At 39.3% G+C, this 115,343-nt stretch carries 120 protein-coding genes and 4 riboswitches (2 of these 124 running past the window's edge); of the genes, 46 read left to right on the top strand and 74 right to left on the bottom strand.

Annotated features, from left to right (window positions below; all coding sequences use genetic code 11):
- Positions 1-372, bottom strand: partial view of a YwhD family protein gene (locus tag ASU02_RS01125; protein WP_057760091.1) — the 5' portion only. Its footprint begins 141 nt before the window's first position; only the first 372 of its 513 coding nucleotides appear in the window; it begins with the start codon at positions 370-372; the stop codon falls past the left edge of the window.
- 12 nt (positions 373-384) lie between these two features.
- On the bottom strand, positions 385-1,041 hold the full coding sequence (locus ASU02_RS01120; RefSeq protein WP_057760089.1) for a site-2 protease family protein: 657 nt from the start codon (positions 1,039-1,041) through the stop codon (positions 385-387).
- 335 nt (positions 1,042-1,376) lie between these two features.
- Here ASU02_RS01120 and ASU02_RS01115 point away from each other — a divergent pair, with 335 nt between their 5' ends.
- Positions 1,377-1,562 carry a 2-hydroxymuconate tautomerase gene (locus tag ASU02_RS01115; protein WP_053478503.1) on the top strand — a complete coding sequence of 62 codons (186 nt, stop codon included), beginning with the start codon at positions 1,377-1,379 and terminating at the stop codon, positions 1,560-1,562.
- Positions 1,563-1,571: 9 nt separating this feature from the next.
- On the opposite strand, the gene ASU02_RS01110 is transcribed toward ASU02_RS01115, so the two are convergent.
- From ASU02_RS01110 to ASU02_RS01100, 3 genes are all read right to left on the bottom strand, one after another.
- Positions 1,572-2,078 carry a YwgA family protein gene (locus ASU02_RS01110; RefSeq protein ID WP_057760087.1) on the bottom strand — a complete coding sequence of 169 codons (507 nt, stop codon included), beginning with the start codon at positions 2,076-2,078 and terminating at the stop codon, positions 1,572-1,574.
- 131 nt (positions 2,079-2,209) lie between these two features.
- Entirely contained in the window at positions 2,210-3,511 is a 1,302-nt protein-coding gene (locus ASU02_RS01105; RefSeq protein ID WP_057760085.1) for an HD domain-containing protein, read from the bottom strand.
- 446 nt (positions 3,512-3,957) lie between these two features.
- Positions 3,958-4,182, bottom strand: coding sequence for a DUF1450 domain-containing protein (locus tag ASU02_RS01100; protein ID WP_053478500.1), 225 nt, complete (start codon positions 4,180-4,182; stop codon positions 3,958-3,960).
- 321 nt (positions 4,183-4,503) lie between these two features.
- Here ASU02_RS01100 and ASU02_RS01095 point away from each other — a divergent pair, with 321 nt between their 5' ends.
- The gene (locus tag ASU02_RS01095; protein WP_057760083.1) at positions 4,504-5,253 is read left to right on the top strand and encodes an RsfA family transcriptional regulator; all 750 of its coding nucleotides are present in this window, start codon (positions 4,504-4,506) and stop codon (positions 5,251-5,253) included.
- 131 nt (positions 5,254-5,384) lie between these two features.
- On the opposite strand, the gene ASU02_RS01090 is transcribed toward ASU02_RS01095, so the two are convergent.
- Both ASU02_RS01090 and pta read right to left on the bottom strand, forming a co-directional pair.
- On the bottom strand, positions 5,385-6,218 hold the full coding sequence (locus ASU02_RS01090; protein ID WP_057760081.1) for a lipoate--protein ligase family protein: 834 nt from the start codon (positions 6,216-6,218) through the stop codon (positions 5,385-5,387).
- 230 nt (positions 6,219-6,448) lie between these two features.
- Complete coding sequence (pta, locus tag ASU02_RS01085) at positions 6,449-7,426, bottom strand: phosphate acetyltransferase (RefSeq protein ID WP_057760079.1); 978 nt, start codon at positions 7,424-7,426, stop codon at positions 6,449-6,451.
- Positions 7,427-7,757: 331 nt separating this feature from the next.
- On the opposite strand from pta, the gene hemQ reads away from it, so the two are divergent.
- Together hemQ and gerQ are read left to right on the top strand one after the other, a co-directional pair.
- Positions 7,758-8,504: a hydrogen peroxide-dependent heme synthase gene (hemQ, locus tag ASU02_RS01080; protein ID WP_057760077.1), complete on the top strand. Its 747-nt coding sequence runs from the start codon at positions 7,758-7,760 to the stop codon at positions 8,502-8,504.
- Positions 8,505-8,730: 226 nt separating this feature from the next.
- Complete coding sequence (gene gerQ / locus ASU02_RS01075; protein ID WP_057760075.1) at positions 8,731-9,216, top strand: spore coat protein GerQ; 486 nt, start codon at positions 8,731-8,733, stop codon at positions 9,214-9,216.
- Positions 9,217-9,261: 45 nt separating this feature from the next.
- Here the strand turns inward: gerQ and ASU02_RS01070 are convergent, their stop codons facing one another.
- The 16 genes from ASU02_RS01070 to ASU02_RS00985 all read right to left on the bottom strand — a co-directional run bounded on the left by ASU02_RS01070 (position 9,262) and on the right by ASU02_RS00985 (position 25,272).
- Positions 9,262-9,633, bottom strand: a complete 372-nt coding sequence (locus ASU02_RS01070; RefSeq protein WP_057760073.1) for a DUF423 domain-containing protein — start codon at positions 9,631-9,633, stop codon at positions 9,262-9,264.
- Between the two features lie 20 nt (positions 9,634-9,653).
- Positions 9,654-9,929 (bottom strand): YwdI family protein, encoded by a 276-nt coding sequence (locus tag ASU02_RS01065; RefSeq protein ID WP_232426110.1) that lies wholly within the window; start codon positions 9,927-9,929, stop codon positions 9,654-9,656.
- 702 nt (positions 9,930-10,631) lie between these two features.
- Complete coding sequence (locus tag ASU02_RS01055; RefSeq protein WP_057760069.1) at positions 10,632-11,651, bottom strand: MoeB/ThiF family adenylyltransferase; 1,020 nt, start codon at positions 11,649-11,651, stop codon at positions 10,632-10,634.
- Between the two features lie 42 nt (positions 11,652-11,693).
- Positions 11,694-11,927 (bottom strand): molybdopterin converting factor subunit 1, encoded by a 234-nt coding sequence (gene moaD / locus ASU02_RS01050; RefSeq protein ID WP_057760067.1) that lies wholly within the window; start codon positions 11,925-11,927, stop codon positions 11,694-11,696.
- Complete coding sequence (locus ASU02_RS01045) at positions 11,920-12,384, bottom strand: molybdenum cofactor biosynthesis protein MoaE (RefSeq protein WP_057760065.1); 465 nt, start codon at positions 12,382-12,384, stop codon at positions 11,920-11,922. Before ASU02_RS01045 ends, moaD begins: the two co-directional genes overlap by 8 nt.
- A gap of 212 nt (positions 12,385-12,596) precedes the next feature.
- On the bottom strand, positions 12,597-14,534 hold the full coding sequence (locus tag ASU02_RS01040) for a molybdopterin biosynthesis protein (RefSeq protein ID WP_057760063.1): 1,938 nt from the start codon (positions 14,532-14,534) through the stop codon (positions 12,597-12,599).
- 13 nt (positions 14,535-14,547) lie between these two features.
- Complete coding sequence (locus ASU02_RS01035; protein ID WP_057760061.1) at positions 14,548-15,777, bottom strand: molybdopterin molybdotransferase MoeA; 1,230 nt, start codon at positions 15,775-15,777, stop codon at positions 14,548-14,550.
- A complete protein-coding gene (mobA, locus tag ASU02_RS01030) occupies positions 15,774-16,394 on the bottom strand; it encodes a molybdenum cofactor guanylyltransferase (RefSeq protein ID WP_057760059.1) in 621 nt (206 codons plus the stop codon). Before mobA ends, ASU02_RS01035 begins: the two co-directional genes overlap by 4 nt.
- Before the next feature lie 21 nt (positions 16,395-16,415).
- Entirely contained in the window at positions 16,416-17,210 is a 795-nt protein-coding gene (locus ASU02_RS01025) for a formate dehydrogenase accessory protein FdhE (RefSeq protein WP_057760057.1), read from the bottom strand.
- A gap of 102 nt (positions 17,211-17,312) precedes the next feature.
- Positions 17,313-17,987, bottom strand: a complete 675-nt coding sequence (locus ASU02_RS01020; RefSeq protein ID WP_057760054.1) for a formate dehydrogenase subunit gamma — start codon at positions 17,985-17,987, stop codon at positions 17,313-17,315.
- Positions 17,980-18,798, bottom strand: coding sequence for a 4Fe-4S dicluster domain-containing protein (locus ASU02_RS01015; RefSeq protein WP_057760052.1), 819 nt, complete (start codon positions 18,796-18,798; stop codon positions 17,980-17,982). The genes ASU02_RS01020 and ASU02_RS01015 overlap by 8 nt, the downstream gene beginning before the upstream one ends.
- Positions 18,798-21,776 carry a formate dehydrogenase-N subunit alpha gene (gene fdnG / locus ASU02_RS01010; protein WP_157684469.1) on the bottom strand — a complete coding sequence of 993 codons (2,979 nt, stop codon included), beginning with the start codon at positions 21,774-21,776 and terminating at the stop codon, positions 18,798-18,800. The genes ASU02_RS01015 and fdnG overlap by 1 nt, the downstream gene beginning before the upstream one ends.
- 45 nt (positions 21,777-21,821) lie before the next feature.
- A complete protein-coding gene (gene fdhD / locus ASU02_RS01000; RefSeq protein WP_057760448.1) occupies positions 21,822-22,586 on the bottom strand; it encodes a formate dehydrogenase accessory sulfurtransferase FdhD in 765 nt (254 codons plus the stop codon).
- Between the two features lie 335 nt (positions 22,587-22,921).
- On the bottom strand, positions 22,922-23,647 hold the full coding sequence (locus ASU02_RS00995; RefSeq protein ID WP_057760046.1) for an ABC transporter permease: 726 nt from the start codon (positions 23,645-23,647) through the stop codon (positions 22,922-22,924).
- Positions 23,648-24,358, bottom strand: coding sequence for an ABC transporter permease (locus ASU02_RS00990; RefSeq protein WP_057760043.1), 711 nt, complete (start codon positions 24,356-24,358; stop codon positions 23,648-23,650).
- Positions 24,358-25,272, bottom strand: a complete 915-nt coding sequence (locus tag ASU02_RS00985; RefSeq protein WP_057760041.1) for an ABC transporter ATP-binding protein — start codon at positions 25,270-25,272, stop codon at positions 24,358-24,360. Before ASU02_RS00985 ends, ASU02_RS00990 begins: the two co-directional genes overlap by 1 nt.
- A gap of 243 nt (positions 25,273-25,515) precedes the next feature.
- Between ASU02_RS00985 and ASU02_RS00980 the strand changes: the two genes are divergently transcribed.
- The gene (locus ASU02_RS00980) at positions 25,516-25,761 is read left to right on the top strand and encodes a hypothetical protein (RefSeq protein WP_057760039.1); all 246 of its coding nucleotides are present in this window, start codon (positions 25,516-25,518) and stop codon (positions 25,759-25,761) included.
- A 9-nt stretch (positions 25,762-25,770) separates the two neighbouring features.
- Positions 25,771-26,028, top strand: coding sequence for a hypothetical protein (locus tag ASU02_RS00975; RefSeq protein ID WP_057760037.1), 258 nt, complete (start codon positions 25,771-25,773; stop codon positions 26,026-26,028).
- Here the strand turns inward: ASU02_RS00975 and ASU02_RS00970 are convergent.
- The 6 genes from ASU02_RS00970 to ASU02_RS00945 all read right to left on the bottom strand — a co-directional run bounded on the left by ASU02_RS00970 (position 26,025) and on the right by ASU02_RS00945 (position 29,520).
- The gene (locus ASU02_RS00970; protein ID WP_057760035.1) at positions 26,025-26,309 is read right to left on the bottom strand and encodes a hypothetical protein; all 285 of its coding nucleotides are present in this window, start codon (positions 26,307-26,309) and stop codon (positions 26,025-26,027) included. The two genes, ASU02_RS00975 and ASU02_RS00970, sit on opposite strands and share 4 nt — an antisense overlap.
- Positions 26,290-26,670, bottom strand: a complete 381-nt coding sequence (locus ASU02_RS00965) for a hypothetical protein (RefSeq protein WP_082631654.1) — start codon at positions 26,668-26,670, stop codon at positions 26,290-26,292. Before ASU02_RS00965 ends, ASU02_RS00970 begins: the two co-directional genes overlap by 20 nt.
- Before the next feature lie 5 nt (positions 26,671-26,675).
- Entirely contained in the window at positions 26,676-26,879 is a 204-nt protein-coding gene (locus ASU02_RS00960) for a hypothetical protein (RefSeq protein WP_057760031.1), read from the bottom strand.
- 22 nt (positions 26,880-26,901) lie between these two features.
- Entirely contained in the window at positions 26,902-27,330 is a 429-nt protein-coding gene (locus tag ASU02_RS00955; protein WP_057760029.1) for an Hsp20/alpha crystallin family protein, read from the bottom strand.
- Between the two features lie 169 nt (positions 27,331-27,499).
- On the bottom strand, positions 27,500-28,852 hold the full coding sequence (locus ASU02_RS00950; RefSeq protein ID WP_057760027.1) for a HAMP domain-containing sensor histidine kinase: 1,353 nt from the start codon (positions 28,850-28,852) through the stop codon (positions 27,500-27,502).
- Positions 28,849-29,520: a response regulator transcription factor gene (locus ASU02_RS00945; protein WP_057760025.1), complete on the bottom strand. Its 672-nt coding sequence runs from the start codon at positions 29,518-29,520 to the stop codon at positions 28,849-28,851. Before ASU02_RS00945 ends, ASU02_RS00950 begins: the two co-directional genes overlap by 4 nt.
- Positions 29,521-29,666: 146 nt before the next feature.
- On the opposite strand from ASU02_RS00945, the gene pdxK reads away from it, so the two are divergent.
- The 3 genes from pdxK (at position 29,667) to bshB2 (ending at position 31,847) form a co-directional block, all read left to right on the top strand.
- Positions 29,667-30,506, top strand: a complete 840-nt coding sequence (gene pdxK, locus ASU02_RS00940) for a pyridoxine/pyridoxal/pyridoxamine kinase (protein WP_057760023.1) — start codon at positions 29,667-29,669, stop codon at positions 30,504-30,506.
- A gap of 290 nt (positions 30,507-30,796) precedes the next feature.
- Positions 30,797-31,141 carry a YojF family protein gene (locus tag ASU02_RS00935; protein ID WP_057760021.1) on the top strand — a complete coding sequence of 115 codons (345 nt, stop codon included), beginning with the start codon at positions 30,797-30,799 and terminating at the stop codon, positions 31,139-31,141.
- A 40-nt stretch (positions 31,142-31,181) separates the two neighbouring features.
- Positions 31,182-31,847 carry a bacillithiol biosynthesis deacetylase BshB2 gene (bshB2, locus tag ASU02_RS00930; protein ID WP_057760018.1) on the top strand — a complete coding sequence of 222 codons (666 nt, stop codon included), beginning with the start codon at positions 31,182-31,184 and terminating at the stop codon, positions 31,845-31,847.
- Between the two features lie 159 nt (positions 31,848-32,006).
- On the opposite strand, the gene ASU02_RS00925 is transcribed toward bshB2, so the two are convergent.
- On the bottom strand, positions 32,007-32,471 hold the full coding sequence (locus ASU02_RS00925) for an SRPBCC family protein (protein WP_057760016.1): 465 nt from the start codon (positions 32,469-32,471) through the stop codon (positions 32,007-32,009).
- A gap of 86 nt (positions 32,472-32,557) precedes the next feature.
- Positions 32,558-33,280, bottom strand: coding sequence for a Crp/Fnr family transcriptional regulator (locus tag ASU02_RS00920; protein ID WP_057760014.1), 723 nt, complete (start codon positions 33,278-33,280; stop codon positions 32,558-32,560).
- Positions 33,281-33,596: 316 nt separating this feature from the next.
- On the opposite strand from ASU02_RS00920, the gene ASU02_RS00915 reads away from it, so the two are divergent.
- The 9 genes from ASU02_RS00915 to ASU02_RS00875 all read left to right on the top strand — a co-directional run bounded on the left by ASU02_RS00915 (position 33,597) and on the right by ASU02_RS00875 (position 41,326).
- Entirely contained in the window at positions 33,597-34,028 is a 432-nt protein-coding gene (locus tag ASU02_RS00915) for a hypothetical protein (RefSeq protein ID WP_057760012.1), read from the top strand.
- 62 nt (positions 34,029-34,090) lie between these two features.
- Positions 34,091-35,962: a Sec-dependent nitrous-oxide reductase gene (gene nosZ / locus ASU02_RS00910; RefSeq protein ID WP_057760010.1), complete on the top strand. Its 1,872-nt coding sequence runs from the start codon at positions 34,091-34,093 to the stop codon at positions 35,960-35,962.
- Between the two features lie 128 nt (positions 35,963-36,090).
- Positions 36,091-36,654 (top strand): hypothetical protein, encoded by a 564-nt coding sequence (locus ASU02_RS00905; RefSeq protein ID WP_057760009.1) that lies wholly within the window; start codon positions 36,091-36,093, stop codon positions 36,652-36,654.
- Complete coding sequence (gene nosD / locus ASU02_RS00900) at positions 36,651-37,970, top strand: nitrous oxide reductase family maturation protein NosD (protein ID WP_057760006.1); 1,320 nt, start codon at positions 36,651-36,653, stop codon at positions 37,968-37,970. The genes ASU02_RS00905 and nosD overlap by 4 nt, the downstream gene beginning before the upstream one ends.
- A gap of 2 nt (positions 37,971-37,972) precedes the next feature.
- The gene (locus ASU02_RS00895; protein ID WP_057760004.1) at positions 37,973-38,770 is read left to right on the top strand and encodes an ABC transporter permease; all 798 of its coding nucleotides are present in this window, start codon (positions 37,973-37,975) and stop codon (positions 38,768-38,770) included.
- Positions 38,767-39,438, top strand: a complete 672-nt coding sequence (locus ASU02_RS00890; protein ID WP_053478462.1) for an ABC transporter ATP-binding protein — start codon at positions 38,767-38,769, stop codon at positions 39,436-39,438. Before ASU02_RS00895 ends, ASU02_RS00890 begins: the two co-directional genes overlap by 4 nt.
- Complete coding sequence (locus ASU02_RS00885; protein WP_057760003.1) at positions 39,435-39,797, top strand: FixH family protein; 363 nt, start codon at positions 39,435-39,437, stop codon at positions 39,795-39,797. Before ASU02_RS00890 ends, ASU02_RS00885 begins: the two co-directional genes overlap by 4 nt.
- 5 nt (positions 39,798-39,802) lie before the next feature.
- Complete coding sequence (locus ASU02_RS00880) at positions 39,803-40,501, top strand: hypothetical protein (protein ID WP_057760001.1); 699 nt, start codon at positions 39,803-39,805, stop codon at positions 40,499-40,501.
- Positions 40,502-40,687: 186 nt separating this feature from the next.
- Complete coding sequence (locus ASU02_RS00875; RefSeq protein ID WP_057759999.1) at positions 40,688-41,326, top strand: MarC family protein; 639 nt, start codon at positions 40,688-40,690, stop codon at positions 41,324-41,326.
- A 60-nt stretch (positions 41,327-41,386) separates the two neighbouring features.
- Here the strand turns inward: ASU02_RS00875 and ASU02_RS00870 are convergent, their stop codons facing one another.
- From ASU02_RS00870 to ASU02_RS00855, 4 genes are all read right to left on the bottom strand, one after another.
- A complete protein-coding gene (locus ASU02_RS00870) occupies positions 41,387-42,463 on the bottom strand; it encodes a PQQ-dependent sugar dehydrogenase (protein ID WP_057759997.1) in 1,077 nt (358 codons plus the stop codon).
- A complete protein-coding gene (locus ASU02_RS00865; RefSeq protein ID WP_057759996.1) occupies positions 42,460-43,329 on the bottom strand; it encodes a Cof-type HAD-IIB family hydrolase in 870 nt (289 codons plus the stop codon). Before ASU02_RS00865 ends, ASU02_RS00870 begins: the two co-directional genes overlap by 4 nt.
- 289 nt (positions 43,330-43,618) lie before the next feature.
- Positions 43,619-44,281 (bottom strand): DNA alkylation repair protein, encoded by a 663-nt coding sequence (locus tag ASU02_RS00860; protein WP_198317391.1) that lies wholly within the window; start codon positions 44,279-44,281, stop codon positions 43,619-43,621.
- 116 nt (positions 44,282-44,397) lie between these two features.
- Positions 44,398-44,595, bottom strand: a complete 198-nt coding sequence (locus tag ASU02_RS00855; protein WP_232426108.1) for a hypothetical protein — start codon at positions 44,593-44,595, stop codon at positions 44,398-44,400.
- Between the two features lie 125 nt (positions 44,596-44,720).
- Here ASU02_RS00855 and ASU02_RS00850 point away from each other — a divergent pair, with 125 nt between their 5' ends.
- From ASU02_RS00850 to ASU02_RS00840, 3 genes are read left to right on the top strand one after another with little or no spacing between them, the layout of a single operon-like run.
- Positions 44,721-45,494: a MerR family transcriptional regulator gene (locus tag ASU02_RS00850; RefSeq protein WP_057759992.1), complete on the top strand. Its 774-nt coding sequence runs from the start codon at positions 44,721-44,723 to the stop codon at positions 45,492-45,494.
- Positions 45,475-47,238: an ABC transporter ATP-binding protein gene (locus tag ASU02_RS00845; protein WP_057759990.1), complete on the top strand. Its 1,764-nt coding sequence runs from the start codon at positions 45,475-45,477 to the stop codon at positions 47,236-47,238. Before ASU02_RS00850 ends, ASU02_RS00845 begins: the two co-directional genes overlap by 20 nt.
- Positions 47,239-47,296: 58 nt before the next feature.
- On the top strand, positions 47,297-48,031 hold the full coding sequence (locus ASU02_RS00840) for a CPBP family intramembrane glutamic endopeptidase (protein WP_057759988.1): 735 nt from the start codon (positions 47,297-47,299) through the stop codon (positions 48,029-48,031).
- Between the two features lie 57 nt (positions 48,032-48,088).
- Here the strand turns inward: ASU02_RS00840 and ASU02_RS00835 are convergent, their stop codons facing one another.
- Genes ASU02_RS00835 through ASU02_RS00825 form a run of 3 tightly spaced genes read right to left on the bottom strand, consistent with a single transcriptional unit; the run spans position 48,089 to position 50,715 of the window.
- Entirely contained in the window at positions 48,089-49,084 is a 996-nt protein-coding gene (locus tag ASU02_RS00835) for an ABC transporter ATP-binding protein (RefSeq protein WP_057759986.1), read from the bottom strand.
- A 17-nt stretch (positions 49,085-49,101) separates the two neighbouring features.
- Positions 49,102-49,908 carry an ABC transporter permease gene (locus ASU02_RS00830; RefSeq protein ID WP_057759984.1) on the bottom strand — a complete coding sequence of 269 codons (807 nt, stop codon included), beginning with the start codon at positions 49,906-49,908 and terminating at the stop codon, positions 49,102-49,104.
- A gap of 3 nt (positions 49,909-49,911) precedes the next feature.
- Positions 49,912-50,715, bottom strand: a complete 804-nt coding sequence (locus tag ASU02_RS00825; RefSeq protein WP_057759982.1) for an ABC transporter permease — start codon at positions 50,713-50,715, stop codon at positions 49,912-49,914.
- Positions 50,716-50,902: 187 nt separating this feature from the next.
- Here ASU02_RS00825 and ASU02_RS00820 point away from each other — a divergent pair, with 187 nt between their 5' ends.
- On the top strand, positions 50,903-52,258 hold the full coding sequence (locus ASU02_RS00820) for a YjiH family protein (RefSeq protein ID WP_057760444.1): 1,356 nt from the start codon (positions 50,903-50,905) through the stop codon (positions 52,256-52,258).
- A 245-nt stretch (positions 52,259-52,503) separates the two neighbouring features.
- Here the strand turns inward: ASU02_RS00820 and ASU02_RS00815 are convergent, their stop codons facing one another.
- From ASU02_RS00815 to ybaK, 3 genes are all read right to left on the bottom strand, one after another.
- Complete coding sequence (locus tag ASU02_RS00815) at positions 52,504-52,962, bottom strand: hypothetical protein (protein WP_057759980.1); 459 nt, start codon at positions 52,960-52,962, stop codon at positions 52,504-52,506.
- Positions 52,963-53,071: 109 nt separating this feature from the next.
- The gene (locus tag ASU02_RS00810) at positions 53,072-54,184 is read right to left on the bottom strand and encodes a PRK06851 family protein (RefSeq protein ID WP_057760442.1); all 1,113 of its coding nucleotides are present in this window, start codon (positions 54,182-54,184) and stop codon (positions 53,072-53,074) included.
- Positions 54,185-54,459: 275 nt separating this feature from the next.
- The gene (gene ybaK, locus ASU02_RS00805) at positions 54,460-54,942 is read right to left on the bottom strand and encodes a Cys-tRNA(Pro) deacylase (RefSeq protein ID WP_057759977.1); all 483 of its coding nucleotides are present in this window, start codon (positions 54,940-54,942) and stop codon (positions 54,460-54,462) included.
- A 220-nt stretch (positions 54,943-55,162) separates the two neighbouring features.
- Here ybaK and ASU02_RS00800 point away from each other — a divergent pair, with 220 nt between their 5' ends.
- Positions 55,163-56,581, top strand: a complete 1,419-nt coding sequence (locus ASU02_RS00800) for a PAS domain S-box protein (protein WP_057759975.1) — start codon at positions 55,163-55,165, stop codon at positions 56,579-56,581.
- Between the two features lie 112 nt (positions 56,582-56,693).
- Here ASU02_RS00800 and ASU02_RS00795 read toward each other — a convergent pair whose 3' ends face one another.
- Positions 56,694-58,346 (bottom strand): M20/M25/M40 family metallo-hydrolase, encoded by a 1,653-nt coding sequence (locus ASU02_RS00795; protein WP_057759972.1) that lies wholly within the window; start codon positions 58,344-58,346, stop codon positions 56,694-56,696.
- Between the two features lie 181 nt (positions 58,347-58,527).
- Positions 58,528-58,708, top strand: a riboswitch (Lysine riboswitch).
- Between the two features lie 110 nt (positions 58,709-58,818).
- Between ASU02_RS00795 and ASU02_RS00790 the strand changes: the two genes are divergently transcribed.
- Genes ASU02_RS00790 through ASU02_RS00780 form a run of 3 tightly spaced genes read left to right on the top strand, consistent with a single transcriptional unit; the run spans position 58,819 to position 61,065 of the window.
- Complete coding sequence (locus tag ASU02_RS00790) at positions 58,819-59,613, top strand: ABC transporter substrate-binding protein (protein ID WP_057759969.1); 795 nt, start codon at positions 58,819-58,821, stop codon at positions 59,611-59,613.
- Positions 59,614-59,662: 49 nt separating this feature from the next.
- Positions 59,663-60,346 carry an amino acid ABC transporter permease gene (locus tag ASU02_RS00785; RefSeq protein ID WP_057759966.1) on the top strand — a complete coding sequence of 228 codons (684 nt, stop codon included), beginning with the start codon at positions 59,663-59,665 and terminating at the stop codon, positions 60,344-60,346.
- Complete coding sequence (locus ASU02_RS00780; RefSeq protein ID WP_057759963.1) at positions 60,343-61,065, top strand: amino acid ABC transporter ATP-binding protein; 723 nt, start codon at positions 60,343-60,345, stop codon at positions 61,063-61,065. The genes ASU02_RS00785 and ASU02_RS00780 overlap by 4 nt, the downstream gene beginning before the upstream one ends.
- 65 nt (positions 61,066-61,130) lie before the next feature.
- Here the strand turns inward: ASU02_RS00780 and ASU02_RS00775 are convergent, their stop codons facing one another.
- Positions 61,131-61,616 carry a PaaI family thioesterase gene (locus ASU02_RS00775; RefSeq protein WP_057759960.1) on the bottom strand — a complete coding sequence of 162 codons (486 nt, stop codon included), beginning with the start codon at positions 61,614-61,616 and terminating at the stop codon, positions 61,131-61,133.
- A gap of 34 nt (positions 61,617-61,650) precedes the next feature.
- A complete protein-coding gene (locus ASU02_RS00770; RefSeq protein ID WP_057759958.1) occupies positions 61,651-62,949 on the bottom strand; it encodes a Na+/H+ antiporter NhaC family protein in 1,299 nt (432 codons plus the stop codon).
- A 98-nt stretch (positions 62,950-63,047) separates the two neighbouring features.
- Positions 63,048-63,160, bottom strand: a riboswitch (SAM riboswitch).
- A gap of 233 nt (positions 63,161-63,393) precedes the next feature.
- On the opposite strand from ASU02_RS00770, the gene ASU02_RS00765 reads away from it, so the two are divergent.
- Positions 63,394-64,134, top strand: coding sequence for a DUF4230 domain-containing protein (locus tag ASU02_RS00765; protein WP_057759955.1), 741 nt, complete (start codon positions 63,394-63,396; stop codon positions 64,132-64,134).
- Between the two features lie 144 nt (positions 64,135-64,278).
- Here ASU02_RS00765 and ASU02_RS00760 read toward each other — a convergent pair whose 3' ends face one another.
- The gene (locus ASU02_RS00760; RefSeq protein WP_057759952.1) at positions 64,279-65,931 is read right to left on the bottom strand and encodes an FAD-binding dehydrogenase; all 1,653 of its coding nucleotides are present in this window, start codon (positions 65,929-65,931) and stop codon (positions 64,279-64,281) included.
- Between the two features lie 191 nt (positions 65,932-66,122).
- On the opposite strand from ASU02_RS00760, the gene ASU02_RS00755 reads away from it, so the two are divergent.
- The 4 genes from ASU02_RS00755 to ASU02_RS00740 all read left to right on the top strand — a co-directional run bounded on the left by ASU02_RS00755 (position 66,123) and on the right by ASU02_RS00740 (position 70,167).
- Positions 66,123-67,289, top strand: coding sequence for an MFS transporter (locus ASU02_RS00755; protein WP_057759949.1), 1,167 nt, complete (start codon positions 66,123-66,125; stop codon positions 67,287-67,289).
- 325 nt (positions 67,290-67,614) lie between these two features.
- Positions 67,615-68,337: an ABC transporter ATP-binding protein gene (locus ASU02_RS00750; protein WP_057759945.1), complete on the top strand. Its 723-nt coding sequence runs from the start codon at positions 67,615-67,617 to the stop codon at positions 68,335-68,337.
- Positions 68,334-69,440 (top strand): ABC transporter permease, encoded by a 1,107-nt coding sequence (locus tag ASU02_RS00745; RefSeq protein ID WP_057759943.1) that lies wholly within the window; start codon positions 68,334-68,336, stop codon positions 69,438-69,440. Before ASU02_RS00750 ends, ASU02_RS00745 begins: the two co-directional genes overlap by 4 nt.
- A gap of 79 nt (positions 69,441-69,519) precedes the next feature.
- Positions 69,520-70,167 (top strand): TetR/AcrR family transcriptional regulator, encoded by a 648-nt coding sequence (locus ASU02_RS00740; protein WP_057759940.1) that lies wholly within the window; start codon positions 69,520-69,522, stop codon positions 70,165-70,167.
- 39 nt (positions 70,168-70,206) lie between these two features.
- Here ASU02_RS00740 and ASU02_RS00735 read toward each other — a convergent pair whose 3' ends face one another.
- The 3 genes from ASU02_RS00735 to ASU02_RS00725 form a co-directional block, all read right to left on the bottom strand.
- A complete protein-coding gene (locus ASU02_RS00735; protein WP_057760440.1) occupies positions 70,207-71,016 on the bottom strand; it encodes an aminoglycoside N(3)-acetyltransferase in 810 nt (269 codons plus the stop codon).
- 258 nt (positions 71,017-71,274) lie between these two features.
- Positions 71,275-71,463 (bottom strand): hypothetical protein, encoded by a 189-nt coding sequence (locus ASU02_RS00730; protein WP_057759937.1) that lies wholly within the window; start codon positions 71,461-71,463, stop codon positions 71,275-71,277.
- A gap of 104 nt (positions 71,464-71,567) precedes the next feature.
- Positions 71,568-72,620, bottom strand: a complete 1,053-nt coding sequence (locus ASU02_RS00725; protein ID WP_057759934.1) for an NAD(P)/FAD-dependent oxidoreductase — start codon at positions 72,618-72,620, stop codon at positions 71,568-71,570.
- Positions 72,621-72,817: 197 nt separating this feature from the next.
- On the opposite strand from ASU02_RS00725, the gene ASU02_RS00720 reads away from it, so the two are divergent.
- The 4 genes from ASU02_RS00720 to ASU02_RS00705 all read left to right on the top strand — a co-directional run bounded on the left by ASU02_RS00720 (position 72,818) and on the right by ASU02_RS00705 (position 76,629).
- Entirely contained in the window at positions 72,818-73,663 is an 846-nt protein-coding gene (locus tag ASU02_RS00720) for an ABC transporter ATP-binding protein (protein ID WP_057759931.1), read from the top strand.
- Entirely contained in the window at positions 73,614-74,543 is a 930-nt protein-coding gene (locus ASU02_RS00715) for an iron-hydroxamate ABC transporter substrate-binding protein (RefSeq protein ID WP_057759928.1), read from the top strand. The genes ASU02_RS00720 and ASU02_RS00715 overlap by 50 nt, the downstream gene beginning before the upstream one ends.
- Positions 74,544-74,614: 71 nt before the next feature.
- Positions 74,615-75,625, top strand: a complete 1,011-nt coding sequence (locus ASU02_RS00710) for a FecCD family ABC transporter permease (protein ID WP_057760438.1) — start codon at positions 74,615-74,617, stop codon at positions 75,623-75,625.
- Positions 75,622-76,629 (top strand): FecCD family ABC transporter permease, encoded by a 1,008-nt coding sequence (locus ASU02_RS00705; RefSeq protein WP_057759927.1) that lies wholly within the window; start codon positions 75,622-75,624, stop codon positions 76,627-76,629. The genes ASU02_RS00710 and ASU02_RS00705 overlap by 4 nt, the downstream gene beginning before the upstream one ends.
- A 69-nt stretch (positions 76,630-76,698) precedes the next feature.
- Here ASU02_RS00705 and ASU02_RS00700 read toward each other — a convergent pair whose 3' ends face one another.
- The 7 genes from ASU02_RS00700 to ASU02_RS00670 form a co-directional block, all read right to left on the bottom strand.
- Positions 76,699-77,070: a hypothetical protein gene (locus ASU02_RS00700; RefSeq protein WP_057759924.1), complete on the bottom strand. Its 372-nt coding sequence runs from the start codon at positions 77,068-77,070 to the stop codon at positions 76,699-76,701.
- An 88-nt stretch (positions 77,071-77,158) separates the two neighbouring features.
- A riboswitch (cyclic di-GMP riboswitch) is annotated at positions 77,159-77,260 on the bottom strand.
- 134 nt (positions 77,261-77,394) lie between these two features.
- A complete protein-coding gene (locus ASU02_RS00695) occupies positions 77,395-78,666 on the bottom strand; it encodes an MFS transporter (RefSeq protein ID WP_057759921.1) in 1,272 nt (423 codons plus the stop codon).
- A gap of 434 nt (positions 78,667-79,100) precedes the next feature.
- Positions 79,101-80,798: a methyl-accepting chemotaxis protein gene (locus ASU02_RS00690; protein WP_332307602.1), complete on the bottom strand. Its 1,698-nt coding sequence runs from the start codon at positions 80,796-80,798 to the stop codon at positions 79,101-79,103.
- Between the two features lie 189 nt (positions 80,799-80,987).
- A complete protein-coding gene (locus tag ASU02_RS00685) occupies positions 80,988-81,728 on the bottom strand; it encodes an amino acid ABC transporter ATP-binding protein (RefSeq protein WP_057759915.1) in 741 nt (246 codons plus the stop codon).
- 20 nt (positions 81,729-81,748) lie between these two features.
- A complete protein-coding gene (locus tag ASU02_RS00680; protein ID WP_057759912.1) occupies positions 81,749-82,513 on the bottom strand; it encodes an amino acid ABC transporter permease in 765 nt (254 codons plus the stop codon).
- Between the two features lie 65 nt (positions 82,514-82,578).
- On the bottom strand, positions 82,579-83,433 hold the full coding sequence (locus ASU02_RS00675) for a transporter substrate-binding domain-containing protein (protein ID WP_057759910.1): 855 nt from the start codon (positions 83,431-83,433) through the stop codon (positions 82,579-82,581).
- Positions 83,434-83,580: 147 nt separating this feature from the next.
- Positions 83,581-83,763: riboswitch (Lysine riboswitch) on the bottom strand.
- Between the two features lie 102 nt (positions 83,764-83,865).
- On the bottom strand, positions 83,866-84,882 hold the full coding sequence (locus ASU02_RS00670; protein ID WP_057759908.1) for a DUF2804 domain-containing protein: 1,017 nt from the start codon (positions 84,880-84,882) through the stop codon (positions 83,866-83,868).
- Between the two features lie 116 nt (positions 84,883-84,998).
- Here ASU02_RS00670 and ASU02_RS00665 point away from each other — a divergent pair, with 116 nt between their 5' ends.
- The 3 genes from ASU02_RS00665 (at position 84,999) to ASU02_RS00655 (ending at position 87,145) form a co-directional block, all read left to right on the top strand.
- Positions 84,999-85,844 carry a hypothetical protein gene (locus tag ASU02_RS00665; protein WP_057759905.1) on the top strand — a complete coding sequence of 282 codons (846 nt, stop codon included), beginning with the start codon at positions 84,999-85,001 and terminating at the stop codon, positions 85,842-85,844.
- A gap of 78 nt (positions 85,845-85,922) precedes the next feature.
- On the top strand, positions 85,923-86,690 hold the full coding sequence (locus tag ASU02_RS00660) for a hypothetical protein (RefSeq protein ID WP_057759902.1): 768 nt from the start codon (positions 85,923-85,925) through the stop codon (positions 86,688-86,690).
- Positions 86,691-86,695: 5 nt separating this feature from the next.
- A complete protein-coding gene (locus tag ASU02_RS00655; protein WP_057759899.1) occupies positions 86,696-87,145 on the top strand; it encodes a hypothetical protein in 450 nt (149 codons plus the stop codon).
- Positions 87,146-87,263: 118 nt separating this feature from the next.
- Here ASU02_RS00655 and ASU02_RS00650 read toward each other — a convergent pair whose 3' ends face one another.
- From ASU02_RS00650 to ASU02_RS00640, 3 genes are all read right to left on the bottom strand, one after another.
- On the bottom strand, positions 87,264-88,904 hold the full coding sequence (locus ASU02_RS00650) for a peptide ABC transporter substrate-binding protein (protein ID WP_057759897.1): 1,641 nt from the start codon (positions 88,902-88,904) through the stop codon (positions 87,264-87,266).
- A gap of 175 nt (positions 88,905-89,079) precedes the next feature.
- Complete coding sequence (locus ASU02_RS00645) at positions 89,080-89,751, bottom strand: YdeI/OmpD-associated family protein (RefSeq protein ID WP_057759895.1); 672 nt, start codon at positions 89,749-89,751, stop codon at positions 89,080-89,082.
- Positions 89,752-89,781: 30 nt separating this feature from the next.
- The gene (locus tag ASU02_RS00640) at positions 89,782-91,296 is read right to left on the bottom strand and encodes a methyl-accepting chemotaxis protein (protein ID WP_232426106.1); all 1,515 of its coding nucleotides are present in this window, start codon (positions 91,294-91,296) and stop codon (positions 89,782-89,784) included.
- Between the two features lie 178 nt (positions 91,297-91,474).
- Here ASU02_RS00640 and ASU02_RS00635 point away from each other — a divergent pair, with 178 nt between their 5' ends.
- Positions 91,475-92,512, top strand: a complete 1,038-nt coding sequence (locus ASU02_RS00635; RefSeq protein ID WP_057759892.1) for a ketopantoate reductase family protein — start codon at positions 91,475-91,477, stop codon at positions 92,510-92,512.
- Positions 92,513-92,594: 82 nt separating this feature from the next.
- On the opposite strand, the gene fba is transcribed toward ASU02_RS00635, so the two are convergent.
- The 7 genes from fba to ASU02_RS00600 form a co-directional block, all read right to left on the bottom strand.
- Positions 92,595-93,458, bottom strand: coding sequence for a class II fructose-1,6-bisphosphate aldolase (fba, locus tag ASU02_RS00630; protein ID WP_057759889.1), 864 nt, complete (start codon positions 93,456-93,458; stop codon positions 92,595-92,597).
- Between the two features lie 54 nt (positions 93,459-93,512).
- Positions 93,513-94,022, bottom strand: coding sequence for a type 1 glutamine amidotransferase domain-containing protein (locus ASU02_RS00625; protein WP_057759886.1), 510 nt, complete (start codon positions 94,020-94,022; stop codon positions 93,513-93,515).
- 153 nt (positions 94,023-94,175) lie between these two features.
- Positions 94,176-95,069 carry a 3-hydroxy-5-phosphonooxypentane-2,4-dione thiolase gene (lsrF, locus tag ASU02_RS00620; protein ID WP_057759884.1) on the bottom strand — a complete coding sequence of 298 codons (894 nt, stop codon included), beginning with the start codon at positions 95,067-95,069 and terminating at the stop codon, positions 94,176-94,178.
- Positions 95,070-95,134: 65 nt separating this feature from the next.
- Positions 95,135-96,202 carry an autoinducer 2 ABC transporter substrate-binding protein LsrB gene (lsrB, locus tag ASU02_RS00615; protein WP_057759881.1) on the bottom strand — a complete coding sequence of 356 codons (1,068 nt, stop codon included), beginning with the start codon at positions 96,200-96,202 and terminating at the stop codon, positions 95,135-95,137.
- Positions 96,195-97,202 (bottom strand): ABC transporter permease, encoded by a 1,008-nt coding sequence (locus ASU02_RS00610; RefSeq protein WP_057759878.1) that lies wholly within the window; start codon positions 97,200-97,202, stop codon positions 96,195-96,197. Before ASU02_RS00610 ends, lsrB begins: the two co-directional genes overlap by 8 nt.
- A gap of 7 nt (positions 97,203-97,209) precedes the next feature.
- A complete protein-coding gene (locus tag ASU02_RS00605) occupies positions 97,210-98,211 on the bottom strand; it encodes an ABC transporter permease (RefSeq protein WP_057759875.1) in 1,002 nt (333 codons plus the stop codon).
- On the bottom strand, positions 98,204-99,709 hold the full coding sequence (locus tag ASU02_RS00600) for a sugar ABC transporter ATP-binding protein (RefSeq protein ID WP_057759872.1): 1,506 nt from the start codon (positions 99,707-99,709) through the stop codon (positions 98,204-98,206). Before ASU02_RS00600 ends, ASU02_RS00605 begins: the two co-directional genes overlap by 8 nt.
- Before the next feature lie 252 nt (positions 99,710-99,961).
- On the opposite strand from ASU02_RS00600, the gene ASU02_RS00595 reads away from it, so the two are divergent.
- The 3 genes from ASU02_RS00595 (at position 99,962) to ASU02_RS00585 (ending at position 102,973) form a co-directional block, all read left to right on the top strand.
- Positions 99,962-100,879, top strand: a complete 918-nt coding sequence (locus ASU02_RS00595; protein WP_057759869.1) for a sugar-binding transcriptional regulator — start codon at positions 99,962-99,964, stop codon at positions 100,877-100,879.
- A gap of 152 nt (positions 100,880-101,031) precedes the next feature.
- Positions 101,032-102,600 (top strand): autoinducer-2 kinase, encoded by a 1,569-nt coding sequence (lsrK, locus tag ASU02_RS00590; RefSeq protein WP_057759866.1) that lies wholly within the window; start codon positions 101,032-101,034, stop codon positions 102,598-102,600.
- Between the two features lie 19 nt (positions 102,601-102,619).
- Complete coding sequence (locus ASU02_RS00585; RefSeq protein WP_057759863.1) at positions 102,620-102,973, top strand: cupin domain-containing protein; 354 nt, start codon at positions 102,620-102,622, stop codon at positions 102,971-102,973.
- A 135-nt stretch (positions 102,974-103,108) separates the two neighbouring features.
- On the opposite strand, the gene ASU02_RS00580 is transcribed toward ASU02_RS00585, so the two are convergent.
- The 5 genes from ASU02_RS00580 to ASU02_RS00560 all read right to left on the bottom strand — a co-directional run bounded on the left by ASU02_RS00580 (position 103,109) and on the right by ASU02_RS00560 (position 108,671).
- Entirely contained in the window at positions 103,109-103,843 is a 735-nt protein-coding gene (locus ASU02_RS00580; RefSeq protein WP_057759861.1) for a sulfite exporter TauE/SafE family protein, read from the bottom strand.
- 443 nt (positions 103,844-104,286) lie between these two features.
- Positions 104,287-104,658, bottom strand: coding sequence for a hypothetical protein (locus tag ASU02_RS00575; RefSeq protein ID WP_057759858.1), 372 nt, complete (start codon positions 104,656-104,658; stop codon positions 104,287-104,289).
- Between the two features lie 25 nt (positions 104,659-104,683).
- Positions 104,684-105,199 carry an acyl-CoA thioesterase gene (locus ASU02_RS00570; protein ID WP_057759856.1) on the bottom strand — a complete coding sequence of 172 codons (516 nt, stop codon included), beginning with the start codon at positions 105,197-105,199 and terminating at the stop codon, positions 104,684-104,686.
- Between the two features lie 220 nt (positions 105,200-105,419).
- On the bottom strand, positions 105,420-106,316 hold the full coding sequence (locus ASU02_RS00565) for a LysR family transcriptional regulator (RefSeq protein WP_057759855.1): 897 nt from the start codon (positions 106,314-106,316) through the stop codon (positions 105,420-105,422).
- Between the two features lie 153 nt (positions 106,317-106,469).
- Positions 106,470-108,671: a carbohydrate-binding domain-containing protein gene (locus ASU02_RS00560; RefSeq protein ID WP_057759852.1), complete on the bottom strand. Its 2,202-nt coding sequence runs from the start codon at positions 108,669-108,671 to the stop codon at positions 106,470-106,472.
- 397 nt (positions 108,672-109,068) lie between these two features.
- On the opposite strand from ASU02_RS00560, the gene ASU02_RS00555 reads away from it, so the two are divergent.
- The 4 genes from ASU02_RS00555 (at position 109,069) to ASU02_RS00540 (ending at position 112,823) form a co-directional block, all read left to right on the top strand.
- Entirely contained in the window at positions 109,069-109,755 is a 687-nt protein-coding gene (locus ASU02_RS00555; RefSeq protein ID WP_057759850.1) for a response regulator transcription factor, read from the top strand.
- Positions 109,748-111,046, top strand: a complete 1,299-nt coding sequence (locus ASU02_RS00550) for a sensor histidine kinase (protein WP_057759846.1) — start codon at positions 109,748-109,750, stop codon at positions 111,044-111,046. The genes ASU02_RS00555 and ASU02_RS00550 overlap by 8 nt, the downstream gene beginning before the upstream one ends.
- A gap of 330 nt (positions 111,047-111,376) precedes the next feature.
- Positions 111,377-112,075, top strand: a complete 699-nt coding sequence (locus ASU02_RS00545; RefSeq protein ID WP_057759844.1) for a polyphosphate polymerase domain-containing protein — start codon at positions 111,377-111,379, stop codon at positions 112,073-112,075.
- 64 nt (positions 112,076-112,139) lie between these two features.
- Positions 112,140-112,823 (top strand): DUF4956 domain-containing protein, encoded by a 684-nt coding sequence (locus ASU02_RS00540; protein WP_057759842.1) that lies wholly within the window; start codon positions 112,140-112,142, stop codon positions 112,821-112,823.
- A 32-nt stretch (positions 112,824-112,855) separates the two neighbouring features.
- Here ASU02_RS00540 and ASU02_RS00535 read toward each other — a convergent pair whose 3' ends face one another.
- From ASU02_RS00535 to ASU02_RS00520, 4 genes are all read right to left on the bottom strand, one after another.
- The gene (locus ASU02_RS00535) at positions 112,856-113,371 is read right to left on the bottom strand and encodes a methylated-DNA--[protein]-cysteine S-methyltransferase (protein WP_057760434.1); all 516 of its coding nucleotides are present in this window, start codon (positions 113,369-113,371) and stop codon (positions 112,856-112,858) included.
- A gap of 37 nt (positions 113,372-113,408) precedes the next feature.
- Positions 113,409-114,317, bottom strand: coding sequence for a DNA-3-methyladenine glycosylase family protein (locus ASU02_RS00530; RefSeq protein WP_057759840.1), 909 nt, complete (start codon positions 114,315-114,317; stop codon positions 113,409-113,411).
- A gap of 12 nt (positions 114,318-114,329) precedes the next feature.
- Entirely contained in the window at positions 114,330-114,857 is a 528-nt protein-coding gene (locus ASU02_RS00525; protein ID WP_082631665.1) for a bifunctional transcriptional activator/DNA repair enzyme AdaA, read from the bottom strand.
- A 309-nt stretch (positions 114,858-115,166) separates the two neighbouring features.
- On the bottom strand, positions 115,167-115,343 hold the final stretch of the coding sequence (locus ASU02_RS00520) for a cytosine deaminase (protein WP_057759835.1). It continues 1,092 nt past the right edge of the window; 177 of the gene's 1,269 nt are visible here — the last part of the coding sequence; its start codon lies beyond the right edge, outside the window; its stop codon occupies positions 115,167-115,169.

Here is a 115,343-nt window from a genome sequence, read left to right as displayed (position 1 = left end):
ATCCATCCGATTTACATGTTCTGGCAAAGACTTATAGCCTCTGCGAATTTCTCTGTCTACTGTCATCTCGCAAGCTGTTACACCCGCATAGTATGGGCCTTCTTCCTTGCGGTCAATTGTCACCCAAACAAGCCAATAAGGCTTTCCATTCGGTACCTCTTCTTTGCTTTTTAGGAACTTTATCCCCTTTTCCACAGGGCTGCGGGCATGCATCGCCCCTACTTCTATCGACGCCTCTCCAGCATCCACATCAATAATGACAGGTGAAACATTGTCTAGGCTTAATGAGCCTGAACCAAATCCTCCATGCCCCTCTGTCGGGTCATTTTTTATAATATTAAACCCAATATCTTTCTTCTTTTTCTCTTCCAAAGGTATTCCTCCTTACAAAATTAATCGGTAAAAGAAATCGCCTAATCCATCGGCTAGGATTGGCAGGATCGTGCTAAAAATCGGCTGAATCGTATATTGATCAAGCGGTGTGATAACAAGGATCAAAAAAATGACAGAGCCGTATGCTTCAAATTGAGTAAGCTTCGGACGTATATGCGCCGGTGCCAGGTCCTCAACTATTCGATACCCGTCCAGTGGCGGAAACGGCAGTAAATTAAAAACAAATAAAACTAAGTTAAGATGGATAAAAATATTTAAAAACTCGGGTACAAATGCTGGCAAACTCGCGGCAGTACCCATTCTCAGCAGCGTATACCATATGATAAACCCTAAAATGGCCATTAGCAGATTACTTATCGGCCCGGCAATCGAAACCATGATTCCTGCAAGTCTTGGATTCTTAAAGAAAAATCGATTTACAGGTACGGGTCTTGCCCATCCGAAGCCCGCAATAAAAATTAATATTGTCCCGATTGGGTCTAGATGCTGAATTGGATTTAACGTCAATCTTCCCTGCTTTTGTGCGGTTGAATCGCCAAATTTATATGCCACAAACGCATGGGCAAACTCATGGACCGTGAAGGCGATCATTAACGTAATCGCAACATATGGAATTTCTCTAAGTGAAAAGGCTAGAAATTGTTCCAAACACCAAACCCCTCTTTCAAACTGAAGATCCAATCTAGGGAATAATATTCCCCTTATATATTAGTTAAAAGTATACACGACTTTGCGCTGAAAGTGAAAGATAGACAAACTCGCCAATACTTGCACATTTTTTCGAAATATGAAAAACTACAAATGATATAAAAAAGGCTATTTTTACAAATATTGTTGCTAATAAAACATGATGGGCTGGAGTTGACTTCCGCTCCAGTCAACTAAACCTTTTTGTCGAAATTATCCATACAAAAAAACAACAATCTTTTGAAAGAGCCTAAATAATTCCTACAATATAAAAAAATGAAAAGGAGTTGATATTCATGCCATATGTAACAGTAAAAATGCTAGAAGGACGCACGGAAGAACAAAAGAAAGCTCTTGTAGAAAAAGTAACAGCAGCAGTGAACGAGACAACTGGAGCACCAAAGGAAAATATCGTAGTCTTTATTGAAGAAATGACAAAGAATCATTATGCTGTTGGCGGAGAACGCTTAAGTGATAAATAAAGCCGAGCATTAATGCCCGGCTTTTTCTCTTAAATTGGCAATATATTGATAAGCAGCTTCTACTTCTTCATCTGTGTAGCGCTGCTTGCTTTTTAACGTAAAGATCTTTTCTTTCACTTCTTCCTCTGGAAGGGTATCAAAATATAACACCGTTGAAACTAGTTCAAGAAATCTGGCATTTTGATTGTTCATATCTGTTAAACATTCTTGAAGATTCGGCATTGACACATCACTCAGGCTTAAAAATTCCTTGCCATTTTCCGTTAATGTATAGCGGTACTGATAGTATCCGCCCTTCTTCTCCTTCACTTCATCTAAAAAACCCATATTGCAAAGCTCTTCCACTCTTAATGTTAATTCCTCTGAATAAGGGCCGTAAAAATGAAATTGAAATCGCTCCTGAAAAGGGAAAGCCAGCTTTTTTGCGATATACACCATTTTCTGCAGTTTTTTTCGTCCGATAATTTCCTCCGAAGCGGCAATCGCATGAATGATTTTGGCATGATCTTTTAACAAGCTCTTCATCTCCTACTCCGTTTAGTCCCATATCTTAATGCTGTGTTAAACTTTGCTGTTAATTTCAGCTGCAATCAACAAAGCAAGATAATCAAATACTCTGGTTTTAACACAGCTTAGTTTAATAATCTCTAGTCCATTTCCAACAGCTTTCGAATTTGCTTCTTAATCAGCGGCTCGGACGAATCATCCTGCAGGAGATCCGCTGGATAATACAATTTATGATCGGTTCTTCTCTTCCCTGAGATCGCATCAACAATCTCTGATTCTCTGGAAAGCTCTCGAATTTCCTTGTTTTTCATTAATAAATGTATCGGAAGCCTTTCTTCCTCTTCACCCGGGCGGTAGAAATCATACGGCAAATCTGATGACGAATCGACAACAAGATAATATTCGGGGTCAATCCCTGCTTTCTCAAATAGGACAGAAAGCTCTGCAAGCTTTTTATATTCCTTCGCAGGCTCAAATTCCGCGTACTTATATAAATTACGGTTCATAAAGCGGCAGCAAAGGTCGCGAAGGATTGAATCTTCTTCCTCCTGCCACATTTGAAAGTAATAAAGAATAATGGCTTCATCAAGCTTAATATAATCCTCTAATGTTATTTCCCCATTAAACATAGAATAAAAATGAATCGGCTGCGATCTAAATGAATACCCTTGTCCATGCAGGTATTTTGCCCGATGCAAAATTTTCGTCAAGATCACTTCTGCACTTCGGGTTACTGGATGAAAATAAACTTGCCAATACATTTGGTATCGGCTCATTATGTAATCCTCGACGGCATGCATTCCGCTTTGCTTAATGACCACTTGATCCTCTCTTGGCTGCATGACACGCAGGATACGTTCCATGTCAAAATGACCGTAGCTAACCCCTGTAAAATAAGCATCTCGTTGCAGATAATCCATTCGATCCGCATCAATCTGACTGGAGATAAGGCTGACTACAAGCTTATTTTTTGACGTTTTCGCAATAACCTCAGCTACTTTTATAGGAAAATCCTTTCCTACCCTTGATAACACTTGGTTAACTTCCGTTTCTCCGAGAATAATAGCTCTTGTAAAATATTCATGATCCAAATCAAAAACTTTCTCAAAAGAATGCGAAAAAGGACCATGTCCTAAATCGTGAAGGAGAGCAGCACATAAAGAAAGGAGGCGGTCATCTTCATTCCATTCCGGCCTTCCAATAAATACATCATCCGCAATCCGCCTGACAATCTCGTAAACACCAAGTGAATGATTAAAACGGCTATGTTCGGCTCCATGAAAGGTTAAGTAGGTTGTTCCAAGCTGCTTAATTCTTCTTAGCCGCTGGAACTCCTTCGTGCCAATCAAATCCCAGATTACCCGATCCCTCACATGAACATACCGATGAACAGGATCTTTAAACACCTTTTCTTCACGTAGCTTCTCCATCGAATAGGCCATCTTTTACCTCCGATTTTCCAACTTCTCTCTATTATATCTCGATTTCAAACGCAATTCACTACACATTTTCTGATATTTCCGCTATATTCGACAAAATAACCAAACGCGCAAGCTCCTAGATCACCCCCGACAAACACAAGACAAGCCTTACTAAAAAGGTGTCTTTTCCCCTTTATGGAAGGCCTGATCAAAATGTGGATGCCATCTTCAGGAACGAAAGCATTAGACACTCCTATACTGAAGATATATTTTGCCCTCTTAAAGGGATTACGAGTTTCTAAAAACTTCATCTAGACATGCTTGTGAGCTCGAGGTTGACTAAACGCGGCGCCCTTTACGTCAGGGCAGGGTGCAGGAGCTGAACGCAGGTAAGCTCCTCTCAAAGGCTAGACACAAAATTTGCTTGCAAACAAAAAATCACCTTAGGACACTCTTCAAAGGTGATTTTACTTTTTCAGCTTTTTATTAATTTTTTCCTTTAATTCTTCTTCCGTTAAACCGGCAAGCGGACGATTATTTACAAATGCGAATGTTTTCTTTCTGCCTGGCCCACAATAGGATTGACAGCCTATTTCTATCTTTGCCTCTGGATCTATTTCTTTTAAAAGAGGAATTAATGTTTTTAAGTTTACGCCTAGACAATCATCGCAAACACGAAATTCGTTTGCCATCTATATTACAACCCTTTCTGCGGTCTAGCATAGTTATCTATAAGTTTTGCCGATGCTAGTTATTCTTATTCACTTGGCTCATGGTGTATTTTACAGCTTAACCTTTTTCTTTGCAAGCCGTTTCACCCCACTAGCAATATGGAAATTTATATATTTTTTATACAGGTTCACGTATACAACAAGTTCTATTTTATCATACCTATCTATTGTTTTTATAAAAATCTACTATCCTTTTAATCCAATTTGTATAATTTCAGCCAAAGTTGTCCATCCTTAAACTAAGGTTTTAAAAAATTGCAAATTAAATTGGGAGTTGAGGAAATGAAAGTTCGTCAAGATGCATGGACAGATGAAAATGATTTATTACTAGCCGAAACTGTATTGAGACATGTTAGAGAGGGCAGCACACAATTAAACGCCTTTGAAGAAGTCGGAGACAAGCTCGATCGTACTTCAGCAGCCTGCGGATTTCGCTGGAATGCTGTCGTTAGACATCAATATGAGAAAGCACTCCAGCTTGCTAAGAAACAGCGAAAGCAAAGACAGCGAATTCTTGGAAAAGATCAAGGCGGAAAGAAAAAGCTGCTCTATTCACCTCCAGTACCAGAATTAAAAGAAATGGAAACTACTACTATTTCATTGCCCGAGTCTGTTTCAGCTAATGAGAATTATATTGAAGAGTATGCAGAAGAAATCATTGAAGCTAAACCTACGCCAGTCTATAACGAAGTGCAGCAAGTGCAGCATTATCCTGTCAGTTCAGAAATCAATCTCGATCGTGTTATGTCATACTTACAATCTTTAAAACACTCGAGTATTCAGCTGGATATTTTAAGAAATGAGAATGAAAGATTAAAGCGTGAAAATGCGCAGATTAAGAGCCGAAACGAAGAGCTTGAAGGAAAGATTGGCCAGTTAGAGCAAAATACCGTAACCATTCAAGAAGATTACGAGACCTTAATGAAAATTATGAACCGCGCTCGCAAACTTGTACTCTTTGATGAAGAGGAAAGGCCAGCAACTAAATTTAAAATGGACCGAAATGGGAATTTAGAAAAGGTTGCAGAGTAATGCACTGAAGCTAAACAATAGATAGAGGACATTCACTTGCCAGTGGACGTCTTAGACAGGAATAGGAGAAGGAAGGCAGCATGCCCCGATTAAGAAAAGCCGTAACCCTTTTGAGGTACGGCTTTTCGCTATTAGTTATCACCGAGCACCTTTTCATTTCTTTGGACGACGCGATCGTAATAAGCTTCATATAATTTACGTTCCTCTTCTGTCAGCCCGCCGCTGAATAAATGATTACACCTGTTTTTCAAACTAGTTAACAGCCGAAACATTACATCCTGCACGGTAAGAGGGGTATTCAATAACTCAGACAAGGATGCCATGACTGATGGTTTAATATCAGGATAATGAAATTTTGTTTCTGTATTCTTTTTCGCTGTTTGATAAAATTGCTCGATTAACTCAGCTCTGCTGCTTCCGCTCCCGTCTATACAAAGATAAATTTGTACAGCTGCCCCGCCGCGGAGCCGCCTTTGTGAAATGCCGGCAAATTTTTTACCACCAATGCTAAGATCATAGCTCCCTGGACAATAGGAACCAACAATCTCCTTTGCCTCAATGTCTACTGGAAAATCTGAAAACATTTCTTTAATAAGCATCCACATCGCATCATAGCCGCTGTTAATATCAATGCCTTTTTCTCCCTCTGGAAAAATAAGCGAAATATTTAACACGCCTTCATCAAGTACAACTGCCAACCCGCCTGAGTTTCTGACAATGACCTGATAGCCTTTCTTTTTTAGAAAATCAATCCCTTCCTCCAAAAAAGGCAGTCTTGTATCCTGTATACCTAATACAATTGTCTTTTCGTGCACCCAGGTTCGAGCCGTTGCGGGAGCTGTACCGCCTCCTACAGATGCACATAGCGTATCATCTATTCCAAATGAGTGCAGAGCAGGTAAATGTTTAGCCAAAACCGACTCATCAATAACTCTCCATTGCTCTTGCTGTAATAAATCTTTCATTTATTGAACTCCTCTTTATTAAAGGGGATCTACCCTTTTCCCCTAAAGTAATCTATCTTTACCAATTCATTTATTGGACAACTTCTCTAGTTTATTCGCCGTCTTCTCGCTTAAATTGGACAAAATTGCATTTTATTCGCCAAATACAGCTGTTTATTTGCCAAAGCCATTATATCAACAGATAAGACAGAAAAAAAGAGCTAGGCATAAGTCTAGCTCTCTGCAACAATCTATTGATTTAACGCCTGTGCTGCGGTAATTAAGGCAAGCTTGTATACATCCTCTTCATTACATCCGCGGGACAGGTCATTTACCGGTCGGTTTAAACCTTGTAAAATTGGGCCAACCGCTTCAAAATGACCAAGGCGCTGGGCAATTTTATAGCCGATATTACCAGCTTCCAGGCTTGGGAAAATAAATACATTCGCATCCCCTTGGAGCGGAGAGTCCGGTGCTTTCTTTTGTGCAACAGAAGGCACAAACGCCGCATCAAATTGAAACTCTCCATCCAAAATCAATTGCGGATCGCGTAATTTTGCCTCCTGAACAGCAGCCGTGACCTTCTCCGTTTCCGGTGACTTTGCAGAACCCTTTGTTGAAAAGCTCAGCATAGCTACTCGCGGTTCAATATCAAACATTTTTGCTGTCTTTGCGCTTTCAATTGCTATTTCAGCCAAGTCCTGGCTATCAGGTGAAATATTGATAGCACAGTCTGCGAAAATATACTTTTCATTCTCACGAACCATAATAAAGACACCTGATGTTTTTCCCACGCCTGCTTTCGTTTTGATAATTTGAAGGGCCGGCCGTACTGTATCTGCTGTTGAATGGGCAGCACCGCTCACTAGCCCATCCGCTTTATTTGTATACACGAGCATCGTCCCAAAATAGTTTTCATCCAGTAAGATCTTTCGAGCATCTTCTTCAGTCGCTTTCCCTTTCCGTCTTTCAATAAAAGAAGCAACAAGCTCATCTATTTTTTCATAGTGGCCCGGATCATAAATTTCTGCAGATTCTAATGAAATATTCATTTCCTTCGCCTTTGCTTCGATCGATTGAACGTTTCCAATTAAAATCGGTATAATCATTTTTTCAGCCGCTAATCTCCCCGCCGCTGCCAAAATACGTTCATCACTTCCTTCAGGAAAAACAATCTTTAAACCTTTCCCATTCACTTTGTCTTTTAAAACTGAAAATAAATCACTCATAAGGGCTCCTCCTAATTTTCAATCGTATGTAATCACTTAAGTTTCTCCATCTAATTCCGTACAGCTTCCCCTTCTAGAATACGTTACTCAAGTAAAAATTCAAGTTTGTTTTATCACATTTACAACGCCTTTTCTAATGTATATTCCAATTATTCCTTATTCACAAACATGAATGCCCCTACTATTTGCTTCTTGTAACAAAATATCCACAAATCTGTCATATTAATCAATATCCTTCTTTTTTACAAGTTTTATTCCCTTATCATTTGGAGAAACTATGATATAGTTATGGTGTGATAATTCGCACATATACATATTAGGAGTGATAGTAATGAGTGAAGCAGCAAAAACGCTTGAAGGCTGGTATAGTTTACATGACTTCCGTGCAATCGATTGGACATCATGGAAGATGTTGTCAAGTGATGAGCGCCAAGCAGCTATCCATGAGTTTTTATCCCTTTTAGATAAGTGGAGCACAACTCAAAGCGAGAAAAAAGGAAGCCACGCATTATATACAGTTGTTGGCCAAAAAGCTGACTTTATGATGATGGTTTTAAGACCAACACTTGAAGAAATAAATGAAATTGAAAATGAATTCAATAAAACGAAACTAGCAGAATATACAGTTCCTACGTTCTCTTATGTTTCCGTTGTTGAATTGAGCAATTACTTGCCTTCCGATCAGGATCCATACCAAAGTCCAGAAATATTGGCTCGTTTATATCCTATTCTGCCTAAATCCAAGCATGTTTGCTTCTATCCAATGGATAAGCGCCGTCAAGGAAATGATAACTGGTATATGCTCCCAATGGAGGATCGCCGGAATATGATGCGCAGCCACGGAATGATTGGCCGCCAATACGCTGGAAAAGTAAAACAAATTATTACTGGATCTGTAGGCTTCGATGATTATGAGTGGGGTGTTACATTATTCTCTGATGACGCCCTTCAATTTAAGAAGCTTGTATATGAAATGCGTTTCGATGAAGTTAGTGCAAGATATGGTGAGTTCGGTTCATTCTTCGTAGGAAATCTTCTTGAAGAAGACCGTATCGCACAGCTTTTACACATTAATTAATTTTTCATACAGCCTCCTTTGCCTATATGCGAAGGAGGCTTTCTTTTTGGCTGCAACATCCCTAATATCATTTTCTTACAAAGAAAAGGAGAATAAAAAAACAGGCCTATACATACAAATGAATTAGTGAGTATTTATCAGCAATATCAAGATTCATTAGTCTACTATATCCATATTCTCCTGAGCTTTATATGAAGCTTCATTTTGATTTTTAGGAGGGAAACGTGTGAGTCAAAACTTTAATCAGTATCAGTACACAGCAAACCCATACTACGGGTATCAGCAGCCATATACAGGAGGAACTTCTAATACTCCTGCATATAGAGTGCAGCCACCAATTGCCTACCCGCAAATGCAAACTGTTCCATTTCCAACAACAGGAGTCGGCAGTGCCCCATCACAAGCTCCACAAGTTCCAGGGATGCTTCCGATTGAGCAATCCTATATCGAAAACATTCTGCGTTTGAACAAAGGAAAACTTGTTACGGTTTATGCCACTTTTGAAAATAATCGAGAGTGGAATGCCAAAAAGTTCGAAGGCATCATCGAAGCTGCGGGGAGGGATCATGTAATCTTAAGTGACCCGCAATCAGGCATGCGGTACTTAATCCCAATGGTTTATGTAGACTATGTAACGTTTGAAGAAGAAATCGAGTATGATTATCCTTCATTCGGTGGAGCACCGAGCCTTTCTCAATACAGTCCTAGGTAATACAAAAAAGAGCTTTGACACAAAACGTCAAAGCTCTTTCATTTCTTATAAATGCTTTACTGCTGCGATGATTAACAATATCCATGCTGTTAAAAAGCAAACACCGCCAATTGGCGTGATAGCCCCCAGAACACCAATTTTCGTTAGTGTCAGGATGTACAAACTTCCGGAGAAAAAGATAATCCCGATTAACATGAACCAGCCTGACCAGGATAATAAAGCACTTGCTGGCAGTTTGCCTAGAAGGACACCTATTACTAATAATCCCGTTGCATGGAACATTTGATAGGTAACTCCTGTTTTCCAGATTTCTAAATACTTTGGCTCAACCGTCTTTTCAAGACCATGAGCACCGAAAGCGCCTAAGGCCACAGATAAAAAAGCATTAATAGCTCCAAGAATAATAAATAATTTCATTTTAGCTCCCTCTTTTCCACTTAAAAGTCGAACAATGAATCTCCATTTGCCTCATCTTCCAACTCTAGACGTTTAGGCTGCTGTATACTAGCTGGCTGCGCCTGATAAGCCGGTTGTTTAGGAATATATGTATGATTTGGAGCAGCCGGCTGAACCTGTTCATCTAATATGAGCTCACACAGTGATTTAATTGAATAGATTCTTTCTCTTATTCTTGCCTCATTGATGTTTCCTTTCGCTTCATGCAATTCCTCTTCGATTTTCCTTAGCAGTTGCTGGACGGAAATGTTCAACATTTTCACCTCTATTTATCATGCTTTTGTTTCTACTAATATAAAGTGATAGTGGTTATTCTCCGCTTCAGGATGCGCAGCGAACCGCTGGGTGTGCGGTGAGCATCCTCGCCCAATCGCTCCTGAGGAGTCTCCCCTGTCCCATTTATCCCGCTGGAGTCTCGGATCCTTTGCTCCAATCAACCACCGTTTGTTCAAAAGCAGGAAGCACGAGAAAGGAGTTTTACTTTAAATACCTATTTATCATTTACCAGCTTTCTTTTCAAAACGCAAGCAAGGCTCACCGGAGGCTCGAGGAACTTCTACTGATGGAAGCTTTGCTGTTTTAAATTGGAATGCTTTGCAGCCCTTTGGGAATCTTTGGTCCCAAGTAACATAGAAAAATTTACATTTGAAACAATCAATTCTGTTTTTCTCCATTTTCTCATTCCTCTTTTTAATCAACATTCATTATACATGAACTGGCTGAATTTTTCGATCCATCCCTCACAATTCGTAAGATGACAAAAATGCTGTCTGTTTCACGTGAAACACATCATTTCCTGGGGAATTTTGTCGTATCGCAAATAATTATTAGCATCTGTTTACAATCTATCATGTGGATGTTAGCTGATATTTCAACTATTAAATTGGCTTTTCCCGCTTGACCATAGACTTTCTTTATACAAAAAAATCTCCGACTAATTTATAGTCAGAGATTTACTGTTATCCAAGCAGACGCTGATAAATTGATTTTGCCTGTGTTAAATCATTCGTTCCATGTATAAGTGCACGACCATCATTGAAAATAACGAGACGCTGTTCGTCTATCTCAACAGAAAGTAAATATGGGTTTCCCTTCACCTTATATCCAAGTTCTTTTAATTGCAAGGATAAATCATTTAACTGAATATTCTGCTGTCTAGGCGGGCGAATCTGTACTGTATCTCTGCCGCAAAGAACAGTCGACTTTGTCATATTCTCGCTATCTAAATACGGATAGGTTCTATTTTCCCCACATGATAAACAGCCAGCATCCTTTGCTTTTGAAACCTTCATGCTTGTATATTGATTTCTCCATAAATCGAAGCTGACAAATGACGTACGGACAGCCTCCCAATCCTCTACAAGGATCTTCAACGCCTCAGCTGATTGGTGGGAAATAACCATTTGAACAGTGGGTGCGATGATCCCACCTGTATCACACGTCATCCCCTGAATAGGGATCTTTTTCAGAATACAATTTAAACAGGGCGTCTTCCCGGGAAGAATGGTTAAACTCATGCCAAAACTGCCGACACAGGCCCCATAAATCCATGGGATCTGATATTTTTGCGAGACATCATTAATCGCCATTCTCGTTTCAAAATTATCTGTTGCATCAATAATTAAGTCCACACCTTGAATGAGCTCCTCAAGCTTTTCCGGTGTTGCATCTGTAATAACAGCCTCAATCTCCACATCAGAATTAATCTTTCGAAGTCGTTTTGCAGCGGCTGCTGCTTTAGGCAGCTTTTCCTCCACATCTTGCTCTGTATACAGCTGTTGACGCTGCAGATTGCTAGCCTCTACATAGTCCCTATCAACGATAGTCAGCCTGCCTACTCCTGCTCTTGTTAATATTTCTGCATTGCCTGAGCCTAACGCACCAGCACCTATCATCAATATATGTTTTGAACGAATTTTCTCTTGTCCCGCTTTCCCAATCGGTGAAAACAAGGTTTGTCTAGAATACCTTTCATCCATGTGCGTTACTCCTTTCAGGGAAAAATGACTTTTTTTCCCTTATCAGCCGCCACTGACTGGAGGAATAAAGGCAATCTCGCTTCCTTCATGAATCATATCATCATCTGAAGCAAATTCCTCATTTATTGCTGTCATTACATTTTCAAGATTGACGGATGTGTATTTTTCCAAAACCATCTGTTTCAGATCCGCTACCGTTCTTCCACTTGCGTCTATCGTGATAAACTCTTCACCAACAGCATCCCGTAAATGAGCAAAAAACAAAACTTTATTCATGTAAGTCACTCTCCTCCGGTTTTCCTTTTGGATAGGCAACTGTCTCAAGCTGATTTCCAATCCATTCTTGCCCATCTTCCCAGTGCTCCTTTTTCCAAATGGGCACGATCTCCTTGATGCGTTCAATTGCATACCGATTCGCTTCATATGCATCAGCACGATGAGGGGTTGAAACGGCAATAACAACAGCAACATCTGTTATATCCAGCTTTCCAACCCGATGGGTAATTGCTACCTCAGCTCCATGCCAGCGCTCTTTAATCTCATTTCCAATTTGTTCGAGCTTTTTCACAGCCATCGGCTCGTATGCTTCGTATATTAAATACAATGTTTTCTTTCCGTGCGTCAATTCGCGTACAGTTCCAATAAAGGTAGTAATCGCACCCGCTTCACGCTGTACAACCTTATCAATCACTTCCTGTACGTTGATTGGTTCTTTTGAAATGGCATAATTCATTTAATCAACTCCTTTTTGTTAAAGGCTTTTTTTCGTAAATACAAACCTCAGTTGGTAAAGGTTGATTTCCGCTCCATGCACTCGCTTTCCGCGGGGGAGGCGGTGAGCCTCCTCGTCGCTTTCGCTCCTGCCCGGTCTCACCTGTCCTACTCTTCCCGCAGGAGTCTCGTGCCTTCCGCTACAATCAACAAATAAATAATCAACATCCAGTATTAACACAGACTTTTGCTGAAGTAGATTGGTTTAGGATTCCTTTCTAGAAGATACCCGCCAATTCCTTCTACTTTTTCGATAAACTCTTCCGATTGAATCGCTGCGATTAAGTCCGTTCCCTTTTGACTTTCGAAGAATTCCTTTGTCATAAGTAAATCATAGTGTTCATCCGCAACAGAGAGAAAGTCAAGTCCCATTGCATTTGCTGCAGGATAGATTCCTAACCCAACTGCATTCTGATTCCCTTTTACCTCTGCTGCCACACTTAAATGGGAGAACATTTCCCTATCATAGCCTATAATGTCCTCTGCACCAATTCCTTCTTTTCTTAAAAGCATATCAAATAGGATTCTTGTGCCCGCCCCTTTTTGACGGTTAACAAAATGCCCCTGTTTTTGAACAATATCTTTTATTGATTGTATATCAAGTGGATTGCCCTTCGGCACTAGCCAGCCTTGTTTTCTTTTTAAAAATGGATATAGAACAACCTCTTTATCTGCCAAAAACCTTTTAATATAGGATTGATTATATTCCATTGTTTCTGGGTCAAGAAGATGGATGCCGGCCACATGTGCCTCTCCCTTCTTAATTGCCATAATTCCTGCCAAGCTTCCGACATGGGAAGACATGATCCTTGAATCTCTTTTTCCCTTTTTCAATTGGGATGATAGGAGGTCAATCGTTAAATCATGACTTCCAATACATACGATGGATTGCTGAATTTCTTCTAACGGTTTATACAATTCAACTTCTGCGTACTCACCTTGTTCATATCCAAGGCTAGTAGGAGGAATAATAAGCATCCCGTCTGCACGGACTAACGACATCGTTACTCCAGCCGCTCTTGGGAGTGGAATGGCGATATATTCACCGTCTACAAATCCAATATTCATCCGAATAAAATCCTCTGCCCCCATCGTCCCAACGATGCGGCGTCCAACCTTCACCTTAAGCTTTTGCCTGACAGGCTCAGGTATTCGCAATACTTCATAAATAAGCGGTCTGACAAACCATTCAAGCGCTAGATAAGCAGAAACAGGATAGCCAGGAACCCCAATGATGATTGTATCTTCAATTTTCCCAATGATCACAGGCTTGCCTGGTCTGGTTGCCACTCCATGAGTAAAAACCTCTCCAAGCTCTTGAATCATATGGACTGTGTAATCTTTTGATCCAGCAGAAGAACCTGCGTTAATAACAACAATATCAGAATCTTTGACAGCTTCCAAAAGGGCTGCCTGCAATTCCTCCGGTTCGTCCTTCACAATCGGGTGTAAATATGGCTCTCCACCCCATTCATGAATATAATTAGCAAAAACTGTTCCATTAAATTCAATTAATTGCCCAGCAGAGATGGAGTCAGCTGGGGAAACTAGCTCGTTCCCTGTTGGAATAATTGTTACGATCGGCTTTTTCACTACCGGAACTGTCACCGTTCTTGAAGCAAGAAGGGCTCCGATATCTACAGGACGAATAAGATGGCCTTGGGGAAAGAGCATTTCCTCCTGTACAATATCCTCTCCAATTGGACGAATATGCTGCCATGGTACGGCAGGTTCAATAATCTCAATTGTATCCTCAGTAATCTCATTTACCTGCTCAATCATAATAACAGCATCAAAAGGAGAAGGAACCTCATTTCCAGTATCAACGTATACAAAATCATTATTTCGTTTTAACTGAATCGGCCGCTGCTCATGTGCTGAGAAGGTTTCCTCCGCAATAACAGCAATTCCGTCCATTGCAGACGCATGGTAATGGGGCATGGAACTGTTTGCAAAAACAGGCTCAGCTAATACCCTGCCTAATGAACTCGAGCTGTCCAGCCATTCGATTTCTTGATTGGATGATTCAAAATGGGCAAGCATTTGTTGAACAGCCTCATGCCGTGGCTTGTCCTGTAAGTATACCTTCCTCTTGAAATGGAATGTTGACATATAATCCCACCCCCTACCTAAAAATTCTTACCGGAACGCGTTCTCCCTTTTGAACACCTTCGAGCCTATCTGCGATTTCGATCATTCCATCACTTTGAACAAGGGTAGAGATGAGACCGGATTTTCCAATAATCGGTTCAGCGTACCAATCATCGTTCTCTTCAAATAATCGTACCCTCACATAATCTGTCCGTCCTGGTGAAGAGGGAATATTTTTCGTTATTTTCGCAAAGGTAAGCTGTCTTTCCTGCTTTCGTGCTCCGTGCAGCAATTCTAAAATAGCCTTTCCGAATAGATGAAAAATAATAACAGCTGATGCTGGGTGACCTGGGAGGCCAATAACAGGCTTGTTCTCTGCTAAAGATAGAATCGTCGGTTTTCCCGGCTTTATGGATACACCATGCACGAACACACCTGGGTTACCAAGTGATTGAATCACTTCTACTGAATAATCCTTCGTCCCGACTGAACTGCCGCCAGATACAATTAAACAGTCTGTCCGTGCTAATAATTCTTTTGCTCTTCGTTCAAACTCTTCGCGGTTATCTTTGACAATGCCTCCATATTGGAAGCTATAGCCCCACTCAGCCACAAGGGCACCGATTGTCATCCCGTTCATATCTCGTATTTCGCCTGGTGCTAGACTTTCCGTTTCGATTGGAACAATTTCATCACCTGAAGAGAGATAGCCGATAACCGGTTTTCTTATCACAGAAACCGCTGTAATTCCTTGAGAGGCAAGTGCACCTAACTCTTGTGAACGAAGCTTTGTTCCCTTTTCTAACAGAAGTGCTCCCTTGCCTATATCCTCACCGACAGAAATGACATTTTCGCCAGGAGCGACCTGCTTGAAGACATTGATTAATCCGGCCAAATCTTCACAATGCTCAATCATCACAACCGCATCACTGCCATCAGGGAGCATTCCTCCAGTCGGTACATACATCGCTTCCCCTGCTTGAATTGCTCTTGGAGGCACTTCGCCCATTTGAACTTCTCCTGCAAGTGTAAGAAAACCAGGCATACTTTCGGATGACCCAAATGTATCCTTTGCTTTAACAGCATATCCATCAACAGTTGACCGGCGAAAATCAGGAACATTTTCAGGGGCATAGATATCTTCAGCTAAAACGAAATGAAGCGCCTCAGTGAGCGGAATGGTTATATATTCAGTTAATGGCTTTATATGGCGGCTGATTAAATCAAACGTTTCTTCTACAGATTTCACTTGGAAAAATTTCATGATAAATCTCTGCTTTCTTTTGAATATCCATTTGCTAGCTTAAGAGCTTCCTCGAATTCCTCTGGATGGTTCATGTTAAAAAAATGATGATCCTGGTAAGGGAAATGCAGCATTTGGAGATCTTCTTCTAACACAATTTTTGTATTTATCTTTTGAAAAAATGGCCTGATTCGCAGCTCCTGTTTCTGTATGGAATAGCTGATTTCCTCATGAACTTCTTTGCGATACGCTGCAAATAATGGATGAAGCTGATTCGAAATATTTGGAACGGCCGCATCATACTCATCTAAGTAACCTAGCAAGATTTCTCCTAGCTTCGAAGATACAAATGGCATATCACATGCAACAACAAGGTTTTTATCTGTTTTTGAGGCTTTTAGCCCCGCATGAATGCCTGCAAGCGGGCCCATTCCCTTCCACTCATCCTCAACCATTGGAAGATTAAGAAACTGATAATCTTCCAATGTATTGGTCACAATCATTAAATCCGCAACAGTCTTTTCAAGCTCTGCAGCAATATGTTCTATGACGGTTTTGCCGCCTATTTTTAAGAGAGCTTTATTTTTCCCCATCCTGCTTGACTTGCCGCCAGCCATAATTATTCCTGTCGTCCTCATTTTCTCACCTGCTCCTGAAAATTAGTGAGTCCCTGCACCCGAATCGTTTGAAACACCGAACCCCTTTTCTTGAGCAATATAATCGAGATGGATGCTTTTCACATCTAATAGGGTTGGAGATTCCTTTTTAAACATTTTTCTGCTATCAATGACTTTAGTATACCCTTTACATGTATGGCATGCATGAATTTCCGCACTTTCGTCGCCCTCTACTTTAAGGATCACTAACGAGTCTTCTGAACCACAGTGCGCACAGCTAATTTTCTTTTCCTCCCAAGCATGAAGACATCTTGGACATGTCAGCTCCTTCTTGCCTTTCTTGTTGAGCAGGGCAAAGCGTGCAGGTTCGCCACAGGAAGGGCATCCATTCGTATGATTCATCCCCTTTAATTGAGATTCCAATAGTACCGTTGCCTCTTGTAAAAACGGACGTGCAGCCTGTTCCGCAACAAAAATTGGAAGCCAATCAGGAAGATTATTTTCATCTGCATAGTTTTTAAAGTAGAAATGGTTCACAACAATTGCTTCTTTAAACCATGCCTGTAAGACATCTTTCGTCAATAATGCTTTAATTTTATCTGCTGTATGGATCATCCCCTCATTATTATGACCAAGCATTTGGAGGAGCTCTTCAATAAATAGCTGATATTGGCTAAAATCAATTGAAAGTTCTGCTTGAGGAAGGATAGGTGAACCGTCCCCAGTTATCTCCTCTATTCGCAGATTAACTATTTCTCCTCTCCACTTATCGCTTAATGACTGAATCTCCTGCTGCAGTTTTTCATAGTTTTCATCAAGAACATTCATTTTTGCCATCGAAAACACCACTTTCATTTAAGAGAGGAAAGGCTACCCTTTATCCAGGGTAGCTCCTCTTTATTATTATTCGGTTATCAATTGCCCAAAGCACATGAACGATTACGCATGTTTTTTCTTTTTTGGTTCTGCCGCCTGAAGCTCATCATACCAACGGCCGTGGTGATCCTTCGCATATTCCTCGGATACATCCCCTTTGATAATCCCTCTCATAGAAGGTTTTGCAGTAACAAGAGACATATAAATATGACCAATAGCAACGGCTGCTGCAAGACCTAAGCCAATGCTATGCATTGGATATGCCCACATGATGATTCCATATGGAAAATACTGCGGGAACCACATGATAAGTCCTGAACAAATCAGCATAATCGTTGTAATAATCATTAACCAGGAATTAATTTTTTCACCAGCATTAAAGAAATCCTGCTTAGGCACCTTTGCTTTCATACCAAAGAACTCTTTCATAAATTGGGGGAAGAATTGCAAGTCATGCTTCTTCCATGAAAAGATATTTTTTGCCCAATTGCTAAAACCTTTCCAATCAAAAATAATCATTATTGGAAGTGGAAGCATAAAGGCTACTGCTGCAATTCTATGCACGAGTCTTGCACCTGCTGGACCGCCAAAAACAGGGTATAGCCAGTCAAAGAATTCGGTATACATTGGCAATGCCGAAATATAAAGAACAAAGAAGGCTGCTGCATTTACCCAGTGTGAAATTCTAAAGCCCAAATTAAAACGTTTAACCGTTTTTTGATTTCCACTTTTATTCATGGCTCTGGTCTCCTTCACTGGAATGGTTCTTCTTGTTTAAATTGGTTGCGATGAATGAACCAATAACGGCCATTGTTGTCGCACCAAGCATCATTTTTCCAATTGGCTGTGCATAATCCTTCCAAACTATTTGCGAAAGGGCCACTTTAGGGTTTTCTGGCAAGCCGTAAGTTTTCGGTTTGTCAGCTAGTATATACACCGTATTTGTTCCGCTAATGCCTTGTGGGTTGTATATATTTGCATTCGGATAACGCTCTTTTATTTGCGCTAAACGATCCTCAGCTGAAGAAAGAAGTTCATCCTTATCCCCATAAACAATGGCTCCCGTATGACAAGCAGTTGCACAAGCAGGCTGAAGCCCCTCCTCTAAACGGTCCGTACATTGCGTACACTTCTGTGCCTTTCTGAACTCTTTTCCATTTTTATCTACATATGTTGCGAGATTAATAGCATCAAAGCCACATGCTTGTACGCAATAGCCACAGCCGACACATGTATCATAGTCGACAACAACAGAACCGAACTCCGTATGGCTAATGGCATTTTCAGGACAAGCTTTCTCACACGCCGCTTCTGTACAGTGCAAGCAAGAAGAGTGGCGGAAAAGCCAGTCCAGTCCGCCATCCTTTCTTTCTTGCTCGTTAAATGTTAAGACATTCCATGTATTTGCTGTAATCTTTTCATGAGATTGATAGCTTCCATGGAAATCCTCCATCTCAGAAGGGAGATCATTCCAGTTTTTACATGACACCATGCAGGCACGACAGCCATCACATTTTGTTACATCTACTAATTTAATTGTTTCAGCCATTATTTAGCCCTCCTAACATCGCAAAGGAATGCTTTGTATTCTGGTATTGTTGAGTTTGCATCTCCAATATGCGGTGTTAAGCGGTTTGCTGATCCGCCTGTGACAATGCCTTTATATCCGAAATGCCATGGCATACCGATATGGTGAACCGTTTTATCCTTTAATTTGTACGGTTTAAAACGCTTCGTCACCATTGCATAAGCATTAATTTCACCACGTGCGGATGAAACAATGATTTTATCCTTATTGTTAATGCCTTTTTCCTTTGCCAATTCCTCACTGATCTCAACGAACATATGCGGAACAAGCTCTGCCAGCCATTCCTGGCTCCGTGTCATTGCTCCAGATTGCCAATGCTCGGATAGACGATACGTTGTTGCAACAATTGGATACTTTGACACATCCCCTTGTGCATTCATTTCTTCTTCGCCAAATTGCACAGCTGGATTTAACTGAACACTTGAAAATGAGTTAGACATTGGATTTTCATATGGCTCGTAATGTTCTGGGATCGGTCCTTCGTTAATGGAAGCAAATAGGGCTCCCTTTCCTCCCGCCATCATAATGAAAGGATCATTGAAAGTTGGATCTTTTGGTCCCTTATCGACAACGAAGTCAGGAACGTCATTTCCCTTCCATTTTCCTTCCGCGGCATTCCATTCAATGCCGACTCTTGTCTTACTCCATGCTTTCCCGTTTAAATCGGCACTCGCACGGTTATAAAGAATACGGCGGTTTGCTGGCCATGCATATGACCAATTTAGGAAATTGCTCATTCCCTCATCTGTGCTGTCCCGGCGTTTTGACAGGTTTTCATTTTCAGGATAGAAGCCACAATAGATCCAGTTTCCACTGCATGTGGACCCATCATCCTTTAAGTCGCCAAATTTCTTTACTTGTTGTTTTGTTTTCATGTCATAGCCATTTATTTCTCTGCATACAAGATCAATATCAGGGTGATCACTTTCACCATAGTCCCATGTCATAGCCTTCATCGGCATATCTGCAGGATTTGAGCTATTTTTGTACATCTCTTTTAAGCGACGTGCAAGCATATGGACAATTTCCAAATCTGCCTTTGACTCACCCTTTGGCTTAATCGCTTGCCAGCGGTATTGCATCCACCGTCCTGAATTAGTAACCGAGCCTTCTTTTTCAAAAGACCCGCTTGCAGGAAGGAAAATGACTTCTGTCTGAATGGATGCAGGGTCTGCCCCTGCTTCTTTTTGCCAGAAGGAAGAGGTTTCGGTTTCAAACAGATCTACTGCAACCATCCATTTTAGATTGCTAAGAGACTCGATTTCTTTGCCAGCATTCGGCCCTCCAACTGCTGGGTTGGATCCAAATAATAATAAACCTTCAAGTTCTTTCCGATGCATCGCATCAAACAATCGCATGAATGAATAGTTTTTGCCTGCTGAAAGCTTAGGCAAGTAGTGATAGCCGAATTCATTTGATTTCGTTGCATTGTCCCCATAGAAGGATTTCATCATGCTTGTATAAAACTTCGGCTTATTTATCCAATAGCCTTCTTTAGGTGTAATACGATCAAGGAATCCTTGATAAGTGTAATCACTTTCTGCTGTTGTTGGAACTTGCATGTATCCTGGTACGTTATCATATAGAAGACCGAAATCAGTTGAACCTTGAACATTCGATTCCCCACGCAATGCATTCACACCGCCGCCAGAAATCCCAATATTTCCAAGGAGCAGCTGAAGTATCGCATAAGATCGAATATTTTGCGTTCCAACCGTATGCTGTGTTCCACCCATTGCATAAAGTATGGTGCCTGCTTTGCCTACTTCACCTGTAGAGGCATATGTTTTACAAATGTCTAGGTACGTTTCTTTGGCCGTACCTGTAACACCAATAACTGTGTCAACATCATAACGAGAATAATGCTTCTTCATCAGCTGGAATACACATTTCGGATCTTTCAATGTTGGATCTTTAAGAGTTTTTCCTTCTTTATCCTTTTTGAAGGCCCACTTTGTCTTATCGTAGCTTCTCTTTCCTTTATCATAGCCGCTGAACATTCCATCATTAAATGAATACGTATCTTCGACAATGTAAGAAGCATTTGTGTAAGCGGCTACATATTCTTTATGGAATAACTCGTTTTCAAGAATATAATTGATCATTCCGCCAATGAAGGCAATATCTGTCCCCGAGCGAAGCTGCCCATACACATTTGCCATTTGTGAGGTTCTTGTAAAACGCGGGTCAACAGAGATAAGCTTCCCGCCTTTTTCTAATGCCTTTAAAATCCATTTAAAGCTAATCGGATGATTCTCAGCGGGATTCGCACCGATAATCATTAATACATCGGCATGCTTAAGATCATTCCAGTGGTTTGTCATTGCTCCACGACCAAATGTAGGTGCCAGACCGGCAACCGTTGAACTATGTCATATTCGGGCCTGGTGTTCGATATAAGTTAGCCCGAGCCCTGCACGGAACAACTTCTGCAGCAAATGACACTCTTCATTATCTAATGCTGCACCGCCAAGATAGGCGATAGAATCTGTTCTATTGACTGTCAGTCCTTTTTCTTTGTGAATAAACGTCCGGTCCCGTGTTTCTTTAATATTCTTTGCTACCTTTTCAAGTGCAAAGTCCCAATCTACTTCTTTCCACTTGTCGCTTCCAGGTGCACGATACATTGGCTTTGTTATCCGTTTTTCACTTGTATACACCTGTCTTACTGTCGTTCCCTTACTGCAAAGGCTTCCTTCATTGATTGGATGATCCGGATCCCCCTCCGTATACACCACATCATCGCCTTTAGAATAAACTAATATTCCGCAGCCAACCGCACAATAAGGACATATTGTTGGTGTAGGCTTAAGTTCAGCAATCTTGAACTCTCTTGTTTTTGCCTGAGCCCCTTTATCGTCGAAGCCAAGCTCAACAACTGCAAGAGTCGCTGCCACAGCACCGGACAATTTCAGAAACTGTCTTCTTGTAAATTCCATCTATATTCCCCTCTTTTCCATAAATAGAACATATATAAAATCCAATTATTTTGGATGAACTCCCAGATTTTTTTCTTCCAGATCATTAATGACCCTTCCGAATGAAGTATATGAAATAGCCATTCGTCCCCTTAAATAGCCAACTACCTCAATATTTAGAAATTTCGCCAGCTGAATCGCCTGTTTCGTTGCAGCTGTTCTTGATCCGATTACTGAAAAGCCAAACTTTGCCGCTTTCGAAAGCATTTCATAAGATACTCTTCCTGTTGTCAGCAATATTAACTCCTCCGGGCTGCATTTTGACCGGATCGCATGTCCTATGATTTTATCAACCGCATTATGCCTCCCGATATCTTCCCGAACGGTCATTTCCCCATTTTTATGCACAATGCAGGCTCCATGCATGCCTCCTGTTTCCCCATACAATGGAGAGTTCTTGGCAAATTCGCTGCGCTTCTTCAAGATATAGCTTAATAGATACGTATTGTTGGATTGCACCTTATTAAATGTCTTCACATCTGTCATCGAAAAGAAAGTAACCCCTCTGCCGCAGCCAGCCGTATAGTGCTTCTTCTTCGAAAACATTAATTCGGGGTCAAACCCTTCCCTTAAAGTGACTGAAAGTGTTCCAGAGCCTTCATCGCTCTTAATAGACTGAATATCCTCTGCTCGTTCAATCATTCCTTCTGAAAACAAATAGCCGTAAACCCAGTCCTCCAAATCTTGATTTGTCAGCTGGAAAACGGCTACCTCATACCCATTTATGATGAGAGTAATCGGATACTCCTCTGGACATCCCTTTTTATTCATTCTTTCCACCCCTTTTACTAAAGGAAGCGCTGGCCATATCATTTGTACGGGGTAATCTCCCTTTTATTATAAAGAGAACCATTTTCACTCTTCTGCGACAATTATCACGAAAACCAATAGTAAAATATGAGATTAATGTGAAAATTAACTCTTGACGTATTAATAGTAAAAGGAACTAGCAATAACAGCAGTAACATTTATCACGTTTAGATAGTGGCAATTTAAAGAATGACCAATTGTTCAATAAATTGTTGAAATTATATGTGAAAAATTAGTGAAAATTATAATTCTGCTTTCCAAAATGCAAAAAAAATCCTTCCAAAATTGGAAGGATGCTAGATTTCTTTTCTTTGAAAATAGGTAAAGCCTGATAGAAAAAACAGAATAAAGCTCCCGAAAATGACGAGCAGCAATGTTTCCATCGTTACATTCATTGCACCAAATCCATCCTGGCCTGTTGGCACCATTGCCAAAAATGGCTGAGCCCACGGATAAAATGGACCAAATTTTTCTGAGTTTACAATCAGCATATTGGGCAGTGTAAATATGACATTAATGGCTAATGGAGCAGCAAAGCTGGACCATGCAACTGACACATATATTTGCAGTGCTGCAAGAGGAAGGCAGGCGATCCAGCCTCCTAACAAGCTAACCGCTATCATTTTCCAAGGAATGGCTTCCTCAAATCCCTTTAATTGCCCAGCCAAAATAAGACCAGAAGCAAACAGCAGCTGTGTAATAGCAATCAAACCGAGGACAAGGAGGAATTTTGCAATATAGACATTGCCGCGGGAAACAGGCATAGCAAGCAGCTGCTTCCAGCCTCCGCCAATATGTTCATACCGGCACACGAAGGCGGAAAAAACACCTGTAAGCAAAGGCAAAAATAAAAGTGCGTGTATAAATGCCATATAAGTTATTGCCAATTCCCATTTATGAGGTGCATCTTCCACAGATTCCCCTACGCCAACTAAGAAGGAGAGAGCAGGACTCACAAAAATTAACAGCCATATCGCAGATTTCCTAAGCTTAAGAAATTCAGACCTCAAAACCTTTCCCATTTATTTCACATCCTTTCTCGCAAAATCTAGCAAACCAATCAAATATATAGCCAGTCCGCAAACAAGACCGAAAGTGACGGAATACAAGGGATCATTCCAGCCATTCGTTAATGATGGCCATTTCCATGGCATCCAATCAGGGAATCGAAAGGACATCAATGAAAGGATTGTCCCTACAATTCCAATAACCAAAGGGATCGCTTGATTTTTCATTGTGATGGATAGCCAGATTTGCAGGGCGATAAAAGGCATGGCTGCAAGATAAGGAAAGTAAGCCATTTTAAGCAAAGCCAGCAGTGGGACGTCTGCCCCAAACTTAAGAAAGAAACCAAGGACAATAATCCCTAAGAGCAGGAACGTGCTTGATACAAAAAGCAAAAGGGCCGTTAATAGAAATTTCCCCGTAAAAACCCGCAGTTTGGAAACTGGCAATGCGAGAAGCTGTTTCCATGCATTTGTTTGATGCTCAATATTAGAAATCATAGAAGCTATAAGAGTTAATCCGAGCATTAATGCGGGAATTGCCAAATATCCAGCCTCTCCTATCAGTCCTGCCCATAAATCCTTTTCATGGACCTTTGTTAAATAATCATATCTTAATCCAAAGTTAACGGCTTGTAGGGCTACAACTCCGAATGGGCCAAGAAATATCAAAAACCAAATCAGTTTCCTTCTAATCTTAATAAAGTCGGAAGCTAGAATGCTCAGCATTACAGACTCCCCTCCCCGCCAGTAAGCTCCAGGAATATATCTTCGAGCGATTTTTTCTCTTCCTGGACTCTGTACACAGAGAAATGATCATGAACAAGGTCTCCAATCACAGTGGAAATCTCCTCATCCGAAGTATGGGGCAGATATATTTGATTATTATCCATTTCTGCCTGCCTTCCCTTTGATAGCAGCATTCGCCATGCTTGTTCTGTTTGATCTACTTTAATGGCAATCTTGCTTTGTGCCCTTTGCCTTAGAGCCTCAATCGAGTCTTGAAAAATCATCTTTCCTTTTGAAATAATGCCTACCTGGGTTGCCATCTGGTCCATTTCCGATAATAAGTGGCTTGATACGAGAATCGTAATGCCATGCTCTTTTGGCATACTTTTAATGAGCTCTCTAATTTCCAGGATGCCTGAAGGATCAAGTCCATTCGTCGGCTCATCCAAAATAAGCAGCTCCGGATTTCCTAAGAGTGCGGCAGCAATCCCTAATCTTTGCTTCATACCTAAGGAAAAGCCTTTAACTGGTCTTTTCGCTTCATTCGATAATCTGACAATTGAAAGCACCTCATTAATTCTCGATTTAGGTGCATCAAGCAGAATACGAAGAGCATCGAGATTCTCGTACGCATTTAAATGTCCGTAATAGGATGGATATTCGACTAAAGATCCTACTCTTTTAAGCACATTGAGTTTTTCCCTTTTCATATCCTTGCCGAATATATGAATGGATCCCTTAGTCGGTTTAGCAAGTCCAAGAAGCATCCGAATCGTAGTTGTTTTCCCCGCACCATTTGGACCGAGGAATCCATAGATCTCGCCTTTCTTTATTTTGAGATCAATATTCTCCACCGCGTACCGCTTTGAAAATTTCTTCGTCAATTGATTTGTTTCAATAATTAATTCATTCATCTTTATCACCTCGATACCCATCATAGCCAGCCTTGGTTAAAACGAAGGGCAATGAAGTTTAAAATTGGTTTAAATATTTGTATTGCTAGTCGATTTAACACGTTTCCCAATTAGGCGAATATGATACCTATAAGCAGAATCCATATGTAGCACTTACGCTTAGTTTAAACTTTCATGCCGCTTATGTATGATCACCTCTAACACATCCTTAACGGGCGCAGCTTTTCGTAAAGGGGGAAGACGATGCCTATATCCATCATTTTTAACCAAATTGCAGTAAATACGGTTATTCAAAATTCATCCGTTTCAACAGGTCAAAACAATCAAGCGGACTGGTCATTTCAAGGGAAGAATAATCTTGCTGCCGGTCAGCAGTTTGGATTAGCTGCAGTAACAGGCAATATGAATATCAATTTTGATAACGATTTAGTTGATACTCCAATTAATACTCCTGAATTTAACAATCCGCAGCCTAATATACAATATTGAGGAATTCACATGAAAATTGTCTTTGATTCCATTTCAATTACTAGCATAAGCCAAAATTCTGGTGTTTTTACAGGATCGAACATTCAATTAAACTGGCATTCGCAAACAAAGGAAAACAGCGCAATGGGTAAGGTTATAGGAGACTTTAATCACCTAATGAATAATATAAACGTTGTTTACGATAATGATTTAATTGATATGCCCATTATCACTCAGTCAAATCCGATGAATCAGAGTAACGAAAAAAAAGGGGATGGACATCATTAGTCCTCCCCCTTCATCTTTTCTTGTATTAACTCCTTTATCCAATCAGGTACATCCTTCTCATCCCGGCACGTTAGCAGATCCATAATGGCAGAGTCATATAACAATGATCGTAATCCTTCAATCTGATTCCCGTCACCACTTATACTCCCAAGGCCTTGACTATGTTTTTTAAAGCTTTCAAATCCCGAAGGTGCATTATTCCCGAAATTTACACACGAAGCACCTTCAACAGTTCCTATACGGATTGTCCCAATAAAAAAGTTAGGAGATAGTAGGGTCATTCTCTGCCTCCTTGTCTTTTAAAGTGATGGAATAGCCTTCTTTCGTTGTTTTAAAGAGACTGTTATCTTGAGAACGTCTTTCCCCTTCATTCTTTTTTCCCTTTCCTTTCTTATTTCCTATATTTACGCCAAAGTTATTCCCTACATTGAGAGCACCGCTCAATTCTTCTATATCAATTTGATCAAGGTGAAACGATAATTGATCAAGAACAGGCTGATGAATATCTACTCTATCAATATGAAAGTGATATTCTGCCTTTTGCTGATCCTTCATACTATCGATCCTCTTCTGCAAATCATCTAACTGCTTCTGCAGCTCTTTGTATGACAGATCATCTTTTCTCCTCTTATGCCAAAACAAAGGAATCACTCATTTTCTGAAGTAGGCTTATTATTTTTTACCATATGAATATTATTAAAAATAAGATTATGATTCCCATCAATCGTTCCATTTCCCTCTGCTTTGTATGTGGCTGATGAAAAATGATACTGTGCATTTACCCCAGAAAATACAGCTGAAGAATCTTTAATTTGATCAATAGCGAAATGCTTTATTTTAACCTGAGCCATTCATTTCACCTCCGCCGTTTCCTTACTCGAAATGAATATCAATTAATTGCTCGCTTGCCACTTTTTGAAGCTTAATTTCAAGGAGGCCATTTTGATATTTTGCAGAGACATTTTTTGCAATAAATGAAAAAGGAAGAGGGATCTGCCTTTCAAAAGGGCCCGTAAACCTTTCCTTAATAGTTGCCCTCCCATTGCTGCTAAGCGGAAAAACAGGAATATTGCCTAAAATAACTAAATTCATGTCTCTCAGCTTAATTCTTATATCATTCATTGAGTGCAATCCTGGCAATTCAACAAGGATGATTCCTTCATTTTCGGTTTCATACATATCAATAAGTGGCCCCTTTTTAGGGAAAAGCTGCTGAATATCATTCCAAAACTCTTTACCAAGAACATCCTCTGCACCCTCGGGAAGTTTCGACCAGCTAAATTTTCCTGTATCCCTAGTCATAAAAACCACCTCAAAGCATTTATATGCATGGAAATGTGAGATTATTTAAGATTTCCCATTTGCTGATAATTAATGACATCCCCTACTGATTTAAAGAAGAAAAAAAGAACCTATTTTTGAGAATAATCCGCTCAGGAGTAAGTTCTTTTTCTTTTTATTTTTCTAGTCGTCAACTACTTTTTCTAATTTTAATTATGGTCCCCTGATTTCCTGTATCTGTTTCCCATTTAAGCCTCATATCCTTTAACATCAGGGATACGATGGAAAGCCCAATTCCTGCCCCTTTTTCAATCGATTCCCCCCTCATTCCTGGACCACGGTCTTCAATGATGATCTGCTGAAGAGGAGCATCGATCTTCACTCCAATATATGCGCCTTTACGTGCATGCCGATAAATATTTTGATAAAAATTATCTAACACACGTTCCATCCTTTGAGGATCAACTTCCCAGTAAAAGGTCTCCTCTGGAAACTCAACCTCCATTTGAAAGCCTGCTCCTTCAAAAACTGGGTACCACGCCGCAAAAGATGTCCTTACTAACCGGACCATATCCGTCCTCTCTGGATAATACGGATACTTCCCTGTAGTCAATAATGTATAAGAAAGGAGGTTTTCAATTAGCTGCCCTAGATAGCCAATTTTATTGTCGATTAAATCGAGTGATTCCTTGCCTTTATTACTCAATTCTTCTTTTTTCAAGCTGAAGGCGTGCCCTCTAATCGTTGTTAACGGTGTTCTTAAATCATGTGATAAATTCGCAATTAGCTGTCTCCTAAGCATTTCTTCTTCCTTTTCGCGTATCCGGCTGTCTTCAAGCTGATGAATCATTTCATTAAAAGACACTTCCAGCTGTCCAATTTCATCCTTTTTTTCAACACTGATTGAATCCGGTATGCCGCTTTCTGTTGGATTGGACATAGCTCGCTGAAGCCGTAAAAGACGCTTTCTGATTTTGTAAAAGAATATCCACGAGATAAATATGAAGATCGCTAGTATTGCCACAACCGAAAGAATGATGGCAAAGCTATACCGATCTTGCAAGCTTTGTCCAGTAGAGAGCATAACTGAACGAGGAACTTGGAGAACCATAAAGCCTTCATCTTTTTGCTTGCCAATTAAGGACACAACTGTATACGGGTCAGCCTCTAATCCACGGTTCTTTTTCATAAAATCGATTGTTAAGGAAGTTGACCATATCGGTGGGACTGGCTGGTTTTCAGGAAGCTTCCCCATTGTTTTTCCCGTTTCATCGACCCAAAACACCGATGCTTCCGAATACTCATTTTTTATTTTTATTAACTTCTCATTTATTTGTTCATTGGAGGCTCCGCTCAGGCTTTGTGCTTCTGCATGCCACATCGCTTCTAAATCCGCCCCATTTTGATATTTATTCGGCTCCTCATCAATAAGAAGATAATTAAAAAATACAATTGAGATAAATAAAAAGGAGATTGGCACGATCATGATAGCCAATAAAATGATTAATAGATACTGATTCAATAAGGAGTTTTTCAGTTTCATTGCTTCACCCTATAGCCAATTCCTCGGATTGTTTCAATTATTTCAGGAGAACCTGGGTTTTTTTCTATTTTTTCACGGAGGTAGCGAATATGAACCATCAATGTTTTGTCACCTTCCATGTACTGCTCTCCCCATACGGACTCATAGATCTGCTCCTTCGTTAGAATCTGATTGGGATGTTTTATAAAATGCATAAATATTTGATATTGCTTGCCAGTTAAAATAATCTCCTCCCCATTCCGCTGATCAATAATGGTATTTTCGGAGAGATTCACACATATATGGGCTAGCTTTATCTCATTTGAAGCCGATAGACCAGACCTTCTTAGCAATACCTCAATTCTTGCTGCCAGCTCATCTGGATGAAAAGGCTTTGTTACATAATCATCTGCAAATTGTAAGCCCTGAAGCTTATCATCTACAGCTGTACGTGCAGAAAGCATTAATATCGGGATTTGCGGTGCTTCTTTTTTGAGACGCTGTCCGACTGTAAAACCGTCAAGTCCAGGGAGCATCACATCCAATACGACAAGATCACTATGAATAACTGCTTTTTCGGCCCCTTCGCCTGTTTTTAGCCACTTTACGTTAAAGCCTCTCTGCTCTAAGTCCTCCTGCACCCAGCTGCCAATTTCTAAATCATCTTCTATGTATAGAATTCTTCTCATTTTTATCACCTACGTTTATAATAGAGAATAGCAATTGGGAATAAAAGCCTTTTGATTTAAAGTTTCTCGTAAAAGCGATTATTGATATAATAGAAAAAACAATGCCATCTTATTAATGAAGCAATACTTCAGGGAGGAATTTGCAAATGACGATGAAAAAAGTCTTAACTATTGCTGGATCTGACACAAGCGGAGGCGCAGGCATTCAGGCTGACCTTAAAACATTCCAAGAACTAGGCGTTTACGGAATGACGGCTTTAACAACAATCGTGACAATGGATCCAAAGAACAACTGGAATCATAATGTCTTCCCAATTGCCCTTGATACATTAGAAACACAAATTGAAACTGTTCTATCAACCGGAATAGATGCAATGAAAACAGGGATGCTAGGTTCTGTTGAAATTATTGAACTTGCTGCAAAAGTAATAGACGAAAATAAATTAGACCGGGTTGTCATTGACCCTGTATTAGTATGTAAAGGGGAAGATGAGGTGCTTCACCCAGAGACAGCGGAAGCATTACGAACGATTCTTGTTCCTCGTGCAACAGTTGTTACCCCTAACCTCTTTGAAGCATGGCAATTGGCTCAAACGGGACCGATCAAAACCGTTGATGATATGAAAGAAGCAGCTGTGAAAATTCATGAGCTTGGTGCAAAGTATGTCCTTATTAAAGGCGGAAGCAAATTGCAGCACGAAAAAGCGGTAGACCTCCTATATGATGGGAAGGAATTTACACTGTTTGAAAGTGAACGGATCGAAACGACTTACACGCATGGCGCAGGCTGCACGTACTCATCAGCCATTACTGCAGAATTAGCAAAAGGGAAATCCGTAGTAGAAGCAGTGGAAATTGCAAAGGATTTCATTACAGCTGCTATTAGCCATGGATTTAAATTAAATGAATATGTTGGACCAACGATGCATGGGGCTTATCGCCGATTTGGTGCAGGCCGTTTGGAAGCAGAACAGCTTAATTCATAAACAGAGCCAAATGGCTCTGTTTTTTTTTACGTTAAAAATTTATTTTTAGTAAGAAGATAATCGAAGTGTCTTTTAGGATATAAGCACGATGGATATTGGGCGAATACTGCAGGATGTGGATGCATTGAGAGCGATAAGCGGAACTGCACCTATGCCTTCGCCTTTTCAAAACTCTCCCATCGGCGTGTTTTTCCATAAAGCATGAATTTCGCTTTTCTATTCCTTTTTTAGTAAAATAAAAATTGGAATCGAGATAGAAATAGGAATAACGTACTGGAAGGAGGATTAGGATGGAACCGGTAATTATTGATCACGTACAAAAAGAATTAGATCGCTTCGCCCAAAAGAAAGTGTATATCCATTTAGAAACAACGAACGGGGCATATGCTTCTCATTTCAATGAGTCCTTTTTCTCTTCGGGTGCATACATAAGAAATGCACTTTTACAATATGAGCACGGGAAAATAACAGGAAATGGGCCTTTTCGCGTTGGTCTCAAAATGAGTTTCGGCTGGGTGTATGCAGAAGGCATTACCCACTTTGAAGTAGATGATAAAGGAAGGCTGCTATTAGCCGGTCATGACTTTAGCGGCAAACTGGCAGTCTCCTTACAATTAAGTGAACAGCCATTTTAAGGCGTATCAGAACATAACGTGAAAGAAAGGAGAATGCGACATGGAAAAAGAAAGACATGTATTAGTTGTCTTCCCTCATCCAGATGACGAAGCATTTGGTGTTTCAGGAACCATTGCATCCTATACGAAAAGCGGGATTCCTGTAACATATGCATGCTTAACTCTTGGGGAAATGGGAAGAAACATGGGAAATCCTCCGTTTGCTACGAGGGAAACCTTGCCGCAAATAAGAAAAAAAGAACTGCAGGATGCCGCAGATGTCCTTGGAATCACCGATTTACGCATGCTTGGCTATCGGGATAAAACAGTAGAATTCGAAGATGAAGCAGTACTGGCAGCGCATATGGGATCAATTATTGAAGAAGTGAAGCCTTCTTTAATTATTACGTTTTACCCTGGCTATGCCGTACATCCTGACCATGATGCAACCGGTGCAGCAGTCATTAAAGCTGTCAAAGATATGCCTGAAAACGAGCGTCCGAAGGTTCATTGTGTTGCCTTTTCTAATAACTGCGAAGAAGAGATCGGCCAAGCAGACATTGTTAACAATGTTAGTGATGTTGCTGATTTAAAACTTGCTGCCATAAAAGCGCATGTTTCACAAACACAGCTGATGGCTGCCGAAATGGAAGAACAGCTAAAAAATCAAGACCCAGCGGTGATGGCACGAATTCATAATGAACGCTTCTGGACCTATAAGTTCTAATAAAAAAGGCAGTTTTTCACTTCATATTTGCGAAAAACTGCTTTTTTATTTTACCTAGATATATATGGGCGAAATCTCTATTTTTGGAGAGGTGGTTCTACCTTTTTTGCAAAATGCCAATTTTATTTGCATATCCGCCTGTTCTTTACAAAACAAGAATTATAATTGCAAATCACTCGTTTCTTCAGTTTCTGACTCTAGCATATTCTTTAGGTTCTCAAGCTGATAGCCGTCTTCTTGCCTGATCATCTTGACAATCATCGGCCTTGTTAATTTCATCCGTAAACCGCTAGTTTTTACAAATGCCTCAAGCTCCACTTGTGTTCCTTCTTCAATTTCATGGAAAACATATTTATACTCAACAATCAAACCATTTGAATTGCTTCTTGATGTAAAGAAGTGGTTCTCCTCATATTGAATATATTCAACTTCCGCAAAGATTTCTTTTCCTCTAACATTTCGCGTTTCCTTAAATTTTGTCCCTTTCCCAATTTCTCCGTCTGTTAACTTTTCCATTTTTGCAACAACCGGCATTACCTCATGGACATTCTCCATGCCTGCCATATATTGAAATACTTCCTTTACCGGTTTATGAATGATAGCACTTGAACGAAAATCTGCCATATTTACACCTCTATTAAGTACGAGCCTTTTTTCTTTATTATAACAAAAAACAGAATTCTTTCTCATTAGAATCCTGTTTTAGTGAATTATAATTTTTGATGAAATAGAGAACAGAATTTACACCAATCTGTAATAACAATGGTTTTCCCTTTTATTTCGATTATTCCATCCTTTTTAAGCTTTGAAAAAACTCTGCTGACACTTTCTCTTGATGTGCCTACTAAGGTGGAAAACTCTTGAACCGTAATTGGCAGTTCAATATACATTTTATTGCAGCGGTTTGCACCAAATTTTTCAGCAAGCCGCTCGAGCGTTCGTATCGTTTTCATATAAACGTCTAGAAGGGCAATATCTCTTAAGATCGATGTCATATCTCGAAGCTGTTCACTCATATAGCGGATGATCTGGACAGACATTTCTGGGGACAGCGCAAGCTCTTGTTCTAAGTCATCTGTATTTAAGAAATAGACTTCCCCCTCTTGAATCATCGTCGCTGTTGCCGGGTAGCACATGCCTTCCGCATTAAACAAGCAAGCTTCAGCAAATATCTCCCCTTTTTTCTTAATGCAAGTAATGATTTCATTCCCCTGGTCATCCTGCTTCGTTAACTTCACAATACCTGAATAAACAAAGAAGACACCTTGAGCCTCTTCATACTCAGAAATAATTTGCTCACTTTTTTTATACGCCTTTTTTACAATCCGTTTGTCAATTAACTGGACCGATTGCTTTGGGAGGTTTTTAAACACTTCAATTTGACCTAAGAACTCTTCAATATCTGGCTGCTGAGCTGCATTTGGGTTGTTCATGTTCATTTCCCACCTTATAGAGTATTTCATATTACTATTTATTCTATCGAAGCTTACAGGTGTTGAATGTGACATTTTTCACATGGTTACTTGCATAGCCTTCTACTTAAAAAGTGCCATAACTATTGATTTATATTAGTAGATGTATGATTTAATGGCGTTTTTTGAACCGCTTGATTTTCAATCGTCACAAATTCTTCACTGCCCAGTCACAGAACATCCACAGTAGATTAGCTGTGAAGTGAATTTCATCACACATCCCCACACCCCCCAACGTTAGGATAATAATGGAAAACACACAAAAGGAGGGAATAATTTGAAAAAACCTTTAATTATTTTTGTCATTAGCGCTCTAATTGGCTTAGGGCTAGGTTATTTAGTATTTGATGTTATAGCACCTGGTCAATCACAGCCAGAAGTAGCTGTAAATGATAAGGAAGACTCAAAATCCTCAGAGGAGGCAACGGAAGAAACAGATAAAACAGTAGCCGTTTCTGATGATAATATTCTTCAGGCAAAAGGATGCTTGGGCTGTCATGCTGTTAGTGGATTAAATCTTGAAGGTGGAGCAACAGGTCCTGATTTAACACAAGCATTTAATAATGTTGAAGGCAAGCATGGCAAGCCACTTGCTGAGTTTTTAAAAGAACCAACTTCTGCAGTTATGTCTAGCGTAATTGGCGGAAATCCATTAACTGATGAAGAAATCAGTCAAGTTGTAGAAGCTCTTAAAAAAGCAGCTGAATAATATCTATTATCTTAAAATGGCTCAAGAGACAAATATAATAATAAAAGGCGGTGCAATTATTAATGAAAAATTGGATTCCTGCTGCGACCGGCTTAGTTGCTGGTGCCCTTGCAGCAACAGTATTTTTTGCAGATTTTTCATCAGGACCTTCCGGATCAGCAACCAATGAGAACGCCAACAAAACGAATGCAGAAAAGGTTTACGTTCCATATGGCGAGCACGATGACTACTACATGCTCTCATCAGGGGGACACTCTGGTCAATTGTTTGTATATGGAGTACCGTCAATGAGGAAACTCAGGACTGTTCCAGTTTTTACTCCTGATCCAGCTACAGGTTATGGATTTGATGATGCTACAAAGAAAATGTTAGGTGGTTTTACTTGGGGTGACTTCCACCATCCCGCAATATCTGAAACAGATGCTGAATATGACGGAAAGTTTGTATTTGCCAATGACGTGGCCAATAACCGAATAGCAGCCGTCGATTTAAAAACATTTCATACAGCAGATATTATGAGCATGCCTAATATGGGTGGACCTCACGCAGGTACATTTGTTACACAAAATACAGAATATATTGTTATGCCTACTCGCTTTTCTAGACCTCTCGGAGGAGATTATGCATCTCTGGACCAATTTGAAGAAAAATATAAAGGAATTGTTTCAATGGTTAAATTCGACCAGGAAACAAAGAAGTTTGATTTAGGCTACCAAATCATGCTTCCACCTTGGTCTTACGATCTATCTGATGCCGGTAAAAAGGTTTCCGGCGACTGGATTGTCATGACTACATATAATACTGAATTTGCAACAACTAACTTAGAAATTAATGCTTCTCAAAACGACCGTGACTATATTGTGCTGCTTAACTGGAAAGAACTTGAGAAAAAGGTTGCCGATGGTCAATACGAAGAAATTAATGGTGCAAAAGTAATTGACCCAACTAAGGTTAAAGGATCTATCTATGCAATTCCTGTAGCTAAGTCCCCGCATGGAGTGGACTTTACACCTGATGGAACAAGATTCATCGCTTCTGGTAAACTCGCTCCACTAATGACTGTTTTCTCTTTTGAAAAAGCTATGGAAGCAGTTAAAAATGAGGATTTTACGGATGAGAAATTCGGTATTCCTGTTCTTCCATATGATAAGGTGATGGAACGTGAGGTTGACCCTCCAGGAGCTTTAGGTCCTCTTCATACCCAATATGACGACAAAGGAAATGCCTATAATACAATGTTTATTTCTTCAGAAGTTATTAAATGGAAAATTGACACTGGCGAAATCATCGATCGAACTCCTATCCACTATTCACCTGGTCACTCTTCCGCTGCTGAAGGAGATACAGCTTCTCCAGATGGAAACTGGCTTGTATCATTAAATAAAATTGCGAAGGATGCCTTCCTATCAGTAGGGCCCTCACATCCAGAATCTATGGAATTAATCGATATTTCTAATGACAAAATGGAACTGGTCTATACCAATCCAGTAGATCCTGAACCACATTATGCACAAATTATTAAAGCAGACAAGATTAAAACAATACCAATTTATGAAAAGGATGAGAAGCGTCCTAATTCCGTATGGAGCCAGGAAGACACAAGAATTGAAAGAAAAGGCAATGAAGTCCATGTTTACGGGATTGCCATGCGTTCAAAATTCATATTTGATGCGAAATCTAAACGTCCAGATGAACTGACTGTGAAACAAGGTGATAAAGTCTTTATCCACTTGACAAACATTGACCTTGACCAAGATATAACCCATGGGTTCGGTATTATGGACTATAACCTGAATTACGAGGTTCAGCCAGGACAAACAAACACATTGGAATTTACAGCTGACAAAGCAGGCACATTCCCTATTTATTGTACAAACTTCTGTTCAGCGCTACACCAAGAAATGAGCGGATATTTACTAGTTGAACCTAAATAAAGCATTGTAATTATCAACTATAATTTATTCTTGGAGGGTATTGGTAAGTAACAAACAATACCCTCCTATCATTGACACCATTTTGAACCTTTGAAAAATGGAAGTTCAAAATATAGGAGATGAAAGGCATGTCTAAAAAATTATCAATTGGTTCTATGCTTAGTTTAATAATAGCTGCTGCCCTTTTAGTTACCTCCATGTTTTTCCCTTGGTGGGGAATGAAATTTTATGCACCACAATATCCTGAAGGTCTCGATATTATCGTTTACCCTTATACATTAGCCGGGGACATCGATATTGTTAATGGGTTAAATCACTATATTGGCATGACGGAATTCAGCAATGAAAGTTTCCCTGAACTCCCCTATATGAAATATTTGGTTATTGGCCTAGCTTTCATTATCTTATTGATAGGATTACTTCGAAGAAAGAAGCTTCTTTATGTCGGGATTGGTTTATTCACTATTGGAGGTATTCTTGGTATTTACGATATGAAAAGATGGCTCAAGAAATTTGGCACTGAGCTAGATCCAAAAGCACCCATTGAATTAGATCCTTTTGTCCCGCCAATTATCGGGGAAAATACCATTGCTAATTTTGTAACTAACAGTTATTTCACAACAGGTGCCTTTATACTTGGTGCTGCTTTTATTTGTACCCTTATTCCCTTGTGGCTGGAGAGAAAGAAATGAGGCATTTTGTTTTATTATTTGTCGGAATAGGTATATGGATCTTTACTAATTCTCCTGTCTCTGCCAATGTTCCCTTACAACAATTAATAGATGAAACACCGATAAATGGCGAGTTAATACTTGAAGGAAAAAAATACGACGGAAATATTAAAATTAATAAACCACTAACAATAACCGGTGAAGAAAACACAGTCATACGAGGAAATGGAGAAGGTAATGTAATAACAATTGATGCTTCAAACGTAACATTGAAAAATTTGACGATTGAGCACGGTAGTTTAAGTAGAAGCTCAGATCAAGAATTTTCTGGTATTCGCGCTAAAGGAGACTACCATCAATTCATTAATCTTGTTATTCACGATGTTTACCATGGCTTATTTCTAAATAAGGTGCGGCACGCCGAAGTGAAAAATGTTTCAGTGACTGGACAAGGAACTGGAAAGCTTGGTAGTCAAGGAAATGGAATTCAACTTATTCGATCTTCCGATATTATGATACAAGATTCCTATATTACTCAAACTAGAGACGGCATTTTTTTTGAATTTGCAGACCAAGTTGAAGTGAAAGATACCCTTGTTACTAGGACCCGTTATGGTCTCCACTATATGTACTCAAATGACAACAAGTTTATTAATAATCATTTTATTAAAAATACAGGTGGTGCAGCTATCATGCACTCACAAGGAATTATCTTAGAAAAAAATCAATTTTCTTTCAATCAAGGATCAAGGTCTTTTGGGCTAATCATCCAAACTAGTGAAGATAATATCATTAAAAATAATGAATTTTATTTAAACCAGCGAGGAATCTACTTAGAACAATCAAATCAAAATCAAATTATTGGAAATAAATTTTTCCATAATGATATTGGTATTGAACTATGGTCTTCCTCAACCAATCAGGTATTTACAGATAACCATTTCAAGCAAAATGTAGCCCATGTATTAAATGTTGGCGGAGAGGCTTCAAATCATTGGTTCAAAAATGGCCGCGGAAATTACTGGGGCAATGAACAATCTGGTTTTGATTTAGATCAAAACGGTATTGGTGATTCACCCATTGAGCATAAATCCTCATTATATAAATTAATTGATGAAAACGAGCTTGCTTATCTATTTCTGAAAAGCCCTTCCATTGGTATCTATGAAAAGATTAATGAGGTAATGAATACTCAGGATGTAATGGTCGAAGATCAATTTCCATTAATAGTAAAGCAAAAAGGCCGTTCACCTACCTGGGTGCCGATGCTATTACTTTCCATTCCAATTCTTTTGGTTGGTGTTGGTCGATTTTACAATTCGAAAAGGAGCCGTTGACAATGAATTACATTTGGAAGGAGTGGCTTGAACAATCACGTGGAAAAGGTTTATGGTTAGGACTCGCAATGGTAATACTTACCTCCATCTTTTTATTAGTGGAGGCACGTTCATATCCAGATGCATTAGGATTTGACGCCTTTCTCCTTTCTCTTCACGGTATGAATGTTTATCTCATTCCGATTTTTGGCCTTTTTCTATCTGCCTTTTCTATTTTTCAAGAAAGAGAGTTAAAAACTTCAATGATTCTTTTAACAAAGAAAGAATCCTATCGGACCCTATTATTGAAAAAAAGTCTCGCCATTCATTGTGTTATTATAAGTGTCTTTGTTGTCTGGTATTTTGTTCTAGCTATTTTCATGAAATGGTTTCTTCAATTTCACCTAGCTAGCTTTCTATTTTTTTTAGGAACTGTAATTGCCCTTTTACTCATTTTTAATCAAATCGGACTGTTCCTCGGCAGTATTTGCAATACAAAAATGCAGCTGATTGGCGCCGTGATTTTCACTTGGTTTTTCTTTATCTTTCTTATTGATCTTGTATTTTTGCAATATGTCTCTTCTGTTTCATATGAAAATGTAAAACTTTTTTCTTGGTTATATTTTTTAGATCCAATCCATACCCTTCAACTCTTTTTAGAGACGTCACTAGGTCTATTCTCTTTAAATAACATGTCCAGATTAATGGAAAAAATGATTTGGATGCAACCATGGAAATTCCTTCTAATTGATATTGTCCTATGGATGGTCATTTTCTTCGAGATGTCTATACTGCTAAGAAGCAAGGGGGAAAAATCATGATTGAAATAACGGGGCTTTATCAATCCTATAAAGATAAGAATGTACTAAATAATATAAATTTAATCATAGAAAAAAATGAGCATTGCGCTTTAGTAGGTCGGAATGGAGCTGGTAAATCCACCTTGATCCATTCTATGCTTGGCCTGCTTCCCGTGAAAAAGGGATCCATTCAATTAGGGGGATATTCCCACAAAAAAGGAGAATGGAAAAAAATAGTTTCCTATTTACCTGAAAAGTTCCATCTTTATCCACATCTGACAGGGGAAGAAAACATGCGCTTCTTTGCTTCCCTTAGTTCAAAGGAAATAGACGAGAAAAAGATGGAAGAAAAGCTGAGACTTGTGTCTTTATGGGACGATCGACATCACCAAATTAAAGGATATTCAAAAGGGATGCTGCAACGCCTTGGTCTTGGAGTCATGCTTTATTACGATACAGATATTTTAATCCTAGATGAGCCAACAAGTGGACTGGATCCAATTGGCCGCAAAGAGGTGCTAGATATTCTGAAATCATTATCAGGTAAGACCATCTTGATGTCTTCACATCATATGGATGAAATTAAACAAACTTGTACAAATGTTGCCTTTCTAAATGAAGGAACAATTATCAAATATACAGTTGACGACTTTATGAGTAACCATTTGCAGGAGGTTGGAAAAAAATGAGGAAGCTTTTTTCTATATTTACACTATTGCTTATCTTTCTCACAGGCTGTAGTTCTGGCTCTAATTATGAATTCACTATAGATACACCCCCAACGTATAATGGGGAGAAGGATTCACCTATTATATTTAAAGTTTCTGAGGATGGAAAGCCAATAGAAGGATTAGAAATCATTGCTAATCTTGAAATGGCAAAAATGGACCATGGCGAAATCCATTTGAACCTTCAAGATAAAGGGAATGGGCTATACGAATCAAGCGTAGAGTTGCCGATGGCGGGCGAATGGATTGCCAATATTGAAGCGGAAAAAGACGGGGAATCCTTTGAAAAAGCAATTACATTTGATGTTGATGAGGAATGAAGAACATGTGTAAAGAAAGATTATTCACTACCTTGCTTATTTTAATTGTATGCAGCTTTCTAGCTGGCTGCCAGATAAATGCAGCATCAAATCCGAGCGAAGAGAAAAAAAGTGATACCGGAAACGAAGATGTGAGTATGGAAAAGCTAACGAATGAAGACAAAGTTGTTACAATTAATGGAATGGTTTACACATATGCTGATCTTAAATTTTTCGAGTTAATGAGTAAAGTTGAGATTGAATTGAATCGACTTCAAGGCCAGCAAAGCCTTACAGGTAAGGAATTGGAGGACAAGCTTAAATACTGGGATGAACAAATCAAATATCATGATAATTATAATGTCAATCTATCCAAACTGATTGAACAGAACTCCATGTATCTTCTTGCAGAGGAAAAGGGTTTAAAAGTAGATGAACAAGTTTTACAAAAAAAGATCGATGACTTTACTCAAAAGGTAGATCAAGCAGAATTAGCTAAGAAGCTAATAGAAGCTAGCTCATCAGACCAATATAATACTCAATTAAATACATACTTTAAACAAAGAGTTTTAACAGAGGAAATATATAATATACTAAAAGAAGATGTTAAAAAGGAAAATCCAGATGCAGCAGAACAAGAAATATCCTATTTAACTGATAAGAAGTACGAAGAGCTCTACATGTCACAAATGGAATCATTAAATTTAACTATTGAAACACCTTAGAGATATCAGACATTAGATGTGGCAAAGTTGTGTTACTCGCACACAAGCATTGGACATATAAAAAACGAGTGTAAGCCTTATCCAAAATGATAGGGCTTTTTGTTTTCTCTTACTCTACGTGTTTAGTTTTTTTACAAACATTGATATACTAGCAAAAAATGCTATTTTCATGATATGGAGGTTTTTATGCACGAGTATTTTGCTTTTGCCTTACTTGGGTTTACTTCATTCTTTACTCTTATAAATCCTCTTGGAGTTATGCCTATTTATCTCTCAATGACAGCTGATTTAGATAGAGAGATGAAGAAGCGAACAGCAAGAAAGGCAACGATTGTTTCCTTTATTATTCTTGTATTGTTCGCAGTAACAGGGCAGCTAATTTTTAAATTTTTTGGAATTACAATCAACAGCCTAAAGGTTGTTGGCGGAGTCATTTTCTTTCTTATGGGGCAGGACATGCTTCAAGCAAGACTTGTTCGGGCTAAAATCAGTGAAAAAGAAGTAAATAGCTATACAAATGATATTTCCATTACACCGCTTGCCATCCCTATGATTTGTGGACCGGGGGCGATTACGAATGCGATCCTCATGATGGATACAGCAGAAAGCATCGTCTTTCAAGGTATCTTAATCATTGTTCTTTCCATTGTTTGTTTCGCAACCTATCTGATTTTACTTAACTCAACTCGTATTTATAATCTTTTAGGCGAAACCGGAAACAATATTTTGATGCGATTAATGGGACTGATCGTTATGGTTATTGCCGTTGAATTTATTGTCAGCGGGCTCACTCCAATCATTCGAACAATCTTAAAAATAGAGTAATGTTCTATTCATTATTCATACAGTAAAAGCAGAAATGGCCTGGAAAAACCATGCCATTTCTTAAAGCTCAGCTAGCGGGATTTGATAAAGCTTATCATCTTTTTTCAGCGGCGTGCCGCGGCCATCCGTATTATTGCTGACAAAATAAAGGAATTCGTCCTTTATATACACATCTCGAATCCGGCCAAGACCAGTAATCACTTCTCTCATCTTCTTTGATGTTAAATCGAACTCTAACACGGCACTGCCTCTAAGAGCAGCAACATACAGCTTCCCTTCATAAAAGGCCATGCCTGAAGGTGCCCATGTGGAGTTGTCTCCAGATGTAAACAATGGAGTCTCCATCCCCTCCTTGATTTCTTTTCCTATAATAACTGGCCAGCCGTAATTACGGCCGGGCTGAATGAAATTCACTTCATCATTCGCCGAAGGACCATGCTCACTTTCATATAACACACCGTCCTGTGCCCATGCCAGACCTTGCGGATTTCGATGTCCGTAGGTATACACATATAAATCCTGTATAGGATTGTCTGCTGGAATAGATCCATCAAGGTTCATTCTTAAGATTTTCCCGCCTAGGGAATGAATATCCTGCGCGATCTCTGGGTTGTAGGATGCATCACCAGTGGTGGCATAAAGCTTGCCATCCGGTCCTATCTCAAGCCTGCCTCCATGATGATACTGACCGCTAGGTATTCGATCCAATAGAAGCCCGGTCTCCTTCCAAGTTCCATTGTCTAGCTTTAAGAGGATGATTCGGTTATACTGACCTGATCCATCCGTATATGTATAATATGCAAAGGCTTCTTTAGTTTTGGAAAAATCAGGTGACAATACAAAACCTAACAGCCCTGCTTCTGAAGCAGTGGCTAACGGCTTCTCAAGAACAACCTTCTGACGTTCCGTTCTGCCGTCATCTATTTTAACAATATGCCCCGGTCTTTCAGACAGATAGAAGATGCCCTCATTTTGATCAATTGACCAAGGTATTTGCAGCTCATCTGCAATCACTTGAGGCTCCTTATAGGGAAGACTTGCCACTTGGTCCTCTTCAAGCCCTCTCTCTTCCAGCTGTGTACAGCCTGCACCAGCGATAGCAAATAAAATGATCAGGCTTGATAATGCACGCCTCATTCCTCTCTCCCTTCTATTGCATCCCATATTGCTTTAGCGACCCCGCTTTCCTCATTTGTAAGCGTTACTTTATCACACTGTGCCTTAATCTCCTCATCTGCATTTCCCATTGCAACGGATAAGCCAGCCATCTTAAACATAGAAAGATCATTGTAATTATCCCCAATAGCCATTGTGTCTTTCATGTCAATCCCATCTGCTTGGGCAAACCTTTTCAGTGCTATCCCCTTTTGGGCATTTACACTTGTCAGCTCTAGGTTTTCCACTCCAGATGAAGAGACCGCTAATCCTTCTACTTTTAAAAGCTCATTCTTTGCCTCAGCTAATAAATCTTGATTAAAAGAGAAAGCTAATAATTTATAGATTCGATATTCATCATTATTAAAAAGCAGATCATAGCTTTCTACTTTATGCACAAGCCCTTTTGTAATTCTCTTCTCTGCCACTTTCACGACTTCATTAACATCTGCCTCCGGGTTTGCACTCATATAAATGTCAACCATAATGGAAACAGCCTTATCTTCGTCCAATGTAAACGTTCCTTTATTTGTATATACTTCAAAATAAATCTTATTTCTGTCAAGAATGGCAGCAATCTTCCTAACCGTGGATTTCCCTAATGCATTGGTCGAAATGATGTCTTTATGTACGGATCTTATCTCCGCTCCATTTACACAAATCATCGGACATATTAAACCTGCTGCATCTAAGACAAAGCTTGCTTCTCTATAGGATCTTCCTGTTGCAACGACGACCACTACTCCTTTGGATTGGGCCCAGCGGATCGCTTCCAGATTTTCAGGCGTTATCTGCTGAGCAGCTGTTAAAAGCGTTCCGTCCATGTCAATAGCTATACATTTAATCATGTTTTCACCTATTTCTTTTTAATATATTTTATTTAAAACAGGAGGCTATTTTGCAAACACACTGGGTAACTATTAAGTGTTGGCAGAGGTGGATTTCCGCTTCAGGTGCTCACTTTCCGCGGGGTGGGCGGTGAGCCTCCTCGTTGCTTACGCTCCTGCAGGGTCTCACCTGTCCCACTACTCCCGCTGGAGTCTCGCACCTTCCACTCCAATCCACTAACCTTTTTGGTTCGATATCCTTCATTCACATAGCTTATTCAAAACAACAAACTTTTAGAAAAAATCTAATCTAAATATATTTACTTCCTTCCCTGACACTTAAGCTAGGCAAAGCTGTTGATTCTATAAAGGCTCTTACTGATGCTGGATTCGTTTTTGAGTATTCCCGCAATGCCCAGCCAATCGCTTTTTGAATAAAGAACTCCTTGCTCTCTTTATTTTGAACGATATAGCGGTATAACAGCTCTTCATCTGTATGAGCTTTATATTTAAGCTGAAAAAGAATCGCTGAACGGCGCAGCCATATGTGATCACCAGATGCCCAATTTTCTATTCTATCTGCAATGACCTCTGGATGTTTAGAAGCTATGGCTCCAACGGGTTTGGGGGCAATGATATCCACCGTATCCCACCAGGATTTAGAGGTAATTAACTGCTCCAGAAAGGGGAGATGTTGTTTCTCCAGCCTTTTCATTTTCATTGATTTCTCTAAATAATCCAGTGCAGCATACTGATATTCTCTTTCATCCTTTTTCCATAAAGCCAGAATAAAGTCCGTCTGGAAATCGGTCTTTAAGATTCCGCTTTCTACAAAAAATTGTTTCACTAAGCTTCTTCTTTCAGGTGTTTTAATACCGAGAAACGGAAAATGATTTTTCATGTAATTTTGCATGGGGATTGCCTTTTCCTGATCTCGATGTTGCTCAAATAAATCGACTAATACGTGCAGCATCAATTACTTACCCCTCTTTTTCATCATATTCATTCATTGTAGCTAGAAAGGCTATAAAACATTCATTTCTAATAAGAAAAAGGCATCACCGCTTTTTTGCAGTCACGCCCTATAAATTAAAACGGCCCATTATTATGGTCATTTTTTATATTATGCATATGGGATTCGATATAGGCTCTCTCTGACTCTGAAACATGTCTCGCATTTTCTTCAGGATCAAAATTCCTTATTCCATGTCTTTTATTCCACCAGTCTACAAGAAACCCGATGCCAAGCAAAGAAACACAAAGAATGACTAAAAACCACATATTCATCACTCCCCCTCCCTTATTATAACACTTTTCTGAAAATAATTATAAATGAATTGTAAATTTTTTCTTGCTTCTCCCGTTACGTTAGGTTTTATGATAATAGTAGAAAGATGATTGGAGGCATAATCATGGCTGAAAAATATTCTATTGGTGAGTTTGCAAAAAAGACTGGAACGACCATCCGTGCTCTTCGTTATTACGATGAGATTCATTTGCTTAAACCTACTTTAGTCTCTCCTTCAGGGCGGAGATATTATTCTAATAATGACATCATTCAACTGCAAAAAATTGTTGCGCTTAAATTTTTGGGCTATTCCTTAGAAAAAATTAGTGAGTTCCTTCATTTAAAGGATTGGGATTTAAAGGACTCCCTTGCTTTTCAAAAACAAGAGATGATGCAAAGAAAAGAGCATATTGAACGTGTCATCCGCGCCTTGGATCACGCTCTTCATATGATGGAGGACCAAGGAACGGTTAACTCCTCCATCTTTATCTCATTAATTAATAATATCCAGATGGAAGATGAGCATAAAGAATGGCTAAAAGGGCTTATTCCCGAGAATAAAGTAGAAACTTTATATGACATATCGGAAGAAAAACAACAGGAGCTAAATACAAGGACTGCCCTTCTTTTCACTAAAATGAAGGAAGCAGTTGGAAAAAATCCCGAAAGTGACGATGTACAAGAGTTGATTAAGCAATATATGGACATTACAGAAGATGTATTAGGAGGATCGTTAGAGCTTATTCAGGATTTGATTAATAGTCAGGTTGAAATTGAAGATGACCCTAAATTATTTCCCTCTCCATTTACACCTGAAGAAGAAGAATGGGTTGGGAAAGCAATGGAAGTTTATTTAATAAGGAAAGGTGTGATAGCTGATGGAAACGAAACCAGCTAATAAAGAGATAACCTCCGCAAATTGGCGGGCATTTTGGCAATTATTAAAAGAAGCAAACCCGCCAAAATGGATCTTTATTCTCGCCATATTCTTAAGCTTAATTGAAACAGGAGCAGGTCTAATTGTCCCACTTTTTACAAAGTCTCTTGTTGATCAGCTTGCGGCATCTGCACTTGAAGCCTCTTTAATTATCCTGCTGGCAGCTGCATTTATTATCCAAACCGTTTCTTCCGGATTTTCCTTTTACTTCATGACTTATATTGGGGAAGCAATTGTTGCGTCGATAAGAAAACGGCTATGGGAGCAAGTGTTATCTCTTCCGATCCCGTTTTTCGACCAGCATCAATCAGGTGAAACGATGAGCAGGGTGACACAGGACACCAACATTGTCAAAAACCTTATCACACAGCATCTAATCACTTTTTTAACTGGGCTTATCTCTATTATTGGTTCCATCATCATTCTCCTTTTAATTGATTGGAAAATGACGCTCATTATGATTATCTCCGTGCCCATTTCAATCGCCATCATCATGCCGCTCGGACAAAAGGTATATAAAATTTCAAAGTCTACTCAAGATGAAATGGCCGACTTCTCAGGAAACCTTGGGCGTGTATTATCAGATATACGTCTTGTGAAAGCCTACCATGCAGAGAATACAGAGAAACGAAAGGGATATAAAGGCATCCAGCATCTGTTCCAATTTGGGTTAAGGGAGGCCAAAATTCAAGCAGTCATTTCACCTTTTATGACGTTTATCATGATGCTCGTGCTCGTCATTTTAATCGGCTATGGCGGTGTTCAAGTAGCATCAGGTGCCCTCTCAGCAGGCTCCCTAGTTGCGATTATTATCTACATGTTTCAAATAGTCGTTCCTTTCACACAGATGGCCTCCTTTTTTACCGCTTTCCAAAAGGCGGTTGGGGCGACGGAACGAATCCAAGAGATCCTTGGTATTGAAAAAGAGTCATCTTCCCAAACCCTTAACGTTAGCAATTCTGCACAGGATCTAACTTTTCGAAATCTATCTTTTGCCTATAAAGAAAATCCAATTATTAAAAATATCAGCTTAACCATGCTATCTGGAAAAACAACTGCCTTTGTTGGACCGAGCGGAAGCGGCAAGACTACTTTATTCGCACTGCTTGAACGCTTTTACATGCCAGAGTCAGGTGAGATCCTGCTTGGTGAAACGAATATTTCTGACTTTAATCTTCTTTCATGGAGAAGCCAGATCGGCTATGTTTCACAGGAAAGTCCCCTTATGTCGGGAACCATTAGGGAAAATATCTGTTACGGTATTGAAAATCAAGTGTCAGATGAAGATATCCAGCGAGCAGCAGTGCTGGCAAACGCGGCAGAATTTATTGAGCGTCTGCCGAAAGGATTTGAAACGGAAGTTGGAGAGAGAGGAATGAAGCTTTCTGGCGGTCAGCGGCAAAGAATTGCTATCGCTAGGGCTTTAATTCGAAACCCAAAAATCCTCCTTCTTGATGAGGCCACCTCCAATCTTGACAGTGCTTCAGAACATCTCGTTCAACAGGCACTGCAGCAATTAATGGCTGGAAGGACCACTCTTGTTATCGCTCATCGCTTATCAACAATTGTTGAAGCAGACCAAATCGCTGTAATCGAGGACGGATGTATTACAGGTACAGGTTCACATCATGAATTGCTTGAATCACATGCATTGTACAGAAAGCTGGCAGATCAGCAGTTTAAAGGGGAGACATTGGAAGGATAAGCGTTTGTTTTTATTTGCAAAATCATCATTCCAGCCGTAAAGAAAGTAGGTGTGCGACTTGGAGATAAGCTTTTGGATCTTAATTGCTTTCTTATTGCTTTATGAACCCATTCTTGGTTATTTTAGTTTTCAAAGATTTAAAGAGAAAGTAAAAATAGAAGAGAATATAAGAGTTAAATACTATGTCCATACGATTATTGGATTATGGATTCCGACTATTTTTATCCTTTTTCTAATTCTTATTACCGATCTTACTTTAAGAGAAATTGGATTAACCATACCAGCAATTAATCCGCTCATTCTTGGTTCAGCCGTTACCTATATAGGATTAGGCATTGCTTTCCTTTATTTCTTACTCATCCTATACTATTCAATTGGTTATCATTTCAGCAAAAAAATCAAAAGCCAACTAACAAACGCAAAGGAACAACAGTCTGCAAAAGTTAGTTTTTCAGCTATATTGCCAGTCACTAAGAAGGAACAAAAGCTATGGAATTACGTTTCATTTACTGCTGGTGTAACGGAAGAGATTATTTATAGAGGATTTCTGCTTTTTGCAATTGCCTATTTGTCACCGAATGTATCCATTTGGCTAGTTATTCTGCTTTCTTCGCTGTTATTTGGGTTAGCCCATACTTATCAAGGTGCCTTAGGTGTTTTAAGAACAACACTCATTGGTGTGCTCTTTTCCATCCTATATATTGGGTTAGGTTCGATTTTACCACTCATCGCCCTTCACTTTTTGATCGATTATGCAGCAAAATTAGGGGATACACAATCTGATCCAACATAAAAGTTCTTTACATTACCAAATTCTTATCAAAAGGCTTAAGGAAGAGATCCTCCCCCCTTAAGCCTTTAACGGCTGATACCCCTCCTGATAAATACGGCTAATAATAGATTCAATTGCAGGCTCTTCCACCGTTAAATCTTTTACACTATGAGTCTTTGTAATTTGGGCAATCAATTCAGAAGCAGAGACTTCATCACGATTAAACTTAATCCAATAGCGGTTTCCTTCCTCTTTACATACCTCTCCACCCAATAGCTGTATACTGCGGGGAGACTCTTCTAAATCAACGATAAGTGTGCGGATTTTTCCGAACCTCTCCTTAATCATTGCTATTTCCCCATCGTACACCTTCATGCCATGATCAATCAGGATCATCCTCTCACATAGCTTTTCAATATCCTCCATATCATGTGTCGTTAGGATAACTGTAATTTTCCGCTCATGATTTATCTCTTTAATGAATGTCCGCATTTTCTCTTTTGCAACCACATCAAGACCAATCGTCGGTTCATCAAGAAACAAAATAGGCGGATCATGCAGTAATGAGGCAGCTATATCAGCCCTCATCCTTTGGCCAAGGGACAATTGCCTTACAGGTGTGTTCAGAAACTCATCCAATCCAAGAATGTCGGTAAACGTGTCCATATTTTTCTTATAACGCTGATTGGATACTTGATAGATTTCTTTTAATAGTTCAAAGGATTCAATCGTTGGCAAGTCCCACCATAGCTGAGATCGCTGCCCGAAAACAACGCCAATACTTTTCGCATTCTCCTGCCTATTTTCATATGGCACAATCCCATTAACTAGAACATCTCCCGAGCTTGGGACGAGAATACCTGTGAGCATTTTAATGGTTGTCGACTTCCCGGCTCCATTTGGACCGATATAGCCAACAATCTCTCCTTCATTAATTGAAAAACTAATATCTTTAACCGCTTCTTTCTTTATATACTCCCGCTTAATTAGGCTTTTTAAAGCCCCCATCATTCCAGTTTCCCGTTTCGCAATCATGAAATCCTTTCTTACATTCGCTACTTCAATAATCGGCATCCAAACTTCCTCCTAACCTACGAGCCTGTACTCTTATACCGGCTCAATCCAAGCATCCATACACAATAGGCAATAATAAAGAATACAAGACCTACCAGTGGGGAAAAGTAACCAATACTCTCTGGAAAAAATGGCGTTCCTTTTTCTAAAATAACTGCTGCAGGAAAATAGTTTACAAATCCAAACGGGACAACAAACGCGGCAATCCATTGAACAATTTTCGGGTAAATGACTAACGGATAATTCGTTAGATTTCTTGCCGGATACATGACGACCCAATAGAACTGCTGAGATTTCGTTGTCCAAAAGGCAATTGCCGAAATCAATACGAGCATTCCCCCCTGGATGAGAATGCCTCCAATGATGGAAGCGAGCAGAAACAGCACTTTTCCGCTGGACCACTCAATATGTAATTCAAGACTCACCCAAATAAAGATAATTAGACTAAAAATAAACTGTCCGAATGAAGCCATATCAAACTTCATTGCCATGAAATGAAAAAAGGGATTAATCGGTCTGACCAAAAAGCGGTCGAATGTTCCGTTTAAAATATATGTATCAAGACTGCGAAAGTGTAAAAATAGGATGACACAAAAACCCCAAGAGAGGATAGCAACTGCATAAAGAAAAAGCATTTCAAAAAAGTTCCATGAACCAAGCACCTGAAACTGATAGAGCATTACCCACATCGTGACAGCTGTACCCGTATAGGCAGTAATTAGACCGATAATCCTCATGATAAAAGCAAATCGGTACTGCATTTGTGCACGAATTCCTGCTGAAACTAACTTAAAGTAGAGATTCACATATTTAATTGCAGCCATCTGTTAACCTCCTTGTACAACTACTTTATGTGAGGCTCTATTCCAAACAAGTCTTAATAAAAAATAGCAAATAATTAACCAGAAAATCTGCAAGCCAATGGAAAGCAAGATTTCCCCTCCGGCAATTTCCCCGATAAAAATAGCATTGGGTATGTAATAGATTCCTTGGAAAGGCAAATAGGCAGCTACTTTTGCCAGCCACTCAGGGAAAAACCATAGCGGAATAACAGAGCCCGAGAGCAGAGACATTGCAAAGTAAAAAATATCCTCTATTCCTCCTGTCTCTACTAAAAAGAAAGAGAGCAGACCGAAGGACATTTCAATGCAGTACCGGATTAAAAAACCGATGAACGCTGCAGCAATAAAACTTACCCAAGTGAATACATCTGCAGGCAACGTAAAATCCATAAAAATAAATAGCATTGCATAAATTGGCAGGAGAGCCGTCACAATATAAAAGGCGACACTGCCGAAATCAGCAAATAAGTATCTAAGCGGGATATTGAAAGGTCTCATTAACTCAAGAGCAATATCTCCAGTCCTAACCTTCTCTTGAATTTCCCAAAGCGGTGTACCTGCTCCATTCACCCCAGTTAAAAATTGGCTGACAATAATATATGTCAGCATGGCTTGAAAACTGATACCGCCAGCTTCTTCCCTTCCTGCATATAGAGCAGTCCAAATAGAACCCCACATGAGAAGGAAAATAAGATTAGAGCCTAACCTCGACCAAACATCAAACCGGTACACAGCCGAACGAAGAAAGGCTTTTTTCGTAAAAATCCAGTAAACATGAAATCTGGGCACCTTCCCACCCCTTTATCTGACTTTTAAATATTTTAACACAATTCAATTTCATTAGGTATGAATGACATTTTCTATAAATAAAAGAAGGGAAACGGTGGAAGCTAAATAAAAAAGGTTGGCAATTCCATGAATATGAATTAAAATGAGTTTTGTCTTATAAATATAAATAGCAAAGGTGATCGTTTTGATTGACACAACTAGAAAGAAAGTCACTACTGTAGATGTATTAAAATTTCTTATTCCTTCCCTTATCGGGATTAGCTTATTTATCGTTCCGTTAAAATATAACGATGAGATTACCATCCCTATCGCAATTCTTTCAAAGTGGATTCAAGATGTACTTGCTGCCTATCTGCCAGCAATTATGACTGTCATCATTATTCTGACGCTGTTAGGTACAGTAATTGCAAAACTTTTCAAACCGGCCTTTATTATTGATCGTCCTTTTTTCAATAGTTTATTTAATGTGCCGACTGTCTGGTTTGGAGCAAGAATACTCGGGACACTATTTGTGATTGCCGCATTTTTTAAAATTGGCCCTGAGTTTATTTGGTCAGAAAACACGGGCGGCTTGCTGCTAAATGATTTGCTTCCTGTCCTTTTCTCTGTATTTTTATTTGCCGGCTTGTTTCTTCCTTTATTGTTGAACTACGGTCTTCTAGAATTTTTCGGTTCCATGCTAACAAAGGTGATGCGGCCAATTTTTAAGCTTCCAGGAAGATCATCTATCGATTGTATGGCTTCATGGCTTGGGGATGGAACAATTGGTGTCTTACTTACGAGTAAGCAGTACGAAGAGGGATATTATACGAAGAGGGAAGCGGCAATTATTGGTACGACGTTCTCTGTCGTTTCAATTACATTTGCCCTTGTGGTTATTTCTCAAGTTAACTTAGGTCATTTATTTGCTCCCTTTTATCTGACTGTGACGTTAGCTGGATTAGTGGCAGCAATTATTTGTCCTAGAATTCCGCCACTTTCAAGAAAACCCAATACGTACATCGGAGACAAAAAAGAGGAATTGGATGAATCTGTTCCAAAAGGGTACACAGCATTTAGCTGGGGCGTTGTCCAAGCTGTCGATAAAGCAAAAGAAAATCAAAGCATAAAAAGATTCTTCGAGCAAGGATCCAAAAATATTCTAGATATGTGGATGGGCGTAGCTCCCATTGTTATGGCACTCGGTACAATCGCTCTTATTCTTGCAGAATATACACCGATATTTAAATTTCTTGGCATCCCGTTTATTCCGCTGCTTGAAATTATGCAGGTTCCAGAAGCAAAGGCTGCGTCTGAGACATTGATTGTCGGGTTTGCTGATATGTTTCTTCCATCGGTCATTGGTGCATCCATTGAGAGTGAAATGACCCGCTTTATTATAGCAGCTGTATCTGTTACACAGCTTATTTATATGTCAGAGGTTGGCGGACTTTTACTAGGTTCGAAAATCCCTGTTTCATTGAAAGATCTGTTTATCATCTTTTTAGAAAGAACGATCATTACATTGCCTGTCATTGTAGTGGCTGCCCATATTATCTTTTAATAAGAAAAGCGCAAGCGCCTTGATTATCTCCGTTCAAACGCAGAAGGGACAACGACAGCGATAAAAGAAACACGGTGAGCCAGCGAACCGATGTTGACTTATCGTAGGGAGGAGATCTGAAGTTATTAGGCGTTACGTTCTTGAGCTAGACCATTTCTTTTCTCCAAAGTTATCCACAACATTCGATTTTATAATTTCCTAGGCTATGGCAAAAAGACGGACTCTTTAGAAGTCCGTCTTTTTGTTTAATAGCATTGGAAAGAACGGATTCTGTTAAGATCTGTTCCATAAAATACCCAGCGGAAACCTCTCCAGCGCCAGCCAGCTACTGAGGTTCTCCCTACAAATGTTGGGAAAAACCAAAAGCTCCGTCCGTTTTCAAGCCAGATGAAAGTAAAACGGCGTAGACAGCCTCTAATAGCTCCTGGATCTACTGCAAATGTGCCAAAAGATGCTTGCTGCTGCATTTGTGGTGTAAAGGAAGGCGGGGGTGAAGATGGCGGTCCATCCTGCTGCCCTCCACCTGGCTGGCCCTGCCCTGGCGGAAATCCTGGCGGGAACCCAGATGGGGACCCTGGTGGGAAGCCTGGTGGAAAGCCTGGCATTCCGCCTCCCCCTCCTCCTCCACCAGGAAAGATTCTTTCATCCATTATTGGACCTTCAACATTATAAGGAAATGAATAAGGGTAATTTCTATAATCCATTGATTTTATTCTCCTCTCTTCATGCATTCCATTTAATGTATGCCAGGAGCCTATTTTTGTGTTTGGCTGTTTCTATTTATTTTTAAATATATATTAAGTGTCACCCCTATCAGTCTTCCCAAGTTGAGGTGACTGGCTCCATGCTAGAAATTTCTGTGCGGATGCTGTCTTTTAGCTGGTCAACGACTGAAAAGTCCATTGCATCGATATAAATCGCTTCTAATTTATCACGGTGTTTCTTTGCCTGTGCCAGATAAGAGATCGCCACTTTCATTTTTGCCTTGTACTGTTGGCTTATCTCATTAATTTGATCTGCAAAAATCTCATCCGTTCCCGGAGTGACAACTTCCTCATACGTATCGATTATTTCGTCTCCTTCTCGGCTTGGAAAGTATTCATGCGGACTAGTGCTATCAAATATTGCTAACCCAATCTCACGAATAATTAGCATATCAAGGCTATGAGGATCAAAACCACAATGGTAAATCTCAATGTCCAATCCCCTAGTTACTGCCTCTGCAGCAAGCTTTTTCAGCATGGTAGATTTCCCTGTTCCAGCTCTACCTTTAACAAAATATCGCTTCGGTACATCTTCTGTTAGATTGGGGACGAAATCTACGGCACCCTTTGGTGTAGCTGCACCTAAAAAGCGATGCCTCATATCCGATTGCTTATTTAAATATATATTTCCATAGAACTCAACTATCAGCTTGTTTGTTAACCGATCTGCCTCACTAAAATCCATATGATCAAAGTAGATTTTTTCCCACCTGTCATGTATTTCTAATGCTTCTCCAAATGAACTGTATGCCGCTTCAAACGACTTGCTAACCTCCCTGCTAATTTGAAGAATATTTTCTTTTTGATTAGCAAGTGCCTTCGAATCCCATGCCTCTCCAAGATTTACATATTCCTCAATTGCACCAGGTGCCTTAGGCTCTATAACATGTGGGGCAGTTCCATCAACAATGCCTACTTTTAGTTTTGGAATCAGCACTCCATCAATCGAGTCATTGTCTGAAGAACAATGAAGATATTCTATATCATAGCCCTTTTCGGCCCATTCTGTTCCAATTGCTCTCATTAGAGAGGATTTCCCTGTCCCAGGACCTCCCTTTAATATAAAGATGCGATTGAGCCCTTCCAGATTCGAATCATACAAGCTATAAAAACCACGGGCTGTATTTCCGCCGGCAAAGTAATTTTTTATCTTTCCAGCCACTTTTACACGTCCTTTCCCGTTCTTTAGCTGATTTGTTTTCACCTTTACAATATGCATGATAGGGCCCATGGGTGAACGCCTAGTTAAAATAGAAATTTATTTGGAGTATTTTTCAATTTTATCGGGCGAATTTTTTCGTTTATCTAGCATTTTGGTTATTTTATCGAGCTATTTTCATGACTTATCGGGCATAATGATCCCTTTATAAAGCATTTGGACCTGCATCAAAAAAAGAGTGCCTGCAAATTTTGCAGGCACTCTTTACTGAAATTTCGCTATACCGTTTTACAAATATCCGCTTCTTCTCCTTGTATAGCCTGCATTAAATCACGAGGATTCATTTCCATTTGCAAGCCTATTCTCCCTCCGCTGACAACGATTCTTTCCAATGCTAAAGCCTGTACAGCAATAAATGCTGGATAATGCTTCTTCATCCCAACAGGTGAGCATCCCCCGCGAATATAGCCTGTAAGCTTCTGAATATCCTTAACAGGGATCATTTCCATCTTTTTCTCGCCTGCAGCTTTTGCTGCCTTTTTTAAATCGAGCTCATCTCCTACTGGAATAATAAATACATATACTTGCTTACTGCTCCCATAGGCAACAAGTGTTTTATACACCCATTTTGGATCACGATTTATTTTTTCTGCCACTGACAGCCCATCAATCTTTCCATCCGTGTTATCATAGGTGATTAATTCATAAGAAACCGTTTTTGAATCAAGAATACGCATGGCATTCGTCTTTCCTTGCGCCATGTTGTTCCCCCCTTTATGAAAGGAATATTTACTTTTATAAAATAATATAATTGAGAAAATTATCATAAAAATTTATATGTATACTTTGAAAATTTTGACTTATATTTTAAAAAAAGTGCTATCATAGAAGTTGACATATTTATTATAGTAGCTTATCTGTCATATCCTTGTCTAATTAAACTTTGATTGCCTTAAAACAACAAATGAGGGGTACATATGAATGCTGGGAAAGATTACTTTAGATCATCCGCAATTATTTATCCAGGCTTTTGAAAATTCTGCAATTGGAATGGCATTAATAGCAGCAAGTGGTGAACTATTAAAGGTAAATCAAGCGCTTTGCTGCATCCTTGGCTATGAAGAACATGAGATGCTGAAATTAAAAATATTTGATATCACACATCCAGACGACTCAGAAAACGATTTACATATTGTACATTTATTATTAGATGGGAAAGAGCATTCCTACCATTCAGAAAGACGTTACATACATAAGGACGGATATGAAATATGGGCACTTATGAGTGTCTCCCTAGTAAGAGATGAACAGCAAAACCCCATTTTTTATATCAGTCAAATCCAGGATATTTCTAACAGAAGGCGAACAGAGGAAAAGCTGCGTGAAGGGGAAGATAGGTACCATCGCATTGTAGAGGAGTCCCCTGATGGTGTGATTATTTTGCGGGAAGAGCGCTGTCTCTTCATTAATCAAACAGGTGTGGAAATGCTTCGCTTTAAGGAAAAGCATGATATTGTTGGAAGACCTATCTATGATTTTGTCCATCCTGATGATCATCACCGCTTAAAACAGCGTGATATGCATAAGGATTCAATCGGTCCAATTGAAAAACGATTTATTCGGATGGATGGAAAGGTAATTGATGTAGAGCTTAAGACAATCCCTACCATTTACCAAGATAAGCCAGCCGTTCATGTTATTATGAGGGATATTAGCGAACGAAAACAGACGCAAGATTTAATCATTAACTCCGAAAAGCTAACAATTGCTGGCCAATTAGCCGCGGGCATCGCACATGAAGTAAGAAATCCTTTAACCGCCATTAAAGGTTTTTTTCAAATGATGGAGAAGGATTTGAAAGGCAATAAGATGTATTTTGATGTGATCAGTTCAGAGATCAATCGAATTGAAACCATACTTAATGAGCTATTAGTACTTGCAAGACCACAGAAAGTCAAATATGAGAGAAAGAATATAGAAGTCATTATCAATCATGTCATTACTCTATTAAAAACACAATCTAATTTAAATAGCATTGAATTAATCAAAAGCATCGAACCAAACTTACCGTTCATCCAATGCAATGAAAACCAATTAAAACAAGTATTTATCAACTTTCTAAAGAATTCAATTGAAGCAATGGAAAATGGCGGAAGAATAACAATCGAAATCCGCAGACATCTTACAGAGATGATTATGATCCGAATTATTGATCAAGGCAGCGGCATCCCTGAACACCTATTAAGCAAAATTGGAGAGCCTTTTTTTACAACAAAAGAACAAGGAACAGGCTTAGGCTTAATGATATGCAAAAATATTATTGAGGAGCATAAAGGCAATTTAAAGATTGATAGCTCTTCCAATGGAACGAAAGTAGAAATACTTTTGCCATTACTATAAGTCAATTGCAAAAGACTAGCTTGCATAAGCAAATCCGAAAATAGTAAAAAATCTTTATACAGCATAAGCGCAGCAAGCAAGCTGCGCTTTTTTTCTTCTTACTAACAATATATTATCCCTGCAAAAGCCCTTGAATAACAAGATTTGTAATATTAGGTACGATATCCAATGAATAGGCCATTTCCATGCGCTCTAGTTTTTTATGGGCATCCACACCATATGGTCCAATATTGATTACTGGAACATTTAAATTCCGGATGTCACTGTATTCAACAAAATGCTTTGTTCCCCATCCAGGATTATTATCAGAAACAGCACGTATTCCCTCTTCATCATCACTTAGGGCAACAAAGCTCATGTCCGATATGTAGGGGAAGAAGTTTCTTGTCACAATCGGATGCGGGTATTCAGGCTGTACTTGTTCAACCGCCTGCTCTAATGCATGAATCAGCGCCTGCTCTTTGTCTGTTTTTCCTGTTAACTCAATTCTTGGTGAATACAATGAAGAGTAGAAGAGAATAATGGCAGGACTTTTATCCGCCATCCACTTCCATGCTTCTTCTACCACTCTCGCTGCAAACATGCGTGTATCCAGCTCGGGATCCTGCATTAGTATTTGTTTAAAAGAAGCCATATGGTTTACATAAGCATTGCCGTTTTCTTTAATAAGTGTTTGTTCCATTTCTTCAAAGGTATAGACTCTTGAACGCCAAGGAATATTTCGATATGGCTCCCCGCTCCGTTCGCAATATTTTCTATATCTTTCATCAAATGAGGCTAACGCATGATCAAACGCAATGGAAGCTTGCTCTTTCAGCTTAATTAATACATCCTTTGGTGTCCATGAATGTATAAAAAAATTATAATAAACATAAGCAGCTAGTGCCGTTTGAACAGTATACGATGGTTTTAAATCTGTCTGCTTCAATGAAACCGGCGGAACGGTCGTTTCCCCATTTGCTTCATTGCAAAGCTCCGGATTATAATCAATCTGCTTGGTCAACTCAGCCGCAATGAAATTTGGATCCAGCCCCTCAAAACAGGAACCCACATGTGTTTCTGCTCCCGTTATGAAAAAAGATGGCAGGAGCTTGCCTACTGTACCTTTATAAATATAACGGTTCGTATCTCCTTCGTATCTTGGAGAAACGAAATCTGCATTGATTGCTCCCACATAATCAAATCCATGTTCTTCTTTCCATGATTGGAACATTTTCAATGCGGATAACACTCCGTTGGAGCCATCTTCTTCGTCACATTCCGCTAGAAAAACAATATTCCCGTCCAGCTTGTCAGGATGCTGAGAGTAATATTTCAGCAGATAAAGATTGCTCGCTACTCCACTCTTCATATCTAGGATGCCACGCCCGAACAGCCATTCACCCGATTGCAAATGATCTCTGGCAGAACGAGGCAGATCTTCTGATTTCAGCGCTTCCATCAGTTCATCCGGAGAACAGGCAAAGTCTTTCAGCTGGTTAAAATCATCAATTCCAACCGTATCCATATGACCCATCAAAATAATTGTGCGATTGCTCTTGCCTTTTGTTCCCTTAACAAAGGCTAATACATTATATCTTTCATTCGTATCGTTTCGTGTTTGCTCCATCCTCACATGTGACGGATGTGCAGCGAAATATGGAAATGACGAAATCAGTGTAAATAAGGATTTGGCAATGATCTTTTCCCCATCCGTATTTACAATGCTTTCAATATTGACGAGCTGTTTCGTCAGTGCTAGTACATCTTCACGGCATTGAAGCATCATTTGCATCCCCTTTTTCAAAGTCTTTCGTAAAAATGTATATCAAGTGGGAAATATTCGTCAAGACTTAAATATGAATTTAAAAAAATATTAAAATAGTATTGCAAAATAAAAAATGCCACTCTATAATGGATATTAATTCAAACAACTGCATATTAAATCCTCATCTTTCAAAGCTTTGAGATGGGGTAGAGGTCGCGATTTATATTAGTAGCCTGTTGGAGATTCAGTGAAATCTTTGAAGACAGGAGAAAGGATAAGTCGCCGAAGCGTCTGAAATCACTGTTTTCAGAAAGCTGGGACTGTTCCCAAATAGGGGCAGAACTGCCGCAATCAAACGATTGCGGAGAGCTATCTTTACTCAAGGCTTATCGATGAGGGTGTCGAAAACACCGTCATATTCAAAATATAACGGTGTTTTTTTATTTTCAAAAAGTAGTTTACTACGTTATTTACAGGAGGAGAATTGAAAATGAGAAAATTACTGATTTTATGTCTGGCATTCTTGCTTATGATTTTAGCTGCCTGCGGAACTGAAGGAAATTCAAGCACGGAAAAGACTTCTGCTAGCTCAAATGAAAAAAATGCAAATAAAGAAACCTTTACATTTGCCATGAGCGGTGTTTACCCTCCATTGAATTTTAAAAAGGATGGAAACTTAACTGGCTTTGATGTAGAAATTGGAACAGAAATTGCTAATCGGCTAGGAATGGAGCCGAAACCCATGACCAATCCATGGGAAACCATTATTCAAGGGTTAAAAGCTAATAAATACGATGCGATTATCGGGAGTATGACTGCTACGCCAGAAAGGGACAAGCAAGTTGACTTTACGAATCCATACTATCTATCTGGGGCACAAATTTTTATTGCAGAAGGGAATACCGAAATCCGTTCAAAGGAAGATTTAGCTGGTAAAACAATTGGTGTCATCCAGGCTTCCACATGGAAGGACATGGCTGAAGAATTATCCGATCAAGTAAAAGGATACCCAGGTGATGTAAACGCCCTTCAGGATTTGGTAGCTGGCCGCGTCGATGCTGTTATTACCGATAAGATTGTGGGTCTAAATGCAAAAAATGAAAAAGGGTTAAAAATTGAAGCAGTCGGTGAATTATTGAATGAAGACCGGGTAAGTGTAGCTGTTCAAGAAGGAAATACGGAGCTTGCCGAAAAAATTAATAAGGCCATTCAATCGATGATCGATGATGGCACATACGAGGAAATCAGTATGAAATGGTTTAATGAAAACATCATGAGCAAGTAGGAGTGCCTAAAGATGCACTCCTCTATATGAAAGAGGGAGAGAGCTACTAATGACACTTTTTACGAACATTATTGATATCATAAGCGAACACGGCATCGCTTTCTTGAAAGCTTCATGGATGACAATTTCAATAACGGCCATCTCCTTGCTCTTTGCAATGATCATTGGGTTCATTTTTTCATCCTTTAAAATCTCCTCAAATAAAATTTTGAATAGGATTGCTGATCTCTATATAGGCATTATTCGAGGAACTCCCTTAATTGTGCAAATCATGTTTCTGTATTATGGTATTGCAAACTTCGTTACATTAAGCAGCTTTACTGCAGGTGCACTCGCATTAGGTATCCATACCGGTGCATACATTGCCGAAATCATTAGAGGAGCCGTTCAATCAATTGACCGGGGACAATTGGAGGCAGCCAGATCATTAGGAATGCCCAAATCTTTGGCGATGCGAAGGATTATCTTTCCCCAGGCTTATAAAAGGGCTATTCCGCCATTAGGCAATCAATTTATTATCAGCCTAAAGGATTCATCACTTGTTGCCTACATTTCAGTAACTGACCTGTACAACACAGCATTGACCGTTCAAGGGGAAAACTTTATGCCTTTTGAAACCTACTTTGTTGTCGGTCTTTATTACTTAATAATCGTATTAATCTTTACTTTTATTACGAATAAAGTTGAAAAGAAATTGGATGTAAGCAAACCGAAGGAGGCACTCCCTGCATGATCGAGATTAGACAATTATCTAAATCCTTTGGTTCATTGCAAGTATTAAAAAATATTGATTTAACTATTAAGCAGCAAGAAGTTGTTGTCCTAATAGGTTCGAGCGGTTCAGGAAAAAGCACACTTCTTCGCTGTTTAAACTTCCTTGAAACAGCAAATGGCGGAGAAATTATCATTGATTCTGAATTGATTAATTCTGATAAAACAAACTTAAATAAAGTACGTGAAAAAGTAGGCATGGTATTTCAGCATTTTAATCTCTTCCCTCATAAAACGGTACTTGAAAATATTATTGAAGCACCCATCTATGTAAAGCGAGAGAAAAAAGAACATGCCATTCTAAAAGCACAGAAGCTGCTTCAAAAAGTGGGGTTGAGAGATAAGGCAAACTTTTATCCTGAACAATTATCAGGCGGTCAAAAGCAGCGGGTTGCTATCGCAAGAGCTTTAGCTATGGAACCACAGGTCATGCTATTTGATGAACCTACATCTGCACTTGACCCGGAACTTGTAGGAGAAGTACTGCAGGTTATGAAGGAGCTTGCCCGAGAAGGAATGACGATGGTGATCGTTACACACGAAATGGGTTTTGCCAAGGAAGTGGCCGATCGAGTCATCATGTTGGCAGATGGATATATAATAGAAGAAAATCATCCGAACGAGTTATTTTCAAATCCACAGCATGAACGAACACAAAGATTTTTAAACCAGGTTCTGTAATACACTTTTTCTTACACATAAAACTAGGTGCTGATTCAATCAGCACCTAGTTTTCTTTATATTTATTAATCTTGTTTCTTAAATGAACTCGGCATAACTACAGCAACAACTTCTCCGCGAGCACATACCGCATCATTGGCAAATACCTCTACATCGACTTTCCATTTCTTCGGGTGGATTTCTGTCACTGTCCCTACCGCTTTTAATGGCACACCATCTGGAGTTGGTTTCACAAAGTCAACCTTCAAGGATGCTGTAACAAAACGAGGCGGCTCAGCACCATCCCCTACCTCATGGCCATTTTTGCGATGGAGCGCTAATGAAGCAGAGCCTGTTCCATGACAGTCAATAAGTGAAGCAACTAATCCGCCATAGACAAAGCCAGGTATAGCAGTATGTGCTTTTTCTGGTGTATAAATAGTTACTGTTTGTTCCCCTTGCCAGCCTGTACGGAAATGATGCCCTTCCTCGTTCAATCGACCACAGCCATAGCACCAGGCGAAATCATCCGGATAAATATCCTGAACAGCATTTACTACTTTTTCTTCCATTACACTACCCCCTTTTTTCGAATATTATAACATATCAAACCCCTTTTTCTTTTTTAAAATTTGGATAGCCAATGAGAATGGCGACTGCACCGCAGATTCCTATTAGAATCGGATAATAGGAGAAAGGCAGAATGCTTACTGGTGAAATACTAGCAACCCCTGCAGCAACCAGGATTTGTGCTCCATATGGAATTAGCCCCTGTACACAGCATGAGAAAATATCTAATAAACTAGCCGATTTACGAGGATCGATTTCATATTGATCGGCAATATTTTTTGCGAGCGGTCCTGCAATCAATATTGAAATTGTATTATTAGCAGTTGATAAATCTGTTAGTCCGACAAGTCCAGCAATACCAAACTCTGCGCCTTTTTTGGATTTGATATTTCGAGTGACTATATGAAGCAAGAAGTCAATCCCGCCGTTATGTTTAATTACCTCTACCATACCAGCAATCAAAATAGCTAAGAAGGAAATCTCATACATTCCAGCCATTCCTTCACCAATCTTCTGAACCAATGGCATCAATTGATAGCTTCCATCTGCCAATCCAACAATTCCTGCTAATCCAATTCCTAATGCCAGGACAAGAAAAACATTCATTCCAATTAAGGCAAAAATGATGACTAAAACATATGGAATAATTTTCACTAAGTGATAGGATTGCTGCGCAATCTCTGCATTCTCTCCCATTGTCACAATGCCTAAGATCACACATGTAACAATGGCCGCAGGCAATACGATCCAAAAGTTCACTTTAAATTTGTCCTTCATTTGTGTATTTTGTGAACGAACAGCAGTAATCGTTGTATCAGATATAAAGGAAAGATTATCACCAAACATGGATCCGCCAATAACCGCCGCCATGGAAAGCGCCAATGAAATATCTGTTTGCTCACTTATACCAACGCCAATTGGAGCAAGTGCAACAATCGTCCCCATCGATGTTCCCATTGAAAGGGAGATAAAGCAGGCAATAATAAATAACCCGACCATTAATAGATTTTGCGGAATGACCGAAAGAGCAAAGTTTACGGTTGAATCAACTGCCCCCATCCCCTTAGCCACTTCTGAAAACGCCCCGGCTAGGAGGAAAATAATAACCATAAGCATCACATTCAAGTTTCCTGCCCCTTTGCAGAAAATATCTACTTTTTTACTGAACGTTTCCTTTCGATTCATCACTAATGCAACTGCACCAGAGATTGCAATGGCAACAATGACAGGAAACTTATAAAAATCACCCGTCACAATCCCTGTTCCAATAAATAATATTAAAAAGACCACAAAGGGCAGAAGCGCCCATGGGTTCCCTTTTTTTCCCACTTCCATGAAACACACCTCCAAAAAATTTCAACTTCCTAGACAACAAAAAGACCTCTTCTCACCACAGCAAGAAGAGGCCTTATAAACGAATTTATAAAACACTCTTCTTATCTTTCAAGCACATGTGCTTGCTGGATTTGGCACAGCAACTCTAGTTTCCTACAGTTCCGCTGCCGAGATATCATCGGGCCAGTCCCTCCATCTCTCTCGATAAGAAGATATATACGATCAATTTGAATAAGTAACAGATTACATGATTTCTTGTATTCATGCAACAGGAAATTTTCGGATATCCTTTACACCCTAATTGGAAATGGTTCTGCTGCTTCCACATATTTCATTTCCCACACATTTGGAAGAAAATAAACTATAATTAGGTAGAAACTTTTCATAGAGAATTAATGTATATAATAGATAGCCCGTTTTCAAAATTCGACAAGGAGGATCCATATGCCACTTACAAAAGATAAGAGTAATTTGAACGCAGCCAAGGAAGAAATCCTTGCTGGAAGCAGAGAATCAGCCTCTTCCATAGCGATGGGGACAAGACAAAGATCTTCTATCCCACTTCCCCTATTTGGCAAGTCTTTTAAGTTACGAGTTTTATTGATTACTATTATCGTTTTTTTAATAGGAGGCCTTGGTGCGTTTACCTATTTTAAATTTTTTACTGGCAGCACCTACCAAAGCACAACAGTTAATATTGTTGAAGGTGTTCAGGAATTGGCGACCTTAGCTACCGCACAGGCTGTCGTTACAACAGTAATCAAAGAAGAAGATAATAAACTTTTTAATAAAGAAATCAGCGTGAATTTCCCCGGCACCAAAAGAACGGTACTCCTAATCGTTCCTGCAACTGTACTTGCTGGAGTCGACCTGCAATCAATTACAGATGAAAACATTGTAATGGATGAAGAAAATAAAGAAATTAAACTAACTCTGCCGCATGCAGCATTGATCCAAGAACCATCCATACACATGGACAAAGTGCAAACATACTCAGAGGAAGGCCTGTTTAGAAGTGAAGTGAAATGGGACGAGGGGTATGACCTTGCAGCTAAAGCACAGGCGGAAATTATAAAAGAAGCGGATAATATTGGGTTATTAACGAGAGCAGAAGATAGCGCCGTAAAGGTATTAAGTCAATTTTTCGATCAGCTTGGCTATGAAGCCCACATTAAATTTAAATAACGATAAAAATTGGGCGGTGTGTACATTTTATACTTTTACTTCCGGCCCCACACCTGCTCTAATGGCCTTTTCATATACAGCTTACACAAGATAAATAAGTTTAGTAGTCTCACAAGTATTAGACTGCTAAACTTATTTATTTTTTCACATGATCGATGCAATGGCGCGTCCTGCTACTCGACCTGAAAAAAGACATCCGCCGACAAATGTCCCTTCCAGCGCGCGGTAGCCATGGATTCCGCCTCCGCCAAAGCCAGATACCTCACCAGCTGCATAAAGCCCTGGAATGGCTTCCCCTTTATCATTCAATACTTGACCCGATAGATTAGTTTGCAGTCCCCCTAAGGTTTTGCGGCTGACAATATTAAGCCGAACTGCAATAAGAGGACCATTCTTTGAATCAAGTATTTTATGTGGAGCAGCTACTCGAATTAATTTATCCCCTATATATTGGCGGGCGCCTCGAAGAGCAGTAATTTGCAGGTCCTTCGTAAATTTATTATCGATTTCTCGATCTCTAGCTTTAATTTGCCGCTCAATCTCTGCAAAATCCAATAACTTCTCCTCTGTTAGATTATTCATCCCCTCAACAAGGTCAGACAAATGATTGGCAATAACAAAGTCCTCTCCTTTATCCATAAATGCCTGTACAGGGCCAGGTGCTCCGGGTAAAATTCTAGACAATACCTTTTTAATGCTTTTCCCCGTTAAATCTGGGTTTTGCTCTGAACCAGAAAGAGCAAATTCACGTTCAATAATTTTCTGAGTCAATATGAACCATGAATAACTATATCCCGTTTTTTGAATCGCCTCTAAAGTTCCTAATGTATCAAACCCTGGAAAATTCGGAGCTGGAAAACGCCTCCCTCTGGCATCCAGCCAAAGGGACGATGGCCCAGGGAGAATTCGAATTCCATGCCTATTCCAAACAGGATTCCAATTCTTTATTCCTTCTGTGTAGTGCCACATTCGATCGCGGTTAACGATTCTTCCTCCTGCTTTTTCCGTAATCGACAGCATCCTGCCATCTACATGCGCAGGTACGCCTGACAGCATATGCTTTGGTGCCTCCCCAAGTCTGCTCGGCCAATTTTTGCGGATTAGGTCATGATTCCCTCCAATTCCCCCGCTAGTAATCAGCACTGCTTTTGCACGATATTCAAACTCACCGATTGCCACTCTTGAACTGGCCTCTCCTCGGGCGGCTGAACTAGGTTCAAGGACTGACCCGCTCACCCCAACAATAGAATGGCCATTAGTTAAAAGCTGATCGACACGATGGCGCGGGCGAAACTCAACCTTGCCTTTTTTCATATGTTCTCTCACACGCCGTTCAAATGGCTCAACTATACCTGGACCCGTCCCCCATACAATATGGAATCTGGGAACTGAGTTCCCGTGTCCCTCAGCTAGATAACCGCCCCTTTCAGCCCAGCCGACAACAGGAAAAAAACGCACACCCATATCATATAGCCATGCACGTTTTTCCCCTGCTGCAAAATCCACATAAGCCTCAGCCCATTTTCTCCCCCAAAAATCCTCGTCATTCTCCCGATCAAAACCAGCCGTTCCTAACCAATCCTGCCATGCCAGCTCCTTTGAATCTTTTATGCCTAATCGCCGCTGCTCAGGTGAATCCACAAGAAACAGCCCGCCAAAAGACCACCATGCCTGCCCCCCAAACGAGCTTTCCGGTTCTTGGTCTATTAGCAGTACTTTTTTGCCTGCATCTGCGATCTCTGCTGTCGCTGTCAAACCCGCAAGACCTGCGCCTACAACGATTACATCATATTCCATTAGTCACACCCCTTTTTAAAATCCGATCATTTTTTATTATCTATTACCATATTAACTGATTTTTTAGATAATTAATTCAATTATTTATTTCTTTCGTTAAAATGTTTGCTTCATTTTTATTTAGCCGAATGCTAATGGTATAATTTTCATGATGATTCGAAAAAAGTTATTTAACTGGAGTGAACTTAATTTTGGAAACGAAAAAAGCTTTGCCTATCTTGTTTGCTATTATGTTCCTTGTCATGGTGGGCTTTGGCATTATCATTCCGGTCATGCCCTTTTATGCGGAGGAAATTGGCGCCACCCCAACTCAACTAGGATTATTAATGGCGGTTTATTCCCTTATGCAGCTTATCTTTGCCCCAATGTGGGGGCGAGTTTCTGATCGCATCGGCAGAAAACCTGTCATCATGATTGGAATCCTCGGTCTCTCTTTGTCTTTCTTTTTAATGGCGGTGTCCACACAGCTTTGGATGCTTTTTGTCGCACGAATTTTTGGAGGGATCCTGTCTTCTGCTAATATGCCAACTGTTATGGCCTATGTGGCAGATATTACTACAGAAGAAGACCGCGGAAAAGGAATGGGGATCATTGGGGCTGCAACCGGACTGGGATTTATTTTCGGCCCAGCCATAGGCGGAATCTTCTCTGAGGCAAGCTTACATATTCCTTTCTATATCGCAGGCGCCTCCTCTTTACTCACATTTTTCTTTGTTCTAGTCATTTTAAAAGAATCATTAACACCTGAACATAGAAAGAGTAAAACAAACAAGAAGACATCCATACTTAAAGCTTTCAATGGCCCAATTTCAATTCTGTTTATCCTGCAATTGTTTGTTTCTCTATCCTTATCAGGCCTCGAAGCAACCTTTGCATACTTCGCTTCTGAAAAGGCAGGTTTAGGTGCTGTTAAGCTTGGCTATATTTTTATGATTATGGGGTTTGCTTCAGCTATTGTACAGGGCGGATTGGTCGGAAGGCTGACAAAGAAGTTTGGCGAAGGATTTGTCATTCAGCTTGGGATTATTATTTCGGCAGCCGGCTTTGCACTCATTCTATTTATTAATAGCTTTGCAACCGCAGCCTTATTTTTAACGATATTCGGGATTGGCAATGGCTTCATCCGCCCAAGTGTCTCCTCCCTGTTAACAAAACGATCAGCAGCAGGACATGGAAGCACAACCGGACTTTTATCCTCTTTCGATTCTCTCGGCAGAATTGCAGGTCCTCCACTAGGCGGCTGGCTCTTTTCCGTTGCAATCGGGATGCCTTATTATTCTGGAATCATCCTGTCAATTGTTGCATTGCTTTTATATCAAGTATATAGAGTTCGGGTAAAGCATACAGAAGTTAGTTAACGCCTGCTAGCGACTGCCTTTGCTCCTTATCTTTACTATCGGCCGTCATGAATAGATTATGACGGCCGACTTTATTATCCTCTCTTGATTTTGGGCATCATGAACGGCCCTCTGCTACCAGTTTTGTTCAAGCTTCCGGTTTTAACCACTCTCGGCTACAGTTCTATTCCTCACTCACATTTTCGGTCGCCATGAACGCCTCTTGGCTGCCGGTTAGCCGCCTTCCGAGCGTCATGAAAAATAACTTTCACAAACTTTTATTGACCTAAAGTAAGTTTTGATTATAATAAAAGTGAGTAATCACTCACAAAAAGGAGGCTTACAAATGGCTTCAACTATTGTTATTAAAGATGTCTGCAAAAGCTTTGGCAAGAAAACTGTATTAAATAATATTAGTCTAACGGTGGAATCCGGACAAATATACGGTCTAATTGGTCCCTCAGGTTCAGGAAAAACAACTTTAGTAAAGTTAATTGTTGGAATGGACCGCCCGTCACAAGGAGATATCCAAGTTTTAGATACCCCTGTTCCAAACTTAAACCTGCTGCAGAAAATTGGCTATATGGCACAAGCCGATGCTTTATACACGGATTTAACAGGGGAAGAAAACCTTTCCTTCTTTGCTTCCCTGTTTAAATTAAATAAAAAAGACCAAAAAGAGAGAATTTCATATGCAGCAAATTTAGTTAATCTAACTCCCCATCTAAAAAAGAGAGTTCAGGATTATTCAGGGGGAATGAAACGGCGGTTATCCCTCGCTGTTGCTTTAATTCAAGACCCACAAGTTCTCATTTTAGATGAACCTACTGTAGGAATTGACCCTGAGTTAAGACAGTCCATATGGGCAGAAATCCATCGGTTGAAAGCATCCGGCAAAACAATTTTGGTGACAACTCATGTGATGGACGAAGCAGAAAAATGCGACCGCCTTGCGATGGTGAGAGACGGAGAAGTTCTCACTAGCGGGACGCCTGCAGAGTTGAAGGAGCGGTACAACATTACTAGTCTAGAGGAAGTATTCTTAAAAGCTGGAGGGAACAAGGGATGAGAGTATTAGCATTAGTGAAGCGAATTTTCCAGCAAATGATGCGTGACAAAAGAGCACTTGCCCTAATGATGATCGCCCCATTACTAATTCTTACTCTGCTCGATTATTTACTTTCAAGTAATGAGGTCACTCCTAGACTTGGAGTCCATCATACGGATGAATCGCTGATTGAACAATTAGAAAACATGGATGTTACTGTTCGGCAGTATGATGAGCTAAGCAACATACAGCCGGTCATAATCGATGATGACCTTGATGGATTTCTTTCCATGGAAGGTGAAAACATTCAATTCACTTTAAAGAATGCGAACCCCTCCACAGCAAAGGCATTAAAAATGAAGGTACAACAAGCAGTTGCTGCTGAAAACGCCAAAGAACAGGCAAATAAATTATCCCTATTCATACGAGAGATTCAGGATAAAGTCCCTGGGGGTTTAAATAAACTTGAACAAGCGAAGGCACCAGTGATTGATACTGCTTATATATACGGCAATAAGGATACAACCTTTTTTGACCAGTTAAGTCCAATATTAGTCGGCTATTTTGTCTTCTTTTTTGTCTTCCTTATTTCTGGGATAGCTCTATTGCGTGAGCGCACTACAGGTACACTTGACCGATTATTAGCAACGCCCATTCAAAGAAGAGACATAGTTTTTGGGTATTTATTGGGGTATGGATTATTCGCTATCATCCAAACGATCATTGTTGTCTTTTATGCGGTGAAGATTTTAGACATCATGCTCGTTGGGTCCCTATGGAATGTGATCATGATTAATTTGACGATCGCCTTAGTTGCGCTGTCATTAGGCATCCTTTTATCAGCTTTCGCGAATTCAGAATTTCAAATGATGCAATTCATTCCAATTGCAATTATTCCACAAATCTTTTTCGCAGGGATCTTCCCTGTCGATGGGATGGCAGACTGGCTCCAATTCATCGCAAAAGGAATGCCCATGTACTATGCCGGCAATGCATTAGTGGATGTCATGTACAAAGGATTAGGACTAAGTGATATCATGGTCGATTTACTTGTCCTGTTAGGCTTTGCCCTTGTCTTTATTATTCTAAATATCATTACACTGAAAAAGTATCGAAAAATCTAAACCGTTTATTCACTTTTCCATTTCCGCTTAAAATGATTTAAAATAAGTGTATGTAGAATGGAATTTAAAGGAGTAAACAATGTCTGAAGAAGAATTAATGATCAAACAGCTATTTGACGAAGAAAAATTAACTGATAAGCAAAAACAGATAATTATTGCCGCCATAGAATCTTTTTCAGAAAAGGGATATTCAGCCACATCAACGAGTGAAATTGCCAAAAAGGCAGGGGTAGCTGAAGGAACGATTTTCCGCCATTATAAAACAAAAAAGGATCTGCTGATGTCGATCGTTGCCCCCCTTATGGCGAAGCTGATTGGCCCATTCGTAGTGAACGATTTTAACAAGGTGCTCGACCGGAAATATGATCGGGTGGAAGACTTTCTAAAGGCGACGATCGAAAATCGAAGAGAGGTTTTAATAAAGTTGCTCCCAGTTATTAAGATCCTTCTTCAAGAGATTCCTTTCCAGCCGGAATTAAGAGAACTATTTCTAGAACAAATTGCTAAAAAAATATTTGATCGTGTCTCCATAATCATTAAGGGCTATCAGGAAAAAGGAGAATTGATCGAGATGCCTCCTGAATCTGTAGCAAGATTAGCGATTACAAGCATACTAGGCTACCTAATTTCCCGCTATGTCCTGTTCCCTGATCTAGAATGGGATGATGAACTCGAAACAGATCGCACCATTCAATTTATCATGCACGGTTTGGGGAAAAAAGAATAAATACAAAAAGTCCAATCATAGTGATTTGGACTTTTTCCATCATAAACGATCCTTATTATTCAGCCACTCCCGCGCAAAGTTAATAATTAGCCGCTGTTTCATCAGCTTGCATTCAGCAGAGCCGATAGCTGCCTTTTTCACAGCATGTGTCTTCTCAAAATCCTCCCCTAGAGCAGCAAAACAATCAGAATCATACACAATCTCTTCATAGGTTTTCCAAACACGCTCATTATTTTCAAAAAGTGCCGTTCCCTTTTTAACCTTATCTCTATTCAGAATGGCGTGTTCAGCAAAATGCAAGGAGGTGTTGCTGTCATGCCCTACACCTAATAATAAGATATGCCCATCTAATTCATATAGTTTTGCTAATGGAGAGCTTGGACCAAATCCTTCTTCTAATGGCTGCTCAGATAGAATATTATCCGCCTCTTTCCCCCATGCAGCAAAGGAATATGTAGGGTGTGAACTTCTTTTTACCCCTGGAAACGTTCGAAAGGCTTCAACAATTTTCCCCATTCCCCTTGTCGGTGTTATTTGCGGATCATATGCTGGCATATGTTCACGGATGATCGGCCACCACTCCTTTGGTACAGGGGGCATTTGCCATTCAGATGGATCCGAGATATCTGCTGTCTGTGTTGGCATTACAATGGTTCCCTCAGAACCAACCGTATCCATTAATGCTTGAACAACAGCAATGGCTCCTCCACAAACCCAGCCAAAAGCACTTAATGAGGAGTGGACAATAATGACCATCCCTTTTTCTATCCCAAGTTTTTGGAAATTCTCATGTAGACTAGATCTTGTATTTGGTGAATGCAATTGTTTAATTACGTCTGCTTCTTTCATTTCCATCCCCCTAAGCATCTCGTTTAGAAAAATTAATTCCATGGTTTCTTCTCCCTTTAGATCGCTTGCACTTTCTGTCTAATTATACCATCCTCACTACTATATTCGCCGTGGCATGGCTTTTATTGGACAATATAATGATATTTTCGCCGTCCACCTCGATATATTGGACAAAAACAAAATATATTCGACGTCACACTGATTATATTCGCCAAACCCCACAAAAAAATCTGACACCATTAGTGTCAGATTTCTAATTTAAATTGGTTTGTTTGGCTGATAGGTTGGCTGCTGATTTTTCGCTTGGTTTTGTATACTTTTAGCAACTGCCGCCTGCACATTTTCATCCAGAGAAAATTCAGTATCTGTTTGATTGAATTGCCCTGCTTGGTTTTGTGCCGCAATCACTTTTTCATGCTCCTGTGCTTCATTTTGGCGCTTTTTCAATTTATATCTCTCCTTTTTATCAAAAGTACATATGTAGATTTCCCTAATGTAAGTACTTTATTCAAAGAGTATAAATTCATAAAAAGCAAACAAAATAATAAAAATTAACTCATTAGCTGCTTGACTAATTCCCTATTTCGCTTCTTGAAAACATCATTATGCGAAGAGACCATACCGAACTTTTGAGCATCAGGCTGGATAAATTGCTTTGCTTTGTTCACCGCGTTCACTGCATCCTGGAATGCTCCTGCAATTAAATGGACTTTTCCTTCGTATGTTAGAATATCACCAGCAGCATAAAGCCCTGGGACAGTAGATTCACTAGTGGCATTTCCTGATATATAATATTGATCTGCCAAGGCAATATTTAATTCACTGTTATCAAGCAAGGCTGCGTCTCTTTCAAATCCATGATTAATAATGACATCATCTATTGGCAAATAAGAGACCTCACCTGTTTCCATATTGGTAAGTTCGACACGTTCAATTACCTCATGCTTGCTATCAGCAATAAGCTTTGTAATCTCTGTATGGAAGAAACATGCAGCTGAGCTGTTCAATAACTGAGTAACTTGTGCCTCATGTCCCTTTAAAGCCTCTTTTCTATAAGTTACATACACTTTCTTCGCTATAGGCACTAATTCATTTGCCCAATCAACAGCCGAGTTGCCTCCACCCGAAATAATAACTGTTTTATCCTTAAAACGTTTTAAAGACTTTATTGTGTAATTTAAATTTGATACTTCGAACCTTTCTGCCCCTTCAATCTTAAGCTTAAGCGGATTTAATATCCCGCCGCCAACAGCCACAATAACTGTTTTCGAATAATGCTTTTGGCCTGAAGCGGCATGTAAAATGAAAATTCCATCATCTTCGTCATGAGTGATAGAGTGTACTTTTTCATTTAATACAACGGTTGGATTAAAAGTCAATCCCTGCTCGACAAGCTGTTCAATCAGCTTTGCACCTGGAATTGGCGTCATTCCTCCCACATCCCAAATCATTTTTTCTGGATATACATGAATTTTCCCGCCTAATTGCGGCTGATATTCAATCAGTTTTGTTTTCATTTCTCTCAATCCACTATAAAAAGTTGAATAAAGGCCTGCAGGTCCTCCACCAATGACCGTTACATCGTATATTTCTCGATGTTCCATCTCCGCTCACCCCAAACCGTAATTGTTATTGATTATCATTCTCACTAAACTATATCCCCTTTTCTTTATTTTCGCAATACAAAAATAACGATTGACAAAAGAAAAAAATAGAATTATAGTTTGAGTCATAAACGATATTGATAATCATTATCAAATAAAGTTGAGACTACTATTTTCTGAAAAATGGGGGTTACATGATGGTTCGCCTATATACAAACGAATTAAATATTGGCTATGGTGAACGAAAAATTGTTAAAGATCTTAGCATACATATCCCAGATAAAAAAATTACTACGATCATCGGATCCAATGGCTGTGGAAAGTCTACCCTTCTAAAAGCCATTACAAGAATTATTCCACACCAATCAGGAGCTGTCGTATTGGATGGAGAAAATATCGCAAAAGAAAATACGAAGATTCTGGCGAGGAAAATGGCCATTCTCCCCCAATCTCCCGAAAGTGCCAGCGGGTTAACAGTTGGGGAACTCGTTTCCTATGGGCGCTTTCCCTATCAAAAAGGTTTTGGACGATTAACAAAAAAAGACTATGAAGTAATCGATTGGGCCCTAGATGTGACAGGAACAGCTGATTTTAAATTCCGTCCTGTGGATGCCCTATCAGGAGGGCAAAGGCAGCGAGTTTGGATTGCGATGGCCCTTGCACAAGAAACCGAAATCATCTTCCTTGATGAGCCTACGACTTATTTAGACATGGCCCATCAGCTAGAAGTACTAGAACTATTGCAAAAACTAAACGAAGAACAAGAACGCACGATTGTCATGGTTCTACATGATTTAAATCAGGCTGCCCGGTTTGCTGATTATATTATTGCCTTAAAAAACGGCGAAATTGTTAAAGCTGGAAATTGCGAAGAAGTCATTCATCACGAGGTACTTAAACAAGTTTTCAATATAGATGCTGAAATTGGGAGAGATCCCAGGACAAATAAACCAATGTGCATTACATACAACTTAGTAAAAGGAGCAAAGAAAAATGAAGAAACTGCTACTGCCATTTATGCTGTTGCTGGTGCTGCTAATTAGTGCCTGCAGCAGTCAATCAGCCGGAAAAGAAGAAGAGAAAGAAGCACCTAAAGATGAAAAAAAATCGGAAACGATCACGTACCAGTCTGAAACTGGGCCCATTGAAGTTCCTGCAGACCCGCAAAGAGTTATTCTGCTCTCTGGATACACAGGAAATGTTATTAGTTTAGGTGTAAATATTGTTGGAGTAGACACTTGGTCCAAGAATAATCCAACGTTTGCAGAAGAATTAAAAGATGTAGAAGAAGTTTCAGATGAAAGCTTAGAGAAAATTATTGAATTAGAGCCTGATTTAATTATTGCCGGTTCCACTAGTAAAAACATCGATAAATTAAGTGAAATTGCGCCTACTGTCACATACACATGGGGAAAAGTAGATTATCTCACTCAGCATATTGAACTTGGCAAGCTTTTAAACAAAGAGAATGAAGCAAAGAAATGGGCAGATGACTTTAAAACTCAAGCAGAAGCAGCTGGAGAAGAGATTCGGGCAAAAATTGGTGAAGATGCAACAGTGACTGTCATTGAAGGCTATGATAAGCAGCTTTACGTTTTTGGGGATAACTGGGCACGCGGCACGGAAATTTTATATCAATCTATGAAGCTAAAAATGCCTGAAAAAGTAAAAGAAATGGCATTAAAAGAAGGCTATTATACATTATCAGCTGAGGTGCTGCCAGAGTTCGCAGGAGATTACATCGTCTTCAGTAAATATGCAGATGCCGATACCTCATTCCAGGATACAGAAACATACAAAAATATTCCTGCTGTAAAAAACAATCGTGTATTTGAAATGGAAGGAAATGGGGCTTCATTCACTGACCCTGTTACACTGGAAAAACAGCTTGCCTTCTTTAAAAAGTCATTTTTAGGTAACTAAATGTTCATGAGGAATTCTTTTTGCAAGAATTCCTCTTCCCTTATTCTATGAAAAGAAAAGATGAGGAATCAATGAAAAAAGAAACTCAACGGACAACACCCTTTATATGTAAACTTCTTGCTGGAATCTTTCTTTTTGTGGGAATGTTTGTGATAGCTTGCGTTTTTGGTGCCGCGGATATTGCTGTGAAAGATGTATGGTTAGCGCTGACTTCCAATGCGGAAAGCGATCAAATTTCTATTATTCGCGAAATCCGTCTTCCGCGTGAAATTGCAGCTGTATTTGTCGGTGCTGCACTAGCTGTTTCTGGTGCCATTATGCAAGGGATAACCAGAAATCCACTTGCTGATCCTGGATTGCTTGGATTAACAGCTGGGGCCAATGCGGCATTAGCTATTTCGATCGCCTTCATCCCATCGACCAATTACTTTGGGATTATGATCGCCTGTTTTATTGGAGCGGCTATAGGAGCGACTATGGTATTTGGCATTGGCGCACTGAAAAAAGGAGGCTTCTCCCCTCTTCGAATTGTATTAGCAGGGGCTGCTGTATCTGCCTTTTTATATGCAGTATCAGAGGGCGTCGGAATATACTTTAAAATATCAAAGAATGTATCGATGTGGACGGCTGGCGGATTAATTGGAACATCCTGGGTACAGCTCCAAGTAATTGTTCCATTTATTTTAGCTGGAATTATTATTTCGCTCTTCTTCTCCAGACAACTAACGATCCTTAGTCTAAATGAAGAAGTAGCTGTTGGTTTAGGGCAAAAGACAACTCAAGTAAAAATGGTCCTATTTATCGTTATTATCTTACTTGCTGGTGCTGCTGTCGCACTTGTTGGAAATATGGTCTTCATTGGATTAATGGTTCCTCATATTGTTCGTGCAATTGTTGGAACAGATTACCGGTTTATCATTCCTATGTCAGCCATTATCGGTGCTTCTTTTATGCTGTTAGCCGATACACTTGGCCGTACTATTAATGCACCGTACGAAACCCCGATTGTTGCAATTATTGCTATGATTGGTTTACCTTTCTTCCTGTTCATCGTACGTAAAGGAGGAAAAGCTTTCTCATGATTCAGCCTAGTATACTCAAAAGACAACGTATTTTATTATTCATATTAATCGTCCTTATTTTTCTTACAATCTTTATTGGCATGGGACTTGGTTACTCATCCATCTCCTATAACCGATTATTCCCTATATTATTTGGGCAGGGCACATTTAAAGAAGAGTTTATTTTATTTTCTATACGGCTGCCACGGATTATTATTACACTTCTGGCAGGTATGGCACTTGCTTTATCTGGAGCGATTCTGCAAGGGATCACTCGAAATGATCTTGCCGATCCTGGAATCATAGGGATTAATTCAGGAGCGGGCGTAGCGATCGCCGTTTTCTTTTTGTTTTTCCCAATCGATGCTGGTTCGTTTGTTTATCTGCTTCCAGCTGTTGCTTTTATAGGCGCACTAATTACAGCATGCTTCATCTATTTCTTCTCATATAATAAAAAAGTTGGGCTCCAGCCTGTTCGGTTAGTCCTAATTGGGGTTGGATTTTCAACTGCGCTATCTGGAGCGATGATTGTACTCATTTCTTCAGCTGAACGGGAAAAGGTTGATTTCATTGCCAAATGGTTAGCCGGAAATATTTGGGGCACTGACTGGCCTTTTATCTCGGCACTCCTTCCGTGGCTTATAATTCTCATTCCCTATACCTTATATAAGGCAAATCGCTTGAACCTCCTTGGGTTAAACGAGCCTGTCGCTATTGGGGTTGGTTTATCGATTGAAAAGGAAAGGATCGTTCTTCTTTTGACAGCTGTTGCTTTAGCCGCTGCAGCCGTTTCAGTTACAGGCGGAATTACTTTTATTGGACTGATGGCTCCACATATTGCCAAAGCCTTAGTTGGACCGAGAAATCAATTATTTATCCCCCTCGCCATTCTGATTGGCGGGTGGCTTCTTTTATTCGCGGACACCATTGGGCGTAACCTAGTTGAACCAGACGGCATTTCAGCGGGCATTATGGTTGCATTAATTGGTGCACCCTACTTCATGTACTTATTATTGAAAAAATAAAAGAATCCCCTGATAATTTTTTCAGGGGATTCTCAGTAACTGACTCCTATATTTTAATAGTTTTAAGACTTAACTAATCTTCTCTATTACACCCATACCTTCTAATAGCACCTTCGCGTCTTTATTTAAGTATTCAACAACATCTTTTCTTAATAACAACTTTGCTTTGTCTTTTACGATTAGCTTAATGGACCGAATATCGAATTTGGTTGCGTAGGTATTTAGGGCAATGACCGTAGCCATGTCCTGCCTTGAAATAGGTTCATAGCCTGCATCTAACCGATCTTCAAGCATTTTTAGCAGCTCTCTCGCATTACTTTTCAGTAATACCTTATGCTTGCTTAACATCTCTATATTATCCTCAATCAATTTTCTTGTCGTTACAAAGTCTAAATTTTCTACATTTTTATTAACTTCCTGTATTAATTCATTTACCTTCAAAAGAATCACCTCGTATAAAAAGTAGGCAAAAGAAAAAAGCTATCCCTCATTCGTATATAGCCAAAAATTCAAATAACCCATTCAAAAATTTGGCAACCGGCTGTCATAGTTAGTTTAGCATTCACTAAACCTCTACCTTAGACCCTTGGCTTTGCGTCCTATTCTTTCGAATAGTTTGCCTTTAAACTCATTTATGCTGGACTTTTTATATAGGACTTTTTAACCTCTAACCCTTATAATAATTCATTCTAATTTATAATTCAACAAAACTCGTCAAAATTCTACATTGTTAGAAGGTTGAACTATCAAATATTTTATTTCCCTTTACAAATTGAACTCCATTTCTTCCTGACGCTGCTCCTTAATTAAAAGCCCGCCAACCAAGCCAAGCATGGAAAAGACAACCGGTATGATAAATGCGTAGTGATAGCCTACCTGGATTGGTGCAGTATGAAAATGATCGAGTATTTTACCAAAAATACCAGGCAAAAGAACGGCACTTAAAAACCCGCCTGTATTCGCAAATCCAGAAGCTAGACCAACCTCTTTCCGAGCAAATGATTGTCGGACAACAGCAAATGTTAACGTATTTGCCCCATTGCAATAACCGATGATAAAGAAAAGAACGATAAGCATGAATAAGGGCGGCTCTCCCCCCAATAATAGAATGGCAGCCCAGCATAAAAATGATATGAAATGAATAACTGTATAAGGCTTTTTGATTGATCCTATGCGTCCTGCAATCCAGCTCGTAATGGGTGCGCCGATGATTGCGCCGATTAATCCGATCATAATTAGCTGGCTCGCATCTGAACGATTCATATCATATACATGCATCCCATATGGAACAGCCCATGAACCGATAAATCCAACATATGTGCCCACAACACCGAAATGACATAAGAAGGTTGCCCAAGCTTGGCGGCTTGAAAGGATGCGGCGCAGCAGTGATATTGTCTTTTCCTTTACTAGTTCTTCTTTAGATGAGATCTTCTTCTGTTCCTGATAGTCGTTAAAGAGTTGTTTAGGTTTTTTCACAAGGATGAAGTAAAGCAAGATGCCCAGTACACATAAAATAACCCCTATTGATAAAAAGGGAACCTTCCAGCCCCATAAAGAAATCCACAAGGAAAACGGCACAGTTGCCAGCAGGAAGCCAAAACTCCCGGCCATCCCAGCTACTCCAATCAGCCCAACAAATTCATTTCCTTTAAACCACAAACTTAAAATCAAAACTAAGTTGACCCAAATGGCTGCATCTCCTAATCCAACTAATAATCTGGCAAAGAGAAGGAAAAATTCATTTGGGGCTAAACTATATAATACGGTTCCTAAACCATTAAAAATCGTTCCAACAATAAGAAAAAAATTAGGACCATATCGATCAGATAAAAGCCCAATTGGTATTTGCAGACTTGCATACGCTAAAAACTGAATGCTTGTCAGTAATCCAATCGTTGAAGCTGTTAGACCGAAATCCTTCATTAATTGATCTGTAATTAGTCCTGGGGCCGTTCTTTGGCTAACAATTAGAAAATAAGTAAACAACACTGTGCCAAAGACAACCCATCTGTATTTGCTATTTTGTTTTTCCAATGGTCACTTCTCCTGTTAATCCTTAATANATAATTGGGTAGAAGTTGATTTGCGCTCCAGGATGGCAGCGACCCGCGGGGTGGGCGCTGAGCCTCCTCGTCGCTAAAGCTCCTGTGGGGTCTCACCTGTCCCACTCCTCCCGCAGGAGTCTCGCACCTTCCGCTCCAATCAACTAGTCTTTTTGGTAAACGGAAAATTTCTCTAAAAACAACAATCTTTTAGAAAACAGCCTTCTTAATAAAACTCATTATACTCTAGTTTTCTTATATATTTTTAGGTTTTTCAATGAAGGCGTTTTCAATTTAAAATTTTTTTTCATAACAAAAAAAAGAAGAATTCCACCAACATTTGGTGTCTTCTTCTCCTCTTTAATATAGAAGTGATTCTATATCCTATAACCATTAATCGTATTCTTTTTCGATTATTACTTTCCGCTAGATCTTAAACTTACCAATTAAAGTTTGTAAGTCTTCCGCTAATTTGGATAATGATTGGGCAGAAATAGATATTTCTTTCATAGAAGCAAGCTGTTCTTCTGCTGATGCTGCCACATTTTTTGAATGGTCAGAAGTCCCTGCTGATATTTGTGTAATGCTTGATACCGTTGCAGATACTTCTTCAACACTCGCAGAGACCTGTTCTGCGGTAGCTGCCAAATCATGAATCTTTCCTGCAAGACTGTTCATAAAATGAAGAATCCCTTTAAAGCTATCCTCCGTTTGTTCAACGATTGCAAGCCCTTCTTTAACGTCCCTTGTTACTTGCTCAATAGATTTATTGGAATGAAGCATGTCCTGTTGAATTTCAGCAATTAACCCTGAAATTTGGGCGGATGATTGCTGCGATTGCTCTGCTAATTTCCGAACCTCATCAGCAACGACTGCAAATCCTTTTCCATGTTCTCCTGCTCTAGCAGCTTCAATTGCTGCATTTAGTGCCAGCAGGTTTGTCTGGTCAGCAATGTCTGAGATGACTTTTGTAATCTCTCCAATTTCTTTTGAGCGCTGATCCAGCGATTGAAAGACTTCTCCACTTTCATTTACTGAATGGCTGATTGCATTAATCTGTTGAACAGTCCTGCTCACATACATACCGCCATCCTTCGCTTTTTGTGTAGCCTGAGAACTAGCTTCAGATATAACAGAGGCTGCTTCTGCCATAGATTGCACCCCTTTTGAAACCTCTTCCAAAGCTACTGCACTTTCTTGTACACTTATCGTTGAATGTTCTGCTCCCTGCGCAACATGCTGTATCGTGTCAGTAATTATTTCAGTTGCCTGGCTCGTTTGCTCTGCGCTAGCTGTTAACTCGTCAGAAGAAGCCGCAACTTGTTCGGAAGCCATATTCACTTCATTCATCATTTGTCTAAGATTGTCAGCCATTCTATTGAAACTAGTAGAAAGATCGTTTAATTCATCTCCCGCATGATCCTTGATTTGAGAGGTGAAATCCCCATCCTTTGCTAATTCAAGAGCCGACGTGATCTTCGCTAGCCTTTTTCTCATTCTTTTAGTGAACCAATAGGTAGCAAGAGCTGACACGATGATGACTAAACAAAGAATAGTAATAAATTTGACTAGGAAACTGGACAGGATGCTTTCAATAATTTTTTGCGAAGCACCCACGTAAAAAATGCCTATAATTTCACCTTTCGCATTTTTAATTGGCATATAGGCTGATTGATAAATATTTCCTGCAGCATTCGCTTCCCCATAGAAATGTTCCCCGTTCTTTAATACAACATCTGAGACCTCTTGTGATACTTGTGTTCCAATTGCACGTTTCCCATCTTTAAGGACATTTGTCGTTACACGGGTGTCGCCTTGAAAAATCGTCACTGTATCTTCCGTGTCTCCACCGATTTCATCGACTATATCATCATTTTTATTTATTAGGGTCTTCCCCTTGTAAAGCTGACCCTCCTTAATTGCCCATTCTCCCGGATATTTAACATCTATATATTTATATGCTAACGTTAGATCCGCTTTTGCCTTTTCAAGTGCAAACCCTTTAATTCCCTTTGTTATTTCTTGATTAACGACAATTCCTATAATCGTTGATAATGAAAGTATAATGGCCAGAACCATTAAATTTATCTTCATGCCTAACTTTAATTTTTTCAACTCAATCACCTATTTTTATAGTCTTGGTTTAAGATTTTACTAAATCTTACCGCAATTCATTTTTCTTTACTATGACTTTTCTCATCCCCGCCATTCTCTTAGATTTTAAAAAAAGAAGAAAAACCATCCCTGCTGAATGATTTTTCTTCTCCTTATATCGACATTATTTAACATAGTTTAATTCGGGATCTTATAAACTTAGATTTCCCTCAAGGTACGCTTTAAAAACTCCCTCGTGCGTTCCCCAGTTGGGTGATTAAAAATCTGATCTGGGCTTCCTTCTTCTGCAATAACCCCTTTGTCCATAAAGACGACTCTGTCAGATACTTCCTTGGCAAATTCCATTTCATGCGTAACAATTAACATCGTTAATCCTGTTTCAGCAAGCTCTTTCATGACCTTAAGAACTTCTCCAACCATCTCAGGATCAAGCGCTGAAGTTGGTTCATCGAACAGCAGCACATCGGGTTCCATCGAAAGGGCTCTAGCGATAGCGACCCGCTGCTTTTGCCCCCCAGACAGCTGTCTTGGCTTCGCATTTACAAACCTGTCCATCCCAACCACTTTCAAGTATTTCAGCGCTACCTTTTCAGCTTCTTCCCTCGAACGCTTTAATACCTTCATTTGGCCGACAACACAGTTGCCAAGTACATTATGATTATTAAATAAGTTAAATTGCTGAAATACCATTCCTAATCTTCTTCGGTAGGCATGAATATCATGCTTATCATCGAGAATATTTTCTCCATTATAAATAATTTTTCCGCCGCTCGGTTTTTCTAATAGATTGACACAGCGAAGAAGAGTGGATTTCCCTGAGCCAGAGGAACCAATGATGCAGACGACTTCTCCTTTATTCACTGAGAAATGAATATCTTTTAATACTTCATGGTTTCCAAAGGATTTACTTAAACGCTGAATATCAATGACTGTCTCCATACAATTCTCCTCCCTCCCAATTATTGCCCAATCCCTTTATGTTCTCCTGCATCCATCTGAGCGTGACTGCCTACGACTGTATAATTATCTGGACCATCCAGCTTTCTTTCAAAATAGCGAAGAATTAAAGTGACTGCATATGTCAAAATAAAATAAATGATACATACAATAAAGAATGCTTCGAAATATCTAAAGTTATTGCCTGCCACTGTTTTCGTTTGGAAGAATAACTCAGTAACGGAAATGACACTTAAAACTGCTGTATCTTTGATATTAATGATAAATTGATTGCCTGTTGCTGGTAATATATTGCGAATAACCTGCGGCATCACTACATGAGTCATTGTTTGAACATGATTCATTCCAATGGCTTGGGCTGCTTCATATTGTCCAGCATCAACTGAAATAATTCCCCCGCGGACAATTTCAGCCATATATGCACCTGTGTTGATTGCTACAATAACAACCCCTGCAATAATCGGGTTCATTTGCCAGCCAAATGCTGCCGCAGAACCATAAAAGATAACCATTGCCTGTACAATCATTGGTGTACCGCGGAAAAATTCTATATATATAGAAAGAATGATATTAATGAATTTTAAGAAGCCTCTCTTCGCTCCTCTTTCAGGTATTGGAATGGTGCGGATGATGCCTGCCAATAACCCGATCAATGCTCCAAAAATGGTTCCGATCAATGCAATCAAGAGGGTTACGCCTGCTCCGCGCAGAAACATCGGCCAGTTTGTTTCAATAATTTTTATAATCCATTCAAAACTTAAATCCATTCGTATCCTCCCCTTAAACATGGAAGCCGACTACATTATTCTGATGCAGCCGGCTTCACAAACCATTATTCTGCAGCTGGCTGATTTTTGATTGCAGCATCCATAATACTGATGCGTTCTTCCTCAGAAATACCAGCTAATATTTCGTTGATTTTTGCTGTTAGCTCACTATCCTTTGCAACGCCAACTGCGATAGCCGTATCATCCTCAGACGTCTTAAATCCTTCAGTGAATTCAACCATTGCGAAGTTATCATTTGCAGCTGATGCACTAACTCCCTCTGGACGTTCAGAAACATATCCGTCAATTACGCCTGATTCAAGTGCTACCCGCATAGCTGGAAAATTATCCATTGCTGGCTTTTTTTCCACTCCATCAATTTGATCAATGACAGAATAGTGGAATGTATTTAACTGCGCAGTTACCTTTGCTCCTTTAAAGTCTTGGATAGCAGTTGCGCCCTCATATTTTCCGCCTTTTTTAACAACCATAATTAAATCCGATTTGTAATAGTTATCAGAGAAATCAATTGTCTCTTTACGTTCTGCTGTCGGTGACATCCCTGCAATTATTGCATCAATTTTCCCAGAAGTTAATGATGGTACAAGTCCATCCCATTCTGTTTTAACAATCACTAGCTCTTTGCCTAAGCCTTCAGCAATCTTCTTGGCAATTTCCACATCGTACCCACCTGCATATTCCGCGTTGCCGTCGATTTTTACGCCACCGTTTGAATCATCCATTTGTGTCCAGTTAAATGGTGCATAGCCTGCTTCAAGCCCTACTTTAAACGTATCTTTTTCCGATGATGATCCTGACCCTCCTGTCTTCTTATCTGAATCACCGCTTGTTCCGCAGCCTGCTAATAAAATAATGGCTGAAAGAGATATCGCTAAAAATAATGATAGTTTTTTCTTCATGCTATTTTCCCCCTATTTATTTGATTTAATAGTCTAATATATGCTTGACCTCTTGCCTTTAGGCATTTTACTAAAAACAAAAAGCGACCTGAGATGAACTCAGGTCGCAACGTTTATAGTTTGCCCCAAAATCCCTCTTCTTTCCCTACATGAGATAGCACAACTCAACAAACCGGGTAAGTTCGTTGAGACAGTCCTGCAGCTCTTAACTGCAGACCCAGCAAGCAATACTGAGAATATTGCAAGCTTCGGCGACATTTCCTTCTCTCTAGCATCCTAGCTTCTCAAGCTCCGCTAAAGACTATTAAATACCGCGCCTCTACCTCATCAGTCAAGATGAGGTCTTATTAAATTATATTCATTATCCTACAGTAGTAAGCCAATTCTGTCAACTCAACAAAATTGGAACTTGCTACCAAAGGACTAGATTATTCACCAGCTTGCCCTATGATCCTCTGCCCATCCTACAAGAGACTCAATTATTATTTCTTCCCCCTCATTCGTTTTAATATAGCCGTTAAATGTACCAATCAATTGGTGAACAGCTGAATGAATAATGAATGCATTTGTTGCCGCCTTTCTCTCGAACAAAGGCTGAAAAGTTAGAAGTACTTGATCTGTCCCATCTGTTTTCAATGTCCAAGGCTTCATATAATTGCTGCTATCATACGCCCAAATAATATCTTCATTGATTTTGCTAAGCTTGCTGTCGACAACAATCCCATTCTCAGTCTGTCCCGTTCCATCTGTCCATTGACCGCCAAAATTGAAGCCAACCGTTCTTCCATTGACAATCCCCGCAGCTTGCGCCCAATTCCATGTCGAATGATAGGGCCAGACTCCTCTGCCAAAATCCAAGCAGCCAAAGGCTTTATTGCTTTTAAATATGTATTCTTTCCCATTCCAATTGACTGTTCCAGCTGCAGGAAGTGCTGTTTGCTTTGAAGTAAACTGAAATCTTTTTTCACTCCAAGGGACCACAACATTAACCGATTCATGCCCGTAAGGCCGATTAACTAATACATCCGCAACCAACGGCTGTTCTTTTCCGCTGAAATGCGGACACTGAACAAAAATACGTGTGGAATCTCCCTTTTCATCAAAAGAAATAGTCATTTGCTTTCCCTCAAATTCTACGGAGGCATTCACCTTATCAGGCATCCTGCAGCCAAATCCAAAAGGAACAAGAGTTGTCTTTTCCTGAAACCTAAGACTCTGTAAATCTAGCACATAAACAAATACTACAGCGGCATAATCTAAATGAGAAATTGTGACTGAAAACAATAACTCTGGGCTTGTTATACACCAATAATTCCATTTTTTCTTCCGCAGGAAACTCCCCGACACATTGCAATTAAACAGCGGCTGCCTTGCCCAGCCAATGCTATCCTGAGCTAAACGGCCTTTCCCATCACATATATCTACTTGTTCTGTTATTTCTCTTGCCATCCTTTTCCCACCTCGACTCTATTTATATTTTTACACTAATACCTTTTGCAGTTGCTGAATACTATCCAAGCATTTGTACATATTATATATATTCTCGGTTTATCGGAGTGATCAGTGTGTATAATTCATATTGGTTTCTAGCCCTTATTATTTCAAGCTTTATCACGTTTTGTTTTATATTATTGAAAAAAAGAAATACAGAATCCCTTTTCCTATTACTAACAATGATTGGGTTTGGATTTATTATTGAAACCGTCATATTTAACTTTTTAGGAAGCTATGATTATAACCCAAACTTTATAAAACACAATTCCTTTTATGATAATAATCTAGGTGCATTTGCTTCAAACGCATTTGCCTTGCCTGTTATTGCTACTTTGATAGCAACTTTTCACCTAAGCTGGATTTGGTTATTCCTATTTTCGGGATTATTTGTTGGAATTGAATGGCTATTTTTAAAGTTGAATATCTATTCACACAACTGGTGGAGATTAGCATATACGGGATTTGGACTCCCTTTCTACTTTGCTACCGCATATATATTCCGCAATTGGATCGTACATCCTGTAAATGAAATCAAGCATTTTTTGCAGCTCTATTTAATTATAGGCTCCATATCTTGCAGCCTCCAAATTCTTCCAATTATCTTTTTGTCAAATCGAGTGTATACACCTGGCTGGTTTGAAGATCAAGGAAGGGATTCCATTGCTTTGGCAGCGATATTCTATTTATGTGCGACCCTTTATTATTGCTTAATAATTAAGGTCAACTGGAAAATGAAATGGGTAAAATATGCATTAACTGGTGTACTTATGTACACAGTGGATCAAGTTCTAATCAGCTTGGATCTACTTCATAGCTTAGTCTGGTGGGATCAAATGTACTATGTTTGTTTATCATTATTACTTATTCTTCTTACAGGGATTATTGATAGAAGGTTGTCCCAGATTACACTTGAATAAAATGTTAATTTTTAACAAATATTACAGTAAGTGTTACATCTTCAGGTAAAAGCCACTTCCGTAAGAGGTGATCTGATAATGATGAATGAACACGACCCTTCTCTTGCAAAAATGAGTGTATTTGGAATCACGCATCTTCAAAAGCAAAATCCCCTTATGATTGCTTGGTGGTCTGCTGTCTTTCCTGGTTTTGGGCATTATTTTCTTAACCACTACATAAGAGCAACCTTATTATCACTATCTGAGGTTTTTACTAATACGTTTGCTCACATTAATGATGCAATGATTTACTCCTTTTGCGGGAAGTTTGAACTTGCACAATCAGTTGTTCAGCCTAAGTGGGCTTTCGGCTATCTTATTATTTATATGATAACCATTTGGGATAGTTATCGCCTGGCCACTTACCAAAATAAAATATATGATATAGCCTTCTTAAAAAATATACAGTTCCCGCGTATAGGAATTTACTTCTCCGAAGTTCAATTTTTAGATAGGAAAAAACCAATCGTTGGCGCTTTTTACTCTTTTCTATTTCCGGGATTAGGGCAGCTATATGTTCACCGGTTTGGATTAGCATTTTATGCGATGATTTGGTGGTGGATTTATCTATATTTATCAAGGCTTCACGAGTCCCTTTTACAATTAATGCTAGGGAATCTCCATGCATCAAACTTGATTCTGCAGCAGCATTGGTTATTATTCATGCCTTCTGTTATGGGTGGAGCCATCTTTCATGCCTATACTACAACGATTGAACATAATAAACTTTATCGTATCGCACAACGTCAATATCTTACCAATCGTTACAGGAAAGATGAATGTTTTATTTTCCATAAGCAGGTGTAATTTATATGATTATTATTGGAACCTTTGAACAATCGATAGAATTAGAGCAAGCATTAACTGTATTAGAGAATAGCTCTATTTCAAAAGATCAGATCCTTATCATATTTATGGATGATAAGCCTTCACCCATTCAGATCCCAGGAAGAACACAAAATATCCACTCAAACGCATTCGAAATTGGCATGGCAAGTGGTACAGGATGTGCAGTGATTGGTGCCAGTGTCGGATTTACACTGTATTTAGGACCAATTATTTGCGGTCTTCTTGGTGCACTTATTGGATTCACCATTGGATATGCCTTATATTATTTTCCGAATGAAGGAAAATCTCACTCGAAGAAAACGAAAAATACACCTGAAATTGCCGTCATCATTCAATGTGCAAACAGTCAACTTCCTTTCATTGAAGAGATCTTGTGGAAATACCAAGCAATTACAGTTGGGAAATCGAATTGAAAAGATATGGATGCAAATTTGCATCCCCTATTTTATATAAATAAAAGCCGCCAACTTTAGTGGAATAAGGATTCCCTCAAACTGACAGCTTTCATGTTTATCTAACGTTTACCGATCATTATTCAAAGTATGCCCACTTGTACTGAACATTGCCTAATCCAGAGACATATACACCCTTTAGATTGTCCTTTTTTACGTACACACTTGTTTTGAAGTAAAAGGGAATGACCGGCATTTCATCCATGATAATCGCCTCTGCTTGCTTGAATATCTCCTTTCGTTTACTTGGATCCGATTCAAGAGCTGATTGATCGAGCAAGGAAGCATATTCTTCATTCATCCAACCGGTATGGTTATTCCCAGCATCCGTTTTAAAAATTTCTAGGAAGTTAATTGGATCATTAAAGTCCCCTGTCCACCCCATTCGAGCAACCTCGAAATCGCCATTGATAATTCCTTCATAATAAACTGCCCACTCTTTATTACTAAGCTCTACATTTATTCCTAAATTTGTTTTCCACATATCTTGAACAGCTTGCGCTATTTTTGCTTGGGCTGGATCAGTATTATAAGAAAGAGTAATGAGTGGTAACTCCTCTACACCTGAGTATCCCTCTTCTTTCAGTCCTTCTTCTAAAAGCACTTTTGCTTGTTCCATATCCCCATCCTTGAAGTAGCCCGTTTCATTTTCCGGAATCATCGAATTTGGAACAATCGCGGTTGCTGGGATTTCTGCACTTTGTGTAATATTATCAACAATAGACTGTCGATCAATTGCATATGCTAGCGCTTTTCTAATTTTTACGTTATTAAAAGGCTTTTTCTTTGTGTTAAATTCATACCAATGCGTACCAGCTGTTGGTGCAGCCTCTAGCGTTCCCTCTTGTTGTAAGGCAGGAATGGCTTCAAGCGGCAAACTGCCTGTCGGAGCACCTGCCCAATGTAATTCATCAGAATTAAACATGTTAAGCTCTGTATTAGAATCATTTAACATTACCATTTCGATTTTTTCTAAAGTGACGCTTTCCTTATCCCAGTAATGCTCATTTTTTTCAAGAATGACTTGATTTTGATGCTCCCAATTCGTCATCTTAAAGGGGCCATTTGAAGTATAATTCTCATTTGCCTCTTTAGCCCAATCTGGATTATCTTCAGCGATTTTTTTGTTTACTGGAAAATACGTATAGAAAGCTGTAAGCTCTAAAAAGAAAGGTGTCGGATTTTCCAGTGTAACCTCCAATGTCTTTTCATCCACTGCTTTCACGCCTACCTCATCAAGAGATATTTCGCCTTTATTAGCAGCCTCCGCATTTTTTATATAAAATAATTGATATGCATATTGTGACAGATTCTCGGGATTTAACACCCATTTCCACGCATATTCAAAATCGTGCATCGATAACGGGTCTCCGTTTGACCACTTTGCACCATCCCTTAGCGTAAATGTATATGTCAGAAGATCATCAGATACGGCAATGTCTTTAGCCATGGCATTTTCAGGCACACCCTTTTGATTAATACGGGTAAGTCCTTCAAACGTTTGCAAAAGGATGTTGGATGACCAAACATCTGTAGCCAAACTAGGATTGAGAGAGGATGGCTCTGTAAAATTATTTACCTTCAGCACTTGCTCTTTACTTACTATGTCTGTGCCCTCTTCACTCCCTACAGCCTGGGAATCACTTTCTTTTGAACTGCAAGCACCAAGAATAAACACTACTAATAGGACAATCATTGCCAGCCATTTTCGATTTTTCATATAACCCTCCCTATTTTCTAAAAATTTAAATAATTAATAATTAACATTATACACATTTTGGAATTACTGTATATAAATTTCTTTTCTTCCCTAGTAAAAAGGCTGCAAACTATAACGGATTAAATTACTTTCCGCTAATGTTTGCAGCCTTTTTGTGCAGTATATAAAGAGTAGATTACTTTTTATTTGCCCGATATAACTCCCTGCTCTTAAAACCCTTTTCTAAAATCTCCTTCATTTCCTCACGGCGTTTCGCCTTTGTTGCATCCTGTTTCGCACTATATACATAGCGAGCCCAGTCTTTTCGATATCCCGGAGTAAGGGATTGATAGAAGGCTAGTAAATCAGGACGTTCCTGAAGATCCCTTTCTATTTCAGGAATCATTTCAATATAATCGTCCACACATTGACTTGCTTTCGTTGATACACTGTTTTTACCCTTGGAATCTTCCTTTAAACCGACAACCGTAAAGATATCATCCAGCCCGACCATACGGGCAAATTTAATATTGCTTGCGCCCACATACCCATCTTCATCTGCGCCTAACCCCGCTAGCAAATCATCACGATGGATAAAAGTCGGGTATACTTTATTGCCCTTTTTTGGATAAGCCAAGAAGATGTACCCATTTTTATTCAAGTAATTGTTTTGAATTACATCATTTACAACGCTTTGTAAGGATTCCATATCCAGCACAAATGCAAAGATAAGATCATATGTATCAGCAAGCTCTTTGTCATAATCCGCCAATTCCGCTAGATAATCCGCTCCTTCCGGCAAGTTTAAAACAGCTGCCTTTTGATACTTTTGCAGGTTTAGTTTTTCTACAATTGTTTTTGCCACCATAATCCACCTTTCTCGGATAAGGGGACAAGCTTACTGTCCTGACTGATTGCCCGAAAAACCTTTGTCCCCATTTACCAACTCTTTTAATTGTAAGCTTACATGATTTAATTCGGTTACCGCTTCATTAATTGAAGTAATTAGATGATGTTCATCTTCTAGTGTTGCCACTATTTCCTGAGTGGAAGCCGAATTTTCTTCTGAAATATTAGCGATATTTTCAATTTGTTCTTGAATATGTGTAAAATTATCTGTCGCTGATTTAACTTCTTCCATTCCCTTAGAAAGTTCTGCATTTGTTTCTTGGAACGAATCTTTTATCTCAGAAAAGAAGGATGAAACCTCATTTAATAAATGCTGCCCTTCCATCACTGCATGTTCACCTTCAATAGACTTTACTTGTGCTTCTTTTGACTTATGGAAGAGCGTATTTGTAACATCTGCTATGGAAACAGTAATATTTGCACTTTGCTCTGCTAGTTTTCTCACCTCATCCGCTACTACCGCGAAGCCCTTCCCATGCTCTCCTGCACGAGCTGATTCAATGGCAGCATTAAGTGCTAATAAATTCGTTTGATCTGCAATCTGTTTAATGCCTTCTAATAATGTATTGACTGTTTCAAGGCTTGTTTGCAGTTCTGTAACTGTTAAAGCAGTCGTGCTAATGGCAGAATTAACTGTTTCCATATGGCTAGTTACTTGGTTGATCTTATTCCAGCCATCCTGTACTTTTCCATTCATCTCATCTGACTTTTCCACAATCCCTTCGGAAATGGAAATCGTATGATTAACCTTTTGCAGGGAATTCCCCATCCATTCATTCACATGACTGATATTGTTCGCTTCCTCTTGTATCCCTGCAGCCATTTCCTGAACAGAGTCGAGGATATGATGACTGGATTCATAGATCGTAGTTATACTTGAATGAAAATGATTGATATTGCCTTCTAATGTTATTGTACCTTCTTCTATAGAAGAAAACGTAACTTTTAACTTCTCTACTAAATTCTTTGCCTCAAGTTCCTTCTTATAAGATTCCTCAATGAGATCTCTTCCCCATTTTGAAATATAAAAGAACGCGCACATAATTCCATTGACAATGAAAAAGACGGTAATAAATGCTTTTAACCCCTGTTCACTTCCTAATAGCCCCGATGGATTGAACATATACATTGAAATATAAGCTGCGTTTACGATTAAACTAAATACAAGTATTAATTCCTTCTTCAAATAAAGAGTGACCATCGCAAGTGTTAATAAAATTAAATAATGCTTATTCAGAGCAAAACCATCTAAGTTGAATAGAGCTACCACAACTATGTTCGGAAGCAAGGCAAAAAAGAGCCCCTTCAGATATTCAGGTATAGGCAAGAAGTAGTTTACAGCTGATAAAAGAAGTACTAAAGCCCCTGCAACAATGATTCCTGCACTATCAGAAACGCCTCTTTCAACAGTAATTGGAACGACAATAAGAAAAACTAGAGCTGTTAACAGTACTAAATTAACTTTGTGCACCCTTTGAGTATTATAATTGTCTTGTTTTATCATTACGAACTCCCTCTCATTATTAAGGAAAATTATAGTAGTAATGTCCTTATATTAATATAAATTACCTAATCAGGGAATATTTGTTTGAACAAATATTCCTATTTCGATATAATTTCTATTATAAAAGCACTATTCTACCAATTTATAATGAAAGTTTTATAGGAAAGGATGCTTAATTATGAGAATAGCAATCATGGGAGCTGGATCTTTAGGAACTATCATTGGCGCGTTTCTTTCTAAAGGGAAGGAACATGTTGAATTAATCGATGTGAATAAGGAGCATGTGAAGGCACTGAATGAAAATGGTGCTGCTGTCATTGGGACGATTAAAGAAAATGTCCCAGTAAAGGCGTTAACACCTGAAGAAATGACCGGAGCATATGACCTTGTTCTATTATTAACCAAACAGGTTTTTAATAAAGAGGTATTGGCTAACTTAAAGCCCTTTTTAACAGAAAATAGCATCGTCCTTTCGCTGCAAAACGGCGTTCCAGAAGAATCTTTAGTATCTTCATTAGGTGAGAATCGGGTAATTGGCGGGTCAGTTGAATTTGGCGCTACTTGGGAAAAGCCTGGTGTATCCGCGTTAACAACGGCAGTGGATTCTTTCAAAAATAATGCTTTTCAAATTGGAGAATTAGATGGAACAATAACAGAACGGATTAACAACCTGAAAGAGGTATTAGATCTAGTTGGGGGCACCGTCATTTCTACTAATTTAGTAGGAACAAAATGGTCGAAATTACTCATTAACGTGGCAATGAGCGGCATGTCTGCTGCCCTAGGCTGTACATACGGGGATATTCTAAAAAATGAAATAGCCGTAACAAGCGCTGTGATGCTCGCTGATGAAACATTACAGGCAGGAAGTGCATCAGGGGTGGAATTTACAGAGCTAGCCGGCATTCATGTGGGAGTTTTTAAATTACATGAGGATAAAAGCAACTTACCGAATGTTATCAGTTTAGCTAAGAAGATTTTTGAACCGCAAGCCCTTTTAAAAGCAAGCATGCTGCAAGACCTTGAAAAGCAAAGACAGACTGAAATTGATTTCATCAATGGCGTTGTAACTGCTAAAGGGAAAGAAACCGGTATTCGTACCCCGTTTAATGATTTGGTCGTACGATTAGTCAAACAGGCGGAAGATGAAAAAATAGTTCCGTCTTTTGATGAAAACATTGGATTCTTTAAAGAATTAATTGAGAAGGAAATTTAAAATAAATATTTTAACGATATAGTTTTTTTCAGATAGAGCATCTAATTATTACTAATAGTTAGATGCTCTTTTATTCGTCCAGCTAAGCGTTCCCAGCCGATCCAAACAAGTGTATTTTCTTTTTGATCGTTTCTTTTACTTTCTCGCGACCGAGTGCGATGTAATTGCTAGCATCATAAATATGGGGATCTTGATTGAAGATATCTCTGATGATTCTTGAAAAAGCGAGGTGGTTATCTGCATTGACATTAATTTTTGCTGTTCCTGCGGAAATCGATTGTTTGATTTGGTCTATCGGAAGGCCAGAACCACCGTGTAAAACAAGAGGTACACAACTTGCTTCACTTATCGCTTTCATTTCTTGAATCCCTAATTTAGGTTCACCTTTATATGGACCATGAGCAGAACCAAGTGCTGGTGCTAGAGAATCAATTCCTGTCTGCTTTACAAGCTCCACGCATTCATTTAAATCAGCATAAATTGAATTTTCCGTACCAGCAGCGACACCCTCCTCATAACCTCCGATACTGCCTAATTCAGCTTCAACTGTTACCCCTCGTTTATGAGCGTATTTAACAACCTTTTGTGTTAACTTCACATTTTCTTCAAAAGGATGGTGTGATGCGTCAATCATCACTGAAGTAAATCCAGCATCAATAGCCGCTTTACAATTTTCGAAGCTAGACCCGTGATCCAAGTGAAGCGCGACTGGAATAGTGATATTCATTTCATTCAGTAATGCTCTCACCATTGCGGCAGCTACAGAAAATCCGCCAAAATAGCGCACTGCTCCTTCCGTTACTCCAAGTATAACAGGTGAGTTTTCCTCTTTAGCAGCACTTAAAGCAGCTTGAGTCCATTCAAGATTATGAATGTCAAAATGACCAACTGCATACCCTTTCTTCAAAGCCTTCTGCAGCATTTCTTTCATCGAAACTAATTCCACTTTGGTACTCCCTCCAATTTAAGAAAGTGTTTGTCGAAGGTCAGGTATCTCTTTCTATAATAATTTATTTAAAATTTCTCGAATAAAAGCAGGTTCATCTTTTGGTGTTCTAGAAGTGATAATATTCTCGCTTACAACGACTTCTTTATCAAGATAGGTTGCTCCGCTATTGATGACATCGTCACGGATACCAATGTAGCTTGTGCTTTCCTTTCCTTTAAGGATATCGGCACTGATCATCACTTGTGGACCATGGCAGATTCCAGCAATAACTTTTGATCTTTCATTTAAACGCTTTACAAGTTGAACTGTATCCTGATTTACTCTCAATTCTTCGGGTGCACTTCCACCAGGGATGATTATTGCATCTAACTCATCTGCATTTACTTCAGAAGCAGCCACTTCCGTCACATACGATACGGTCCTTTTTTTACCCGTGCATGTAACTCCACTTTCATTGCCGATAATAACAGTATCATGGCCTGCCCTTTTCATTTCTTCATACGGGTTTTTCATTTCAGAATCCTCGAAATCTGGTGCTAGCAAAAAAGCAACCTTTGCCATTTTATTCCCCTCCATTAATAGTTTTTGCCTGACTAAAAAAAGTGAAGCTCCTACCTTATTTAAGTAGAAGCTTTATGTGAATGAGGCTGAACAATATTACGTCTTGCGGGACAAAGGTCCTTTTTCCCTTTCCCACTGCCACTATAACAATATTTACATTTTATGCTTCTCATTTGTTAAATTTAAGAAATAATCATATGCTTCTATGTCTGTGTATCCTTCATGTACAACCTTTGTAACGGCTTCTATCATTTCTTCAGGAAACTCCGATTGAAAAATATTTCTTCCCATATCAACCCCCGCTGCACCGCCTTGAACAGATCTGTACGCTAGAGTTAACGCATCCTTTTCATGAATTTTCTTACCGCCTGCTACTACTAACGGGACCGGGCAAGCCGAAGCAACTTTTTCGAAGTCATCACAATAGTATGTTTTGACGATAGAAGCTCCGAATTCCGCTAGCATTCTTGTTGCTAATAGGAAGAATTGAGTTGTACGCTCCATTTCCTTCCCCACTGCTACGACACCCATTGTTGGAATGGAGTATCTTGTTCCAAGATTCACTGCCTTATTCAATTGTTCTATCGTTTCTTTTTGCCCAGCCGCACCAATGAATGTTTGGATCGCTATTGCACTTGCATTCATTCGGATAGCATCCTCGATATCAACAACCATCGATTCACGGCTTAAATCATCTTGTAATATACTTGAACCCGAAGAAGCTCTAAGGGCAATCGATTTATTAAATCTTGGCGGTACGCTGCTTCGAATCGCACCCCTTGTTCCCATTAAGCAATCTGCATGTTTTGCCAGTTTAGGAATTAGAATATCTAAACGCTCTAACCCAGATGTAGGTCCCATGAAATAGCCATGATCAAATGCAAGCATGACCGTCTTTCCACTTTTCGGGTTAAAAATTCTTGATAGTCTGTCTTTCATTCCCCAATCTAAATTTGCAGCACCCTTCACATGGAAGTCTCCATTATTTGCAAAAGGAATACTCTCTGCAAAATTTTTCGCTGCTTTATTTCCAATAATATCTGCCATATTCATCTTCCTTCCCTAATTAGTAATCTAGTAAATTTCACATTTATAAAACAGATTTGTGTGCATCAAAAATTGAACTCTTGCGTATTTTCTTTCGTAAATACAATTCGTTCAGGTAATACAATAATTCCAGAGTCCTCTGCTTCATAGTCATAACCCTGAACAGTGTTTGGCTCAACCTTTACTTCACCAAGCTCAGGTACATCAAGAACATCCCCAACTTTAAGTTCATTCCCTAATGCTAAATGGTAAGCAATATACACCGCTAAAGCCCCTTGATCTTTTACATCCCATAACCCGTGATTTTCGATTGTGTCATTTTCAATATATTGTCTCATTGAGTTTGGTGATGCAAAACCTGTAATAATGACATCGTTTTTATTTAATCCCTTATTTTGTGCAGCTTGTGCCATTGCAGGGAGAGCAGTGGAATCAGGGCAAATAATTACATCAATATCTTGATACGTATCAAGGATACTCTCTCCTACTTGTAAGGATTTTTGCTCATTCCCCTCACCAAATTGCGTTGTTACTACTTCCCATTTAGGGTATTTTTCCTTCATATACTTATTGGCATAATCAACCCATGAATTTTGGTCAGGAACCGTTGGACTTGAGTAGAACCAAGCTACCTTTTGTGCATCGTCAGGATTATCCAGCTGACCCGCAGCCATGTCGACCAGCATCGCTCCTAAAATATCAGGTGTGCCTTGATTAATATATACAGATCGATATTTCGGATCTACATCGGAATCCCATGTAACAACTTTGATACCCGCATCTAGCGCCTTTTGTAATGCTTGATTGAGACCATCCGAAGATACAGAAGAAATGGCGATTGCATCTGCACCACTATTGACAGCACTATTAATGATTTGTACTTGATTGGCAACTGTTCCTTCAGGTGCCCCATCATATTTAACATTAAACCCAATTTTTTCGGCCATTTCTTGGGCACCATCATTCCCAGACTCAAAGAAAGCATTTCCAGTCATTTTGGGGATAAATACTACTTCAACATCACTAGGATCTTTATCTGCTTTTTTTCCAGCATCCTCACTATTGCAAGCTGCCAAAATAAGAGTTGAAAGTGCCACACCGGTTAATATTTTGAAAAACTTTGATTTACGCATTTAGTTTGCCCCCTCTATCCTTTTTGATCGTAACTAATCGTTTTATATTGGACTTGAAATCCGGAACTCCTAAGAACGCAACTGATATAATCAATAGTAACCCCGTAGCTAATCCGATATATTGCGTTTGAATGCCCCCCATTTGTAAGCCAAGTTTCAAAAAACCGATGATGATGCTTGCAAGAGCAGTACCGACAACACCCCCTTTACCGCCTGTTATTAATGTTCCTCCTAATACAACAGCAGTGAGAATTGGCATTAAATATTCTGCACCAAAATCCGCACGCGCACTGCCTAGGTACGAGGTTAGAATCACCCCAGCAACACCTGCACTTAGCCCTGATAAAACATACGTACTTGTAATAATTTTCCTCGTGTCAATACCCGAGTACTCAGCAGAATTTTGGTTTATCCCAGTTAAATAAATGTATCTTCCATATCTCGTACGATGGAGCAGAAGATATGCAAATACCAACAATACTAAGAAAATGAACACTGAATGAGGAATTCCAAAGAGCTTTCCATTTGCTAGATTAATAAACCCTTGAGAAAAGCCTGAAATTCCTTCATACGTACTAGCACCGGACAGCCCAACCAACACGAGGGCAACACCGCTATATAGAAGCATCCCGCCAAGGGTAATAACCATCGCCTGCACTCTTGCATAAGCAATGAGGACACCATTCAACAAGCCGCATAGACCGCCAGCTGCTACAGCCAAAAGAACAGCAGCCCAAATATTTACCCCTGCCACTTGAGACAAAATCCCCACAATAACAGAAGTTAAACCGATAATCGCTCCACCAGATATATCAATCCCGCCTGTAATAATGACGAACGTAACGAAAAAGGCAATAATAGCAATTCCAATAAAATCATTAAAACTATTTAATAGAACATGTATGTTCCAAAATCTAGGGTTCAGTAAACCAAAAATGATAATTTCTGTGACCAAGATAAGGAAGAGAACGAGATTCCATTTGGGTATTTTTCTTAGCATCCCTTTCCTACGCCCCTTCCTGATAGTTTAGGATTCTAGCATTTAATCGTTCTTTATTTGCCTTTTTGTTTGCTCGACGTACGATTAGGACATCCGCTACAACGATGATTATTAGGAGTAAGCCTGAAATCGCTGAATTCCAAAATGCAGGAACCTTTAAAAATACGAGAGCCGAATTGATCGAACTCATAATAATTGCTCCAATCGATGCACCAATAACAGAACCTATTCCTCCGCTTAAGGAAACTCCTCCTAGGACTGCCGCTGCAATGACAGTCATCTCAATCCCTGCCCCAGCAGTTGTGGAAATGAATCCAATTTGACTCGCAAAGATCAGTCCTGCAACTGCTGCACAAATCCCCGAAATAACAAAAGCTAAAATCTTGTATCTCTTCACAGGGATTCCGATTAATACTGCACCATCTTGGTTATCACCGATGGCAGCGAAATACCTCCCCCTTCTGCTATTCACTAAGAAAAAGTGAATGAGAATAACAGCAGCAATCACAATAATTCCTAATGTATTAACACCTAAAATACTGCTCTGTGATAATTGTTTAAATGTTTTTGGGAGATTCTCGACCCATTTCCCATTTGTATAAATGACTTGAACAACCCTAGTAATCTCCAGCATCCCTAAAGTCATAATAAAGGAAGAAATTCTTAACTTTGTAACCCCTAAGCCATTTATTAACCCAATAACACCTCCAATGACAATTGCCATGAGAATGGCTAGAAATACACTTCCACCATCCCGTAAAAACATTCCACTCACGGCGGCACTCAAGCCCAATATTCCTCCAACCGAGATGTCAATCTCTCCTGTTAACAGGACAAACGTTATCCCTACTGCAAGCACAATATACAGCAGGCTATTTTTCACAGCATTCTCAATATTGGATATGGCAAGAAAATCTGGATTGACAATTCCTACGATCAGAAATAGCAACACCAAGAATAGAATGGTCCTAATTTCCCTATGTTTTGTCATGCTAATGAGACTAGACATACTTTTCACTTCCTTTATAGGTGCCAAAGGCTGCCCTCATCACATTTGTTGCATTAATTTCTTCAGAATCGAGACATACATTACAGGTTCCCCGATAAATCACGTAGATTCGATCACTTATTCGCTCAATCTCTTCTAAATCAGAAGAAATAAGTAGGATTGAATAGCCTTGGTCCTTTAATTGAGTAATGATGTTATAGATATCACTTCTTGCCGCAGCATCAATTCCTCTAGTAGGTTCATCCATAATAATTACCTGCGGATTCGTGGATAAGATTCTTGAAATGACAACCTTTTGCTGATTCCCCCCAGACAAAGATCGAATTTCATCATCACGGCTGCTAATTTTAATGCTTAGCTTGCCGACATACTCATCTGTAATCTCTCTTTCAATTTGTTTATCAATAAAATACTTGTGCTTCGTGATGACCTGGGCCGTCACATTACTGCTGATCGAGCTTGTTGAAAAAATCCCATTCAAAAAGCGATCCTCAGGAATATAAGCTACTCCGCTTTCAATCGTTTCCCTCACACGTAAATGAGTGATTTCTTTCCCATTTAAGATGACCTTTCCGCTCTTTACTTGATTAATCCCATATATAGCTTCAGCAATTTCGGTTCTTCCAGCTCCTACAAGACCCGCTAACCCAACAACCTCTCCTTTATATACATCAAAGCTAATATTCCTGAAGCCGTCTCCACACAAGTCTTGCACCTGTAATATCTTCTCTTCCTTCGTTCGGTTGATGGAACTCTTCTCATACGAATGACTGGTATCTTTTTCACTTCCATTCGGCAGTAACCCTTGGATCAGCATTTCCTTTGTAAACTCATTAATCTTTCCTTTCAATGTGACTTGCCCATCTCTTAAAATCACTGCATGGGTTGAAATTTGAAACACTTCATCCAATCGATGCGTGATATAGAAGATACCAACACCAGCAGTCTTCAAACGTTCAATTAGCTTAAATAAGGACTCCGTTTCAGCAAATGTTAAAGAGGAAGTAGGTTCATCTAATATCAAAACCTTCGAATCTCTTAAAAGCCCCTTAATAATTTCAACTTGCTGCTGCTCAGCGATCGATAGCGAAATGGCATATCGACTTAAATCAAAATTCCAGCCTAATTGTTCGAGCAATTTTCTCGCTGATTCTCTTACTTCCTGTTTCTTCTTATGAAAGCCAATGGTTAAGTTTTGTTCGATCGTCATATTAGGGAATAGCAAAGGTTCTTGAGGGACGAGATAAATACCTTTGTCATGTGCGATGGAAGGATTATAATTTGTTACTTTCTCTCCATTAATTTCGATGCTGCCTTCATCTGCTTTATAAACACCTGTAAGAATTTTCATCAGTGTACTTTTCCCAGCACCATTCCCACCAATAATAGAGATAACTTCTGACTGATTCATTTCTAGCGAGACACCTTTTAACACCTTATTTTTGTTAAATGACTTTTGAATATCATTCAATTTTACTAACTGTTTCGTTTCCTCCATAAAATACCCTCCATACTTTATCTTTGTATGCAGTATTTTGAAACCGCTTTCTCCATAATAAAAAAAATATAATTTAAAACATTTTATTCATGAATCATCATTTTATTTTTATTTAGTTAATTTAAATTATTCGTAAAATGCGAAAGTATTCTTCATAAAAAAGATTAAACATAAATATATTTAGAGAAATAAACAACAAATGTTTCAGGATAAATATTTTGTAAAACAAATAAACGACAAAGAGTGATTAAGATGATGTACGAAAATGATTTAATCGTAAAAATTGCGTGGCAGTATTATATCGAAGGAAAAACGCAAAATGAAATCTCTGAATCGTTAAATCTATCAAGAATGAAGGTTATTAAATACCTCGAAAAAGCCAAAATCAATAATGTCATTCAATTTAAAGTCAACTTAGAAGAGCTCGATCAGCTTGAGCTTCAAAATCAGATTAAAAAAAAATACGATTTAAAGGATATTTACATCGTCCCTACTTCCCATGATACAAATGAAGACAGCCTTCCCATCGCTGCTGCTCAATACATCGAAGACCGTATTACGAGTGACACAATGATTAGCATCGGCTATGGAGAAGCCGTATCGAAGACCTTAGGACACTTACGAATTTCTACTAAATATAACGTTACTTTTGTTTCCTTATCTGGCGGTGTAAAGTTCTACATGCCAACAGCAATCGATACGAGATCAGACTACTACACAAACCCGAATTACAATCACTATATCGTCCCTTCCCCATTACTTGTCTCTTCTGAAGAAATGGCAAGTCATCTGCTAGAGGAGAAGCAAGTTAAAAAGATATTAGATATGATTCCCTATTCCAATATTACCGTTATAGGAATTGGTGCTTTGAATGATCGTGCCACATTAATTAAAGAAGGCTATATGAATACCAATGATTTTGAAATTTTAAAATCTAAGGGCGCTGTGGGTGATCTATTAAGCCAGTTTTACGATATTAATGGGAATATCCTAAATTTAGATTTTCATAATATGCTAATTAGCACTAATATCGATGTACTAAAATCCCTTCATCATGTTGTCGCCGTTGCCGGTGGGTTAACCAAAAAGGATGCCATCATCGGCGCACTTAAAGGGGGTTACATCGATGTATTGATTACAGATGAATTAGTCGCTCAAAGCTTAATTTAAATTGCTGTTCATTTTTGATAGGAATTGATTAGCACAAGCGGACATGCACACTGCTAACTGTCTCCAGTTCTGCTAATGAGCATGCCGTATGTCCACTATTGTTTTACTTTTACCACCTGCACTTTTATCAAAAAACATATGAAAGGTAGAGAATGATGGATAAATACCTAATGGCTATTGATGCCGGCACTGGCAGTGTAAGAGTAATCTTATTTAATACTTTGGGGCAGGAATTGGGTGTAGCACAATCTGAATGGACACATAAGGAAGACCCCAGATATCCTGGGTCAATGGATTTCGACATAGTTCAAAACATGAACATCATTACAGATCTTATTAAGGAAATTATTGCAGCGAGCAACATCGATGCGAAAGATATCATCGCCTTATCTACTACGAGCATGAGAGAGGCAATTGTTCTATACGACGAGAATGGAAACGAATTATGGGCATGCGCGAATGTCGATTCACGTTCCAATAATGAGGTTAATAATTTATATCTTATGAGCGACACATTAGAAGAAAATCTTTATAAAGTTTCCGGCCAAACCTTCTCATTAGGGGCAATTCCAAGAATTCTCTGGGTAAAAAACAATCTCCCCGAGACTTATCATCAAATTAAGTATGTATCGATGCTGAATGACTGGATAACGTACCGCTTATCCGGCGTGATTTCAGTAGAACCTTCAAACGGCTGTACAACGGGCCTTTTCGATCTGAAGCAGAGGGTTTGGGACCCCGACATTGCAAACCAAGTAAATCTGAGAATTGATATTTTTCCAGTTGTCCACGAAAGCGGTACAGTAATCGGCCATGTAACCCCAGAAATGTCAACGCTTACAGGATTGAGTACTAATACATTAGTTGTTGCTGGTGGCGGAGATGCCCAACTCGGGTGTATCGGTGCAGGTGTAATTAATGAGGGAGATGCTGCCGTATTTGGCGGCAGCTTCTGGCAATATGAATACACAACCAGCCATGTTCAAATGGATGAAGAATGCCGGGTCAGAATTAACTGCCATGCAGTTCCGAATACATGGCAATATGAAGCCATCTCTTTCTTCCCTGGCTTAGTGATGAGATGGTTTCGGGATGGCTTCTGTGATCTCGAAAAACATATCCAAAGTCAAACAGGTGAAAGCATTTATTCCCAAATGGAAAAACGCGCTCGAAATATCCCCGTCGGCAGCTATGGTATGCTTTGTACATTTTCTGACATCATGAACTATAAAGCTTGGAAACATGCAGCGCCAAGCTTTATCAACTTTAAACTAGACTCCAATAAATTTAACAAAGCAAGCTTCTACAGAGCTATTATGGAAAACGCTGCTTTCGTTACAAAAGGAAATATTGAGCTAGTCAATAGCATTACAAATACTGCCCCAGAAAATATTGTCTTTGCTGGCGGCGCATCAAAAAGCGAGCTCTGGTGTCAGATCGTTTGCGACGTCCTAAACATTCCACTAAAAATTCCAGTCATAAGAGAATCCACCGCTCTAGGTGCTGCCATCTGTGCGGGAGTCGGTGCAAAAGTCTATGAAAATTTCAATGACGCCTTTTCAAAAATAATTACATTTGAAAAAATTTATCACCCAGATCCCAAGAACAATCAAGTATATGAAGAGCTATTTTTGAAATGGAAGGAAGTTTACAAAAAACAACTCGAATTAGCAGACAGCAGGCTTACAGACAATATGTGGATTGCCCCTGGATTAAAATAATAGATACGGAGTGAATCTCATGACAATTGTGAACGAGAAAGATAGAGAATATCGATTTGGAGACAGCGGTCCTAAATATTTATTACGTGGCCCTCGTATGAACTTCGGCGTCGTCGTCTTAAAGCCCGGCCAAGATTTCCCTGCGCATTATCACAATATTATGGAGGAAAACTTCTTTATTCTTGAAGGAGAACTCGAAATCCACATCGAAAACGAAATATTCCATTGTAAAAAAGGCGATCTTATCCACGTAGAACCAAAAAAAGTCCATTACCTCATAAACAAAGGAACAACAGACTTCAAAGCGGCATTTATGCTTTCTCCCTTCCAGGAGAAAGATAAGGTCGAAGTAAATTATCGGCCATACAGTTGACTTTTATAGTTACTATTAATTCATCCGTTTAATTAGGATAGAAAATGTTAATCTTGATTTCCTGTATTCATAAAATAGAAAGAGCATCTGCTGTTTTTAAACTAACTGCAGACTCTTTCTATTCCCCCTCTTCCATTAAAGAACATTATTTACAACTATCTGTACGATTAGAGCAATGGTGACTATTCGCAAAATGGGTTTAACAAACTTTGGTTTTAGCTTTTTGGCTATGCGTACACCAATTTGTGCACCTGCTACAGAGCCAAAAAGCAGTGCGCATGTGAATGACCAAATAATCTTATCAGCTGCAATATAAGTAATCGCTGCGCCAAAACAGCTTGAAAAGGTAGCAAGACGCACTAAACCAACTGCCCGGATATAAGAAATTTGTAAATACCCAAATAAATAAAGCATCAATGTTCCTTGACCAGGACCAAAAAGACCATCGTACATACCAATTCCATAAAGACCTGGAATACTAAATTTATTCATTTTCAATGAGGCATCTCCAGCGAAATCCTTTTTTCCGATAAATGAAGTGATAAAAGCACATACAAGTAAGATAATCGCCACAATGTACATATGATCTTCTGAAATTCTTGATGCAATAAACCCGCCGCTAATTCCTCCGCCAACACTTACCGGGATGATCCATATTGACTCTTTCAGTGAAATATCCCCATTTTTATATAGATGGAAAAAGCTCGAAAAGGAACTAACCGTATTCGACACTTTGTTGGCACCAATGGCAGAGTGGACAGGGATTCCCATAAGCAGCATGGCCGGCAGACTGATTAGACCCCCTCCCCCCGCAAGTGTTCCAACTGTTGTTGCACATATACCGATAAAGAAAATAAGCAAAAATTCCATATTTACGCCCCCTTATCCAAAGTATATTCCTATAAGTGACATAAATAAATTTAATAGTATTGATTAAAATCAATAAGAAAAACTTATTAACAAAAAATAGGCAAACAGTTAAAAAGCAGCGCCCCTATTTTTTCAACTAATAAAGAGGCACTCATATAGGAGCAAGGAAGGGTAATAAATCGACCGCTCAAATCATTTTCAGGCAGATCAATAAAACGGTTTTGCTATCATTCTAAAATCGACTGGTTGAGAACTCAATGCTAGTTGGTTTTGAATTAACGCTAGAGGCTATAGGAAATAACAAACTAAATCAAAATTCCCCTGTTGCCCAGCCCCAGTTAAATTCGGCTTCTTTCAATCGAATACAAAAAAGCTGTCATTACTCAGGATTATGCCCATGTAATGACAGCCTTTTAACAAATTAATTCCTATATCTAAAACCTTTACCGAATATAAGTTGGTCCTACTAATGTGTTCGGATCCGTTCCCATTGCCAGCTTGCAAATGTTTGCATAGCTGATTTGTTTATAGTTTGCTAGCAGATGCTTCAAGTCGTGAAACTTACTGTCTGCCTTTAGTTCTTTTATTTCTCTCTGGTAGACAGACAGTACATACTCATCTTGTGATGCCGGACGGAAGCTGCTTGGATCTTCCTCTGTAATGAGGCAGCCCATATATTGAAATCCAAACTGTAATTGATGTGTTAAACGGATCGAATTCATAAATTTTTGAAATAGTGCAGGCTGTGCCGATTTTAATGTTTCGATCGCCCCTTTTGCACTTTGCAGTTCATTAATGCTTGATGCGATCAGCATATAAATCTCTCCTTATAAGAAACTCTTAATCCCAAGGCTTTTGTAAAGAAAGCTTTGAAATAAGTTCAATGTTTTGCTGTCTTTTCAATTTGCTTATTTTTGCCCGCTCTTTTCCAGTTTCAAAAAGATATCTTTCTTCTTCTGATTCCGGAATGACTTTCGCCACTTCCACAGGCTTTTTGTTTTCATCCAAAGCAACGAAGGTAAGGAAGGCAGTGGCTGCCAATCTGCGATTTCCTGTATCCAAATCCTCAGCAATCACTTTACAGAAGATTTCCATTGAGCTTTTTCCAGTATGAGTAACAAACGACTCTATACAAACGGAATCACTTTGCCGAATCGGTTCAATAAAGTTAACCGAATCTGTTGATGCTGTTACACATTCTTTCACCCTTGAGTGTCTTCGGGCTGAAAGAGTCGCACATGCATCCATCTTTTTCATAAGGACGCCGCCGAATAATGTATGATAATTATTTAAATCATTAATTAATACCTGATCTGTTTGAACGACACGAGTATCTTTTATTTTTTTTGGCTCCATATTTCCATCTCCTTGTCTATCCTTGCATATTTGAAGAATGAGCCTTTTTTACAATCATTTTTATCACAGAGACCATTATAGTACCCATGTTCGATCGAAGTACAATGCCAATCATACATACCTATCATAAGAAAATGTTATGGAAGCGCATGCATTTCATCAAAAAAAATAGGCCTCCTCCGTCATTCGAGAAGACCCATTTCTAATAACCATTCTCTTTTCACATCCCGTTCTGGATGTGGGATAATTTATCCCTTGCAAAACTTATAAATTCCTTATTCATTTGGGATAAATATTCATCGCTTTTCCAAATGATAGCAAGGTTCCATTCAATCACAGGATTCGTTACCGCGATGGTTTGGACGTCTGCTGTCAGTTCCTCGCTGGTGCTTTCTGGCAAAAGTGTAATCCCTAAATTAGAGGCGACCAACTCTTCGATAAAATCCAGCTGCGAGGTTTCCGAAATAATTCTCGGCTGGAAATTTTCCTCCTTGCACGCCTTAAGGATTAGATTTCTCAGTTCAAAATCTTGATTAAACATAATAAACGCTTCGTCCTTTAATTCATGCAAGGCTACTTCCCGTTTCTCAGCTAAATGATGAGATGAAGGGACAACAAGTGTCAGCTTTTCATTAACAAATGTGTAATCATCTAGCCGATCGTTTTTATCAGACAAAACAACCACACCGAAATCCAATTTGCCATTCATAATTTTTTCTTCAATCCGCTTGGAACCATCCTCTTCCAGCTGGAATGTAACCTCAGGATATTCTTGGTGGAAGCTTGCAATTAGCTTAGAAAAGAAGAAGGAGTTAACAATCGTTGGCAATCCGATGCGAATATGGCCTTTTCTCATTGCAATCATGCTTGCAAGCTCCGTTTCCAGCAGCTGCAGCTGCTTCTCGATTACTTGTGCATGCTTATATAGGACATTTCCGGCATCCGTTAATATCAGCCTTTTCCGGGATCGAATAAAAAGCGGGGCACCCACATCAGCCTCTAATGATTTAATGATTCTGCTTAGGGCGGGCTGAGTAATGTACAGGTTTTCCGCTGCGTTCGTAAAGCTGCATGTACGAGTAACCTCCATAAAATACCGCAAATGCTTGATGTCCATTGATGCTCCCGCCTTCCATTCATGTAAACACTTAATAAGTTTTCAATCTCACTATTTTAACATAATGGCGGATGAAAGAATCTTGTTATTAAACAAAATGATCCGCTGGAAAAAGTTTCATCTTAGGGACGCTGGGACAAGCTTTATGTCCCACTATTGTCTTCCACCTGGTCCAGGGAATTCTACTCCAAGTTCTTGCAGCTGTGTCTGTGCCTCTTCTCGAGTAAGAGTGCCTGCTCTTTCTTGTTCCATAATAGCTTGCACCTTTTCTCTTGTCTCCTCATCTAGATCACCGAACATACCGCCTGAATTCCCCATTTCAGGCCGCTTTTGACCACCTGCATTTCCTCCTGGTCCTCCTTGACCGCCCGGATGAGCACTTCTGCCTGCTGTAATTCCTGATTCATTTAACCATGTGACTGAATTAGAAATGGTAAACTCCACCACCTTTGTTCCGTCTTGGTATTTACCCGTTTTAAACAGGCCATCTTGTTCACTCTCTTTTGAAGAGCCACCTGAATATAAAACATAAGATGCATCCTTCGATAATTCTGGTGAACTGATAAAGACAGATTGATAGTCTTTTTTCGGAGTAAAGGTTGTAATTGTAGTTCCCTCGCTGTCCTCAAGATGAACGATTGTTCCTGCTTTCTGTGTGTCAGGATAAGTCATCAATAAGGAATTTTGTGCGGATTGTTCAGATGCCGCTTGAACCATTCCAGAACTTCCAGCAGCAATTAGAAAACCTCCGCTCATATCAAAGCTTCCATCATAATCAAGTGGACCATTGCCATCAGATGTTGGACCATTTACAATGACCGTTCCACCGGTCATTTCAATCGATCCATTCGAATCTAATCCATCTCCATCTGCGTTGACAGTGATATAGCCGCCATTGATAGTGAGCATCTTTTCTTCCGAACTAGCTTGTTCATTATTTTCCTGAGCGGCAGTATTCAGCTGTCCACTATTGGCCCCAGAGCTTTCTTGCCCATTGCTTTCAGCATCCATTGGCATGCGGAATCCAGAGCCATCATTTCCTCCCCCAACATTAACTCCATCATCACTAGAAACGATATGAACTTCACCGTCTGAAATGATTATTTCTTTACTCTCGATCCCTTCATAGCTTTTTGTTACATTGATTTTCCCGCCTTTTATACGGAGTGAAGTATCTGCGTGAACCCCGTCATCTCCCGTAGCAATTGTTAGCTCACCGCCTGCAATTGTAACATCACGATTGCTGTGAACCGCATCATCAGAAGAATCGATGGCAAAAGTCCCTCCACCTACAGCCAATTCTGCTGCAGCTTTTAGCCCTTTCGCACTTGTTGATTCTGTGACCTCCGTGTTCTCTTGATTTGCTTCTCCGTTCGAATTCGGATTTAGATCAAGGTTCTCTTTAGGCTTTAAGTTTGGATCTGTCTCTGGATTTGCATTATTTCCCCAGGGCCCGGGTGCATTTTCGCGATTGCTTACCGTTTCTGGGCTCCCGCCTCCTGCAGTAACTTTATAAGAACCATCCGTAATCCATAAAGAAGAAATAGCATGTATCCCATCACTCCCAGCAGCAATGTCATAGTTACCTCCTTCTAAAGCAATGTTCCCTTTGGATGAATCCTTGTCGTTCGTTGACTTAATGCCATCCCCGCCCGCTTCAACCGTGATGTCTCCACCTTTAATCGCTACTAAATCCCTGCCCATTAATCCGTCATCTGCCGAATGAACCTCTATGGCCCCTCCTGTTATTTTTAGGTCATCTTTACTTGAAATTCCGTTATTATAATTGGCATGAACAATCAGCTTACCAGAACCATTTATCGTTAAATCATCTTTGCTGAAAATTGCTGCATTCGGTTCACCTGAAGAAGAATCATCAAAATGATAGTTTTCGCCATCTGAAATACGATTTGATGTGCCTTCTTGAAGGGAGATAATTGTTTTTTCAGCATTTACGATATTAATCGCTGCATTTTCAGTATTATTTATTTCCACTCCATTTAAAACAAGCCGAACAGTATTTTTATCCTCGGAATCAATGGCTATTTGACCATCGTCCCACTTTCCGCTTAGAACGTACACACCGCCTGTTTTGATCGTTAAGGTTTTATCTTTCACAATGATCGCTGCAGATTGATCAAATTCTGCCTCGGTTCCATTTAATTCAATGTAAGTAGGGGTTTCATTCTTCCAGTCCGTATAATCATCTTCTTTTTTATAGCTCACAGCACTGGCAATCTGATCCATAATTTCTTTATTGCTGCCTTTGTCAGTTGTATCCGCACCCTTACTGCAAGCAAACAATAAACTTGTAGATAGAAGCGCTGCCGCTATTTTTAGGTATCTATTCTTCATAATCGTCTCCTATTCTTTATCAAAATTCACCCTTCTGATCACATTATTAAGGACAAACCTTAATCCAACCTTAAACATTCTAAAAGATTGTTATTTTAAAATAAGTTTACTGTTTACTAAAAAAACTAGTTGATTGGAGCGTAAGGTGGCGAGACTCCTGCGGGAAGTGTGGGACAGGTGAGACCCCGCAGGAGCGTTAGCGACGAGGAGGCTCACCGCCCACCCCGTGGAAAGCGAGCCAACTGGAGCGCAAATCAACCTTTACCCATTACATGCTAAGACCAACAAAGTTTACAAATATAGTTTTCTTAAAAGAAAATAAAAAGATTTTGCATTTGATTGGATTCAGCCTATAATCTAAGCATTAATAGAAAGCAAAAAAGAAAAGAGGATCATCATGAAGTTATTAATTATTGAAGATGATACATATCTCTCTGAAACAATACGTGAAACGATCGGGGATGTTTTTGAAACCGAGCAGGCTTTTGATGGGGAAGAAGGACTATTCCTTGCGGAGCAAAACATATTTGATTGTATTATTTTGGATATCATGCTTCCACATATGAATGGCTATGAGGTATTAAAGCAATTGAGAAAAAACAATATCACCACACCTGTCATTATGCTAACAGCTAAGGATGGGATCGATGATAAAATTCAAGGCTTTAAAGTAGGAGCGGATGATTATATCGTAAAGCCTTTCCACCGCGAAGAACTTTTGCTGCGCTTAGAGGCAATCATTCGAAGAGCCGGAGGGAAATTTGAAGAAAATACGATTTCCTTTAAAGAATTAAAACTAAACTTAAAAAATAAAACCGCTTCGATTGGAGAAGAAATAGTCAATCTTAACGGGAAGCAATTCGACTTGCTCGAATATCTCATTAACAATAAAAATTCCATTGTAACAAAAGAACAAATCTTTGACCGAATATGGGGTTTCGAATCGGACACGTCTACAACCGTTGTTGAGGTATACGCAAGTAAGTTAAGAAAAAACTTAAAAACATTTGGCTATGATCAATATATTAAGACTTTCCGCGGTCTCGGATATATGATAGCTGAAAATGGTGAAGGAAATGTTTAAAAAAGCGCTATTTCGTAAGCAGCAATTGAAATTTATGTTTTTTAATCTAATTGCTTTTACAGTTATTTTTACAATCTTTGGCATCATTATTATCGGACAGGTGCAGCGGACATTATTTTCTAAATCTGATGAAGAGCTATTATCGTTTAAAGAAATGATGACTGAACATCCTTCAAGAGGATTCGAGTCACCACTTCCAGACGACAAGATGGATCGTCTGCCTCCCCGTGAAGAAAGGCAGAGGGAACATCCGAATCCTCGCATCATTGTACTTAAATGGAATAAGAATGGAGAAATTATCAATCAAAATGAGATAGGTTCGTCATTTTACGAGAGTTTTATAAAGGGTGCCCAATTAGATAAAACAAATTTAAACATAATTACGAACACTACGATTAACAATCTATATCATTTTAGGTATCTGTTATTTGAAACTGCTGATTCAGAAGGGGAAATAATATATACACAGCTATTAATTAATACTGATGCAGAACAAACCATTATTGATAACTTTGAGCGGCTTATTATTGTTTGTTCGATTATTTTTATTATCCTTTCTATTTCGGCAAGCTATATTCTATCAAGGAAAATGATGAAGCCCATTATTCATTCTTGGAATAAGCAGGCCGAGTTCGTTGAAAATGCCTCACATGAACTTAGAACACCTTTAACAATTATTCAGAATAAATTAGAGTTGCTGCTAACCGAACCGCACGAAAAAATAATGAACAAATTCGAAAATATTGCACTAAGCTTATCCGAAACAAGACGATTATCTAAGCTCACCTCAGACTTATTAACCCTAGCAAGAGCTGATTCAGCGGAGACGCAGCTTACAAAACAGATACTCGATGTAGATAGCTTTATTCAGAAGGTTTGTGCCCCTTATATCGAAATCGCGGAGTCACAAGATAAGCATTTTTGGCTTAATTTAAACTGTAAAGTAAGTATCGAGGCTGATGAAGTCCGCCTTCACCAGCTGCTGGTCATTCTGCTTGATAATGCGTTAAAATACACCAGCGATGATGACAGTATCGGAGTTAAAACATATGCGGAAGATCATAAAGTTGTTTTGGAGGTCAGTGATACAGGAATAGGAATTAAGGAAGAAAATATGAAATATATATTTGACCGCTTTTACAGAGAGGATAAGGCCCGCTCAAGGGAAACAGGAGGAATGGGATTAGGACTTTCCATTGCACAGTGGATTGCAGCTAAACATAATGGAACGATCACTGTATTTCAAAATAATCACAAAGGAACAACCTTCAAAGTGAAGTTGCCAAAGTAGAAGATCACAGACCGTGATTTTCTTTTTTAATTTTGTCTCTATTTTTAAATATTGTTGTTTTTGGAATAAATTTAGTAAGTAAAAATCGCAGACAAATAAGATTAGTTGATTGGAGCGGAAGGCCGAGACTCCTGCGGGAAGTGTGGGACAGGTGAGACCCCGCGGAAAGCGAGCAACCTGGAGCGTAAATCAACTTTCTGCGAATTCGTGTTAATACAACACTGTTTTCGAAAGACAACCTTTATTTTTTAAAATTCTTTAAGGTTTGTTTAAGGTTTGTCCTTAATAATGTGAATCACAGCGCTAATCGTACCGAAGGAGAATGAGAACATGAAGGCAATGACCTTAAATGGTGTGCAGGGCCGCAATGAATTGAAGCATGAAATAACGAAAATGGACTGCTTCCTTCTTAGAAGCAGGCTAAAGCATTACATGGAAGTCGATCCCCATGCAAGTAACGACGGGAAATATATTATTCGAAGTGTTTACTTCGATAACTTCGACAATAAAGTGCTTACCCAGAAAAAGGAAGGGCATTATGAGCGCGATAAATTTCGGGTTCGGCTCTATGACTATAATCCAGATTATCTTACGCTTGAAAAAAAGAGCAAGCGCAATAATCTAACATACAAACAAAAATGCCGCATCCATGCAGAAGAATTTGATCGCATCAGACTTGGTGACATCTTATGGATGGAAAATGATGAGAGAGCCCTCATACAAGAATTGTTCGTACAAATGAAATTGCTGCAATTAAAGCCGATAACCGTTGTTGATTACGAAAGAGAAGTATTTATTTACCGCTATGGAAATGTGAGAGTAACCTTCGATAGCTCCATCAAAACAAGCTTTCGAAACAATGATGTTCTTAATCCTGATATTGCCATGGTTGAAACTAATCCCAACATCGTCATCCTCGAAGTAAAATTTGATGAATATCTTCCCGACATCATCAAAAAATTACTCCAACTTGGCGACAGAAGAAAAGGAACGTACTCAAAATACCAAATCAGCAGAATGTATGGATAATAGCTGGAACGGGGACAGGCCCATTATCCCACTTATAAAACAGAAATAATTGGAGGAAAAAGGAATGGAAAGTATAAATTTTAGCGATATTTTTAAATCTAGCTTTTTAGAAAAAACAAGCAGCTTTTCGATCATTGATTCACTAATTGGCTTAATCGTAGCATTTGGAATAGGATTATTCATTTATTGGGTTTATAAAAAAACCTTCTCTGGTGTCATATATTCACACACCTTTAATATCTCATTAATCGTTATGGCCATGGCCACTGCATTAATTATTATGGGGATTTCATCCAATATCTTATTATCACTTGGTATGGTCGGTGCTTTGTCCATCGTCCGGTTTAGAACACCGATTAAAGATCCAATGGACATTGTTTACATTTTCTGGGCGATTGTATCAGGTATTTTATGCGGGGCTGGTCTTATCCCCCTTGTTATTATTGGTTCGATTCTGATTGGGTTTGTTTTACTTTTCTTTATTAACCGGATTAAAATTGAAAACCCCTATTTATTAGTTGTTCGCTATAGTGACCGTTCGATTGAAACTCCTTTAGAACATGTAATAGCTGAGCATTCTATGAAGCACTCAATTAAATCAAAATCAGTTATGCCTGGAGACGACCATGAAATCACTTATGAAATTCGTATAAAAGAAAATAACACAAGTTTTATCAATAATATTTCCGGCATGAAGGGTGTTAAATCAGCCATCATGTTGAGCTACGACGGCAATTTCACAGCATAAGGGACAGAGGGACTGCCCCTCTGTCCTGCCACTTACTCTTTCTTAAAGGTGTTTTCATGCTGAAGAAGCCATTCTTTTCTCCATAACCCGCCTGCATAGCCGGTTAATTTTCCATTAGAGCCTATAATGCGATGGCAGGGTATGACAATACTCAATTTGTTTCTTCCATTCGCACTTCCGACTGCTCTGATCGCTTTTTCATTCCCGATAGCAACGGCTATATCTTTATAAGAGCCTGTTTTCCCATAGGATATCGTCGTTAATGCATTCCACACATCTTTTTGGAAGGCAGTTCCCTCAAATATATAAGGAAAAGTAAATTCATGGCGCTTTCCTTTAAAATACTCATCAAGCTGCTCATAGCAATCCATCAATACGTTAGGTGTATCCTCCCTTTGAACATTCACTGCCGCATCCTCATCATTGAATAGAATAGAATAGACCGCTTCATCACTGCCTGCTATTTCAAGCACCCCAACTGGAGACTCGTAGTCTAATGTATATAAAGCGGGACGAGGGGAGAGGTTCCTTGTCCCTGCTGATTTCATTGGAACATTTACGCTGTCCCTCTGTGCGGTTTGCTGATTATTCATATAAAGACCTCCAAAGATAAAATGTTGCGTAGGCTTGCCAGTCTTGCCAATTTGCTGCTATATGATTGATTTCTTCTAATGTCGGCTTTCGTTCAAGCCCCATTTGCTGCTTTAGTGCATTATGCAAACCGACATCTGCAATTGGGAAGGCACAATTGTAATGTAAGCATTTCATCAGCACATAGTCTGCTGTCCATGCGCCAACACCTCGAATGGCCATTAATGCTTGTTTCGCCTGCTGATAATCATTTTTCTGCTGCAAGCTTCCCTTTGTTATTTTCCCGTCTGACATCACCTTGGCAACGCCAATGATATATTCAGCCTTCCTATTAGTAAATTGGAGTTTCTTCAAATCCTCTATATCTATTGATGCAATTCTTTCATATGATGGAAACAGCCAAAATTTCCTTCCCTCAAAAGCAAGACACTCTCCAAAGTGTTCTACAAAACGTTTCTTTAAAGTATAAGCAAAGGTTAAATTAATCTGCTGACCGATGATTGCCCATATTAGGGCCTCAAACAAATCAGGCATACACACCATTCGCAGCCCATTATATTTATAGACAAGCCGCTTCATAATATCACACCTGCATGCAGCTTCATAAAATGATGGCAAATCCTGTCCCATATCAAACCATTCCCATACATATGCAGCAGCCGATTTACGGGCACTCTCAGATGGCGTACTTAACGGGAATTCAACTTGTATTGAATGTGGAGTATAGCTAATTTTTAATAACATGAACTCTTTCTCTACTTTAATAAACTTATATATAACCCCATCAACTATTTGATGCAATATCTCTAGGTCTGACCTGTTTAGAAACACTAAACATTCTTCGTAGCTAAATGCTTGTGGCAATTTTATTTCCAAATATGATTCGTGATCCATCCAATTCATCATTTCATTCCCCTATCTAACAAGGTTTCTAAATTCACTGGGAGAACAGTTTTTTAACCGCCGAAAGACTCGGTAGAAATTAGATGGGCTTTGGAAGCCTACCTCATAGCAGATCTCTAGATTCGTTCGATCTGTGCTTGTTAGAAGGTATGCGGCCTTATCCACACGAATTTTTTCTAAATAGGTTCTTGGAGTTTCATCTGTTTCTTGTTTAAAAACCCGTTCAAGATAATAAGGACTTATCCCTGCATGATCAGCAATATCCTGTAATACAAGCTGTTGTCTATAATGATTCACTAAAAAGGAAATGATTGTTCGAACCAAACCAATATGAGGAGAGTGCTCTACTTCTGGCTGACATCTTTTACATGCACGAAAACCCGCCTGTTCGACCTCATTGATATCAAAATAAAATGCTACATTTATTTTCTTCGGCTTTCTAGATCTGCAAGAAGGGCGGCAATAAATCTTAGTCGTTTTTACAGCTGTATAAAATAATCCGTCATATTTACGGTCACAAGCTATAATTTTCTCCCACATTTCATCAAATGAAAGACAGATAGTTGTCACTATGGATCTCCTTTCCCTTTCCAGGCAAATATAAATGTTCCCCATGTACATATTGGGGATGCTGATACTTTCTATTTTATCAATGCAGCAGCATTTATTGCATCCTCATTCTTGCTGTTATGGTCCAAAACATATAAAAAAAACCCCCAATTTGGTATTCAGCTGAATCAAGCTATTACCAAATTGCGAGGTTCTATACTTAAGAAAAAAATAATAGGAATTCATTTTCAATAGGTACCGTTCAAAATTATATTGTTCCATCTGGGACAGCCTGTCCTATTATCTATTAAAATTGACGCTTTCTTTTGTTTGGTTGAGTGTTATAGTTGTTTCACTTGGTTTTGTTTCTGCGATCATTTTGCCGTTTCGGAAGGAATATCTTACTGATGCCTGCTTGCGAATGGCTTCATATTCGTTTTCAGCAGATAAAACAATAAAGTTCGCTGGTTTTCCTTC

The sequence above is a fragment of the Cytobacillus praedii genome (genome assembly GCF_001439605.1).
GTDB lineage: Bacteria > Bacillota > Bacilli > Bacillales > Cytobacillaceae > Cytobacillus > Cytobacillus praedii.
Note: the sequence above shows the minus strand (reverse complement) of the source record. Positions and strands in the feature narration are given on the sequence as shown.

Excerpts from the sequence above, each read along its gene's own strand:
- ASU02_RS01115 (WP_053478503.1), top strand. The coding sequence starts at position 1,377 with ATGCCATATGTAACAGTAAAAATGCTAGAAGGACGCACGGAAGAACAA.
- ASU02_RS01105 (WP_057760085.1), bottom strand. The coding sequence starts at position 3,511 with ATGGCCTATTCGATGGAGAAGCTACGTGAAGAAAAGGTGTTTAAAGAT.
- ASU02_RS01100 (WP_053478500.1), bottom strand. The coding sequence starts at position 4,182 with ATGGCAAACGAATTTCGTGTTTGCGATGATTGTCTAGGCGTAAACTTA.
- ASU02_RS01095 (WP_057760083.1), top strand. The coding sequence starts at position 4,504 with ATGAAAGTTCGTCAAGATGCATGGACAGATGAAAATGATTTATTACTA.
- ASU02_RS01090 (WP_057760081.1), bottom strand. The coding sequence starts at position 6,218 with ATGAAAGATTTATTACAGCAAGAGCAATGGAGAGTTATTGATGAGTCG.
- pta (WP_057760079.1), bottom strand. The coding sequence starts at position 7,426 with ATGAGTGATTTATTTTCAGTTTTAAAAGACAAAGTGAATGGGAAAGGT.
- hemQ (WP_057760077.1), top strand. The coding sequence starts at position 7,758 with ATGAGTGAAGCAGCAAAAACGCTTGAAGGCTGGTATAGTTTACATGAC.
- ASU02_RS01070 (WP_057760073.1), bottom strand. The coding sequence starts at position 9,633 with ATGAAATTATTTATTATTCTTGGAGCTATTAATGCTTTTTTATCTGTG.
- ASU02_RS01065 (WP_232426110.1), bottom strand. The coding sequence starts at position 9,929 with ATGTTGAACATTTCCGTCCAGCAACTGCTAAGGAAAATCGAAGAGGAA.
- ASU02_RS01055 (WP_057760069.1), bottom strand. The coding sequence starts at position 11,651 with ATGGATGAAAGGTATTCTAGACAAACCTTGTTTTCACCGATTGGGAAA.
- moaD (WP_057760067.1), bottom strand. The coding sequence starts at position 11,927 with ATGAATAAAGTTTTGTTTTTTGCTCATTTACGGGATGCTGTTGGTGAA.
- ASU02_RS01045 (WP_057760065.1), bottom strand. The coding sequence starts at position 12,384 with ATGAATTATGCCATTTCAAAAGAACCAATCAACGTACAGGAAGTGATT.
- ASU02_RS01040 (WP_057760063.1), bottom strand. The coding sequence starts at position 14,534 with ATGTCAACATTCCATTTCAAGAGGAAGGTATACTTACAGGACAAGCCA.
- ASU02_RS01035 (WP_057760061.1), bottom strand. The coding sequence starts at position 15,777 with ATGAAATTTTTCCAAGTGAAATCTGTAGAAGAAACGTTTGATTTAATC.
- mobA (WP_057760059.1), bottom strand. The coding sequence starts at position 16,394 with ATGAGGACGACAGGAATAATTATGGCTGGCGGCAAGTCAAGCAGGATG.
- ASU02_RS01025 (WP_057760057.1), bottom strand. The coding sequence starts at position 17,210 with ATGGCAAAAATGAATGTTCTTGATGAAAACTATGAAAAACTGCAGCAG.
- ASU02_RS01020 (WP_057760054.1), bottom strand. The coding sequence starts at position 17,987 with ATGAATAAAAGTGGAAATCAAAAAACGGTTAAACGTTTTAATTTGGGC.
- ASU02_RS01015 (WP_057760052.1), bottom strand. The coding sequence starts at position 18,798 with ATGGCTGAAACAATTAAATTAGTAGATGTAACAAAATGTGATGGCTGT.
- fdhD (WP_057760448.1), bottom strand. The coding sequence starts at position 22,586 with ATGAATAAAAAGGGATGTCCAGAGGAGTATCCGATTACTCTCATCATA.
- ASU02_RS00995 (WP_057760046.1), bottom strand. The coding sequence starts at position 23,647 with ATGGGAAAGGTTTTGAGGTCTGAATTTCTTAAGCTTAGGAAATCTGCG.
- ASU02_RS00990 (WP_057760043.1), bottom strand. The coding sequence starts at position 24,358 with ATGCTGAGCATTCTAGCTTCCGACTTTATTAAGATTAGAAGGAAACTG.
- ASU02_RS00985 (WP_057760041.1), bottom strand. The coding sequence starts at position 25,272 with ATGAATGAATTAATTATTGAAACAAATCAATTGACGAAGAAATTTTCA.
- ASU02_RS00980 (WP_057760039.1), top strand. The coding sequence starts at position 25,516 with ATGCCTATATCCATCATTTTTAACCAAATTGCAGTAAATACGGTTATT.
- ASU02_RS00975 (WP_057760037.1), top strand. The coding sequence starts at position 25,771 with ATGAAAATTGTCTTTGATTCCATTTCAATTACTAGCATAAGCCAAAAT.
- ASU02_RS00970 (WP_057760035.1), bottom strand. The coding sequence starts at position 26,309 with ATGACCCTACTATCTCCTAACTTTTTTATTGGGACAATCCGTATAGGA.
- ASU02_RS00960 (WP_057760031.1), bottom strand. The coding sequence starts at position 26,879 with ATGGCTCAGGTTAAAATAAAGCATTTCGCTATTGATCAAATTAAAGAT.
- ASU02_RS00955 (WP_057760029.1), bottom strand. The coding sequence starts at position 27,330 with ATGACTAGGGATACAGGAAAATTTAGCTGGTCGAAACTTCCCGAGGGT.
- ASU02_RS00950 (WP_057760027.1), bottom strand. The coding sequence starts at position 28,852 with ATGAAACTGAAAAACTCCTTATTGAATCAGTATCTATTAATCATTTTA.
- ASU02_RS00945 (WP_057760025.1), bottom strand. The coding sequence starts at position 29,520 with ATGAGAAGAATTCTATACATAGAAGATGATTTAGAAATTGGCAGCTGG.
- pdxK (WP_057760023.1), top strand. The coding sequence starts at position 29,667 with ATGACGATGAAAAAAGTCTTAACTATTGCTGGATCTGACACAAGCGGA.
- ASU02_RS00935 (WP_057760021.1), top strand. The coding sequence starts at position 30,797 with ATGGAACCGGTAATTATTGATCACGTACAAAAAGAATTAGATCGCTTC.
- bshB2 (WP_057760018.1), top strand. The coding sequence starts at position 31,182 with ATGGAAAAAGAAAGACATGTATTAGTTGTCTTCCCTCATCCAGATGAC.
- ASU02_RS00925 (WP_057760016.1), bottom strand. The coding sequence starts at position 32,471 with ATGGCAGATTTTCGTTCAAGTGCTATCATTCATAAACCGGTAAAGGAA.
- ASU02_RS00920 (WP_057760014.1), bottom strand. The coding sequence starts at position 33,280 with ATGAACAACCCAAATGCAGCTCAGCAGCCAGATATTGAAGAGTTCTTA.
- nosZ (WP_057760010.1), top strand. The coding sequence starts at position 34,091 with ATGAAAAATTGGATTCCTGCTGCGACCGGCTTAGTTGCTGGTGCCCTT.
- ASU02_RS00905 (WP_057760009.1), top strand. The coding sequence starts at position 36,091 with ATGTCTAAAAAATTATCAATTGGTTCTATGCTTAGTTTAATAATAGCT.
- nosD (WP_057760006.1), top strand. The coding sequence starts at position 36,651 with ATGAGGCATTTTGTTTTATTATTTGTCGGAATAGGTATATGGATCTTT.
- ASU02_RS00895 (WP_057760004.1), top strand. The coding sequence starts at position 37,973 with ATGAATTACATTTGGAAGGAGTGGCTTGAACAATCACGTGGAAAAGGT.
- ASU02_RS00890 (WP_053478462.1), top strand. The coding sequence starts at position 38,767 with ATGATTGAAATAACGGGGCTTTATCAATCCTATAAAGATAAGAATGTA.
- ASU02_RS00885 (WP_057760003.1), top strand. The coding sequence starts at position 39,435 with ATGAGGAAGCTTTTTTCTATATTTACACTATTGCTTATCTTTCTCACA.
- ASU02_RS00880 (WP_057760001.1), top strand. The coding sequence starts at position 39,803 with ATGTGTAAAGAAAGATTATTCACTACCTTGCTTATTTTAATTGTATGC.
- ASU02_RS00875 (WP_057759999.1), top strand. The coding sequence starts at position 40,688 with ATGCACGAGTATTTTGCTTTTGCCTTACTTGGGTTTACTTCATTCTTT.
- ASU02_RS00870 (WP_057759997.1), bottom strand. The coding sequence starts at position 42,463 with ATGAGGCGTGCATTATCAAGCCTGATCATTTTATTTGCTATCGCTGGT.
- ASU02_RS00865 (WP_057759996.1), bottom strand. The coding sequence starts at position 43,329 with ATGATTAAATGTATAGCTATTGACATGGACGGAACGCTTTTAACAGCT.
- ASU02_RS00860 (WP_198317391.1), bottom strand. The coding sequence starts at position 44,281 with ATGCTGCACGTATTAGTCGATTTATTTGAGCAACATCGAGATCAGGAA.
- ASU02_RS00855 (WP_232426108.1), bottom strand. The coding sequence starts at position 44,595 with ATGAATATGTGGTTTTTAGTCATTCTTTGTGTTTCTTTGCTTGGCATC.
- ASU02_RS00850 (WP_057759992.1), top strand. The coding sequence starts at position 44,721 with ATGGCTGAAAAATATTCTATTGGTGAGTTTGCAAAAAAGACTGGAACG.
- ASU02_RS00845 (WP_057759990.1), top strand. The coding sequence starts at position 45,475 with ATGGAAACGAAACCAGCTAATAAAGAGATAACCTCCGCAAATTGGCGG.
- ASU02_RS00835 (WP_057759986.1), bottom strand. The coding sequence starts at position 49,084 with ATGCCGATTATTGAAGTAGCGAATGTAAGAAAGGATTTCATGATTGCG.
- ASU02_RS00830 (WP_057759984.1), bottom strand. The coding sequence starts at position 49,908 with ATGGCTGCAATTAAATATGTGAATCTCTACTTTAAGTTAGTTTCAGCA.
- ASU02_RS00815 (WP_057759980.1), bottom strand. The coding sequence starts at position 52,962 with ATGGATTATAGAAATTACCCTTATTCATTTCCTTATAATGTTGAAGGT.
- ybaK (WP_057759977.1), bottom strand. The coding sequence starts at position 54,942 with ATGGCGCAAGGAAAGACGAATGCCATGCGTATTCTTGATTCAAAAACG.
- ASU02_RS00800 (WP_057759975.1), top strand. The coding sequence starts at position 55,163 with ATGCTGGGAAAGATTACTTTAGATCATCCGCAATTATTTATCCAGGCT.
- ASU02_RS00795 (WP_057759972.1), bottom strand. The coding sequence starts at position 58,346 with ATGCTTCAATGCCGTGAAGATGTACTAGCACTGACGAAACAGCTCGTC.
- ASU02_RS00790 (WP_057759969.1), top strand. The coding sequence starts at position 58,819 with ATGAGAAAATTACTGATTTTATGTCTGGCATTCTTGCTTATGATTTTA.
- ASU02_RS00785 (WP_057759966.1), top strand. The coding sequence starts at position 59,663 with ATGACACTTTTTACGAACATTATTGATATCATAAGCGAACACGGCATC.
- ASU02_RS00780 (WP_057759963.1), top strand. The coding sequence starts at position 60,343 with ATGATCGAGATTAGACAATTATCTAAATCCTTTGGTTCATTGCAAGTA.
- ASU02_RS00775 (WP_057759960.1), bottom strand. The coding sequence starts at position 61,616 with ATGGAAGAAAAAGTAGTAAATGCTGTTCAGGATATTTATCCGGATGAT.
- ASU02_RS00770 (WP_057759958.1), bottom strand. The coding sequence starts at position 62,949 with ATGGAAGTGGGAAAAAAAGGGAACCCATGGGCGCTTCTGCCCTTTGTG.
- ASU02_RS00765 (WP_057759955.1), top strand. The coding sequence starts at position 63,394 with ATGCCACTTACAAAAGATAAGAGTAATTTGAACGCAGCCAAGGAAGAA.
- ASU02_RS00760 (WP_057759952.1), bottom strand. The coding sequence starts at position 65,931 with ATGGAATATGATGTAATCGTTGTAGGCGCAGGTCTTGCGGGTTTGACA.
- ASU02_RS00750 (WP_057759945.1), top strand. The coding sequence starts at position 67,615 with ATGGCTTCAACTATTGTTATTAAAGATGTCTGCAAAAGCTTTGGCAAG.
- ASU02_RS00745 (WP_057759943.1), top strand. The coding sequence starts at position 68,334 with ATGAGAGTATTAGCATTAGTGAAGCGAATTTTCCAGCAAATGATGCGT.
- ASU02_RS00740 (WP_057759940.1), top strand. The coding sequence starts at position 69,520 with ATGTCTGAAGAAGAATTAATGATCAAACAGCTATTTGACGAAGAAAAA.
- ASU02_RS00735 (WP_057760440.1), bottom strand. The coding sequence starts at position 71,016 with ATGAAAGAAGCAGACGTAATTAAACAATTGCATTCACCAAATACAAGA.
- ASU02_RS00725 (WP_057759934.1), bottom strand. The coding sequence starts at position 72,620 with ATGGAACATCGAGAAATATACGATGTAACGGTCATTGGTGGAGGACCT.
- ASU02_RS00720 (WP_057759931.1), top strand. The coding sequence starts at position 72,818 with ATGGTTCGCCTATATACAAACGAATTAAATATTGGCTATGGTGAACGA.
- ASU02_RS00715 (WP_057759928.1), top strand. The coding sequence starts at position 73,614 with ATGAAGAAACTGCTACTGCCATTTATGCTGTTGCTGGTGCTGCTAATT.
- ASU02_RS00710 (WP_057760438.1), top strand. The coding sequence starts at position 74,615 with ATGAAAAAAGAAACTCAACGGACAACACCCTTTATATGTAAACTTCTT.
- ASU02_RS00705 (WP_057759927.1), top strand. The coding sequence starts at position 75,622 with ATGATTCAGCCTAGTATACTCAAAAGACAACGTATTTTATTATTCATA.
- ASU02_RS00685 (WP_057759915.1), bottom strand. The coding sequence starts at position 81,728 with ATGGAGACAGTCATTGATATTCAGCGTTTAAGTAAATCCTTTGGAAAC.
- ASU02_RS00680 (WP_057759912.1), bottom strand. The coding sequence starts at position 82,513 with ATGGATTTAAGTTTTGAATGGATTATAAAAATTATTGAAACAAACTGG.
- ASU02_RS00675 (WP_057759910.1), bottom strand. The coding sequence starts at position 83,433 with ATGAAGAAAAAACTATCATTATTTTTAGCGATATCTCTTTCAGCCATT.
- ASU02_RS00670 (WP_057759908.1), bottom strand. The coding sequence starts at position 84,882 with ATGGCAAGAGAAATAACAGAACAAGTAGATATATGTGATGGGAAAGGC.
- ASU02_RS00660 (WP_057759902.1), top strand. The coding sequence starts at position 85,923 with ATGATGAATGAACACGACCCTTCTCTTGCAAAAATGAGTGTATTTGGA.
- ASU02_RS00655 (WP_057759899.1), top strand. The coding sequence starts at position 86,696 with ATGATTATTATTGGAACCTTTGAACAATCGATAGAATTAGAGCAAGCA.
- ASU02_RS00650 (WP_057759897.1), bottom strand. The coding sequence starts at position 88,904 with ATGAAAAATCGAAAATGGCTGGCAATGATTGTCCTATTAGTAGTGTTT.
- ASU02_RS00645 (WP_057759895.1), bottom strand. The coding sequence starts at position 89,751 with ATGGTGGCAAAAACAATTGTAGAAAAACTAAACCTGCAAAAGTATCAA.
- ASU02_RS00640 (WP_232426106.1), bottom strand. The coding sequence starts at position 91,296 with ATGATAAAACAAGACAATTATAATACTCAAAGGGTGCACAAAGTTAAT.
- ASU02_RS00635 (WP_057759892.1), top strand. The coding sequence starts at position 91,475 with ATGAGAATAGCAATCATGGGAGCTGGATCTTTAGGAACTATCATTGGC.
- ASU02_RS00625 (WP_057759886.1), bottom strand. The coding sequence starts at position 94,022 with ATGGCAAAGGTTGCTTTTTTGCTAGCACCAGATTTCGAGGATTCTGAA.
- lsrF (WP_057759884.1), bottom strand. The coding sequence starts at position 95,069 with ATGGCAGATATTATTGGAAATAAAGCAGCGAAAAATTTTGCAGAGAGT.
- lsrB (WP_057759881.1), bottom strand. The coding sequence starts at position 96,202 with ATGCGTAAATCAAAGTTTTTCAAAATATTAACCGGTGTGGCACTTTCA.
- ASU02_RS00610 (WP_057759878.1), bottom strand. The coding sequence starts at position 97,202 with ATGCTAAGAAAAATACCCAAATGGAATCTCGTTCTCTTCCTTATCTTG.
- ASU02_RS00605 (WP_057759875.1), bottom strand. The coding sequence starts at position 98,211 with ATGTCTAGTCTCATTAGCATGACAAAACATAGGGAAATTAGGACCATT.
- ASU02_RS00600 (WP_057759872.1), bottom strand. The coding sequence starts at position 99,709 with ATGGAGGAAACGAAACAGTTAGTAAAATTGAATGATATTCAAAAGTCA.
- ASU02_RS00595 (WP_057759869.1), top strand. The coding sequence starts at position 99,962 with ATGATGTACGAAAATGATTTAATCGTAAAAATTGCGTGGCAGTATTAT.
- lsrK (WP_057759866.1), top strand. The coding sequence starts at position 101,032 with ATGATGGATAAATACCTAATGGCTATTGATGCCGGCACTGGCAGTGTA.
- ASU02_RS00585 (WP_057759863.1), top strand. The coding sequence starts at position 102,620 with ATGACAATTGTGAACGAGAAAGATAGAGAATATCGATTTGGAGACAGC.
- ASU02_RS00580 (WP_057759861.1), bottom strand. The coding sequence starts at position 103,843 with ATGGAATTTTTGCTTATTTTCTTTATCGGTATATGTGCAACAACAGTT.
- ASU02_RS00575 (WP_057759858.1), bottom strand. The coding sequence starts at position 104,658 with ATGCTGATCGCATCAAGCATTAATGAACTGCAAAGTGCAAAAGGGGCG.
- ASU02_RS00570 (WP_057759856.1), bottom strand. The coding sequence starts at position 105,199 with ATGGAGCCAAAAAAAATAAAAGATACTCGTGTCGTTCAAACAGATCAG.
- ASU02_RS00565 (WP_057759855.1), bottom strand. The coding sequence starts at position 106,316 with ATGGACATCAAGCATTTGCGGTATTTTATGGAGGTTACTCGTACATGC.
- ASU02_RS00560 (WP_057759852.1), bottom strand. The coding sequence starts at position 108,671 with ATGAAGAATAGATACCTAAAAATAGCGGCAGCGCTTCTATCTACAAGT.
- ASU02_RS00555 (WP_057759850.1), top strand. The coding sequence starts at position 109,069 with ATGAAGTTATTAATTATTGAAGATGATACATATCTCTCTGAAACAATA.
- ASU02_RS00550 (WP_057759846.1), top strand. The coding sequence starts at position 109,748 with ATGTTTAAAAAAGCGCTATTTCGTAAGCAGCAATTGAAATTTATGTTT.
- ASU02_RS00545 (WP_057759844.1), top strand. The coding sequence starts at position 111,377 with ATGAAGGCAATGACCTTAAATGGTGTGCAGGGCCGCAATGAATTGAAG.
- ASU02_RS00540 (WP_057759842.1), top strand. The coding sequence starts at position 112,140 with ATGGAAAGTATAAATTTTAGCGATATTTTTAAATCTAGCTTTTTAGAA.
- ASU02_RS00535 (WP_057760434.1), bottom strand. The coding sequence starts at position 113,371 with ATGAAATCAGCAGGGACAAGGAACCTCTCCCCTCGTCCCGCTTTATAT.
- ASU02_RS00530 (WP_057759840.1), bottom strand. The coding sequence starts at position 114,317 with ATGAATTGGATGGATCACGAATCATATTTGGAAATAAAATTGCCACAA.
- ASU02_RS00525 (WP_082631665.1), bottom strand. The coding sequence starts at position 114,857 with ATGTGGGAGAAAATTATAGCTTGTGACCGTAAATATGACGGATTATTT.